The sequence below is a fragment of the Phenylobacterium koreense genome, from assembly GCF_040545335.1.
Lineage (GTDB): Bacteria > Pseudomonadota > Alphaproteobacteria > Caulobacterales > Caulobacteraceae > Phenylobacterium > Phenylobacterium koreense.
Genome location: NZ_JBEPLU010000002.1, coordinates 609,606 through 720,967, shown reverse-complemented (window position 1 = coordinate 720,967; position 111,362 = coordinate 609,606). Strand labels below are relative to the sequence as shown.

109 protein-coding genes, 5 tRNA genes, 3 pseudogenes and 1 riboswitch (1 of these 118 only partly in view) are annotated in these 111,362 nt (G+C 67.0%); of the genes and pseudogenes, 77 read left to right on the top strand and 40 right to left on the bottom strand.

The genetic code is table 11. From position 1 onward, the window contains the following. The first annotated feature begins 717 nt into the window (after positions 1–717). The 4 genes from ABID41_RS15385 to ABID41_RS15370 all read left to right on the top strand — a co-directional run bounded on the left by ABID41_RS15385 (position 718) and on the right by ABID41_RS15370 (position 3,026). Positions 718–1,638, top strand: coding sequence for a MotA/TolQ/ExbB proton channel family protein (locus ABID41_RS15385; RefSeq protein WP_354297971.1), 921 nt, complete (start codon positions 718–720; stop codon positions 1,636–1,638). A 5-nt stretch (positions 1,639–1,643) separates the two neighbouring features. Next, positions 1,644–2,075 carry a biopolymer transporter ExbD gene (locus ABID41_RS15380; protein ID WP_331930439.1) on the top strand — a complete coding sequence of 144 codons (432 nt, stop codon included), beginning with the start codon at positions 1,644–1,646 and terminating at the stop codon, positions 2,073–2,075. 14 nt (positions 2,076–2,089) lie between these two features. Then, positions 2,090–2,800, top strand: coding sequence for an energy transducer TonB (locus ABID41_RS15375; protein ID WP_331930441.1), 711 nt, complete (start codon positions 2,090–2,092; stop codon positions 2,798–2,800). Between the two features lie 149 nt (positions 2,801–2,949). Continuing rightward, positions 2,950–3,026 (top strand) — tRNA-His (locus ABID41_RS15370). Positions 3,027–3,072: 46 nt separating this feature from the next. Here ABID41_RS15370 and ABID41_RS15365 read toward each other — a convergent pair. Continuing rightward, positions 3,073–3,543 carry an Lrp/AsnC ligand binding domain-containing protein gene (locus tag ABID41_RS15365; RefSeq protein WP_331930443.1) on the bottom strand — a complete coding sequence of 157 codons (471 nt, stop codon included), beginning with the start codon at positions 3,541–3,543 and terminating at the stop codon, positions 3,073–3,075. A gap of 109 nt (positions 3,544–3,652) precedes the next feature. Here ABID41_RS15365 and putA point away from each other — a divergent pair, with 109 nt between their 5' ends. Next, positions 3,653–6,751 carry a bifunctional proline dehydrogenase/L-glutamate gamma-semialdehyde dehydrogenase PutA gene (gene putA / locus ABID41_RS15360; protein ID WP_354297970.1) on the top strand — a complete coding sequence of 1,033 codons (3,099 nt, stop codon included), beginning with the start codon at positions 3,653–3,655 and terminating at the stop codon, positions 6,749–6,751. Here putA and ABID41_RS15355 read toward each other — a convergent pair. Continuing rightward, complete coding sequence (locus ABID41_RS15355; protein ID WP_354297969.1) at positions 6,748–7,581, bottom strand: 2-hydroxyacid dehydrogenase; 834 nt, start codon at positions 7,579–7,581, stop codon at positions 6,748–6,750. The two genes, putA and ABID41_RS15355, sit on opposite strands and share 4 nt — an antisense overlap. A 118-nt stretch (positions 7,582–7,699) precedes the next feature. Between ABID41_RS15355 and ABID41_RS15350 the strand changes: the two genes are divergently transcribed. The 3 genes from ABID41_RS15350 (at position 7,700) to ABID41_RS15340 (ending at position 11,383) form a co-directional block, all read left to right on the top strand. Continuing rightward, on the top strand, positions 7,700–8,941 hold the full coding sequence (locus ABID41_RS15350) for a hydrolase (RefSeq protein WP_354297968.1): 1,242 nt from the start codon (positions 7,700–7,702) through the stop codon (positions 8,939–8,941). Positions 8,942–9,000: 59 nt separating this feature from the next. Further along, a riboswitch (Fluoride riboswitch) is annotated at positions 9,001–9,062 on the top strand. 48 nt (positions 9,063–9,110) lie between these two features. After that, a complete protein-coding gene (gene crcB, locus ABID41_RS15345; protein WP_354297967.1) occupies positions 9,111–9,506 on the top strand; it encodes a fluoride efflux transporter CrcB in 396 nt (131 codons plus the stop codon). A 227-nt stretch (positions 9,507–9,733) separates the two neighbouring features. Then, a complete protein-coding gene (locus ABID41_RS15340) occupies positions 9,734–11,383 on the top strand; it encodes a TIR domain-containing protein (RefSeq protein WP_354297966.1) in 1,650 nt (549 codons plus the stop codon). A 41-nt stretch (positions 11,384–11,424) separates the two neighbouring features. On the opposite strand, the gene ABID41_RS15335 is transcribed toward ABID41_RS15340, so the two are convergent. From ABID41_RS15335 to ABID41_RS15325, 3 genes are all read right to left on the bottom strand, one after another. After that, positions 11,425–11,769: a hypothetical protein gene (locus ABID41_RS15335; RefSeq protein ID WP_331927624.1), complete on the bottom strand. Its 345-nt coding sequence runs from the start codon at positions 11,767–11,769 to the stop codon at positions 11,425–11,427. A gap of 189 nt (positions 11,770–11,958) precedes the next feature. Then, positions 11,959–12,645: a DUF3313 family protein gene (locus ABID41_RS15330; protein ID WP_354297965.1), complete on the bottom strand. Its 687-nt coding sequence runs from the start codon at positions 12,643–12,645 to the stop codon at positions 11,959–11,961. Between the two features lie 55 nt (positions 12,646–12,700). Next, the gene (locus tag ABID41_RS15325; protein WP_354297964.1) at positions 12,701–13,201 is read right to left on the bottom strand and encodes an Lrp/AsnC family transcriptional regulator; all 501 of its coding nucleotides are present in this window, start codon (positions 13,199–13,201) and stop codon (positions 12,701–12,703) included. Positions 13,202–13,315: 114 nt separating this feature from the next. Between ABID41_RS15325 and ABID41_RS15320 the strand changes: the two genes are divergently transcribed. Genes ABID41_RS15320 through ABID41_RS15310 form a run of 3 tightly spaced genes read left to right on the top strand, consistent with a single transcriptional unit; the run spans position 13,316 to position 17,011 of the window. Continuing rightward, positions 13,316–14,341 (top strand): arginine N-succinyltransferase, encoded by a 1,026-nt coding sequence (locus ABID41_RS15320; protein ID WP_354297963.1) that lies wholly within the window; start codon positions 13,316–13,318, stop codon positions 14,339–14,341. Further along, entirely contained in the window at positions 14,328–15,737 is a 1,410-nt protein-coding gene (astD, locus tag ABID41_RS15315) for a succinylglutamate-semialdehyde dehydrogenase (RefSeq protein WP_354297962.1), read from the top strand. The genes ABID41_RS15320 and astD overlap by 14 nt, the downstream gene beginning before the upstream one ends. Further along, positions 15,734–17,011, top strand: coding sequence for an N-succinylarginine dihydrolase (locus ABID41_RS15310; protein ID WP_354297961.1), 1,278 nt, complete (start codon positions 15,734–15,736; stop codon positions 17,009–17,011). The genes astD and ABID41_RS15310 overlap by 4 nt, the downstream gene beginning before the upstream one ends. Here ABID41_RS15310 and ABID41_RS15305 read toward each other — a convergent pair. Continuing rightward, on the bottom strand, positions 17,008–17,223 hold the full coding sequence (locus ABID41_RS15305) for a DUF6356 family protein (RefSeq protein WP_331927612.1): 216 nt from the start codon (positions 17,221–17,223) through the stop codon (positions 17,008–17,010). The genes ABID41_RS15310 and ABID41_RS15305 overlap by 4 nt on opposite strands. Positions 17,224–17,329: 106 nt before the next feature. Here ABID41_RS15305 and ABID41_RS15300 point away from each other — a divergent pair, with 106 nt between their 5' ends. Further along, the gene (locus tag ABID41_RS15300; protein WP_354297960.1) at positions 17,330–17,797 is read left to right on the top strand and encodes an Lrp/AsnC family transcriptional regulator; all 468 of its coding nucleotides are present in this window, start codon (positions 17,330–17,332) and stop codon (positions 17,795–17,797) included. A gap of 9 nt (positions 17,798–17,806) precedes the next feature. Next, positions 17,807–19,201, top strand: coding sequence for an AMP-binding protein (locus tag ABID41_RS15295; protein ID WP_354297959.1), 1,395 nt, complete (start codon positions 17,807–17,809; stop codon positions 19,199–19,201). Between the two features lie 14 nt (positions 19,202–19,215). Here ABID41_RS15295 and ABID41_RS15290 read toward each other — a convergent pair whose 3' ends face one another. Both ABID41_RS15290 and ABID41_RS15285 read right to left on the bottom strand, forming a co-directional pair. Beyond that, positions 19,216–20,010 (bottom strand): DUF1295 domain-containing protein, encoded by a 795-nt coding sequence (locus tag ABID41_RS15290; protein WP_354297958.1) that lies wholly within the window; start codon positions 20,008–20,010, stop codon positions 19,216–19,218. 149 nt (positions 20,011–20,159) lie between these two features. After that, positions 20,160–21,149, bottom strand: coding sequence for an aldo/keto reductase (locus ABID41_RS15285; protein ID WP_354297957.1), 990 nt, complete (start codon positions 21,147–21,149; stop codon positions 20,160–20,162). Between the two features lie 158 nt (positions 21,150–21,307). On the opposite strand from ABID41_RS15285, the gene ABID41_RS15280 reads away from it, so the two are divergent. Continuing rightward, positions 21,308–21,832 (top strand): GNAT family N-acetyltransferase, encoded by a 525-nt coding sequence (locus tag ABID41_RS15280; RefSeq protein WP_331927602.1) that lies wholly within the window; start codon positions 21,308–21,310, stop codon positions 21,830–21,832. Positions 21,833–21,843: 11 nt separating this feature from the next. Here ABID41_RS15280 and ABID41_RS15275 read toward each other — a convergent pair whose 3' ends face one another. Further along, positions 21,844–22,779, bottom strand: coding sequence for an amidohydrolase family protein (locus ABID41_RS15275; protein WP_331927600.1), 936 nt, complete (start codon positions 22,777–22,779; stop codon positions 21,844–21,846). Between the two features lie 42 nt (positions 22,780–22,821). After that, complete coding sequence (locus ABID41_RS15270; protein WP_331927598.1) at positions 22,822–23,391, bottom strand: TetR/AcrR family transcriptional regulator; 570 nt, start codon at positions 23,389–23,391, stop codon at positions 22,822–22,824. Positions 23,392–23,488: 97 nt separating this feature from the next. Between ABID41_RS15270 and ABID41_RS15265 the strand changes: the two genes are divergently transcribed. Further along, positions 23,489–24,259, top strand: coding sequence for an SDR family NAD(P)-dependent oxidoreductase (locus tag ABID41_RS15265; protein WP_331927596.1), 771 nt, complete (start codon positions 23,489–23,491; stop codon positions 24,257–24,259). Positions 24,260–24,269: 10 nt separating this feature from the next. Continuing rightward, on the top strand, positions 24,270–24,836 hold the full coding sequence (locus ABID41_RS15260) for a hypothetical protein (RefSeq protein WP_354297956.1): 567 nt from the start codon (positions 24,270–24,272) through the stop codon (positions 24,834–24,836). Here the strand turns inward: ABID41_RS15260 and ABID41_RS15255 are convergent. The 3 genes from ABID41_RS15255 to ABID41_RS15245 are packed head-to-tail and all read right to left on the bottom strand — an operon-like array spanning position 24,820 to position 27,419. After that, positions 24,820–25,641, bottom strand: a complete 822-nt coding sequence (locus ABID41_RS15255; protein WP_354297955.1) for a phytanoyl-CoA dioxygenase family protein — start codon at positions 25,639–25,641, stop codon at positions 24,820–24,822. The two genes, ABID41_RS15260 and ABID41_RS15255, sit on opposite strands and share 17 nt — an antisense overlap. A gap of 13 nt (positions 25,642–25,654) precedes the next feature. Then, complete coding sequence (locus ABID41_RS15250; RefSeq protein ID WP_354297954.1) at positions 25,655–26,104, bottom strand: Cif family virulence factor; 450 nt, start codon at positions 26,102–26,104, stop codon at positions 25,655–25,657. Between the two features lie 58 nt (positions 26,105–26,162). Then, positions 26,163–27,419 carry a cytochrome P450 gene (locus ABID41_RS15245; RefSeq protein ID WP_331927588.1) on the bottom strand — a complete coding sequence of 419 codons (1,257 nt, stop codon included), beginning with the start codon at positions 27,417–27,419 and terminating at the stop codon, positions 26,163–26,165. 183 nt (positions 27,420–27,602) lie between these two features. On the opposite strand from ABID41_RS15245, the gene ABID41_RS15240 reads away from it, so the two are divergent. From ABID41_RS15240 to ABID41_RS15225, 4 genes are all read left to right on the top strand, one after another. Continuing rightward, positions 27,603–28,949 (top strand): FAD/NAD(P)-binding protein, encoded by a 1,347-nt coding sequence (locus ABID41_RS15240; RefSeq protein ID WP_354297953.1) that lies wholly within the window; start codon positions 27,603–27,605, stop codon positions 28,947–28,949. Between the two features lie 75 nt (positions 28,950–29,024). Further along, positions 29,025–29,282, top strand: a complete 258-nt coding sequence (locus ABID41_RS15235; RefSeq protein ID WP_331927584.1) for a hypothetical protein — start codon at positions 29,025–29,027, stop codon at positions 29,280–29,282. A gap of 90 nt (positions 29,283–29,372) precedes the next feature. After that, positions 29,373–31,460 carry a M13 family metallopeptidase gene (locus ABID41_RS15230; protein WP_354297952.1) on the top strand — a complete coding sequence of 696 codons (2,088 nt, stop codon included), beginning with the start codon at positions 29,373–29,375 and terminating at the stop codon, positions 31,458–31,460. A 56-nt stretch (positions 31,461–31,516) separates the two neighbouring features. Beyond that, positions 31,517–32,272: a TrmH family RNA methyltransferase gene (locus tag ABID41_RS15225; RefSeq protein WP_354297951.1), complete on the top strand. Its 756-nt coding sequence runs from the start codon at positions 31,517–31,519 to the stop codon at positions 32,270–32,272. Here ABID41_RS15225 and ABID41_RS15220 read toward each other — a convergent pair. The 5 genes from ABID41_RS15220 to ABID41_RS15200 form a co-directional block, all read right to left on the bottom strand. After that, positions 32,269–32,685 carry a helix-turn-helix domain-containing protein gene (locus tag ABID41_RS15220; protein WP_354297950.1) on the bottom strand — a complete coding sequence of 139 codons (417 nt, stop codon included), beginning with the start codon at positions 32,683–32,685 and terminating at the stop codon, positions 32,269–32,271. The two genes, ABID41_RS15225 and ABID41_RS15220, sit on opposite strands and share 4 nt — an antisense overlap. Positions 32,686–32,855: 170 nt before the next feature. Continuing rightward, positions 32,856–33,107: a hypothetical protein gene (locus ABID41_RS15215; RefSeq protein ID WP_354297949.1), complete on the bottom strand. Its 252-nt coding sequence runs from the start codon at positions 33,105–33,107 to the stop codon at positions 32,856–32,858. Beyond that, positions 33,104–33,634, bottom strand: a complete 531-nt coding sequence (locus ABID41_RS15210) for a cysteine hydrolase family protein (RefSeq protein ID WP_354297948.1) — start codon at positions 33,632–33,634, stop codon at positions 33,104–33,106. Before ABID41_RS15210 ends, ABID41_RS15215 begins: the two co-directional genes overlap by 4 nt. Beyond that, complete coding sequence (locus tag ABID41_RS15205; RefSeq protein ID WP_354297947.1) at positions 33,631–34,263, bottom strand: GNAT family N-acetyltransferase; 633 nt, start codon at positions 34,261–34,263, stop codon at positions 33,631–33,633. The genes ABID41_RS15210 and ABID41_RS15205 overlap by 4 nt, the downstream gene beginning before the upstream one ends. Beyond that, on the bottom strand, positions 34,263–34,817 hold the full coding sequence (locus tag ABID41_RS15200; RefSeq protein ID WP_354297946.1) for a hypothetical protein: 555 nt from the start codon (positions 34,815–34,817) through the stop codon (positions 34,263–34,265). The genes ABID41_RS15205 and ABID41_RS15200 overlap by 1 nt, the downstream gene beginning before the upstream one ends. A 102-nt stretch (positions 34,818–34,919) precedes the next feature. Here ABID41_RS15200 and ABID41_RS15195 point away from each other — a divergent pair, with 102 nt between their 5' ends. The 10 genes and pseudogenes from ABID41_RS15195 (at position 34,920) to ABID41_RS15150 (ending at position 47,602) form a co-directional block, all read left to right on the top strand. Further along, the gene (locus tag ABID41_RS15195) at positions 34,920–35,897 is read left to right on the top strand and encodes a LysR family transcriptional regulator (RefSeq protein WP_354297945.1); all 978 of its coding nucleotides are present in this window, start codon (positions 34,920–34,922) and stop codon (positions 35,895–35,897) included. An 88-nt stretch (positions 35,898–35,985) separates the two neighbouring features. After that, positions 35,986–38,382: an ATP-binding protein gene (locus ABID41_RS15190; RefSeq protein ID WP_354297944.1), complete on the top strand. Its 2,397-nt coding sequence runs from the start codon at positions 35,986–35,988 to the stop codon at positions 38,380–38,382. 76 nt (positions 38,383–38,458) lie between these two features. Further along, a complete protein-coding gene (locus tag ABID41_RS15185) occupies positions 38,459–40,624 on the top strand; it encodes an Ig-like domain-containing protein (RefSeq protein ID WP_354297943.1) in 2,166 nt (721 codons plus the stop codon). 157 nt (positions 40,625–40,781) lie between these two features. Further along, positions 40,782–41,375 carry a TetR/AcrR family transcriptional regulator gene (locus ABID41_RS15180; RefSeq protein ID WP_331928897.1) on the top strand — a complete coding sequence of 198 codons (594 nt, stop codon included), beginning with the start codon at positions 40,782–40,784 and terminating at the stop codon, positions 41,373–41,375. 65 nt (positions 41,376–41,440) lie between these two features. Further along, positions 41,441–42,571 (top strand): ferritin-like domain-containing protein, encoded by a 1,131-nt coding sequence (locus ABID41_RS15175; RefSeq protein WP_331928895.1) that lies wholly within the window; start codon positions 41,441–41,443, stop codon positions 42,569–42,571. Positions 42,572–42,908: 337 nt separating this feature from the next. Then, positions 42,909–43,781, top strand: a pseudogene (locus ABID41_RS15170) (ABC transporter ATP-binding protein); the annotation flags it as partial. Beyond that, complete coding sequence (locus ABID41_RS15165; protein ID WP_354297941.1) at positions 43,750–44,586, top strand: ABC-2 family transporter protein; 837 nt, start codon at positions 43,750–43,752, stop codon at positions 44,584–44,586. The pseudogene ABID41_RS15170 and the gene ABID41_RS15165, both read left to right, overlap by 32 nt. Then, entirely contained in the window at positions 44,586–45,362 is a 777-nt protein-coding gene (locus ABID41_RS15160; protein WP_331928889.1) for an ABC-2 family transporter protein, read from the top strand. Before ABID41_RS15165 ends, ABID41_RS15160 begins: the two co-directional genes overlap by 1 nt. A gap of 30 nt (positions 45,363–45,392) precedes the next feature. Continuing rightward, positions 45,393–46,424 carry an NAD(P)/FAD-dependent oxidoreductase gene (locus ABID41_RS15155; protein ID WP_354297940.1) on the top strand — a complete coding sequence of 344 codons (1,032 nt, stop codon included), beginning with the start codon at positions 45,393–45,395 and terminating at the stop codon, positions 46,422–46,424. Positions 46,425–46,432: 8 nt separating this feature from the next. Continuing rightward, positions 46,433–47,602: an acyl-CoA dehydrogenase family protein gene (locus ABID41_RS15150; RefSeq protein ID WP_354297939.1), complete on the top strand. Its 1,170-nt coding sequence runs from the start codon at positions 46,433–46,435 to the stop codon at positions 47,600–47,602. 17 nt (positions 47,603–47,619) lie between these two features. On the opposite strand, the gene ABID41_RS15145 is transcribed toward ABID41_RS15150, so the two are convergent. Further along, positions 47,620–48,306 (bottom strand): energy transducer TonB, encoded by a 687-nt coding sequence (locus ABID41_RS15145; protein ID WP_354297938.1) that lies wholly within the window; start codon positions 48,304–48,306, stop codon positions 47,620–47,622. A gap of 168 nt (positions 48,307–48,474) precedes the next feature. Between ABID41_RS15145 and ABID41_RS15140 the strand changes: the two genes are divergently transcribed. After that, entirely contained in the window at positions 48,475–49,296 is an 822-nt protein-coding gene (locus ABID41_RS15140) for a transglycosylase SLT domain-containing protein (protein ID WP_354297937.1), read from the top strand. Here ABID41_RS15140 and ABID41_RS15135 read toward each other — a convergent pair. Further along, positions 49,293–50,489: a CaiB/BaiF CoA transferase family protein gene (locus tag ABID41_RS15135; protein ID WP_354297936.1), complete on the bottom strand. Its 1,197-nt coding sequence runs from the start codon at positions 50,487–50,489 to the stop codon at positions 49,293–49,295. The two genes, ABID41_RS15140 and ABID41_RS15135, sit on opposite strands and share 4 nt — an antisense overlap. Before the next feature lie 192 nt (positions 50,490–50,681). Next, positions 50,682–52,484 (bottom strand): ATP-binding protein, encoded by a 1,803-nt coding sequence (locus tag ABID41_RS15130; RefSeq protein ID WP_354297935.1) that lies wholly within the window; start codon positions 52,482–52,484, stop codon positions 50,682–50,684. A 136-nt stretch (positions 52,485–52,620) separates the two neighbouring features. Here ABID41_RS15130 and ABID41_RS15125 point away from each other — a divergent pair, with 136 nt between their 5' ends. After that, positions 52,621–53,394 carry an NUDIX hydrolase gene (locus ABID41_RS15125; protein WP_331932033.1) on the top strand — a complete coding sequence of 258 codons (774 nt, stop codon included), beginning with the start codon at positions 52,621–52,623 and terminating at the stop codon, positions 53,392–53,394. 6 nt (positions 53,395–53,400) lie between these two features. On the opposite strand, the gene ABID41_RS15120 is transcribed toward ABID41_RS15125, so the two are convergent. The 3 genes from ABID41_RS15120 to ABID41_RS15110 all read right to left on the bottom strand — a co-directional run bounded on the left by ABID41_RS15120 (position 53,401) and on the right by ABID41_RS15110 (position 55,793). Then, entirely contained in the window at positions 53,401–53,868 is a 468-nt protein-coding gene (locus ABID41_RS15120; protein ID WP_354297934.1) for an Hpt domain-containing protein, read from the bottom strand. A gap of 74 nt (positions 53,869–53,942) precedes the next feature. Further along, on the bottom strand, positions 53,943–54,725 hold the full coding sequence (locus tag ABID41_RS15115; RefSeq protein ID WP_331932031.1) for an NAD kinase: 783 nt from the start codon (positions 54,723–54,725) through the stop codon (positions 53,943–53,945). A gap of 33 nt (positions 54,726–54,758) precedes the next feature. Then, positions 54,759–55,793, bottom strand: coding sequence for a DUF2336 domain-containing protein (locus ABID41_RS15110; protein WP_354297933.1), 1,035 nt, complete (start codon positions 55,791–55,793; stop codon positions 54,759–54,761). A 101-nt stretch (positions 55,794–55,894) separates the two neighbouring features. Here ABID41_RS15110 and glpK point away from each other — a divergent pair, with 101 nt between their 5' ends. Beyond that, positions 55,895–57,394 (top strand): glycerol kinase GlpK, encoded by a 1,500-nt coding sequence (glpK, locus tag ABID41_RS15105; RefSeq protein WP_354297932.1) that lies wholly within the window; start codon positions 55,895–55,897, stop codon positions 57,392–57,394. Here glpK and ABID41_RS19365 read toward each other — a convergent pair. Beyond that, a pseudogene (locus tag ABID41_RS19365) lies at positions 57,391–57,489 on the bottom strand (PEPxxWA-CTERM sorting domain-containing protein); the annotation flags it as partial. The gene glpK and the pseudogene ABID41_RS19365 overlap by 4 nt on opposite strands. A gap of 15 nt (positions 57,490–57,504) precedes the next feature. Further along, positions 57,505–57,972: pseudogene (locus ABID41_RS15100) on the bottom strand (CHRD domain-containing protein); the annotation flags it as partial. 196 nt (positions 57,973–58,168) lie between these two features. Here ABID41_RS15100 and ABID41_RS15095 point away from each other — a divergent pair. The 3 genes from ABID41_RS15095 to ABID41_RS15085 all read left to right on the top strand — a co-directional run bounded on the left by ABID41_RS15095 (position 58,169) and on the right by ABID41_RS15085 (position 63,514). Continuing rightward, a complete protein-coding gene (locus ABID41_RS15095; protein WP_331933019.1) occupies positions 58,169–58,939 on the top strand; it encodes a class II aldolase/adducin family protein in 771 nt (256 codons plus the stop codon). Positions 58,940–59,186: 247 nt separating this feature from the next. Continuing rightward, positions 59,187–60,359, top strand: coding sequence for an efflux RND transporter periplasmic adaptor subunit (locus tag ABID41_RS15090; RefSeq protein ID WP_354297931.1), 1,173 nt, complete (start codon positions 59,187–59,189; stop codon positions 60,357–60,359). Beyond that, positions 60,359–63,514 (top strand): efflux RND transporter permease subunit, encoded by a 3,156-nt coding sequence (locus ABID41_RS15085; protein WP_331933024.1) that lies wholly within the window; start codon positions 60,359–60,361, stop codon positions 63,512–63,514. The genes ABID41_RS15090 and ABID41_RS15085 overlap by 1 nt, the downstream gene beginning before the upstream one ends. A 182-nt stretch (positions 63,515–63,696) precedes the next feature. On the opposite strand, the gene ABID41_RS15080 is transcribed toward ABID41_RS15085, so the two are convergent. Both ABID41_RS15080 and ABID41_RS15075 read right to left on the bottom strand, forming a co-directional pair. Then, entirely contained in the window at positions 63,697–64,242 is a 546-nt protein-coding gene (locus ABID41_RS15080; protein ID WP_331933021.1) for a c-type cytochrome, read from the bottom strand. 37 nt (positions 64,243–64,279) lie between these two features. Next, the gene (locus tag ABID41_RS15075) at positions 64,280–64,750 is read right to left on the bottom strand and encodes a YaiI/YqxD family protein (protein ID WP_354298078.1); all 471 of its coding nucleotides are present in this window, start codon (positions 64,748–64,750) and stop codon (positions 64,280–64,282) included. 125 nt (positions 64,751–64,875) lie between these two features. Here ABID41_RS15075 and ABID41_RS15070 point away from each other — a divergent pair. From ABID41_RS15070 to ABID41_RS15060, 3 genes are all read left to right on the top strand, one after another. Further along, positions 64,876–64,951: transfer RNA gene (locus ABID41_RS15070), tRNA-Thr, on the top strand. 60 nt (positions 64,952–65,011) lie between these two features. After that, on the top strand, positions 65,012–66,301 hold the full coding sequence (locus tag ABID41_RS15065; protein WP_331933022.1) for an MFS transporter: 1,290 nt from the start codon (positions 65,012–65,014) through the stop codon (positions 66,299–66,301). 70 nt (positions 66,302–66,371) lie between these two features. Then, the gene (locus ABID41_RS15060; protein ID WP_354297930.1) at positions 66,372–67,784 is read left to right on the top strand and encodes an amidase; all 1,413 of its coding nucleotides are present in this window, start codon (positions 66,372–66,374) and stop codon (positions 67,782–67,784) included. Here ABID41_RS15060 and ABID41_RS15055 read toward each other — a convergent pair. Genes ABID41_RS15055 through ABID41_RS15040 form a run of 4 tightly spaced genes read right to left on the bottom strand, consistent with a single transcriptional unit; the run spans position 67,781 to position 71,785 of the window. Continuing rightward, the gene (locus ABID41_RS15055) at positions 67,781–68,566 is read right to left on the bottom strand and encodes an ABC transporter permease (RefSeq protein WP_354297929.1); all 786 of its coding nucleotides are present in this window, start codon (positions 68,564–68,566) and stop codon (positions 67,781–67,783) included. The genes ABID41_RS15060 and ABID41_RS15055 overlap by 4 nt on opposite strands. Positions 68,567–68,615: 49 nt before the next feature. After that, on the bottom strand, positions 68,616–69,512 hold the full coding sequence (locus ABID41_RS15050) for an ABC transporter permease (protein ID WP_354297928.1): 897 nt from the start codon (positions 69,510–69,512) through the stop codon (positions 68,616–68,618). Beyond that, positions 69,509–70,672: an ABC transporter ATP-binding protein gene (locus ABID41_RS15045; RefSeq protein WP_354297927.1), complete on the bottom strand. Its 1,164-nt coding sequence runs from the start codon at positions 70,670–70,672 to the stop codon at positions 69,509–69,511. The genes ABID41_RS15050 and ABID41_RS15045 overlap by 4 nt, the downstream gene beginning before the upstream one ends. A 12-nt stretch (positions 70,673–70,684) precedes the next feature. Further along, positions 70,685–71,785 carry a polyamine ABC transporter substrate-binding protein gene (locus ABID41_RS15040; protein ID WP_354297926.1) on the bottom strand — a complete coding sequence of 367 codons (1,101 nt, stop codon included), beginning with the start codon at positions 71,783–71,785 and terminating at the stop codon, positions 70,685–70,687. Between the two features lie 83 nt (positions 71,786–71,868). On the opposite strand from ABID41_RS15040, the gene ABID41_RS15035 reads away from it, so the two are divergent. After that, the gene (locus ABID41_RS15035; RefSeq protein ID WP_331931952.1) at positions 71,869–72,222 is read left to right on the top strand and encodes a DMT family protein; all 354 of its coding nucleotides are present in this window, start codon (positions 71,869–71,871) and stop codon (positions 72,220–72,222) included. Between the two features lie 77 nt (positions 72,223–72,299). After that, entirely contained in the window at positions 72,300–74,117 is a 1,818-nt protein-coding gene (gene metG / locus ABID41_RS15030; protein WP_354297925.1) for a methionine--tRNA ligase, read from the top strand. On the opposite strand, the gene ABID41_RS15025 is transcribed toward metG, so the two are convergent. The 4 genes from ABID41_RS15025 to rlmB form a co-directional block, all read right to left on the bottom strand. Continuing rightward, entirely contained in the window at positions 74,114–74,983 is an 870-nt protein-coding gene (locus ABID41_RS15025; RefSeq protein WP_331931954.1) for a PhzF family phenazine biosynthesis protein, read from the bottom strand. The genes metG and ABID41_RS15025 overlap by 4 nt on opposite strands. A 78-nt stretch (positions 74,984–75,061) precedes the next feature. After that, complete coding sequence (locus ABID41_RS15020; protein ID WP_435530023.1) at positions 75,062–75,547, bottom strand: FxDxF family PEP-CTERM protein; 486 nt, start codon at positions 75,545–75,547, stop codon at positions 75,062–75,064. Between the two features lie 299 nt (positions 75,548–75,846). Next, positions 75,847–76,575, bottom strand: a complete 729-nt coding sequence (locus ABID41_RS15015) for a YjbE family putative metal transport protein (protein WP_331931956.1) — start codon at positions 76,573–76,575, stop codon at positions 75,847–75,849. Between the two features lie 78 nt (positions 76,576–76,653). Next, the gene (gene rlmB, locus ABID41_RS15010) at positions 76,654–77,490 is read right to left on the bottom strand and encodes a 23S rRNA (guanosine(2251)-2'-O)-methyltransferase RlmB (protein ID WP_435530017.1); all 837 of its coding nucleotides are present in this window, start codon (positions 77,488–77,490) and stop codon (positions 76,654–76,656) included. Positions 77,491–77,542: 52 nt separating this feature from the next. Here rlmB and ABID41_RS15005 point away from each other — a divergent pair. The 3 genes from ABID41_RS15005 to tuf (ABID41_RS14995) all read left to right on the top strand — a co-directional run bounded on the left by ABID41_RS15005 (position 77,543) and on the right by tuf (ABID41_RS14995) (position 78,982). Further along, positions 77,543–77,628 (top strand) — tRNA-Tyr (locus ABID41_RS15005). A gap of 56 nt (positions 77,629–77,684) precedes the next feature. Then, positions 77,685–77,758, top strand: a tRNA-Gly gene (locus ABID41_RS15000). Positions 77,759–77,791: 33 nt separating this feature from the next. Further along, the gene (gene tuf, locus ABID41_RS14995) at positions 77,792–78,982 is read left to right on the top strand and encodes an elongation factor Tu (RefSeq protein WP_354297917.1); all 1,191 of its coding nucleotides are present in this window, start codon (positions 77,792–77,794) and stop codon (positions 78,980–78,982) included. A gap of 75 nt (positions 78,983–79,057) precedes the next feature. Here the strand turns inward: tuf (ABID41_RS14995) and ABID41_RS14990 are convergent, their stop codons facing one another. Both ABID41_RS14990 and ABID41_RS14985 read right to left on the bottom strand, forming a co-directional pair. Next, on the bottom strand, positions 79,058–79,807 hold the full coding sequence (locus ABID41_RS14990) for a CVNH domain-containing protein (protein ID WP_354297923.1): 750 nt from the start codon (positions 79,805–79,807) through the stop codon (positions 79,058–79,060). Positions 79,808–79,897: 90 nt separating this feature from the next. Continuing rightward, positions 79,898–80,080 carry a hypothetical protein gene (locus ABID41_RS14985; RefSeq protein ID WP_354297922.1) on the bottom strand — a complete coding sequence of 61 codons (183 nt, stop codon included), beginning with the start codon at positions 80,078–80,080 and terminating at the stop codon, positions 79,898–79,900. Positions 80,081–80,319: 239 nt separating this feature from the next. Between ABID41_RS14985 and ABID41_RS14980 the strand changes: the two genes are divergently transcribed. The 8 genes from ABID41_RS14980 to rplL all read left to right on the top strand — a co-directional run bounded on the left by ABID41_RS14980 (position 80,320) and on the right by rplL (position 84,513). Beyond that, positions 80,320–80,395: transfer RNA gene (locus tag ABID41_RS14980), tRNA-Trp, on the top strand. A gap of 66 nt (positions 80,396–80,461) precedes the next feature. After that, positions 80,462–80,770 (top strand): preprotein translocase subunit SecE, encoded by a 309-nt coding sequence (secE, locus tag ABID41_RS14975; protein ID WP_331931899.1) that lies wholly within the window; start codon positions 80,462–80,464, stop codon positions 80,768–80,770. 8 nt (positions 80,771–80,778) lie between these two features. Further along, a complete protein-coding gene (gene nusG / locus ABID41_RS14970) occupies positions 80,779–81,342 on the top strand; it encodes a transcription termination/antitermination protein NusG (protein WP_331931900.1) in 564 nt (187 codons plus the stop codon). Positions 81,343–81,563: 221 nt separating this feature from the next. Then, entirely contained in the window at positions 81,564–81,995 is a 432-nt protein-coding gene (gene rplK, locus ABID41_RS14965; protein ID WP_331931901.1) for a 50S ribosomal protein L11, read from the top strand. Positions 81,996–81,999: 4 nt separating this feature from the next. Further along, complete coding sequence (rplA, locus tag ABID41_RS14960; RefSeq protein ID WP_331931902.1) at positions 82,000–82,689, top strand: 50S ribosomal protein L1; 690 nt, start codon at positions 82,000–82,002, stop codon at positions 82,687–82,689. 110 nt (positions 82,690–82,799) lie between these two features. Beyond that, positions 82,800–83,225 carry a DUF5367 family protein gene (locus ABID41_RS14955; RefSeq protein ID WP_354297921.1) on the top strand — a complete coding sequence of 142 codons (426 nt, stop codon included), beginning with the start codon at positions 82,800–82,802 and terminating at the stop codon, positions 83,223–83,225. 343 nt (positions 83,226–83,568) lie between these two features. Then, the gene (gene rplJ, locus ABID41_RS14950) at positions 83,569–84,084 is read left to right on the top strand and encodes a 50S ribosomal protein L10 (RefSeq protein WP_331931904.1); all 516 of its coding nucleotides are present in this window, start codon (positions 83,569–83,571) and stop codon (positions 84,082–84,084) included. A 45-nt stretch (positions 84,085–84,129) separates the two neighbouring features. Next, positions 84,130–84,513 (top strand): 50S ribosomal protein L7/L12, encoded by a 384-nt coding sequence (gene rplL / locus ABID41_RS14945; RefSeq protein ID WP_331931905.1) that lies wholly within the window; start codon positions 84,130–84,132, stop codon positions 84,511–84,513. A gap of 124 nt (positions 84,514–84,637) precedes the next feature. Here the strand turns inward: rplL and ABID41_RS14940 are convergent, their stop codons facing one another. Together ABID41_RS14940 and ABID41_RS14935 are read right to left on the bottom strand one after the other, a co-directional pair. Further along, positions 84,638–85,039, bottom strand: a complete 402-nt coding sequence (locus tag ABID41_RS14940) for a MerR family transcriptional regulator (RefSeq protein ID WP_331931935.1) — start codon at positions 85,037–85,039, stop codon at positions 84,638–84,640. 12 nt (positions 85,040–85,051) lie between these two features. Then, complete coding sequence (locus tag ABID41_RS14935) at positions 85,052–87,016, bottom strand: TonB-dependent receptor plug domain-containing protein (protein ID WP_354297920.1); 1,965 nt, start codon at positions 87,014–87,016, stop codon at positions 85,052–85,054. A 478-nt stretch (positions 87,017–87,494) separates the two neighbouring features. On the opposite strand from ABID41_RS14935, the gene rpoB reads away from it, so the two are divergent. The 25 genes from rpoB to rpsH form a co-directional block, all read left to right on the top strand. Next, complete coding sequence (gene rpoB, locus ABID41_RS14930) at positions 87,495–91,583, top strand: DNA-directed RNA polymerase subunit beta (protein WP_354297919.1); 4,089 nt, start codon at positions 87,495–87,497, stop codon at positions 91,581–91,583. A 90-nt stretch (positions 91,584–91,673) separates the two neighbouring features. Continuing rightward, positions 91,674–95,867, top strand: a complete 4,194-nt coding sequence (gene rpoC / locus ABID41_RS14925; RefSeq protein ID WP_331931932.1) for a DNA-directed RNA polymerase subunit beta' — start codon at positions 91,674–91,676, stop codon at positions 95,865–95,867. Positions 95,868–96,009: 142 nt separating this feature from the next. Next, positions 96,010–97,968 carry an alpha/beta hydrolase family protein gene (locus ABID41_RS14920; RefSeq protein ID WP_354297918.1) on the top strand — a complete coding sequence of 653 codons (1,959 nt, stop codon included), beginning with the start codon at positions 96,010–96,012 and terminating at the stop codon, positions 97,966–97,968. A gap of 63 nt (positions 97,969–98,031) precedes the next feature. After that, entirely contained in the window at positions 98,032–98,367 is a 336-nt protein-coding gene (locus ABID41_RS14915) for a TFIIB-type zinc ribbon-containing protein (protein WP_331931930.1), read from the top strand. Between the two features lie 330 nt (positions 98,368–98,697). Continuing rightward, a complete protein-coding gene (gene rpsL, locus ABID41_RS14910) occupies positions 98,698–99,069 on the top strand; it encodes a 30S ribosomal protein S12 (protein ID WP_056018026.1) in 372 nt (123 codons plus the stop codon). Positions 99,070–99,081: 12 nt separating this feature from the next. After that, complete coding sequence (rpsG, locus tag ABID41_RS14905) at positions 99,082–99,555, top strand: 30S ribosomal protein S7 (RefSeq protein ID WP_331931929.1); 474 nt, start codon at positions 99,082–99,084, stop codon at positions 99,553–99,555. Positions 99,556–99,654: 99 nt separating this feature from the next. Further along, complete coding sequence (fusA, locus tag ABID41_RS14900; protein ID WP_331931928.1) at positions 99,655–101,733, top strand: elongation factor G; 2,079 nt, start codon at positions 99,655–99,657, stop codon at positions 101,731–101,733. A 48-nt stretch (positions 101,734–101,781) separates the two neighbouring features. After that, the gene (gene tuf / locus ABID41_RS14895) at positions 101,782–102,972 is read left to right on the top strand and encodes an elongation factor Tu (protein WP_354297917.1); all 1,191 of its coding nucleotides are present in this window, start codon (positions 101,782–101,784) and stop codon (positions 102,970–102,972) included. 180 nt (positions 102,973–103,152) lie between these two features. Then, positions 103,153–103,995: a GIN domain-containing protein gene (locus ABID41_RS14890; protein ID WP_354297916.1), complete on the top strand. Its 843-nt coding sequence runs from the start codon at positions 103,153–103,155 to the stop codon at positions 103,993–103,995. Between the two features lie 306 nt (positions 103,996–104,301). Beyond that, positions 104,302–104,610, top strand: a complete 309-nt coding sequence (gene rpsJ, locus ABID41_RS14885; RefSeq protein ID WP_110449816.1) for a 30S ribosomal protein S10 — start codon at positions 104,302–104,304, stop codon at positions 104,608–104,610. Between the two features lie 14 nt (positions 104,611–104,624). Next, complete coding sequence (rplC, locus tag ABID41_RS14880; RefSeq protein ID WP_331929398.1) at positions 104,625–105,374, top strand: 50S ribosomal protein L3; 750 nt, start codon at positions 104,625–104,627, stop codon at positions 105,372–105,374. Next, positions 105,374–106,012 carry a 50S ribosomal protein L4 gene (gene rplD / locus ABID41_RS14875; protein ID WP_331929400.1) on the top strand — a complete coding sequence of 213 codons (639 nt, stop codon included), beginning with the start codon at positions 105,374–105,376 and terminating at the stop codon, positions 106,010–106,012. The genes rplC and rplD overlap by 1 nt, the downstream gene beginning before the upstream one ends. Then, the gene (locus ABID41_RS14870; RefSeq protein ID WP_312166998.1) at positions 106,012–106,311 is read left to right on the top strand and encodes a 50S ribosomal protein L23; all 300 of its coding nucleotides are present in this window, start codon (positions 106,012–106,014) and stop codon (positions 106,309–106,311) included. Before rplD ends, ABID41_RS14870 begins: the two co-directional genes overlap by 1 nt. Before the next feature lie 4 nt (positions 106,312–106,315). Continuing rightward, the gene (gene rplB, locus ABID41_RS14865) at positions 106,316–107,152 is read left to right on the top strand and encodes a 50S ribosomal protein L2 (protein WP_331929404.1); all 837 of its coding nucleotides are present in this window, start codon (positions 106,316–106,318) and stop codon (positions 107,150–107,152) included. Between the two features lie 3 nt (positions 107,153–107,155). Next, positions 107,156–107,434, top strand: coding sequence for a 30S ribosomal protein S19 (rpsS, locus tag ABID41_RS14860; RefSeq protein ID WP_331929406.1), 279 nt, complete (start codon positions 107,156–107,158; stop codon positions 107,432–107,434). Positions 107,435–107,436: 2 nt separating this feature from the next. Then, positions 107,437–107,817: a 50S ribosomal protein L22 gene (gene rplV / locus ABID41_RS14855; RefSeq protein ID WP_331929408.1), complete on the top strand. Its 381-nt coding sequence runs from the start codon at positions 107,437–107,439 to the stop codon at positions 107,815–107,817. Then, the gene (rpsC, locus tag ABID41_RS14850; RefSeq protein WP_331929410.1) at positions 107,817–108,575 is read left to right on the top strand and encodes a 30S ribosomal protein S3; all 759 of its coding nucleotides are present in this window, start codon (positions 107,817–107,819) and stop codon (positions 108,573–108,575) included. The genes rplV and rpsC overlap by 1 nt, the downstream gene beginning before the upstream one ends. 9 nt (positions 108,576–108,584) lie before the next feature. Next, positions 108,585–109,013: a 50S ribosomal protein L16 gene (gene rplP / locus ABID41_RS14845; RefSeq protein ID WP_331929412.1), complete on the top strand. Its 429-nt coding sequence runs from the start codon at positions 108,585–108,587 to the stop codon at positions 109,011–109,013. Next, entirely contained in the window at positions 109,013–109,207 is a 195-nt protein-coding gene (gene rpmC, locus ABID41_RS14840; protein WP_331929414.1) for a 50S ribosomal protein L29, read from the top strand. The genes rplP and rpmC overlap by 1 nt, the downstream gene beginning before the upstream one ends. A 13-nt stretch (positions 109,208–109,220) precedes the next feature. After that, a complete protein-coding gene (gene rpsQ, locus ABID41_RS14835) occupies positions 109,221–109,472 on the top strand; it encodes a 30S ribosomal protein S17 (RefSeq protein ID WP_354297915.1) in 252 nt (83 codons plus the stop codon). A 15-nt stretch (positions 109,473–109,487) separates the two neighbouring features. Continuing rightward, positions 109,488–109,856 carry a 50S ribosomal protein L14 gene (gene rplN / locus ABID41_RS14830; RefSeq protein ID WP_056018090.1) on the top strand — a complete coding sequence of 123 codons (369 nt, stop codon included), beginning with the start codon at positions 109,488–109,490 and terminating at the stop codon, positions 109,854–109,856. After that, the gene (rplX, locus tag ABID41_RS14825; protein WP_331929428.1) at positions 109,856–110,170 is read left to right on the top strand and encodes a 50S ribosomal protein L24; all 315 of its coding nucleotides are present in this window, start codon (positions 109,856–109,858) and stop codon (positions 110,168–110,170) included. Before rplN ends, rplX begins: the two co-directional genes overlap by 1 nt. Beyond that, positions 110,163–110,723: a 50S ribosomal protein L5 gene (gene rplE, locus ABID41_RS14820; RefSeq protein ID WP_331929430.1), complete on the top strand. Its 561-nt coding sequence runs from the start codon at positions 110,163–110,165 to the stop codon at positions 110,721–110,723. The genes rplX and rplE overlap by 8 nt, the downstream gene beginning before the upstream one ends. 21 nt (positions 110,724–110,744) lie before the next feature. After that, on the top strand, positions 110,745–111,050 hold the full coding sequence (gene rpsN / locus ABID41_RS14815; RefSeq protein WP_331929432.1) for a 30S ribosomal protein S14: 306 nt from the start codon (positions 110,745–110,747) through the stop codon (positions 111,048–111,050). A gap of 9 nt (positions 111,051–111,059) precedes the next feature. Further along, a protein-coding gene (rpsH, locus tag ABID41_RS14810) for a 30S ribosomal protein S8 (protein WP_331929434.1) crosses the window boundary here: on the top strand, positions 111,060–111,362 show its 5' portion. 93 nt of this gene lie beyond the right edge of the window; 303 of the gene's 396 nt are visible here — the first part of the coding sequence; it begins with the start codon at positions 111,060–111,062; its stop codon lies beyond the right edge, outside the window.

Genomic DNA, 111,362 nt, shown 5'->3' with positions numbered 1-111,362 from the left:
ACGGAACTGTTAGCGGCCGCTCGATTCCGCGCTGCGATCCGAATTATCGGCGTATCGGGGCGATTTGAGCCCCCAGCGTGGCCATTTTGTCGTTTTGCCGGGCATCTTCGCCCTCAGGTTAGGGCCATGGCGCCGACGACACGCTTTTCATCGGAACGTCGCATGGGCGCTTTGCGCCAATTGACTCGGTGTCCTCGTGCTCCCATGTCGCTTGTGTGACGAGGCGTTGAATGAATTTCGTGCGTCACTGTGCCGAAGCGTCAGGCCCACGCCGGTTATTTTAAGACCAGCGTTCGTTCAGTTTTGCTGCGCTGCAGCATAAAATTTCCCTCAAAAGTAGAAATTTGACCCGCTTTACTTGGGGTGGGCGTTGTGCGGCGCAACATAGTTCGCTTGCGGGGGCGTTTCGCGATGTCTCAGGGGAAAGTATGCCCCCTTGACGCTTGGAATAGGGGTTGCCAAAGGACCCATGCCGCACGTCTAACATAGCGGTAAGATTTCGAGTTCCCTTAGGGGAAGGAGAGATCGCTCCCGTATCCGAACGCCCAGTTTCACGTCGTGGAATAGGCGCCACGGGTCGGGCGCAGCGAAGCGGCTCTCGCGTCTTGTCCAGGCGACTGGGCGAGGCGACGGGCTTGTTTAGTTAGGGTAGGAGACGCTCTCGCGCGACGACCCTTCGGTCCAAAACGTGCTAGACCAATCAGGAACTGGCGACAGATGCTCGACAATAAACGAAAGACCCCTTTCATCGCTCTCCTCGGCGCCGTTGCGCTGAGCGTGAGCGCGCCGGCGTTTGCTCAGGACGCCGCCGCTCCGGCTGCTCCGGCCGCCGCTGACGCCGCTGCGGCTCCTGCCGCTCCGGCCGCCGACGCCGCCGCTCCGGCTGCGGACGCCGCCGCCCCGGCCGCTCCGGCCGGTGAAGACGTCGCCCCGGCGACCATCGAACATGCCGGCAAGCTGACCGTCATGCAGATGTTCCTTGACGCCGAACCGGTCGTTAAGGTCGTCATGATCGGCCTGGTGCTGGCCTCGGTCCTCTCCTGGACCCTGCTGGTCACCAAGCTCCTCGAGTTCGGCTCGCTGAACCGCGCTTCGGACCGTTTCGTCGAAGCCTTCCGCGGCGCCAAGTCGGTTAGCGAAATGGGCCGTATCGCCACGTCCGACGAGTTCAGCGGGACCCCGCTGGCCGACATGGCCGCCGCCGCGACCCAAGAGATCGAACTGTCGCGTCAAGCCGGTCTGGCCGTGAACGGCACCCACCGCGAAACCACGCTGCACCGGGCTGAAGCCGCCGTCGGCGCGGTCCAAGCCAGCCTCGGCAAGCGTCTGTCGGGCGGCATGCAGTTCCTGGCCTCCGTCGGTTCGTCCGGTCCGTTCATCGGTCTGTTCGGCACCGTCTACGGGATCATGAACTCCTTCATCGGCATCGCGAACACCAACACCACCAACCTGGCCGTCGTCGCCCCCGGTATCGCCGAAGCGCTGCTCGCCACCGGTATTGGTCTGTTCGCCGCTATCCCGAGCGTTATCTTCTACAACTACTTCCAGACCCGCATCTCCGCTTTCGGCGCGCGTACGGAAGGCTTCGTTGCTGAACTGATGAACGCCATTTCCCGGCAGCTCGACAAAGGGGCGTAACCCAGATGGGAGCCAAACTCTCAGGTTCTGGGGGTGGCAGGTACGCGGTCGAGGCGAACAGCGAAATCAACGTGACGCCCTTCGTGGACGTTATGTTGGTGCTCCTGATCATCTTCATGGTTGCGGCGCCCATGGCCGCCGTGACCGTGCAAGTTGCTCTTCCGAACGCCGTCGCCAAACCTTCGACGAACCCTCCGAAACCCGTCTACATCAGTATCCAACCGGCTGGCTCGATCTACATCGGTGACAGCCGCGTGGAGCTGGCGGACATCGGAGATACCCTGCGCAGCACGATTGGGGCTCGTAGTCCGGAGAAGGAACGCATCTTCATCCGCGCCGACAAGGACGTCCTCTACGGGGACTTCATGGGCGTGATGAACATGCTTCAAGACAACGGTTTCTACAGCGTGGCCCTCGTCGGCGAAGATAAGTCCTAGAAAGGGGGTGACGAATGGCTGAAACCACCGACACTACCCAGGAACATCACGAGCGCAGCATCTTCGATGAACCGAAGAAGAAGCGCAGCACTGGCGTCACTGTCGCCATTGTTGGCTCCATCCTCGTTCACGCCGCCCTTGGTTACTACCTGTACAAGTCCAAGTTCGAGCCGAAGTATCGGGAATACACGGACGACGTGACGGACGTGGCTATCATCAAGCCCGCTCCGCCGCCGCCTCCGCCGCCCCCGCCGCCGCCGCCGAACACTCCGCCGCCGCCTCCGCCGAAGCTGCAGCCGCGGCCTCCGGTGAACGTGCCGGCTGATATTCCGCAGATCCCCCCTCTGCCGGTTCCGCCGGTCGAGAAGCGGATCGAGGCGCCGGAACCGCCGAAGGCGGCTCCTCCGGCTCCGCCGCGTCCGTCGGTGATCACGAACCCTGACTGGGCTCGTCGTCCCTCGGGCGAGGACGTCGCTCGCTACTATCCGGATCGCGCGATGCGGATGAATATCGAGGGACGTGCGACGCTGAGCTGCTCGGTCACCGCCAAGGGGACCCTCGAAAACTGCGAGGTCGTCTCCGAGGAACCGGCCGATCAGGACTTCGGCTCTGCGGCCATGCGGATGAGCAAGCTCTTCCGGATGCGGCCCAAGACCCAAGACGGCGCGCCCGTCGAAGGCGGCACGGTGCGGATCCCGATCCGCTTCACGCTGCCGAAGGGCTAAGCTTCGTCTGAAGCCAAATGAGATCAGCCCCGGAGTTCTGCTCCGGGGCTTTTCTTTTGCCTGTGTAAAACCTGCGGCCGAAGCGCTGAGCGCAGGTTCGGCCCTTGATCGCGCCGCGCGGTGCGACTAGAAGAGCCGCCTCGCAATGCGCCGCCTTAGCTCAGTTGGTTAGAGCGCTAGATTGTGGCTCTAGAGGTCCCCCGTTCGAACCGGGGAGGCGGTACCATTGCCAGACGTAGAAAAGCCCGGGGCGAAAGCTCCGGGCTTTTTCGTCAGACCGGCAGGACGGTGACCGATTTCACTTCCTCCAGCACCGCGTAGGTCCGTGTCTCGCGCACGCCTGGCATGGCGACCAGCACCTCGCCCAGGAAGCGGCGGTAGGCTTCCATGTCGCTGACCCGGGCCTTGATCAGGTAGTCGAAGCCCCCGGCCACCATGTGACACTCCAGGATCTCGGGCGTGCGCTGGGCGGCCGCTGCGAAGTCGCTGAAGGTGTCGCCTGTCGTGCGATCGAGCTGGACCTCGACGAAGATCAACAGGGCGCGGCCGATCGCCTGCGGGTCCAGCAGGGCCGTGAAGCCGGTGATGACGCCCCGCTCGCGAAGCCGCCTCAGGCGGTCGGAGCAGGCCGACGGCGAGAGGTGGCATTGTTGGGCCAGATCGAGGTTACTGATCCGGCCGTCGCGCTGAAGCACCCGCAGCAGGCGGCGGTCAGTATCATCCAGTTGAACATGATCCGCCATCGATCTGCCCCTGCCGTATGTCGTGCGCTCTTGGTTTCCAAGAGCCGTAGGACATTCAACATCGCATCAGATACGCCGGATATCCAACCCATCTGAAGGCCGAAACGCCATGACCTCCTGGACCGCTCTCGACGATGCCGCCGCCAAGTATCGCGACGAGACGGAGGCGGTGACGGCGCTGCTGGGGGCGCGGGTCCTGACCGCCGCAGAGCGCGAGGAGGTCCGGGTGCAGGCCGTCGCCCTGGTGCAGGCCGCCCGCCGGTCGGCCCGGCGGCAGGGCGTGGTCGAGAGCTTCCTCCAGGAGTTCAGCCTGGGAACGCGCGAGGGCCTGGCGCTGATGTGCCTGGCCGAGGCGCTGCTGCGCACTCCGGACGCGGAGACCCGCGACCGGCTGATCGCCGAGAAGATCGGCGGCGCCGACTGGGTGAGCCACCTTGGGCAGTCCGACAGCCTGTTCGTCAACGCCTCCACCTGGGGGCTGATGCTGACCGGAAAGATGGTCGAGGTCGACGAGGAGGCGCGCCGCGACCCGCCCAGCTTCATGGCGCGGCTGGTCGAGCGGATCGGCGAACCGGTGGTGCGCCGGGCGGTGACCCAGGCGATCGGGATCATGGGCGAGCAGTTCGTGCTTGGCCGGACCATCGAAGGCGCGCTGAAGCGGGCGGCGAAGGAGGGGCAGGTCTGCTCCTTCGACATGCTAGGCGAGGGCGCCCGCACCGAGGCCGACGCCGCGCGCTATGAGACCGCCTACGCCGCGGCCCTGGAGACCGTGGGCGGGCGCTCCAAGGGCCTTGGTCCGGAGGCCGGGCATGGGGTCTCGGTGAAGCTCTCGGCGCTTTCGCCGCGTTACGAGGCGAGCCAGGAGGCTCGGGTTTGGGACGAGCTCTATCCGCGGCTGAGGCGCCTGGCCCTGATCGCGGCCCGGCACGACATCAACTTCACCATCGACGCCGAGGAAGCCGATCGCCTGGTCATCTCGCTCAAGCTGCTCGAGCGCCTGGCCGGCGAGCGGGACCTCAACGCCTGGACAGGGCTTGGCCTGGCGGTCCAGGCCTATCAGAAGCGGGCGACGCTCACCGTGGCGCGGGTCGAGGAGATCGCGCGGCGCAGCGGCCGGCGGCTGATGGTCCGCCTGGTCAAGGGCGCCTATTGGGACAGCGAGATCAAGCGCGCCCAGGTGGGCGGACGACCGGATTATCCCGTCTTCACCACCAAGGCGGCGACGGACCTGTCCTATCTCGCCTGCGCGCGGGCGATGATCGCGGCCAGTCCGCACATCTACGCCCAGTTCGCCACCCATAACGCCCACACCCTGGCGGCGGTGCGGGCGATGGCCACGCGAGCCGGCGTAAAGATCGAGTTCCAGCGCCTGCATGGCATGGGCGAGGCGCTCTATGCGGCGGCGCGGGACCTGCGCGGTGAGGCCATCGTGCGTACCTACGCCCCGGTCGGCGGGCACGAGGACCTGCTGCCCTATCTGGTCCGGAGATTGCTCGAGAACGGGGCCAATACGTCCTTCGTCCATGCCTTGCTGGACGAGCGGGTGCCGGCCGAGGACGTGGTCGCCGACCCGGTGAGCGTTATCGAACGCGCCGGGATCGGACCGCACCCCAAGATCCCGCGGCCAGCGGACATCTATGGCGCGGAGCGGCGCAACTCCCGAGGGCTGGACCTCTCCGTTCCGGACGAGGCTGCGCGGCTGCACCACGCCGCCCGGGCCCTGTCGCCGCTGAGGGCCGGACCGTTCGTCGAAGGCGTCGCCCGCGGCGGGGGCGAGGCGACGGCGGTGCTGAGCCCGTCCGAGGCGGACGTCGCCATCGGCCAAGTCGTCGAGGCCTCGCCGGCGGACATCGACGCCGCGTTCGCCGCTGCGCGGGCCGCCCAGCCCGCCTGGGACGCCTCGGGCGGCTTCCGCCGGGCTGAGGTGCTGCGGGCCATGGCTGACGCCCTGGAGGGCGATATGGAGCGGCTGATCGCCATCTGCGCGCGGGAGGCCGGCAAGACCCTGGCGGACGGGGTGGCCGAGGTGCGCGAGGCCGCCGACTTCTGCCGCTACTACGCCCATCTGGCCCAAACGAAGTTCGCCGGCGCCGAGACCCTGAAGGGGCCGGTGGGGGAGACCAACACCCTCGAACTGCGGGGCCGCGGGGTCTTCGTCTGCATCAGTCCTTGGAACTTCCCGCTGGCGATCTTCACCGGCCAGATCGCCGCGGCGCTGGCCGCCGGCAATGCTGTGGTCGCCAAGCCCGCCGAGCAGACCCCGTTGATCGCCACGCAGGCGGTGGCGCTGTTCCACGAGGCCGGCCTGGACCCACGCCTGCTGGCCCTGGCGCCCGGCCGCGGCGAGACGGTGGGCGCGGCGCTGACGGCGCACCCGCAGTGCGACGGTGTCGCCTTCACCGGCGGGACCGACACCGCGCGGGCGATCAATCAGACCCTGGCTGGGCGCGACGGGCCGATCATTCCCTTCATCGCCGAGACCGGCGGCCTGAATGGGATGTTCGTCGACACCACGGCGCTGAAGGAGCAGGTGGTCGATGACGTGATCCTCTCGGCCTTCGGGTCGGCCGGCCAGCGCTGCTCGGCCCTGCGGATCCTCTTCCTGCCGAGGGATACCGCCGACGGGGTGATCGAGACCATCAAGGGTGCGATGGACGCCCTGGTGATCGGCGATCCGGCTGACCCTGCGACCGATGTGGGACCGGTGATCGACGAGGAGGCGCGCGAGGCATTGCGAGCCCATGTGGCGCGTCTGGAGGTCGAGGCGAGGGTGCTGCACAGGCTGGATGCGCCGGCCCAGGGAACCTTCTTCGGACCGGTGCTGGCGGAAATCCCTTCGGCGCGCTTCCTCGAACGGGAGGTGTTCGGGCCGATCCTTCACGTGGTGCGCTACGATCCGGCGCGGCTGGACGAGGTGGCCGGCGAACTGGCGGGACAAGGCTATGGCCTGACGCTCGGGGTGCATTCGCGGATCGACGCTTTCGCGCGGCAGGTCCGAGAGTTGGTCCCGGCCGGCAACGTCTATGTGAACCGCTCGATCATCGGGGCGGTGGTCGGCGTCCAACCCTTCGGCGGGGAGGGCCTTTCCGGCACCGGACCGAAGGCCGGCGGGCCCAACTCGTTGTCGCGCTATGCGATCGAACGGGCGGTCAGCGTCAACATCACCGCCCAGGGCGGCGATCCGGCGCTGCTGAACCTCAGTCTCTAGTAGCCGGCGTCCGAGGAGACGAGGCCCGCCAATGGCTCGCCGGCGCGGAAACGGGCGATGTTGGCGGCAATCTGGCGGCTGGCGCTGACCGGGTCGGTGATCGCGGCCACGTGGGGCAGCACCGTCACCTGCGGATGACGCCAGAAAGGGTGCGCGGCGGGCAGGGGCTCGGTCTTGAAGACGTCAAGGACGGCATGAGAGAGCTGGCCGCTGGCCAGGGCTGCGAGGAGGTCGGCCTCGACCAGGTGGGCGCCTCGGGCGACATTGACCAGCGCCGCGCCGGGCTTCATCCGGGCAAAGAGCGAGGCGGAGAGGAAGCCGCGGGTCTGCGGCGTGAGCGGGAGCAGGTTGACCACGATGTCGCTGGCCAGCACGGCCTCGAGGTCGCCCTCGCTTCGGCTCCAGAAGGCGACCGGAAAGCCGATGTCGGTCAAGAGCTTGGCGCAGGCCTTGGCGAGCTCGCCATAGCCCAGGAAGCCGACTGGCCGGTCCTGAGCGAGCGGCTGGGGCAACTGCCGCCAGATCCCTTGCGCCTGCTGGGCGCGATAGGCTGGGGCCTGCCGATGCAGGGCCATGACGTGGGCCGCCACAGCCTGGGCCATCTGCTCGCCGAGCGCCGGATCGACCAGCCGGGCGAGGGGCAGGTGCTTGGGGAAGGTCGGGTCGGTCAGGAGGCCGTCGACGCCGGCCCAGGCCGACTGCACGAACCGCAGGCCGGGCAGGGCGGCAAGCACGCCTGGAGCCGGATTGGCGACGACCGCAATCTCCGCCGGGACGGTCGGGTCGGCGGTGACTTCGTCGTTCGGCAGGGCGTTGCGGAGAGCTTCCAACCAGCGGGCTTCTGCGTGGGGAGCGAGGCGCGATCGGAAGGTTATGCTCATAGACCTTCCATATACCCTTCCAGTCGGCGCTTGCATGCGCCCTCATTTCGGGGCGAGGCTGCCTCCCATGAAGCTGACCGCGCAAGATTCATCCATCCTCGACCGGTTGGCGAGGGAGGAATCCGAAATTCTGGGCCGCGCCGTGGAATGGTGTGGCCTATCGTCAGGCAGCCGAAACCTGCCGGGACTTGAGGCCCAGCGCGCCGTCCTGGAGAGCGCGATGGCCGAGCTGCCGGGCGAGGTCGAGAACGTGCCCCTGGCCGACAGCCACGAGGTCGGCGCGGACGGGGCCCTGAAGGCCCAGCAGCATCCGCCCGCCCTGATGCTGACGGTGCGGCCGCAGGCGCCGGTGCAGGTCGTGCTGACCGGCCACTACGACACGGTCTATCCGGCCGGGACCAGCTTCACGCAGGTCAGGCCGCGGCCGGACGGGGCGCTGAACGGCCCGGGCCTCGCCGACATGAAGGGCGGGATCAGCGTCATGCTGGCGGCCCTGCGCGCCTTCGAGGATCATCCGGACAAGGGGGAGCTCGGCTACCGGGTGCTGCTTTCGCCCGATGAGGAGATCGGTTCGCTGGCCTCCGCGCCGGTGCTGGCGCGGCTGGCGCAGGCGGGCCATGTCGGCCTGACCTACGAGCCAGCCATGGCGGGCGGGGCGTTCGCGGCGGAGCGCAAGGGCTCAGGCAACTTTCATATCGTGGTGCGGGGGCGCGCGGCCCACGCGGGACGGGACTTCGCCTCGGGCCGCAACGCCATCGCCGCGGCGGCGGACCTCGCCATCCGGCTGGCCAGCGCCAACGGCCAGCGCGAAGGCGTGACCCTGAACGTCGCGCGGATCGACGGCGGCGGGCCGCTGAACATGGTGCCGGACCTGGCGGTCGTGCGCTTCAACGTCCGGCTGCCCGATGCGGAGGCGGGGGAATGGGCCCTGGACTTCATCCGCAACGCCGTGGTCGCGACCAAGGCCGACGGCATCGAGGCCGAACTGCACGGCGGCTTCACGCGGCCCGCCAAGCCGTTCAACGCCGCACAGCAGCAACTGTTCGGGGCGGTGAAGACAGCCGGAAGCCTGATCGGCCAGGAAATCACCTGGGCGTCCTCCGGCGGGGTCTGCGAAGGCAACAACCTGTTCGCCGCCGGCCTGCCCAATGTCGACACCCTGGGGGTTCGGGGCGGGGACATCCATTCGGAGAACGAATACGCCTGGCCCGAAAGCTTCGTCGAACGGGCCCAGCTCTCGGCGCTTATCCTCGCCAAGCTGGCCAGCCGCGAGATCCCCGCTGCGGAGATCAAGGCGGCGATGGCCTAGCTGAGGCAGGCTCACGGGCCATCCAGCTCTTCACTCGGCCCAATTGCGAGCCTAAGGATGGCGTGGATGGGGATGGGGTCCCCCGACAACCGCCGTCGTGGCTGATGACTCCTACTGACGCTGCAATCGCGGCGCGGTAGGACGTCTCCCGCGCTGAGGGGGACCTGTCATGGGACGCGAACTGTATCTGAGTTGGATTGTTTTCGTCGGCGCCGGCCTAGGAGGCGTGGCGCGGCATCTTTTCAATCGGCTCGTCCCCCTGGCGGTCACGCTGAACTTTCCGCTCTCCACCTTGCTGGTGAACGCCATCGGCTGCTTCGTCATGGGAGCTCTCACCGGCTGGTTCGCCTATCGAGGGGAGCAGGCGAGCCAACATGTGCGACTGTTCCTCACCACTGGCGTGCTTGGGGGCTTCACGACGTTCTCAGCGTTCTCCATCGACACCGCTCTTTTGTGGCAACGCGGCGATAGCGCCGGGACCGCGCTTTATGTCGGCCTCACCTTGCTTCTGACGCTCGTGGGGGTCTTTGCGGGGCTCGCCGCGATGCGGGCGCTACTTGGGTAGGCGTCGGGCAGTCCACTCCACTTGCGGTCGGCTGCGCCGGAAGCTTTTGAATTGTCGAAGCTCTCAGCTTTCCATGCTGGGCGGGGTTAACTAAGCTGGCCCCCAACATAGCGAGACGTTTGGATGTGTGCTCATGTCCGACATCGCGTATCCAGTTCCGAAAAAGGCGCAGGCGTCGGAGCCTGAAGCGGGAGCGGCGGGCTCCGGCTTGTGGGTGGTGCGGCGCCATGGCTGAGGTCTTCGTGTCCTACGGCCACGCCACGACTCTGCAGGCGATGCAGGTCGCCAAGGCGTTGCGCGGGCTGGGCTACGAGGTCTGGCGCGACGAGGACCTGCCGCCGCATCGCGACTATTCGGAGGTCATCGAGGAACGTCTGCGAGCGGCCAAGGCCGTGGTCGTAGTGTGGTCGGCCGACGCGGTGAAGTCGCAGTGGGTGCGGGCTGAGGCGGAGATCGCTCGGGAGGCCGGGACCCTGGTGCAGCTCAGCCTGGACGGCGCGCCGCTGCCGCTGCCGTTCAACCGCATCCAGTGCGCCGACCTGAAGAGCTGGAACGGCGACCTGGAGGCCCCTGGCTGGCTTAAGGTGGTCGGCAGCATCGCCGAGTTGGTCGGCGTCCGCGCGCCGACCGTGGAGGAGGACGGGCCGGCGCGGCTGGCCCTGCCGGACAAACCGTCCATCGCGGTCCTGCCGTTCGACAATCTGAGCGGCGACAGCGAGCAGGAATATTTCGCCGACGCCATTACCGAGGACATCATCACCGCTCTGTCGCGATGGCGCTGGTTCTTCGTCATCGCCCGCAACTCGAGCTTCACCTACAAGGGCGCGGCGGTGGACGTACGGCGCGTCGGCCTGGAGCTGGGCGTGCGCTATGTGCTGGAGGGCAGCGTGCGCAAGGTCGGCCAGCGGGTGCGGCTGACGGCGCAGCTCGTCGATTGCGCGGACGGATCGCATGTGTGCGCGCACAAATATGATCGCGACCTGGTCGACCTTCTGTCGCTGCAGGATGAGCTGACCGAGGAAGTGGTTCGGGCGATCGAGCCGGCCATGCTGATCAGGGAGAACGTCCGTCTTTCGCGGAAAAAGCCCAACGACTACTCGGCGCTGGACTGTTTCCAGCGGGGCATGTGGCACTTGAACAAGGTCTCCGCCGACCATTATGAGCCGGCGATCGCGCTGTTTCGTGAGGCGATCGCGCGCGATCCAGATCTGGCGCTGGGCTACATTGGACTATCGCGCATCCTCTATGGCGGGGCCACGGTCTATGGCTGGTCGGCGCATGGGGAGCAGGATCTCGAAGAGTCGTACCGGGCCGCCAAGCGGGCCATAGAACTCGATCCGGGGGACGCCGACGCCTATTTCGCCTGCTCCGGAGCGGCGCTCTATCTCAGCCTGCACGAAGAGGCGCTGGCCATGGCGCAGAAGTCCGTGGCCCTGAACCCGAACTCTGCCTACGGGCAGTTCCGGCTGGCGCAGGTGCTGATCTATGCCGGGCGTGCGGACGAGGCGATCGAGCCGATCCTGCACAGCCTGAGACACAGCCCATTCGATCCGCAGATGGGGGCGATGCTGGGCGCCCTGGCCTTGGCGCAATACCAGGCGAAGGACTATGCGGCGGCGGTTGCGCCTGCACGGGAAGCGACCTTGCACAACTTCCCGGCCGGCTATGCCTTGCTGGGAGCGGCGTTGGCGCGCCTGGGCCGGCTGGAAGAGGCGCATGAGGCGCTGCCGGCCGAGTTGCTGAACCGCTTCGTCACCGACGCGCCGCGGCTGGCCACCTATCTGGACCCTGGCGACCGGGACCACTTCATGGGCGGCCTGTTGGCGGCCGTGGGCGGGACCCCAGCGGAGCCCGCGCCCGGCCTGAATCCCGGCTAGCTGGCCGGGCCGGGCGCTGTCAGGGCCTTGAGCGTTTTGGGCTAGGCCTCGTCGGGATTGCGGCCTTTGAGCAGAACGGTGACGCCGCAGGCCGGCTCCCACATCTGGAGTTCGAAGTCGTAGCTGGGGACCCAGGCGAAGGTCGCCTGCTTCTTGTTGGTCAGGGCGTAGTAGATCGTGCTGCGCAAGGACTCGAGGAAGCTGCCGGGCAGACGATCGATATAGGCCTGCATCGGGCGCTCCAGGTCAGAGCCCTTCTGGACGAAGAGGTCGGCGCGCAGCGTGGTTCCGGGCGCGAAGTCGGGGGCGCGTTTCGCGAACTCGTCGATGTTTTCGATGTCGAAGCGACGATTGAGCTGGCGAACGGCGACGGCCATCATAGGCATGGGCGATCCCTTCTCGTTCCTACTGGATGACGGGGATCGGCCAAGGCGGCTCTTGCTCCCCACGAACAGGACAAAGCCACTCACATAACGGCGTTCGATCACATTCCTTGAAGCTACGCCAGTTCTATTCACCATCTTCGCCCCAGGCGGGCGCCTGGGGGCGCAAATGCCCGGCCAGGTCGCGCGCCGCTAGGAGGCGGGTTCGGGGATCGGTGACATGGCCTTCAATTCGGCCAGGCCTTCGACGCTGGTCCGGGCCCAGGTCTGGAAGAGGCTCCGGAAGTCGGCGCGGTTGGTGACGCTGTTGCGCAGGAAGGGACGGGCGTCGCCGGCGGTCCGCGTATCGACCGCCCGTCCGAGCAGTGCGCCGGATAGAGAGTCGCGAGCTTCGATGACCACGGTGGCCGACCCGGCGTCGCGGCTGAAGACGCGCGCGCGGCCGGCGGTGCGCACGTCCGGCGCCGAAACGTGGAGATTGGCCACGGCGGTCCGCATCCGCAGGACGTCGGGACCCGGCTCGGTGACGACCTGGTAGCCGGCCTGCTCGTATGCGGTGCGGAAGATCTCCTCGAAGCCGGTGCGGGCGGCGTCGAGGATGCGCTGGGCGTCGGCGTCGGTGATCCGGCCCGAGAGGGCGCTGGCGTTGTGGTCGCGCTGCCAGTTCCGCCGGAAAGCGACCTCCGTCGGATCGAGCATGACCTTCGTGTAGCCCCGGAAGTCCGCGCCAGGCAGCAGGTCTACCTCAGCCATGCGCCTGGACTGGACGCGCGTGAGGCCGTCCCAAGAAGCGGCGGCCGGCTCGGCGGCGACGACGGGCGGGGCGAGGGGGGCGGCGATACAGAGAGCGGCGATCATTGCAAGCGCACGACGGGTCATGGGCAGGCTCCAGCGGTCGAGGGCGGCCGATGGTGCGCCCGCCGCGCAACTCGGCCTATCCGTCGAAACCCGGATGCCGACGGGCGGTGACCGGAGCCCCGCGGAACGGCTTGGCGTCCTTCATCAGGATGTGAGAGGCGATCTTGTCGACGCCTAGGCCCTCCTGCAGGAGGTGATCGGCAAGTTCCCCCCAGAAACGAACGTCGGGGCTGACCACCTTGATCAGGTAGTCGAACGGGCCCGAGACCTGGGCCGCCTCCACCACCTCGGGGATCTCCGCAAGAGCGGCCTCGAACGTCAGGAGGTCGGCGGGGCGATGGCTTTTCAGCGTCACTTCCCCGTAGACCGTAACGGTCGGGCGGATGCGCTCGATGTCGAGGCGGGCGTGGTAGCCGAGGATCAGGCCCTCGGCCTCCAGGCGGCGGACCCGCGCGAGGCAAGCGCTGGGCGAGAGGGCGACCTTTTCGGCCAGGGCCTGGTTGGTGATGCGCCCGTCCTCCTGCAGGACCGCCAGGATCTTCAGGTCGATCCGGTCGAGAGAAGGATATCCGTCCAAGCTTCCGCTCCACCGCAAATCCTGCGGCGAAGGCCCGCGCCTTCCGCCGCCCATTTCGGCGAATCCCTAGCACAATAAGCACTTAAGGCTTCGATCATTTCTGCGGAGGATGCCATGATCAGTTCCGGCGTCGTCATCCGCCCGGCCGCCCCTCGCGACCTGGAAGCCCTGCACGCCCTGGCGCTGAGCGCCGGGCTCGGCATGACCAATCTGCCGCCTTGTCGCGATCGCCTGGCGGGCCTGCTGGCCGCCAGCGCCGCGGCCCTGGCGGGCGAGCGCAAGGCCGGCAGTCAGATCCTGCTGGTCATGGAGGCCGATGGCGAGAACGGGCGCGAGGTGGTGGGCACGGGCTGCATATTCCCGAGCGTGGGCGGCGACTGGCCGTTCTACTCCTATCGCATCGGCCGGCTGCGCCAGACCTCGCAGGCCCTGGGCAAGGTGGTCGAGAACACCATCCTGACCCCGGTGAACGACTATGACGGTTCGGCCGAGGTCGGGGGGCTCTTCGTGCGCTCGGGCATGCGCGGCATGGCCGGAGGGCGGCTGATGGCCCGTAGCCGCTACCTCTTCATGGCCGAGCATCGCGACTGGTTCGGCGAGCGCGTGGTCTCGGAACTGCGCGGCTTCCAGGACGAGAGCGGCCGCTCCCCGTTCTGGGAAGCGGTGGGCCAGAAGTTTTACGGCCTGGAGTTTCGCGAGGCCGATCGGATCAGCGTGGGGGCCGGCAAGCAGGTCATCGCCGATCTCGGCCCGAAGTATCCCATCTACCTGAATCTGCTGCCGATGGACGCGGCGGCCTCGGTCGGGCGTTTCCATCCTGACGGCGCGCGGGCGCACGCCCTGCTGACCGAGGAAGGCTTCAAGTTCGAGGGCTGCATCGACATCTTCGATGCGGGGCCGACCATGGTGGCCGACATCGACAGCCTGCGGGCGGTCCGCGACAGCCGCGTCTCGCGCGTGGCGGCCATCGGACCCTGTGAGGATGGTCCCGAAGTGCTGGCCTGCATCGGCCGGGCGGAGGACTTCCGAGCGTCCCGCGGGCGCGTCTGGCGCGAGGATGACGAGGTGCGCGTGAGCCCGGAACTGGCCCAGGCGCTCGGAGTGAAGGTGGGAGATCATATTCGCCATGTCGATTTCTGAGATCATCTCCACCGACCCTTCGACCGATGCGGTGGTGTGGCGCGGCGCGGCGACGACGACCGAGGAACTGGACGCCATGCTGGCTCGCGCCCGCGCCGGCTTCGCGGACTGGTCGGCGCGCCCGCTGGAGGCGCGTCACGCGATCGCCCGCAAGTTCGCCGAACTGGCCAAGGCCCGCCGCGAGGAGATCGCCACCCTGCTGAGCCAGGAGACCGGCAAGCCCTATTGGGAGACCCTGACCGAGGCAGACACCGTGGCCGGCAAGGTCGAGGTCTCGATCCGCGCCCAGGCCGAGCGGGCCGGGGAGCGGGAAGGTGAGGCGGCCGGAGCCCGCGCCCGGCTGGCGCACCGGCCGCATGGGGTGCTGGCGGTGATCGGGCCGTTCAACTTCCCCATGCACCTGCCCAACGGGCACATCGCGCCGGCCCTGCTGGCCGGCAACGCGGTCGTCTTCAAGCCCAGCGAGAAGACGCCGGCGAGCGGGCTCTACCTGGCCGGGCTGTGGCGCGAGGCCGGCGTGCCGGACGACGTGCTGCAGGTCGTGATCGGCGGTCCGGAGACCGCCCGAGCCCTGGTGGCGCACGAGGCCATCGACGGGGTGTTGTTCACCGGCGGGGTCAATGCCGGACGGGCGATCCACGTAGCGCTGGCCGACCAGCCGCAGAAGATCGTGGCGCTGGAGCTGGGCGGCAACAATCCGCTGGTCGTGTGGGACGTGGCCGACGCCGAGAGCGCGGCGCACGTGATCGTGCAGTCGGCCTATGTCTCGGCCGGGCAGAGGTGTTCGTGCGCGCGGCGACTGATCCTGCCGGACGGCGCGGTGGGCGGCCGGATCATCGAGGCCCTGACCGGCGTTATCGACAAGATCCTGGTCGGCGCGCCCTTCGACGAGCCCGCGCCCTTCATGGGGCCGGTGATCGACCTGGCCAGCGCCAGGAGCCTGCTCAGCGCCCAGGCCCAACTCGGGGGCGTGCGGATCCGCGAACTGAAGCAGATCCACGCCAACCGCCCCTTCCTGACTCCGGGCCTCGTCGACGTGACGGGGCTGGCGGTTCCTGACCGGGAGAACTTCGGGCCGTTGTTGCAAGTGATCCGGGTTCCCGACTGGGCGAGCGCGATGGCCGCGGCCAACGCCACCCGGTTCGGCCTGACGGCGGGCCTGCTGTCGGACGACGAGGCGCTCTATCGACGGTTCTGGAACGAGGCGCGAGCGGGGATCGTCAACTGGAACCGGCCGACGACCGGAGCTGCGGCGACCGCGCCCTTCGGCGGGCCGGGTCTCTCGGGCAACCATCGGCCCAGCGCCTATTATGCGGCCGACTACTGCGCCTATCCGGTGGCGAGCCTGGAGGCCGACAAGGCGCAGTTCCGGATCGCCACGGGGCTGGCGGCTTGAGCGCCGTCGAGATCAATTTCGACGGCCTGCCGGGGCCGACCCACAACTATGCGGGCCTGTCGGTCGGCAATGTCGCCTCACAGTCCAATTTCGGCGAGGTCTCCTATCCGCGCGCTGCGGCGCTGCAGGGGCTGGAGAAGATGCGGCGGCTGATGGAACTGGGCCTGCCGCAAGGGTTCCTGCCGCCGCCCCGGCGCCCAGCGGCGCAGGCGCTGCGGGCGTTCGGTTTCCGCGGCGGTGAAGACGAGGTGCTGGCGGCGGCGGCCGAGAGCGATCTGGCCCTGTTCCGCGCGGCCTGCTCGGCCTCGAGCATGTGGCGGGCCAATGCGGCGACGGTGCTGGCGGCGCCCGACACCGCCGACGGCCGGGTGCATCTGGTGACCGCCAATCTCAGCGGCATGCTGCACCGGAGCTTGGAGGCCGACGAGACCTGGGCCCTGCTGAAACGGGTGTTCCCGAACGAGGATCGCTTCGCCGTGCATGGGCCGCTGCCTCACGGCCGCCACTTCGGCGACGAGGGCGCGGCCAATCACATGCGGTTGGCCGCCAGTCACGGCGCGCCCGGGATCAACGTCTTCGCCCATGGCGAGTCGCGGGGCGGGGCCTATCCCGAGCGGCAGAGCCGTCGCGCGAGCGAGGTGGTGGCGCGCCTGGCGGGGCTGGCGCCCGAGCGGACGCTGTTTGCTTTGCAGAACGCCGGGGCGGTGCAGGCCGGGGCCTTCCACAACGATGTGGTGGCGGTGGCCAACGGCCCTGTGATCTTCGCCCATCCGGAGGCCTTCGCCGATCCGGCCAGGCTCTATGGCGAACTGCACGCACGGTTGCCGAACCTGCAGGTGGTGGAAACTTTCGGGGTGAGCCTGGAGGACGCGGTGACGTCCTATCTCTTCAACTCGCAACTGGTGAGCCTGCCTGACGGCGGCATGGCGCTGATCCTGCCGTCCGACGCGCGGGAGAACGCGGCGGCCTGGAAGGCGGTCGAAGCGGTGCTGGCGGCCGACAACGCGATCACCCAGGCGGTGGTTGTGGACGTGCGCGAGAGCATGCGCAATGGCGGCGGCCCGGCTTGCCTGAGGCTGCGGGTTCCGGTGGACGGGCCGGCGCGGGCGGCGATCGACCCCCGGTTCCTGCTGGATGCCGCGCGCTGGGAAACCCTGGCGCGGGTGGTCGAGGCGCATTGGCCGGAGAAGATCGCGGCGGTCGACCTGGTGAAGCCGGAGCTGTGGACGGCGGCGCGCGAGGCGCACGCGGCGCTTGAGGCGGCGATCGCCTAGGTTTTCGCGGCGCGGCTACGCGCGCTCATCTGGATGTGGAGACGCTGTACGCAGAGGCTGGCGGTCCTTTCGAACAGGAAGGGGAAGATCGCGTGGACGAGGCAGGCGGCGCCCGCGGCAATGAGCGTCGCGCCGAAGCTGGACGCCTGGGCCAGATGCTGGCCATAGGTCTCGCCGACCGAACTCGGGTGTTGATTGAACGCTTGCAGCATCTTGGCCTCCATGACCGCGAAGCATGGCGCCAGCCGCGGAGAAATGGATTGTCGATCTAGGTGTGGATCTGCCATCACGTAGAACCAAATTCTACCAAAGGCGAAAATGTCAGATCATGCTTCTCTGGACGCGATCGATCGGCGAATCTTGCGCGAGCTGCAGGCCGACTCCACTGTCCCCATAGCCGAGCTGGCCGAGCGGGTCGGGCTGTCGCAGACGCCTTGCTGGAAGCGGGTGAAGCGGCTGGGCGACGAGGGGGTGATCGAGCGGCGCGTGGCGCTGCTGTCTCGGGAGAAGCTGGACCTCGGCCTCGTCGTCTTCGTCTCGGTGAAGACCAGCCGGCACGACGAGCAATGGCTATCGACCTTCGCCAAAGGCGTCGCTTCGCTGCCCGAGGTGACGGAGGTCTATCGCCTGGCAGGCGAAACGGACTACCTGCTGAAGGTGGTGGTTTCGGATATCGCGGCCTACGACCGGTTCTACAAGCGTCTGATCGCCACCGCGCCGATTAACGACGTCAGCTCCGCTTTCGCGATGGAGCAGATCAAGTTCACCACCGCCTTGCCGCTCTGAAAGGTCATCATGAACCTCTACGACCTGCTCGCCTCGCGCTTTCCGGCCGACCGTGGCGCGCCGGCCCTGCTGCTGCCGGACGGGGAAGCCGTGTCCTACGGCGCGCTGGAAGACGATGTAGCGCGGACCGCCGCCCTGCTGATCGAATACGAGGTCGAACCCGGCGACCGGGTGATGCTGCAGTCGGAGAAGAGCCTCGAGGCGCTGGTGGTCTATCTGGCGACCCTCAAGGCGGGGGCGGTCTTCGTGCCGCTGAACACCGCCTATACCGAGGCCGAGGTCGACTACTTCATCGAGGATGCGCAGCCGGTGCTGTTCGTCGAGGATGCGGTGGAACTGGTGGGCGACGCGCGCAGCCGCCCGCCGTTGGCCGCGAGCGTGGCGCGTGAGGACGATGACCTCGCCTCGATCATCTACACCTCCGGCACGACGGGGCGTTCCAAGGGCGCGATGCTGAGCCACGGCGCCCTGGCGGCCAACGCCCTGGCGTTGCATCAGGCCTGGGGCTTTTCCGAGTGCGACGTGCTGCTGCATGCCCTGCCGATCTTCCATGTCCACGGCCTGTTCGTGGCGACCCACTGCGCCCTGCTGTCGGGCGCGCCGATGGCGTGGCTCGCCAAGTACGAGGACGCGGCCGTGCTGAAGGCGATGCCGGACTGCACGGTGATGATGGGGGTGCCGACCTTCTATACGCGGCTGCTGGCCAATCCGGGCTTCACGCGGGGAGCGGCGGCGCACATGCGGCTCTTCATCTCCGGCTCCGCGCCGCTGCTGGAATCCACCTTCGCCGAATTCGAGGCGCGGACCGGCCAACGCATCCTGGAACGCTACGGGATGAGCGAGGCGGTGATCATTACTTCCAACCCGCTGGACGGCGAGCGGATCGCCGGCAGCGTCGGCTATCCGTTGCCGGGCGTCGAACTGCGCATCGCCGGCGGCGAGACCGGGGTGATCGAGATCCGCGGGCCGAGTGTCTTCAAGGGCTACTGGCAGATGCCGGAGAAGACCGCGGAGGAGTTCACCGAGGACGGCTTCTTCATCACCGGCGACGTGGGGCGGCAGGATCCGGACGGCCGGGTCTGGATCTCCGGCCGGGCCAAGGACCTGATCATCTCGGGTGGCTTCAACGTGTATCCCAAGGAGGTCGAGCTGATCCTCGACGAAATGGACGGCGTGGTCGAAAGCGCGGTGGTTGGCGTACCGCACGCCGACTTCGGCGAAGCCGTGGTGGCGGTGGTCATCGGCCGGGGCGAGGAGGCGGGAATGATCGCCGCCCTTCGCGAAAGACTAGCCGCCTTCAAGACCCCCAAGCGGGTGTTCTTCGTCGATGAACTGCCGCGCAACGCCATGGGCAAGGTGCAGAAGAACCTGCTGCGCGAGCAGTATGCGGCGACCTTCGCCTAAGGTCTGATCGGCTTTCAGTGGCGCCGCGGGGGCAGCGGGATGAAGAGCGAGGTGCGGTGGATATAGTCCCCGTAGCCGGGACGCCGGCGCAGCATCCGCCCCTCTATGCTGGGCGCTCCGCTCCAGAACACCAGCAGATAGGTCAGTAGCAACGGCCCGGGCAGGGCAGCCAGGCCGAGCCATCCGCTATCGACGGCGATCAGAAAGAGACCCCACCAGACGCAGGCTTCGCCGAAATAGTTCGGGTGCCGGCTGTAGCGCCAGAGGCCGAAATCGAGCACCTGGTCGGCGTTCTCGGGACTGGCGCGGAACCTGGCGAGCTGGAAATCGGCGGTCGCTTCGACGACGATGCCAAAGACCGCCAGGGCCACCCCGATCCAGGCCAGGAAGCCTAAGGTGACATTGGGTGAGACCTGTCCGAGGATCACCGGTAGAGCGACCACGAGTTGTAATGGCGCCTGGAATGCAAATACCAGCATCAGCGAGGCCTTGGCGAAGCCCCAGCCGCGTCGGGCGCCCGCCTGGCCGATGAGGACGACATAGCGGTGGTCCGGCCCTTGGCTCAGCCAGCGCCAGAGCAGATAGAGGCCAAGCCGCAGGCCCCAGACGGTGCAGAGCACGACCAGCAGCTCGGCGTGGGGGCCTCGATCCGCCAGGAAATAGGTCATCCAGGCCATCAGCACGATGCCCAGCGCCCACCAGATGTCGATGAAGCTGACGTCCTTGAGCCAGAGCGAGGCGAGCCAGAGCAGACTGAAGCATGCGGCGCAAACCGCGACATTGGCCACGAGAATATTGCTCGCGTCCATTCTCACAAGCCCCCCACCCAGCATCGCCGATGGGCGAAGCTACCTATGGATGCAGCCAGTTATTCACGCCGCCGTCAGTGAGGCAAATTGCCGCCCACGTTCATTGTGAACGGGCGGCGGTCGCGCCCCGCGGCCGCCGCAACGCGAGTTCAGGAGTCGATCAACGCCATGCCGCGCTCGTCATAACGTTGGCCGGAGACCCGGGCGGCCAGGCTATCCAGGCGGGCGATCTCGTCGGGGGACAGGTTGACGTCCGCCGCCGCGAGGTTGGACTGCAGGTTGGCTAACCGCGTGGTCCCTGGAATGGTGACGACATTGGGCTTGGCCGTCAGGACCCAGGCGAGGGCGATCTGCGAGGGCAGGGCGTCGCGCGCCTTGGCGAGGCTCTCGATCTCGGAGACCAGCGAAAGGTTGGCCTCGTAGGCCTCGCCTTGGAACCGCGGGCTGTTGACGCCCCTGTAGTCGCCTTCACTTGGCGTCCGATCGCGGGTGAAGGTTCCGGTCAGCAGGCCGCGGCCGAGAGGGGAATAGGCCACCAGAGTCACGCCGGTCTCCCGGCAGAGCGGCAGAACCTCCTTCTCCACGTCGCGGCTGAAGATCGAGTACTCCGACTGCACGGCGGTGATGGGGGCGACCGTCTGGGCCCGGCGCAGGGTCTCGGCGCTCACCTCCGAAAGGCCGATCGCGCCGATCTTGCCTTCCTCGACCAGCTTGGCCATGGCCCCGACAGTCTCCTCGATCGCAAGGTTCGGGTCCTTGCGGTGCAGGTAGTAGAGGTCGACATGGTCGGTGCGCAGCAGGCGCAGAGACTGTTCGATGGCGCGCCGCATATTGGCTTCCGATCCGTCGACGCCGCCCACGGCCCGGGTGGCGGGATCGAGGATCGGTCCGAACTTGGTGGCGATGAAGGCGCGGTCACGGCGGTCATGGAAGGCCGCGCCGAGCAGGGTTTCGTTGGCGCCGAAGCCGTAGAGCTCAGCGGTGTCGAAGTGGTCGACGCCGAGGTCGAGGGCCTGGTGCAGCAACTTGACGGCCTCGGCCTCGCTCATAGGCGGGCCATAGGCGATCGACATGCCCATGCAGCCCAGGCCGATGGCGTTCACGTCACGGCCGGTGCGGCCGATTTCCCGACGGATCATGGGTGACTCCGCAGATTTGGATTATGGGGGATGTGAGCGCTCACTCACATCGGAATAGATAGGCCCTGGCCGCGAAAGCGTCAAGCAAGCGCCGGTGTTCCGGTCCGGATGTGCGATTTCTGCTGGCGGGATGCGGCGTGTTGTGGATTTTCGATCCTATGCCTCTGTTCGCCGCCGCCGCCTCAGATCTCCCCGCCATCGCCGACCTGGTGAATTCCGCCTACAGGGGGGACAGTTCGCGACAGGGTTGGACGACCGAGGCCGACTATATCGGCGGCCAGCGCACCGACGCCGAGATACTGGCGCGCGACCTCGCCGAGGCGCCTTCGGCGCGGCTGCTGACGCTGCGCGACGAGGCAGGCGGTCCGTTGCTGGGCTGCGTCTGGCTGGAGCCGGCCGGCCAGGACGCCTGGTATCTCGGCATGCTGACGGTCCGTCCGGATCTTCAGGACCGCCAACTTGGGCGCACCATGCTGGACGCTGCGGAGGCCTATGTGCGCGAGCAGGGCGCGGGGCGGGTGCGCATGACCGTGGTCAATCTGCGAGACACCCTCATCGCCTGGTACGGACGGCGCGGCTATGCCCCGACGGGCGAGCGCCGGCCCTTCCCCTACGGTGACCAGCGCTTCGGCGAGCCGACCCGCGAGGACCTGGAATTCATCGTGCTGGAGAAGGCGATCTAGGCGAGGCGCCGTCAGCGCAGCCCTTCCAGCCTGATCGCGTCGAGTTCGGCGGCGGTCATGACGCCTGCCTGGTACAGGGCGAGGAATTCCTCCGAGAGGCTGAGCCCGAACATCAGCGGGTCGTCGGTGTTGACGGTCACGCGCACGCCCGCGTCGTGAAGACGGCGGATCGGGTGGTCTTCCAGGCGTTCCACGCGGCCGAGCTTGAGGTTCGAGGTCGGGCAGATGTTGAGCCGAACGCCAGCATCGGCCAGGGCGCGCATCACTTGCGGCGAGTCTGCGGCGGCGATGCCGTGCTGGACCTCGTCGAGTTCGAGCAGTTCAACGGCGCGCCAGACATCGTCCGCCGTTCCCCATTCGCCGACATGGGCCTTGAGGGAGAGGCCAGCGGCCTTCGCGCGGCGATAGAGTGGTGCGAAGACTTCGACGGGCTGGGCGAACTCGTCGCCCGAGAGGTCGAGCGTGCGAAAGCGGCCAAGTTCCAGCAGCGGCGTCATCCAGCGTTCGAGCGACCGGACCGAGCAATGGCGCGAGAAGCTCATCTGCGGAATCCAGTCCACCTGTGGTGCGCCTGCTATGTGAGCGTTCGCCAGCACGTCCCAGACCGCCTGGGCCGAATTGTCGTGAAGGGTGATCTCCCAGACGTCGGCGCCGACCTCCATGCGGCTGACGCCGTCCTTCCGAGCGCGAACGAAGGTTGCTTCGAAGGCGAGCGCGCGTCCGGTCGCGCTCCTAAACACACCGGCTGTCTGGCTGTCGGTCCAGGCGTGCATCTCGTCCATTGAGGAGAGCACGCCCTCAAGCGGGGCGATGTCTTGACCGATGCGCTCGTGGATGAAGTCGCGGCAGCCGCCGAGCACCGCGTGGATGTGCAGCTCGGCCTTGGGTGCGGCGCGCAGGCCGGCCAGATCGCCGGCTTCAAGGGCAGCTTGGAACGGGGTGGTCATCTCATTCCTTCAGATGCTGCGATGCGCCAGCCAGGACGCGGATCAGGCGCGCCAGGAGTCCAGCACGGCCTCGGCGGTGGCGTCCAGCTCGGCATCGGTCCACCGGCGGCCCTTGAGCTCGGTCTTCAGCATATGGCCGACCGGGGCGAAGAAGAGGTTGGCCAGCAGGTCGCCGGGAAGATCCTTGAAGAGGCCGCGTTCTATGCCGGCCGCGCGCAGACGGGAGACCGCGCCGGCGATCTGCTCGTGAGCGGCGCCGCCCTCGCGCTTTGATAGCGAGGACTCGGCGAAGCGCTGACCGAACATGAAAGCCTCCGCGTCGGAGCGGTAAGCCTCGTAGAGCTTGCGCCAGACCCGCTTGAGGCGGGCGTCGGGGGCCTCACCGCCAGCTTCTCCGTCGCTGATGGCCTCGAACACGGCGCGCTTGATGCCGCGATAGACCTCGATCAGCAGGTCGTCCTTGGAGGGGAAGTGGCGATAGAGCGTGCCTTCGGCCACGCCGGCTGCGCTGGCGATGGCTGCGGTGGTGGCGGCTTCCAGACCGTCGCGCGCGGCGATCTCGAGGGCTGCGCGCAGCAGCTTGTCCCGCGTCGTGGTCGGGGTGGTGAGCATGGGCTCACAAATTGTCGGGCGCTGGCCCATGTCAAGCCTGCGCAAGGGTCGCGCCCTCGGCTAGAACAGCGGTCAACGAAAATTTGGGGAGTGGAACATGGACCTGGGACTGAAGGGCAAGAAGGTCGTTGTCACCGGCGCGTCGCGCGGGATCGGGCGGTCGATCGCCGAGCTGTTCGCCGACGAGGGCGCGGACGTGGCGATCTGCGCGCGCAACCCTGACCAGGTGGCGGCGGCCGTCGAGGCGTTGAAGGCCAAGGGCGTCAAGGCCTGGGGCCAGGCGACCGACATCGCCGACGGACCGGCGCTGAAAGCCTTCGTGACCAAGGCCGGCGAGATCTTGGGCGGCATCGACGTCATGGTCTCCAACGCCAGCGCTCTGGTGCAGGGGACGGGCGAAGCCGAGTGGCAGGCCATGTTCGACGTCGACGTGCTCGGCGCCGTGCGCTCCTTCGAAGCGGCCAAGCCGTTCCTGGAGAAGGCCGGCGAGGCCAGCGGCGATGCGGCCTTCCTGATCACCGCCTCGGTCTCGGCGGCCGAGGCCAGCAACGCCTCCTGCTATGGAGCGATGAAGGCGGCGCTGATCCACTACGCCAAGGGTCTGGCCCGCGAGAACGCCGCCAAGCACATCCGGGCCAATGTGGTCTCACCGGGCACCGTGTTCTTCGAGGGCGGGGTCTGGGGCAATGTGAAGGCCGGCATGCCGCAGTTCTTCGATCAGATGATCAAGCGCAACCCGACCGGCCGGATGGCGAGCCCGGAGGAAGTGGCCGCGGCCACCGTGTTCCTGGCCAGCCCGCGCTCGGCCTTCACCACCGGGATCAACATGGTGGTCGACGGGGCGATCTCGGTGCGGGTGAACTACTAAGGGCAAGCCTTTGGATTACGAATATTTTCAGGTCACCCTGGGGCGCGAGCGAGCGGCCCAGAAGGAACTGGCCGGCCACCTATACGCCCAGGCCTCGACGCGGGCGGTGTTCGCGCCGCTGCTGGGCTTCGCCTCCGACCAGGCGCTGGTTCTGACGGTGGCGGGCGGAGATATCGCCGGCGCGCCGGGAGTCGTGGCAAGCGAGCGCCATCGGCTGTCTCCGACACTGCGACCGACGGACGACAAGCCGCCCCTGCCCGGCGGGATCTATGTCCACAACTGGTTCACGATCGACGGCGAGGCGGTCGAGGAGTTCGTCCGGCTATCGGGCGAGGCGTGGCCTGATTTCGAGCGGCGCTTCGAGACCAAGATCCACGGCCTGTTCCTGGCGCAGGAGAACGCCGCGGACCGGGCTTCGGGCGCGCGCCGGCTGCTGCTGATGACCCGCTATCGGGACCTGGGCGAATGGCAGGTTTCGCGCGACCCGACGAGCGACGCCATGCAGGTCTTCCTCCGGCGGCGGGAACTGACCCGCGTGTCGCTGGCCCGGGCCTGCGTGCTCATGCCTCGCGGCTGAGCGCCTGACGGTCCACCGGCGTGACCCAGTCGTCCTCCAGGCTCTTGAGCGGGTGCGAGCCGGTGACCTGGCCCATGAAGGGCGGCCAGATGTTGTAGCCGAGCAGGGACTGGAGGCGTGGCGACATGGCCTTCACCCGCTCGCGAGAGACGCCGAGGTAGAAGTTCTCCTGAGTGCGGCCCCAGGGCTCGCAGTACTGATTAGTGAAGGCCAGGCGGGGGGCGTCGCTGCGGTTGGCGCCACCGCGGTGGAGCAGGGTGCCCTGGAAGACAACGGCGCCGCCGGCCGGCATGATCACCGGGCGCAGCATCTTGGCGGCCTCGTTCGGATCGAGGGCGGCGATATCGGCGTCGCTCCAGCGATGGCTGCCGGGAATGACGTCGGTCGCGCCATTGGTGTCGGTGAAGGCGTCGATGGCCCCGACCAGCGAGAGGCTGATGGCGGGCCGCGGGCGTGGCTGGCGGTAGAAGCCGTCGTCGCTGTGAAGGCCCTGGGCCTTCTCGCCCGGATAGATGCAGATGGCCTGGCTGGCGGTCAGCAGGTAGCCGGGCTGCAGGAAACGGTCGAGGAGGGCGAGTAGCCGGGGTTCCTCGGTCAGGTGCTCGAAGACCGGGCCGCGGGCGACGAGGGTGTAGACCCGCTCGGTGGAGAAGCCCTCGAAGGCGTTGCGGCCGTGGTGGGTTCCAAGGTGCGGGGCCAGGGCTGCGCGGGCCTGGGCGAGCGCCCCGGCGTCGGCGAAGTCCTCGATCACGGTGTAGCCGTCGTTGGTCAGGCGCTGGACGTGAGCCTCGATGTCGAACGGCATGGCGGCTTCTCCCTCATTCGAATGAGGGCAGCGTAAGGCCTTGGCGCTCGTTGTCCCATATCATCGAGATGATCCGCCAGCGGCCGTCGGCCTCGCGGAAGAGCTGGATGGAGTTGATCCCCCGCCGCTCGGGCGTGTCATCGTCCGGCGAAGTCTTGGCCTCATAGGCGCTCCAGACGTGGGCCATGGCGCCGAATATGTCGATCTTCCGCGCGATCTCGACCTCGTAGAACGCGTTGACGTCGAAGAACGACTGGACGTCGGCCTGGTAGTCCGCCTGACCCATGATCCTGATCTGGGGGCGGAGATCCTCGGAGAGCCAGGTCCGCATCTGGCGTGCGTCAGGGTGGAAGATTTCGGCCTGCAGGGCCCAGTCGCGCGGGCCGGCGGGGCCGGAAATCATGGCGTACATGGCGTCGACGACGGCGCCGATGTCGGTGGGGTCGAAGGGCAGGGTGTTCATGCGAAACGAGCCTAGGCCGCAAGGCCCAGGCTCGCCAAACGCTTCGCGGCGAAACCGGTCAGAAGCGCTTCGGAATGACCACCTTCATCGACTCGTAGCCCTTCACGAAGGTCGAGTAGATGCGCTTGGGCTCGCCCACGAGCTGGATGTCGGGGAAGCGCTTCATGATCTCTTCCCAGATGATGGTGAGCTGCAGTTCGGCCAGGCGGTTGCCCACGCAGCGGTGGATGCCGAAGCCGAACGACATGTGGTTGCGGGGCCGCTCGCGGTCGATGATGTAGTCGTTCGGGCGCTCGATGGCGTCCTCGTCCCGGTTGCCGGAGACGTACCACATGACGACCTTGTCGCCCTCGCGGATCTGCCTGCCCTGGAACTCGAAGTCCTGGGTCGCCCGGCGGCGCATGTGGGCCAGAGGGGTCTGCCAGCGGATGGTCTCGGAGACCATCGAGGGGATCAGCGAGGGGTTCTCGCGCAGCTTCCTGTACTGATCGGGGTTCTGGTTCAGCGCCAGGACCGAGCCGGAGATGGTGTTGCGGGTGGTGTCGTTGCCGCCGACGGTGAGCAGCACGACGTTGCCGAAATACTCGCGGGGCGTCATGTCCCGGGTGTCGGGGCCATGGGCCAGCATGGAGATCAGATCGCCGGTCGGCTCGGCGTTGACCCGCTCGTTCCACCGCTCGGTGAAGTAGGCGTGGTAATCGACGAAGATCTGCATCTTCTCTTCGATGGTGTCGATCAGCCCGTGGCCGGGGACCGCGGTCACCACGTCCGACCAGTAGGTCAGCTTGCGGCGGTCGGCCTGGTCGATGCCGAACAGGGTGGCCAGGGTCATGGCCGTCAGTTCCATCGAGACCTTATCGACCCAGTCGAACTCTTCGCCGATGGGCAGTTCGTCGAGGATCTTGGCGGCGCGTTCGCGGATCAGCGGGCCCAGAATCTGGAGGTTGGTCGGCGACACCGCCGGGCTGACGGTCTTGCGCTGGATGTCATGCTTGGGCGGGTCCATAGCGATGAACATCGGAAGCGGGCCTTCCTCGCCGTTCTGATCGGCGATGGTGATGCCCGGCTCGGAGGAGAAGACCTGGTGGTTCGTGTCGACCGCCATGATGTCGTTGTACTTGGTGATCGACCAGTACGGCCCGTATTCGCTCTCGGCCGTGTAGTGAACGGGGTCCTCCTTGCGGAGACGTTCGAAGTTCCACCACATCTCGTTGGCCTGGAAGAGGGCCGGCTGGGCGGGATCGATCTGGTCGAGCGGCGTCGAATAGGCCAGCGCCTTGGCGTCCTTGGTCAGATCTATATTTCCGTCGCTCATGAATTCCTCCTCCAATACGGGCGCGCCCCAGCTCTCTGGCTAAAGATGACGCTGGCGTCAAGTTTAGCGCGCCTTTCCGCAGCCGTCCCATCCGATTTGCGGTCGAGCGCAGATTTTCTGCCGTTCAAAAGTCCACAAAAATGATAGGAATTAACTTCGGGAGTCAGCGGAGTTGAGCGAGTCATGACAGGTCGGCCCACAGTCGCGGTGGTGGGGGCGGGGTTTTCCGGCCTGCTGACGGCCCTGCATCTGGCCGCCGATCCGGACGGTCCGGTAGTGCGCCTGATCGAGCGTGGCGACGCCTTCGCCAGGGGAGCGGCCTATTCCACCGCCAACCCGGACCATCTGCTGAACGTCCGGGTGTCCAATATGAGCGCCTATCCGCACGATCCGGAGCACTTCACCCGCTGGCTGTCCCAGCACGAGGGCTGGAGCTCTCACGGCGGCTTCGTCACCCGCGGGGTCTATGGCGACTATCTGCAGGATCTGCTGCGCAGGGCGCTGAAGGAGACCGGCGGAGACCGGCTGCTGCTGGAGCATGACGAGGCGGTGGACGTGGAGCGTTCAGGCGCGGGCTGGAGGGTCCGGCTGGCGCTGGGACGGACCATCGAGGCGTCGGCGGTCGTCCTGGCGCTGGGGGTGCTGCGCCCGGCGCCGCCGGCCTCGGCCGCGGCGGCCCTGCTCGAATCGGGCCGCTATATCGGCGACCCCTGGGACCCGAAGGCCCGACTGGACGAGGAGGCGACGGACGTCCTGCTGCTGGGGGCCGGACTGACGATGATCGACGTGGCGATCAGCCTCTGGCGGCCGGGCCGGCGGTTCGTCGCGATATCGCGCCGGGGGCTGATGGCGAGGCCGCACGCCTCGACTGGAGCCGAGCTGACGATCAACCCGGCGGGCTCGCCGCTGCAACTGCTGCGGGCGGTGCGGAAGGCCTCGGAGAATGGGCGCTGGCGTGAGGCGATCGACGCGTTGCGGCCACACGTTCAATCGATCTGGCTGGGCTGGAGCCTGGCCGAGCGGCGGGCCTTCCTGCGCCATCTGCGGCCGTGGTGGGATGTTCACCGCCACCGCCTGGCGGCGGGCGCCGCCCGCCGCATCGGCTTGATGATGCGGGGACGCGAACTTGTCGTGCGGGCGGGGCAGATCACCGGCCTGGACTTGGGAAAGGACGAGGTCGAAGTCGCCTGGCGTCCCCGTGGCGGCCGGGTGATGCGCCGGCTGTCGGTGGACGCGGTGGTCAATTGCGCGGGGCTGCTGGGGGATTTGGAGGCCTCGCCTGATCGGCTGCTTTCCAGGTTGCTGGCTCGGGGCCTCATTCGTCCCGACGCCTGCCGGCTGGGGGCGGACGTCGACGCTGGCTCGCATCTGATCGGGGGCGATGGCGTGCCCCAGCCGGGGCTGTTCGCGGTCGGGCCGCTGACCCGCGGGGCGTTCTGGGAGATCACCTCCGTGCCCGACATCCGCAGCCAGGCGGCGGGAGCGGCCCAGACGATCCTATCGGGTCTGCGGCGCGCGGCGGCGGCATGAGGCGTGCGTCGGCGGGCGGAGGAACGGGCGCGAACGCGGCTCGTTGATGAGGCTGCTGAGAAAGGAGCTTTCGACATGAAGCTCAGCCTGATCGTCGCCGGTGTTGCGACTCTCGCTCTGACGGCGGCCTGCGACCGTCGGCCGGAGCCCACGGGGGAAACGACGGGCGCGGCCATGCCCGACACCAGCCAGCCGACCATGGTGCCCGGTCCCTCGAAGATCGGCGCGCCGGACGCCGGCGATACGGGCGTGGTGCCGGCGGACGGCTCGGCGGCCCCGGTCCAACCCACGCCGCCGGTGCAGCAGTCCCCTCCGGCGCCGGCCGCCAAGTAGCGATCGACGATGGAAGTTCAATCCGTCGCCTCCACAGGGGAGGCGGCGCCAGTGTAAGAGAGCCGCAAGCGTCATCGCCTGGAGCTCTTGATGAACTGGAAGTCCCTGTTGCTGGCCGCCTGCGCGCCGCTTCTCCTGAGCGCCTGCGCGACGGCCGCGCCTTCGGCTGAGATCGCCGCGCCAGCCGGAAAGCCCAAGTTCGGAACTTTCGGTTTCGATGTGGCCGGCATGGACCGCACCGTCGCGCCCGGCGACGACTTCTACGCCTTCGCCAATGGCGGCTGGATGAGGGCGACCGAGATCCCGGCGGATCGCGGCAGCTTCGCCACCTTCACCGCCCTGGCCGAGCTGGCCGCCGAACGGACGCGGGCGATCATCGAGGATGCAGCCAGTTCCGATGCGCCGCAGGGCTCGAACGCCCGCAAGATCGGCGACTACTACGCCAGCTTCATGGATGAGGCGGCCATCGAGGCGGCGGGCGCGGCGCCGCTGAAGCCGGAACTCGACGAGATCGCGGCGATCCGCACGCGGGCCGACCTTTCGCGCGAACTGGGCGCTACGCTCCGGAGCGACGTCGACGCTCTGAATGCGACGGACTACACGACCGACCGGCTCTTCGGCCTGTGGGTGGCCGAGGACATGAACGATACCTCGAAGTATCGGCCATACCTGATGCAGGGCGGGCTTTGGATGCCCGACCGCGCCTACTATCTGGATGAAACGCCGCGCTTCCAGGAACTGCGGGCCAAGTACAAGGCTCACATCGTGCGGATGTTCGCACTGGCGGGCTTCACGGACGGCGAACGGCGGGCCGAGCGGGTGCTGGCGCTCGAGACCGCCATCGCCAGGACGCATTGGACCGTCGACCAGACCGGCGACGTCGCCAAGGCCAATAACGTCTGGACGCGATCGGACCTCTTCACCCAGGCGCCGGGCATGGACTGGGACGCCTGGCTGCGCGGAGCGGGCCTGGACCGGCAGGCGACGTTCGGGCCCTGGCAGCCCAGCGCGCTCGCCGGCCTCTCCAAGCTGGTGGGAAGCCAGCCCCTGGCGGCCTGGAAGGACTATCTGGCGTTCCACGCCATCGCCCGCGGCGCGCCCTATCTCTCCAAGGCGTTCGTCGATGAGCACTTCGCCTTCAACGGCACGGCTCTGGCCGGAACGCCTCAGCAGCGGGACCGCTGGAAGCGCGGCGTCGACAACACCAGCGTCGCTCTCGGCGAGGCGGTGGGCAAACTCTATGTCGAGCGCCACTTCTCCCCGCAGGCCAAGGCGCAGATGAAGGAGATGGTGAGCAACATCCTCGTCGCCTTCGATGCGCGGATCGACCGGCTCGACTGGATGAGCCCGGAGACCAAGGCCAGGGCGAAGGAGAAGCTGAAGGGCTTCCGCGTCGGCGTCGGCTATCCCGACAAGTGGCGCGATTATTCGGCGCTCGAGGTCGTGCGCGGCGACGCTTATGGGAACTGGCGGCGTAGCGAGCTCTTCGAGTACCGGCGCAACCTCGCCAAGCTGAACGGGCCGGTGGACCGCGACGAGTGGTGGATGACGCCCCAGACGGTCAACGCCCTGAACCTGCCCATGCAGAACATGATCGTCTTCCCGGCGGCGATCCTGGAGCCGACCTTCTTCGATCCTAATGCGGACGCGGCCGTGAACTACGGGGCCATCGGCGGGGTGATCGGACACGAGGTCGTGCACGGCTTCGACGACACCGGCGCGCTGTTCGACGCCCGCGGCGACCTCCGCAACTGGTGGACGCCGGCCGACATGGCTCAGTTCAAGGCGCGCGGCCAGGCGCTGGCCGACCAGTACAGCGCCTACGAGCCCCTGCCGGGCCTGCGCCTCAACGGCGCCCAGGTGCTGGGGGAGAACATCGCCGACCTGGCTGGCCTGGCGGTCGCCTACGACGCCTATCACCTGTCGTTGAAAGGCAAGGCCGCGCCGGTCATCGACGGCTTCACCGCCGATCAGAGGTTTTATTTCGGCTGGGCGCAGAACTATCGCTCGAAGTTCCGCGAGGCCTCGCTGCGCAAGGCCGTGCTGTCGGACGTACACTCGCCCGGCGAATACCGCGCCCAGACAGTGCGCAACCAGGATCCCTGGTACGGCGCCTTCGACGTGAAGCCCGGCCAGAAGCTCTATCTGGCGCCCGACCAGCGGGTGAAGATCTGGTAGGGCAGGTCATCCGCATCGACGATCCGGCCGACCCGCGGATCGCGGCCTATCGGGACGTGCGCGAGCGCGACCTGGTGGGCCGGCAGGGCTTCTTCGTCGCCGAGGGAGAGGTGGTGCTGCGCGTGCTCGTCCGCTCGCCTCTGGTGACGGCCGAGTCGCTGCTGCTGGCTGAAAAGCGGGTGGCCGGGCTGGCCGATGTGATCGCGGGACTGCCCGACGATGTTCCAGTCTATTCGGCCAGTCAGGCGGTGATGGACGCGGTGGTGGGGTTTCCGATCCACCGGGGCATCCTGGCGCTCGGCCGCAGGGTGCAGGAGCCTTCGGCTTCGGCGCTGCTGGCCAGCCTGCCGGACGAGGCGCTGGTCCTGGCGCTCTGCGGGATCGCCAATCACGACAATATGGGCGGCCTGTTCCGCAACGCCGCGGCCTTCGGAGCGGACGCGGTGCTGCTCGACAGCGCCTGCTGCGATCCGTTCTATCGCAAGGCCATCCGAGTGTCGGTGGGCGCGGCCCTGATCAAGCCGTTCGCACGCCTGGCGCCGGGCGAGGATCTGCTTGCCCTGTTGGCGGCGCACGGCTTCGAGGCGCTGGCGCTCAGTCCGCGGGGCGCGCAAACCCTGACTGAGACCCCGCGTGCGCGACGCACCGCCGTGTTACTGGGCGCCGAGGGGCCAGGCCTTTCGGAAGCGGTCCTCAAAAACGCGAAAGCCGTCCGCATTCCAATGGCGGACGGCTTCGACTCGCTGAACGTGGCGGTGACCGCCGGTGTGGTCCTGCATCACCTCGCCTTCGCGGCGAGGCGAGAGGATTAGCGGGCGCGGCGGACGCCGACCGTACGTTCGTCCGATTCCTCGATGAGGGACCGGGTGAGGTTCAGGATGGCGGTGCGCATCGAGGGTTGCTGTACGCTGGCGAAGGCCTCGAGCAGTTGCACCGCGCCGGGCACCGCGAGCTTTTCGAACAGGCTCTCGTCGCTCATCGGCGTGGGGGTTTCGCCGACCAGTTCACCGACGGTGGTGTCGAGCTTCTGAGCGATGCGGACCAGCATCGACGCCGACACGCGGTTGGCGCCGCGTTCGTACTTCTGCACTTGCTGGAAGCTCACGCCCAGGTGTTCGGCCAGGGTCGATTGAGAGATGCCGAGCCACTTGCGGCGCACGCGGATGCGATGACCCACGGCGACGTCGATGGGATCGGGTCCTTGATCTTCGGGATTCTCGTTCACTGACTGTAGTCCTTAAATCACGGCGCGCTTTAGCGCTTACGGCTATGTCGCATGGGCGTAAGCTGCGCCGCCACACCTTTATCGTGAGCGGGACGTTCTGCCGCAATGGGCCCTTAACATTCGCCTGGAGGGCGAATTGTGACGAGCGGGGCCGATTTTGCTCATGGATCTCAGGCGTCCATCCCGCGCCCGGAGACGATGGCCTGGACCTGCTCGATGACGGCCAGCGCCACCTCTTCGCCTTCGGATTCGCAGATCTCCCGGGCGCGCCGGATGATGCACGCCAGGGCGCGGTTGTCGCGTGGGCCGAGCTGGCTCGCTAGCAGCAGGAGTTCGCGCGCATCCGGCTCCAGGTGACGGAGGCAGTCGCGTTCCGACCAGGCCTCGCCGGGGGAGGCCGAAGGGACTCTGATGTCGCTCATGGCGCGTTGGCCGCGCAGATGGTCGCGGCCTCCTCTCGAAACAGGTCCGTCGAAGACGTGAACCGGCAGGGGACCGAGAGCCCCAGCACGGTGGTGGCGATGGCCCGGTGCAGCACGGTCTCGTCCTCGGCGGCGAAGACCGCATCGGTCAGGATATCCACCGGTAGGCCGCGATCGAGGGCGGCGAAGGTCGTGGCCAGGATGCTGTCGCCGAGTGAGAAGCCGATCAGGGCCAGCGGCGCGGCCAGGCCCTGGGCGGCATGGGCGAAGCCCAGGTTGGAAAAGGCCGAGGCTCCGGGGCGGAGATAGATCGGCTCGCTGGGCAGGGGCTCCAGGCCGGGAATGGGGCGACCGTCGTGCGGCCCGGCCTCGCGCCGATGAACGTGCAGGATCGGCCAGCGGCGGCGCCGCGCCTGGCGCAGCACCTCCCCGCACGCCCGAGCGGTGGCGGCCGCGCCGGGCAGGCCGGCCGCTCTTGCCCTTTGCAGGTCGAGGCAGACCAGCGCCGCGGGTGGGGACCGCCTCATCGCGACTGCTGGCCGAGATTGGTGGCGGGCCGACGGGCCGACCGATCGAGGACGCCCGTCTCGTCCCAGGCGCCTTCGGGCCGCAGCAGGACCATCGGGTCGCTCTCCAGCGTAATGGCGTCCGCCGGCGGCGCACCCTCGACGACCATCTCGACATAGTCGTGGTCGGAGAAGACAAAGCCCTTGCGGCCGCCGCGAACCCGGGCGTTGAAGTACTGCTCCCAGAAGGGGATCAGCCGCACCTGGCCATGTCCCAGGATCTGGCGGTAGTTCTTCTTTTCGGCCAGGCGCTTGGCAGCGAGGATCAGCATCAAGGTGGCGCGGCCGCCGCGATGCTCGCGGCGTACGGCGACCCGCTCGACCTTGGCGAAGTCGGCGAACCAGCGAATCCGCAGGGCGCCGATCGGTTCGCCCTCGCGCCGCATCAGAAGGTGGGTGCTGCCGGCGAAGTCGTTGCCGTCATACTCCTCGTCATAGGGACAGGCCTGCTCGCCCATATAGACCAGGCTGCGGACGGCCATGGCCTGCATGATCTCCGGCAGGGTCCGGCAGACCAGGATCTCGATCGCCGCTTCGTCGACCTCGGCCTTGGGCCGCGTTTCCTGGGGCATGCTGACGTTGGCGTTCATCAGGCGGCGGCCTGCATGGCGCTCCATGGCGGTGCGACCACCAGGCCGCCCGGGCCAGGGACGTGGCGCGCGCCGATCCGCTTGAGCAGGGCGCGCTCGCCGCCGGGCGTCGCGGCCCGTCCATAGAGCGGCAGTTCGGGGAAGAGGACCCGGTGGATGTGGAGCGCCCCGGCCACGGCCGCGCCGCGTCCACGCCATGTCGCTCCGGCCATGCCCCAACCATAGATGGCGACGAGCGGATCGCCGGGGCGGGCGATGAGCTCGATCGGCGGCTCTATCCCGTCGAAAACGCCGGCGGCGAGGCCAGGCATGGCCGCGAGCGTCAGCGGGATCACCGCGATCACGCCAGCCAGCTTCCCGTCGTCGTAGCGGGCGAAGGAGGATGCGGTCGTGAGCCGCTGGACGCGGGCGAGGGTCTCGACGGTGGCGATGACCGGGCCGACCGTCTGCACGGCCAAGGCGTGGCCTTCGACGATCGCGGTTTCGTCGGCCAGGACAAAACCAAACTTCGCCAGTCCTCGATGACAGCGTTCGGCGAAATCACGAATGATCATCACAGCATCGCTTTCTTGTGCGAAGGTGGGTTTTGGTAGAGCGTCAATGTTCGAGTGTGCAGCCTCGAAGTTCGTATGAGGCCCCCACGCGATAGGCGGCCGATGGATAAAGGCGACGGCGGACACGCCGACTGGGATGACATCAAGACCTTCGTTGCGGCCGCGCAGACTGGCAGTTTCGGAGCCGCCGCCCGACGCCTGAGAACCACACAGCCAACGGTCACCCGCAGGATCGAGGACCTGGAGCTGCGCCTCGGAGCGCGGCTTTTCGATCGCGGCCTACGCGGCGTTTCGCTGACCCGCGCAGGGGAAATGGTCTACGACAGGGCGCTAACCATGGAGCGGGCGTCGCGAGAGATCGAGCGGCTGAGCCTGGATCATGACTCACCCGACAGCGGCGACGTGACCGTGGCCATTCCCGAGGGTTTGGGAGCCTATGTCCTGGGGATGGAGGTCGCCGGATTCGTCCGCGAAAACCCGCTGATCCGCTTAGGGATCGACTGCGGCTTCTATCCGGAGAACCCGGTGGACAGCCATGTGGACCTGTCCATCCAGCTCGTGAGCGCCGACGGAGCGCCGGAACTGCAGGCGACGCCCCTGGCTACGCTTCACTACGCCCTCTTCGCGTCGCGGGAATACCTGGAAACGTATGGCAGCCCCACGCGGATCGAAGAGGCCGTAGGTCACAGGTTCATCTATCACTCGGCCCAGGTGAGCGCGCGCGGGCGCTGGGAGGCGAAGACCTCGGCCTTCCTCGAGCTGAGCGCGCCGTCGATGGTGGTGAACTCGTCGACCCTGATGCTGCACGCCATCCAGCGCGGGGCGGGGATCGGCGCCATTCCGACGGCGATCGTCTCGGTCGAGCCGGACCTGGTCATGCTGGATATTCCGCCGCTGGCGATTTCCACCGTATGGCTGTGCCATCATCGGGAAGCGGCCAAGACCGGACGCGTGGCGAAGGTCGCCCGGTGGCTGACCGAGGTGTTCGACGCCCGGGAGCGCCCCTGGTTCCGGCCGGAGTTCATCCACCCCAGCGAATTTGAGAGCTGGTCCTGGCCGGCCGCGACAGGGAGGGGTTGAGCTATTGCTGAGATACAACCACTTCATCCGGCTTTAACCTGAGCCGTAGACGCTTATCCCTGCTGACGGCAGGGATAAGGGGCGCGGCATGGGGGGCGACGAGCCAGGGCCGTTCGGACTGGATATTTCGCAAGCTATTTGCGACCGGGCGACCCGGATCGCCAGGACCCTGTTTCGCGCCCTCGACGCACACATCATCTTCGTCAAGGACGGCCAGCTCTGGCGCAGTCGCGAGCGCCAGATCATCCAGCGAAGCGACGAGGGAGCCACGCTTGCGCTCACCAGCGGCGAACTGCTGTGGGTCGAGGACGCCCGCAAGGACGCGCGCTTCTGCAACAGCCCGGTGGTGACGGGCTCTCCGCACCTGCGCTCCTATGTGGCTGCGCCCATCAAGCTGGAGGATGGCACGACCCCTGGTGTGCTCGCGGTGTTCGATCGGGAGCCGCGGCCCTACGACGCCCGCCTGGCTTCGCAACTGTCCGACCTTGCGGCCTTCGTGGCGGACGAATGGGCCAGGGCCCAGGCCCGCAAGGCTCAGGAGCGCAGCCGGCGTGAACGGGACGCCATCCGCGCGACCCTCGGCGCCATCGTCGATTCGATGCCGGTCGCCCTGATCCTGACCGACCGGGAGATGCGGGTTCAGGGCGCAAGCCCGCGGTGGATCCGCAGCCTCGACCTCGAGGGCGAGGTCATCCATGGCCGGACGATCTACGAGCTTGCGCCGCATCTCTATTCGCGCTGGACCGAGTCCTTCGACCGGGTCCTGAGCGGGGAGATCATCCGCGCCGACCGCGTGCGCGTGGTGGAATCGGACGGCGCGGTTCGCTGGTTCCGGGTGGAATTGGCGCCCTGGCGCAATGCGGATGGCGACGTCGGCGGGGCGATCGTGGCTAGCCACGACATCACCGACATGGTTGAGGCGCTGGAAGCGACCGAGCGCTCCGAACAACGCCTGATGTTGGCGATGGAGATCGCCGACATCCATGTCTACGAGATGGACTATGTCCGCCGCGAGCTGATCAAGGCCGGAGCCGAGGACACCTTCTTCTCCGAGCCGAAGAGCTTCGACGAGCTCTACCGCGACATCTATTGCTCCATCGACCCCCGCGACCGGGACATGGTCGTCGAGGCTTGGCGGCGGCATCTGGAGGAGGGAGTTCCCTACCATCCAGAATATCGCCTCGCGCGGTCCGACGACCGGGAAGTCTGGACCATCGGCGCCTCACGCCTGATCACCGACGGCCATGGAAGGCCGGTGCGCCTGATCGGCGCCCTGCAGAACATCAGCGAGCGCAAGGAGAGCGAGCGCGCCCTGATCCAGGCCAAGGAGGACGCCGAGGCCGCCAACCGCGCCAAGTCCACCTTCCTGGCGACGATGAGCCACGAGATCCGAACACCGCTGAACGGCGTCCTGGGCATGGCCCAGGCGATGGCGGCCGATGATCGGTTGCCGAGCATTCAGCGCGAGCGGTTGGAGGTGATCCGCGAGTCCGGCGAAACTCTACTGGCGATCCTCAACGACGTGCTCGACCTCTCCAAGATCGAGGCCGGCAAGATGGAGCTGGAGGAGACCGAGTTCGACATGGCCGCCTTGGCCCGCGGCGCCCACGCGACCTTCACCGCCATCGCCAACAAGAAGGGGCTGTCCTTCGACCTCGTGATCGCGCCCCAGGCGCAGGGGGTCTATCGCGGCGATTCCACCCGGGTTCGCCAAATCCTCTACAACCTGGTTTCAAACGCTCTGAAATTCACCGAGCACGGGGAGGTCCGGGTCAGCGTCGACCGGCAGGATGGGAATCTCAAGCTGAGCGTCTCGGACACCGGTATCGGCATACCCGCCGAGCGCCTCGGCACCCTTTTCCAGAAGTTCGTGCAGGCCGACGCCTCGACCACCCGGCGCTACGGCGGCACTGGCCTTGGCCTGTCGATCTGCAGCGAGCTGGTCAGCCTCATGGGCGGAACCATCGAGGCGACCAGCGAGGTGGGACGCGGAACGGTCTTCTCGGTGACGCTGCCGCTGGTCTGGATCGGCATGAGCGTACCGGCGCCGGCGACGGTAGCGGAGGCCGCGGTCGAGGGGCATGTCTGGCCGTCCTTGCGGGTGTTGGCGGCCGAGGACAACAGCGTCAACCAACTGGTGTTGCGGACCTTGCTGCACCAGATCGGGGTCGAACCGCTGATCGTGGAAAACGGCGCGCAGGCGGTGCAGGCCTGGGAACGCCAGGAGTGGGACGTCATCCTGATGGACGTCCAGATGCCAGACATGGACGGGCCGACGGCGACGGCGGCCATCCGCGCCAAGGAGTTGCGCCAGGGGCGGCGGCGTACTCCAATCATCGCCCTGACCGCCAACGCCATGGCTCATCAGGTGGCCGAATACGCCACCGCCGGCATGGATGGCTTCGTACCCAAGCCGCTCGAGGTGGGACGGCTCTTCGAAGCCTTGCAACAGGTGCTGGACGCCGGCCCAACTCGGGCGGCCTAGAACTTCACCGCGGCCCCGCGAGACGCTACCACTACTAGAGGTGGCGCGTTTCGCGCGGCTTTCAGTGGAGTGTAGCGTGGCGTTTGATCTTACGATTGGGGTGACCGACCAGAATCTGAACGCGAGTGAGACGGCGGAAGTCTCCTTCAGCTTCACCGGTCCGGTGACGGGCTTCGATGCAGACGACATCACCGTGGTCGGTGGGACGATCGGGGCGATCACGGGCAGCGGAGACAGCTATTCCACGACATTCACCCCTTCGGCAGGCTCGACCTCGCCCGGGAGCATCTCGGTCGATTACGCCGGGATATCCGACGTGGACGGAGCCGGCAGCGGCAGCGCCTCCAGCCCCACCATAAACATCGACACGGTCGCGCCTGCGGTGGCCATTTCGTCCAACCTCAGCGCGATGAAGGCCGGGGATCTCGCCACCATCGCCTTCACCTTCTCGGAGGCGCCGGCGGGGTTCGATATGGGTGACATTACGGTGGCTGGCGGCTCGATTTCGGGCTTTACGACCACGCTTGATCCGAACGTCTATACCGCGACCTTCGCGCCGGCCGTCGGGCAAACGGGGACGGCCTCCATCGCGGTCGCGGCCGGCTCCTATACGGACCAGCTAGGCAACCTCGGGGGGGCTGGATCGACCCCTTTCATCACCTATGACACGGAGTTGCCGACCGTCGCCATTTCGATGTCGGACACCGCCCTGAAGATCGGTGAGACCAGCGTCGTCACGTTCACTTTCTCCGAAGCGGTGACGGGTTTCACGACAGCCGATGTGAACGTTCCGAACGGCGCCCTGACAGGGTTGTCCTCCTCCGACGGCGGCGAGAGCTGGACGGCCACCTACACACCAACGGCCGGCGTGACCGACACCTCGAATGCCTTCACCCTGGACTCCGCGCAGGTCGTCGACCTTGCGGGGAACCCCGGGGAAGGAAACGCCACCTCGGCAAACTACACGATCGACACCAACGCCCCGACGGCGACGATCGCAGTGGACGATGAGAACCTGACGGCGGGTGGAACCAGCCTCGTCACCTTCACCTTCTCGGAGGCGGTGACGGGCTTCAACATTAGCGATGCCACCGCCGCCAATGGGACGCTGTCGGGGCTGGCGACCTCCGACAACATCACCTGGACGGCGACGTTCACGGCGGCGGATGGCGTCGAGGACGACACCAACGCCATTACGCTGGATACCGCCCTGGTCGCCGACGGGGCCGGCAACCAGGGCGCCGGGACCGCCACTTCGAACAACTACGCGATCGGTTCGGCTCTGACGGCGACGATCGTCCTGGCCGATCCCGTCATGACGGCGGGGGGGACCAGCCTTGTCACCTTCACCTTCTCCGAGGCGGTGACGGAGTTCGACAACAGCGACCTGACGGTGGAGAACGGCTCACTTTCCGCGGTGCAGAGCACTGACGGCGTAACCTGGACGGCCACCTTCACTGCGGGCAGCGTCGACGACGACACCAACGTCATAAGCCTGGACCTTGCCGACGTCGAAGATGCCGGCGGGGATGCCGGTGCGGGTGTCGTGACTTCCAACAACTACGAGATCGACTTGTCGGCTCTGCCGCCTCCGCCGAGCGAGGATGACCAGATCACCCTGCCGCCGGGCGGCGGGGCGGTCGAGGGTGGTCCGGGCGACGACCGAGTGGTTGGGGACGAAGGGCTCGACACCATCCAAGGCAACATCGGTAACGACGTCGTGACCGGCGGCGGTGGAGCGGACGTCGTTCGCGGCGGGCAGGGCAGCGACTTCGTCCACGGCAACGTCGGGGCGGATCTGGTGTTCGGCGACCTGGGCGACGACAGCGTCTTTGGCGGCCAGGACGACGACTTCGCCCACGGCGGGAGCGGTGCGGACTATGTGGTGGGTGACCTGGGCGACGACACGGTGCTCGGCGGCCAGGGATCCGATACCGTCGTCGGCGGCGACGGCGCGGACTATCTGTCCGGCGACCTGGGGGACGACGTCCTGCTGGGCGGCGCCGGGGCCGACCTCTTCAACTTCCAGGCCGGGGGCGGACGCGACATCGTCATGGACTTCTCGTCGGCCGACGGAGATCTGATCTGCATCTCGCGAGCTGACGCGGCCGACTTCGCCGCCCTGTCCGCGACGTTCGTGGCGGACCCCGCGGGCACGGTGATTCAACTCGGGGCTCAGGCCATCCTGGTGGTCGGCCTCGCGCCGGCCGCTTTGAGCGCCGGCGATTTCGCTTTCGTCTGAGGCGAGGCGCGATCGGAAAAGGGGCGGCGATAATATCGCCGCCCCGGGCCGCGCCGCTCGACAAGGCGTTCCCCTTGGGAACATTGTTTCTTCAACGGGAGGCCTGCATGACTCGAAGGATCGGCGACGACCAACGAAACGCGGCGGGGGACGCGTAATGTCCTGGGCCGAGGCGGCCATGCGCCGGCGCCCCTATCACGTCGGCAACCTCCGCAGCCAGTTGCTGACCGAGGCCCGCGCGCTGCTGGAAACGGGCGGCCTCTCGGAACTGAGCCTGCGGGCGCTGGCCGCCCGAGCCGGCATCGCCCCTGGCTCGGTCTATCATCACTACGCCTCCAAGAGCGCCTTGCTGGCCGAACTGGCGGCCAACGGCTTCCGTGAACTCGAGGAGATCCTGCGCGAGGCGATGAAGCCGGGGCCGGGCGCCACGCCGATCCGCACCTCGGCTCTCGCCTATTTCAGTTTCGCGCGTGCCCAGCCGGCGCTCTACGAACTGATGTTCGATCCCGACCTGATGTGCCCCGAGGTCGAGGCCGCGCGGGAAGGCGCGTTCGGCGTGCTGAAGGCGGCGATCGCCCTTTCGCCCACTCAGCAGGGCGCCGACCCCGAGGTCATCCAGAAGGTCGCGCTGGCGGTGTTCGCCTGCGGCCATGGCGCGGCCTCGCTGGCCGGGCCCAACGGCGGTGAGGCTTCAGCGCGGCTGATGGACGACATCATCCAGGGACTGGAGGCGCTTTTCCGGCCTAGGTGAACATCGCTATCCAAACGACGTTCACGGGCTGATCCTCCCCAAAAAGGCCCATGGGAGGAACCGGTATGGCCGACGGCAACATTACCAAGGACGTGATGTACGACGCGGTGGCGCCGGACGACTTCGAGTCCATGCTCGAACTGGACCGCTACAACGCCCGCTCGACCGCGTTCGACAAGATCATCTCGGCGACCCACGACCATTTCTGGGATCCGCTGGACACCAAGTACATCGACTTCTCCACGCCCTGGGACATGGCGAACGAGCCGCTGCTCCCCGACGACCAGATCATGAGCCTGGGCGTCCCGTATGTTCTCGACCATCTGGAGAAGACCGGCCAGAAGGCCAAGTTCATCAATGAGATGGCCTTGTGGAACTTCTCATCGATCCTGCACGGCGAGCAGGGCGCGCTGAACCTCTCGGCCAGCCTCTGTCACGTGCTGAAGGACCAGGGCGCGCAGGAATACGCCGCCAACCAGACGCGCGAAGAGGCGCGCCACGTCACCGCCTTCGCCAAGTACATCAAGGCCCGCTGGGGCCGGCCGCGGCCCTGTGGCCAGGTGCTGCAGAAGCTGCTGGTCGACATCATCTCCGCGCCCGAGGTCTACAAGAAGATCATCGGTATGCAGATGCTGGTCGAGGGCCTGGCCATGGGCGCCTTCGCCAACGGCTTCCAGTACAATCGCGACCCGTTGGCCAAGAAGCTGTTCCAGCTCGTGATGACGGACGAGGCCTTCCACCACAAGTTCGGGAAGATCTGGGCCGACCGGACCATCCCGAAGATGACCGAGGACGAGCGCCATCTCGTCGAGGATTGGGCCGCGCACTGCTTCCAGTCGCTGCTGTTCAACATGGGGTCGCCGGTCCAGCAGGCCGGGGTCTATCGCGATTTCGGGCTCGATCCGGAGAGGGTGCAGTCCGAGGTCCGGGCCATCATCCAGAACGACGATGCGCGCCGTGAACGCTTGAAGAGTCAGACCAACATCTTCCGGGTGCTGATCAAGACGCTGTTCAATGCAGGCCTCATCACCGAGCGGACCCGGGCCTTCTACGCGACCTATGTCGACATGGAGGAGCTCAAGGCCGAGGGCGAGAAGATGGTCGGCGACGACATCGCTGAGGAGGGGATCAAGTACCTCCAGGAGATCAACTTCAAGGACCGCTCCACCAAGGCGATCTCGATCGCCGCCGAGTGAGGTTCGGCTGTCGCCCTTCTCCCGCAAGGGAGAGGGCGGCGGTTGCCATCGTCATCAACTCAAAGTACAGCTACCCCCGTTCCGCGAACGCGTTCGCGGCGGTTGGATGTGAGAGCTATGGCCACGCAGGCTTGGCAGATGCGCAATTTCAAAGGGCTCGCTTATCCGTGCCCGACCAATTGCGCATGCCTAGAACCTGCCCTCCAAGCCTCCCCTCCGAGCTCCCGCCATGTCGATCGCCGCCATCACCGTCCGGAACCTTCGCAAGCGCTATAGCTACGCCAAGCGCGGCCGCGGGCTGGCCGGCGCGTTCTCATCGAAGCAGGTTGTGATCGACGCGGTCGATGGGGTGTCCTTCGACATCGCGCCCGGCGAACGCGTGGCGATCATCGGTCCCAACGGAGCCGGCAAGTCCACTACCTTGAAGATGCTGTCGGGCGTGCTGGAGCCGACGGCGGGCGAGGCGCAGGTTCTGGGCCTGACGCCCTGGCGCGAGCGCAAGGCGCTGAGCTATCGGATCGGCGTGGTGTTCGGCCAACGATCCCAGCTCTGGGGCGAACTGCCGGCGCGGGACTCGTTCGAACTGCTGCGGCGTATCTACGACCAGGACGAAGCGGTGTTCGCCCGTCGGCTCGGTGAGCTCGGCGAGCGTTTCGCCCTGCGCGAACTGATGGATCAGCCGGTGCATCGGATGTCGCTGGGCCAGCGGATGCGATGCGAGATCGCCGCGAGCCTGCTGCACGGGCCGGAACTGCTGTTCCTCGACGAGCCGACCATCGGCCTCGACGTGACCGCCAAGGCGGCGATCCGCGACTTCGTGCGCGAGCATGCGCGCGATCATGGTCTGACGGTCGCCCTGACCTCGCACGACACCCGGGACATCGAGCTGGTGTGCGAACGGGTCATCGTGGTGAACCAGGGGCGGATCGTGGTGGACCAGCCTACCGACCAGCTTCGCCGGCGGTTCCTGGGACGGAAGGTCGTGACGCTGCAGTCGTCGGCGCCGAGCCTGGGCCTCGATTTGCCGGGTGTCGTCCGCCGGCCCTCGGCGCAGCATACGACCGTGCTGGAGGTCGACACCGCGGCCATACGCATCGAGCAGGTCATCGCCGCGGCCTTCGCCCAGGGTGGGGTCGAGGACGTGACCATCGAAGACCCTCCGATGGAGGAGGTGATCCATGACATCTACGCCAATCCCGACCGCCGTTGAGGCCAGGCGCGGCGGCGGTGCGATGCTGGCCGCGGTCCGGATCGGCGCGGGCCAGACTCTGGCCGGCTGGCCGGTGCTGGTTGGGCGGTGCCTCTTCTACACGCTGCTGCTGGCGACTCTATCGGCCCTTTGGGACAAGGTGGCGGCCGAGCGATTGCCCGGAACCCTGGCCCATGCGGTGCCGGCCGGCGGCTTTGCGCTCTATATCGGCGTGACCGAGTGGGTGACCCTGTCGTTGCCGGCGGCGCATCTGCGGCTGGAGGACGACATCCGCTCGGGCGGACTGGAGCCCTATCTGCTGCGGCCGAAGTCCTATCTGGCCCAGGTGTTCGCCCAGAGCATGGGGGCGGGGCTCGTGCGGCTGAGCGCGCTCGGCGCGACGGCCATTGTCCTGCTGGCCGCGTCCGGCCGGCCGTGGCCTGAGCCGATGGCGTTCGCGCTTCTGCCCGTGGTGGGCGTGCTCGGTGTAGCGGTCGGGGTGCTGCTCTACATGCTGGCGGGCCTGGCGGCCTTCTGGGCGCGGCGGGTGCTGCCGTTTCAGCTCGTCATCCAGAAGCTGATGTTCCTGCTCGGCGGGCTCTATGCGCCGGTCACGCTCTATCCTGACGTCATGCAGCGGGTCGCGGAGGCGAGCCCCTTCGCCGCGCATCTCTACTGGCCGGCGTCGCTGGTCATCGAACCCACCTTGTCGCACGCCGCCATTGGGGCGGGTTGGCAGGTGCTATGGATGCTGGTCCTGACCGGCGCCTGCCGCCTGCTCTGGCGGGCCGGCCTGGCCAAGGTGCTGACGCGGGGAGGGGTGTGATGCGCGGCCTGGTTGGCCTCTACGCCGCCGAGGCCGCAGCTTCGGTGCGCATGTCCTTCGCCGACAGGGGGAACTTCGCCCTGCAGGTTGCAGGCATGCTGCTGAACGACGTGGTGTTCCTCGGCATCTGGGCGCTGTTCTTCGCCGGATTTCGCAGCGTGGGCGGCTGGGGGCAGGAGGATGTGGCGCTTTTGCTCGGCTTGAGCATGTGCGTCATCGGGACCTCGGGCTCCCTGGCAGGCGGTTATCGAGACATGGCGGCCACCATCCTGCGGGGCGACCTCGACGCTCTGTTGACTCAGCCCAAGGGGGTCATCTCGCGCCTCCTGGCCCGTGAGAGCATAGCCTCCGCCTGGGCCGATCTTGCAGTCGGGGGAGTAATATTGACCGTCTTCGCGCATCTGTCGGTCGCCGAGATCCCGCTGGTCGTGGTGGCGATCGCGGCTGGAACGACGGTTTATGTTTCGGCGGCGATCTCGTTCGCCAGCATGGCCTTCTGGATCGCCGGCGCACGTAGTTTCGCCCGCGACCTTACGGACTTCACCCTGCTACTCTCGACCTTCCCCGGCTCGATCCACCAGGGCATGGTGAAGGTGGCGGCCTTCACCATCCTGCCCGCCGGCTTCGTGGTGATGGCGCCGGTGGAGATGCTGCGCTCGCCCAGCCTTGGACGGCTCGCCATGGTGGTCGCGGCGGCCGGCGCCTATGCGGCGATCGCCGCTGCGCTGTTTCATTTCGGACTGCGACGCTATCGACGCGGTGCGTTCGGCGCTTGATTTTGGGCGCGAAGCCCGCTCGTTAGGGCCATGAGCAAAGGCCCCAAGATCACCGTGGCCGGCGCCGGCGCGCTGGGATTGACCACGGCCCTCGCCCTGGCCGACGCCGGGGCGGAGGTTACCGTGTTCGACCCGGGCGCGCCCGCGGCCAGCGCCTCGGGCGTCGCCGCGGGCATGCTGGCGCCCGCCTTCGAGGCGGTGCTGGACGCCCATGCCTCCCCGCACTTCGACATCCTGACCGCTGCGCGCGACCTCTGGCCGGCGCTGGAGGCGCGGGCGGGACTTTCCGTCGACCGTTCTGGCGCGGTGGCGGTGGGCGACGCGGACTTTCTGGGCGGGGTGAAGCAGAACCTGCTGGGCCTGGGCGTGCATCCGGCTGAGCTCGAGCGGCGGGCGCTGGGCGGCTTGGCGCCGGGCCTCGACCCCGCGCTGGGGCGCGGCCTGCTGGTCCGCGAGGACTGGCGGATCGAGGCTGGAGCGACGCTGGCCGGCCTGCGCAAGGCGGCGGAGGCGGCCGGGGTGCAGTTCCGGCAGGCTCAGGCCACGGGCTTCGAGGGCGGTGAGCGGCTGGTGATCGCCACTGGCGCCGGCCGCGACCTGGCGGTGGTCGCGCCGGAACTGGACCTGCTGACTCCGATCAAGGGCCACATCCTCCGCACCGGCGACCAGATCTATGAGGGTGTCGTCGTGCGCGGGCCCGGGGCCTATGTCACCGGGGCGCCGGCCGGGACAAGCGTCGGGGCGACCATGCAGGCGGGCGTCGCGGACCTGGCCATCGAGCCGGCCGAGGTCGAGCGTCTGCGGGCGGCTGGCGGGCGGCTGTTTCCGGCCCTGGCCAAGGCGAAGTTCACGGCCCGGACCGGCGTGCGCGCGGCCACGCCCGACGGCTTGCCGCTGGTCGGTCGGGGGCGGCACCATGGCGTCCTGCTGGCGACCGGGGCGCGGCGCAACGGCTGGCTGCTCGCGCCCCTGGTGGCGCGCCTGATCGTGGCTTGCGTGACGGAAGGGGAGGCTGGTCCCTTTGCCGAACGGCTGAGTCCGGGGAGATTCAGCCAGACCTAGGAGGCGGCATGAGCGGGTTCTGGCTGACCGATGACCAGGAAGCCATCGTCGAAAGCGTGACCCGCCTCTGCGCCGGCTTCGACGCCGACTATTGGCGGCGGACCGACGAGACCGGCGAATTTCCCGAAGCCTTCGTCGAGGCGATGGCGCAGGGCGGCTGGCTCGGGACGGCCATGCCGACCGAGCTTGGCGGGGCGGGGCTGGGGCTCACCGAGGCGGCGCTGGTGATGCAGGCGGTGGCGCAGTCCGGAGCCGGGTTTTCCGGGGCCAGCGCCATGCATCTGAACATCTTCGGACCCATGCCTATCGTCAGGTTTGGCGCCGAAGAGCTCAGGAACCGGGCGATACCGCGGCTGATCTCCGGCGAGGACAGGATCTGCATCGGCATCACCGAGCCGGACTCAGGCCTGGACACCACCAGCCTGACGACCAAAGCGACGCGGACCAACGACGGCTACGTGATCTCCGGCCGCAAGGTCTGGACGACCATGGCCCAGCGCGCCAACAAAATGCTGATCATCGCGCGGACCACGCCGAAGGATCAGGTGCGCAAGGCGACCGAGGGCCTGAGCCTCTTCTACACCGACTTCGACCGCAGCCGGATCAGCGCCACGGTGATCCCGAAGATGGGCCGCAAGGCGGTCGAGTCGAACAGCGTCTTCATCGACAACCTCGAGGTTCCCGCCGCCGACCTGATCGGCGAGGAGGGGCGTGGGTTCTACTACCTGCTGGAAGGGCTGAACCCGGAGCGGGTGCTGTTCGCCGCCGAGGCCGTGGGGCTGGGCCGGGCGGCCCTGACACGGGCGACCAGCTACGCCAAGGAGCGGGTCGTGTTCGGCCGGCCGATCGGCCAGAACCAGGGCGTGGCCCATCCGCTGGCCAAGTCGTGGGCCGAGCTGGAGGCGGCGAACCTGATGGCCTTCAAGGCCGCCGCCCTGTTCGACGCCGGGCGCGAGTGCGGGGCCGAGGCCAATGCGGCCAAGTACCTGGGCGGGGAGGCGGGCTTCCATGCCTGCGAGGCCGCGGTGCTGGCCCATGGCGGCATGGGCTACGCCAAGGAATTCGACGTCGAGCGCTATTTCCGCGAGGCGATGATCGCCCGCATCGCGCCGATCAGCCGCGAGATGGTGATGAACTACATCGCCGAACGGGTGCTCGGCCTTCCCAAGAGCTACTGAGAAGGCCGAGCAGCGCCTCAGCCGCCGATGTCGAAGCGGATGGGGATCTGCACCGTGCCGCCCTCGACCGCCCGGCCGTCGCGGGTCATAGGGCTCATCTTGAAGTAGGGCGCGAGGCGGAGGGCCGCCGCGCCGAAGCCCTGGTCGTCCGGGCTCTCGCGTATCACCACGCAGCCGCTGAGGCCGCCCGCCGCGCTGACCTGGCAGGAGATGGCGGCGGTTCCGCCGAGGCCGCGGCGGGCGGCGCTTTCCGGATAGAAGCGGGCGAATTCCTTGGCGCCGGGGCGCTTCAGCCAATTGGGCGCCACGATCACCGGGGCGGGCGCCGGTGTTGGCGTCGGCGGGGCGATGGTCGCGATCGGCTGGGCCGGGGGCGGCGCCGGCATGGGCGCGACCGGAAGGGGGGCGACGTTCGTCGGCGGTGGAAGCGGGGCGTCGATGACGCGGGGCGTGACGGCTCTGGGCTGGGTGTTCGCGACCGGCGGCGGGGGCTTGGGCGCCAGGGGGACGGTCTCGACCGTCATGATCGGACCCTCGGGCAGGGGCGGCGCCTCCTTCGGCGTCCAGGTCTTCAAGGCGAGGTAGCCGGCGAGGGCGGCGTGGACGGCGATCGACAGCCCGATGGCGGCGGTGACGGTCGGGGAGCGGTTGCGCCGCGGCTGTGACGGACCAGCAGCGAGCGGCAGGAATTGACGGATGACCAAGGCGACCTCCCTTTGTTTGTTTCGTCGCTGAAACCCAGGGTGGCGCGCCGATCGTGGCGGAGGCTTGGCCGTGGCGAAGCTGAACCGTGGCGAAGCGGTGGCGATCTCGGGGAAGTGCTAACGAACGTGGTTAGCGCGCCGTTAACCATGTGCGGCGACACATGGACCATGTCGATCCAGGGAATCAGAGGGGTAGTCGAGGCCGCGATCCAGCGCGCTTCCCACGCCACTGGCGTCGACTTCACCTTCCTGATGAAGACCGCGGGCCGCGAGAGCGGATACGACCCGCGGGCCAAGGCGCAGAGTTCGTCGGCGGCGGGCCTCTTCCAGTTCGTCGAGCAGACCTGGCTCGCCACCCTCAAGCAGCATGGCGCGAAGTACGGCTATGCCCGCTACGCGGCGCTGATCAATCGAGGGACCGACGGCCGGTACTATGTGCAGGGGGCCGAGGCGCGCAAGGCGGTGATGAACCTGCGCATGGATCCTCACGCGGCCTCGCTGATGGCGGGGGAACTGACCTCGGACCACGCGTCCTATCTGCGCGGCCGGGTCGGGCGCGCCCCGACGGCCGGCGAGCTGTACGCCGCGCACTTCCTCGGGCCGCAGGGCTCGGCGCGACTGATCGAGGCGGTGCGGAGCCGGCCCGGCGCGAGCGCGGCCAGCCTGTTTCCCGAGGCTGCGGCGGCGAACCGGTCGATCTTCTATCGCGACGGCCGCGCGGCGACCGTGTCCGAGGTTTACGCCAACCTGACCAGCTCGGCCGGCGGCGCCGCGCGGTCGGTGGCCGCGCCTCAGCGCGCCGAGGGCTTCATCCAGTACGCATCCGCCCGCCAGCAGGCGGTGCAGCCGAGCCAGGACGCGATGATCAACCTGATCCTGCGCGGGGCGAAGTCCGACGACGACGCCAGTTCGAGCATGCGGATGACCGGCTCGCTGTTCACCAGCGAGATGCTGCAGGCCCTGGCCGACGCGCGGGACAAGAAGAGCTAGGCGGCGGCCCCGGCCGCGAACATCGCCTCCACCTGGTCTGGCGAATAGCCCAGTTCCTTAAGCACATGGCGGGTGTCCTGACCCTGGCGCGGCGGCGGGGGCAGAACCGACGCGTCAGCGCCGGGAAAGCGCGCAGGCGAGGCGGGCGAGCGATAGGTCCCGCCCGCGCCGTCCTCCACATCGACCAGAGCGCCCGAGGCGGCGACCTGTGGGTCGGCGGCGACCCCGGCCGGGGACTGGACCGGAGCCCAGACGAGGTCCGCGTCGTCCAGTCGGCGTGCGATCTCGGCGAAGTCGAGCGCGCCGAACGCCCTGTCGAACTCGGCGACCAGCAGGGGGCTGTTGTCCTTGCGCAGACGGCCGGAGCGAAAGCGCTCGTCCTCCAGCAGATCGGGACGGTCGCAGGCGGCGCACAGCACCTGCCAGTCGTTGCTGGAGCCGCGAGGATTGAGTACGAACCAGTGGCCGTCGCGGCTCTTGTAGAAATTGGCCAGCGGGTCGAAGGGCGCGCTGCGGGGCTTGTTGGAGGCGAGCCTGCCGAAGGCGAGCTGGACGGCGAGGTCCGAACCCACGGTGTAGACGCCAGTGGCCAGCAGCGAGGTCTGAACCAGACGTCCCTCGCCGGTCCGCTCGCGCTCGTAGAGGGCCGCCAGGATCGCCGAGACCGTGGCCAGCGAGGTGACGTGATCGCCGACGCCGCTGCGCAGGATGAAGGGATCGGCGCCCTTTGGCGCGTGCATGTGGGCGACGCCTGCGCGCGCCCAGAAGGCGGTGACGTCGAAACCGGGCTTGTCGGAGTCCGGCCCGTCGAGTCCGTAGCCAGTGACCATGGCGTAGATCAGCCGCCGATTGCCTGCGCGCAGGCTGGCCTCGTCGAGGCCGGCGCGCTTGAGAGCTGGGCCGCGGACGTTGGTCAGGAAGACGTCGGCGGTCGCGGCGAGGCGGGCCAGCGCCTCGCGGCCCTCGGGCTTGGAGATGTCCAGGGTGATCGCGCGCTTGCCTCGGTTATCGAGGGCGAAGGTCGGGTTGCCGGCCAGGGCGCTCTTGGCGTCGCCGAAGACGTGCCGCATGGGGTCGCCTTCCGGGCGCTCGACCTTGATGACCTGCGCGCCCCAGTCGGCGAGGACGCCGGCGGCGCCGGGCGCGGCGATATAGGACGCGAACTCGACGACCTTCAGACCTTGCAGCAGCATGTCGCCTCCCGCTTTTCGACAGGACTATCGCGCGTGAGCTCCAACCCTCGGTTCGTCATGGCCGGGCACGCTCGCGCGACCGGGGACGACGACCTGACGGATGTGTGGAGCGACCACGGGCGATCTCCTCCCATTTGAGAGGCATCTTGGCGGGCGGCGACTACGGCCTCAAGGCTGACGCAAGGGGAGGGGTCAGGCGATGGCGCGGACCGACGACGGGATGCGGTCGATGGCGACGGCGTCGGCGACCGCGCGGGCGACCGCGGCGACGCTGACCGGCTTACGGAGCACGGCGTCGGCGCCGGCGGCCAGGCACTCCTGGGCTTCCTCTGCGTCGCCGCCGATGACCGCGACGATCGGAACCCTGGCGACATCGATGGGCAGGGCGCGGATGGCCCCGATCGCCGCCGGGCCATCGAGGTTCGGCATCCGTCCGTCGATCATCAGCAGGTCGAACTCGCAGACCTTGGCCAGGTCGACGGCGCGGCGGCCGTCGATCGCGTGGACCACCTGGTGGCCGAGCTGTTCGATGACGGCGCGGAGCATGGCCGCGTTAAGGCTGTCGTCCTCGGCGACCAGCACCCGCAGGCGCCGGTGGTTCTCCGGACTGACGATCGCGTCGGCGGAACTGGGGGCCTCGCGCAACGGCTCGGCCGCCTCGTTGAAGGGCAGCTCCAGCCGGAAGCAGGAACCGACGCCGACTGCGCTATGGGCCGAGAGGTCGCCGCCCATCAGGCGGGCGAGCTGGCGCGACAGCGAAAGACCCAGGCCAGCGCCGGAGGTGCCCGCGCTGGTGCGTGCGATGCGATTGAATGGTTCGAAGGCGGCCTCGAGTTCTTCCGGGGCCAGGCCAGGGCCGGTGTCGGCGACCTCGATGGCGATGCGGGTGGGGGAGACCAGCTCGATTCTGGCCTCGACGCGGCCCCGCAGTGTGAACTTCAGCGCATTGCCGATCAGGTTCGCCAGGATCTGGCGCGCGCGGAGGGCGTCGGCGATCGCAGCCCCGGCTTCGGCGATGGTGAGTTCAGGCGCTACGTGGACCGAAAGCTCCAGCCCCTTGGCGGCGGCGTTTGGACGATGGAGCAGGGTCAGGTCGCGCACGAGCGCGACCACGTCGATCGGGCGGGGATCGACCGCCAGCCTTCCGGCCTCGGCGGTTTCGGAGTCCAGGGTCGTGTTCAGGACGGCGATCAGGTCGTTGGCGGCGTCCAGCGCCGCGGAAAGCTGTTCGCGCGAGGGGGCCGCGCGGCCGCTGCGGCCGGCGGCGGCGCCGAGGACATGGGCCACGCCGGTCAGGCCGTTGCGAATCTCGTGGCTGAGGGTGGCGACCAGGTCCGACTTCGACTGGGCGATCCGGCGGGCCTGCTCCATCCGTTCGGCCCGCTCGGCCATCATGGTTTCGCGCTCGGCGGCCATGGCGAACTGCCGACGTAGGACGCGGTTGAGCATCAGCGCCAGCGCCAAGGCCAGGGCCAGGGCTCCCAGGGATAGCTGAAGCAGTGAGTGATCGGCCGGCGAGCGAAGCAGGAAGAACAGGGGGCCGGCGGCAGCGGCGAAGCCTACGAGGAGCAGGCTCTCCAGGTATGGCGCGGTGAAGAAGATCACCAGCACCGCGGCGGCGACGGCGATCAGCATGAGGATGTCGCGCACCGGCCCGGCGCCGTCCGCGAAGGCCGCGATCTGCGCGACGGCTATGGCCCAGACCAGGCCGCCGGCGATGTGCACCTTGCTGCGCCGGCTGGCGTCTTCCCGCGCGCCCGACCGCTTCAGCCAGTTCGTCGCCCAATAGAACAGCCCCCAGGCGCAGGCGAAGATCGCAAAGCTGCCAGCCATCAGGCCCGCATTGGGGGCGTGGGATCCGGCCCAGACATAGATCGGCAGGCTGACCACGAAGACGGCCAGGGCGTAGGGTAGCAGGGAGGCCTGGGTCTCTAGGGCCTGCAGGGCGACCGACCGCCCACCGCGGGCGCGAAGTTCCTCGGCCTCAAGCTGCATCGGCTCTCCCCTTCACGACGCGGGGAACCTACGCCACGCAGGGTTGGCGGTTGGTTACGAAGATTGAAAATGAGTGTCACCAGGCTGACCTTGGGTCAGGCTTGCACTGCGTGGGCGGCGATCTCAAGCTGGCCCAATGACCACGTCAGACATCAAGCCGGCGGCCACCATCCTCCTGCTCCGCGACGAGCCGAGCTTCGAGGTGCTGATGGTCAAGCGACACCACCAGATCGACTTCGCCTCCGGCGCGCTGGTGTTTCCGGGCGGCAAGAGCCACGCGGGCGATCACGACCTGGCCTGGGCCGACCACGCGCTGGGATGGTCGGAGTTCGACGCCGAGCAGCGTGGCCTGCGCATCGCCGCGATCCGCGAGGTGTTCGAGGAGGCGGGGGTGCTGCTCGGCCGCCATGGGGACGGCCGGTCGATCGGCGGTGAGTGCGCGACGCTGGAAACCCGCCAGAAGGTCGACGCCGGTGAGCTGCCGTTCCTCAATGTGGTGCGTGAACTTGGCGTATCTATCGACTTGAAAGCGCTGACCATATTTGCGCGTTGGATCACGCCGCCGCTGACCCCCAAGCGTTTCGACACCTGGTTCTATGTAGCCTCCGCGCCGGACGACCAGGTGGCGGCCTGCGACGGACGCGAGACGGTGGACGCCGAATGGATCGCGCCGCGCGAGGTGCTGCGGCTGGCCGAAGCCGGCGAGCGGAAGGTGATCTTTCCGACGCGGATGAACGTGCGCCTGCTGGCCGAAGCACAAAGCGCCGACGATTGCGTGGCGCGCGCCCAGGCGCGGAAGCTGGTGACGGTGGAGCCGCAGATCCAGGATCGGCCAGGCGGGAAGGTTCTGGTCCTGCCGCCCGACGCTGGTTACGGCGAGGTGGAGGAGCCCCTCGCCAACGTCATGTGATCCGGCTCAGGCGCCGGCGACCCTGCGCGCCAGTTCGTCGAGCATCTGGCGGCCCTCGGGCTGCTCCTCGGTCTTCACGCCGTCGCGGACAGCGGTCTTCACCGCCTCGATATGCGCGTCGACGAGGGTCAGGTCGACATTCAGGCGCTTGTCCTTGGCGTCGATCAGGCTGCAGAGCGAGCCGCAGATCTTGGTGATCAGCGGAAACTCGTAGGTTGCACCAAGGCCCTTGAGGTCATGGGCGCGCAGATAGAGCGTTTCCATGGTCTGAGCGTTCACGCCCTCCTCGCCGATGCGCGCGCGGGCGGCGTCCAGCTTGGTGATCTCGTCGGACAGCCATTGGGCGAAGTTGCCGGAGAGGCTTTTCAAGGCCGCTTCGGCCTTGGCGATAGCGCTAGGATCGATGGCGCCGAGCCGTCCGCCGAGCTTGAGGCGAAGGCCGGGGGCCTGGGTGACCGGATTCTGTTGGCTCACAACGCGCCTCCTAGAACAACATTCGAGTCTTTAGGGGCTATGCGTTAACAACGAATGATCCGAAGGGCCCGGAACTAAACGGAAAACTGCTCCGCTAGCACGCGTTCCTCAAGGCTGCGGCCGGCGTCGAACAGCATGTGCAGGGCGACGTCGCGGTTTTCCTCGACATGCACCTTGGCGACGTCGCGCACTTCGAAGTTGTCGGCGACCGCGCTTACCGGCCGTTTGTCGGCTTCCAGGATGTCGAAGGTCACCCTGGCGGTGTGATGCAGCAGCGCCCCGCGCCAACGGCGGGGCCGGAAGGCGCTGATCGGGGTCAGGGCCAGCACCTTGGCGTCGAGAGGGATGATCGGGCCGTGGGCCGAGAGGTTGTAGGCGGTGGAGCCGGCGGGGGTGGCCACCAGGGCGCCGTCGCAGGAGAGCTCGGCCAGCCGCACCTTGCCGTCGATGGAAATCCGCAGCTTGGCCGTCTGTCGCGTCTGGCGCAGGAGCGAGACCTCGTTGATCGCCAGAGCGCGATGGGCCCGGCCGTCGGTGTCGACGGCGGTCATGGCGAGGGGGTGGATGATGGCGCGTTCGGCGGCGTTGATCCGTTCGAGCAGCGCGTCCTCGCTGTAATCGTTCATCAGGAACCCGACCGAGCCGCGGTTCATGCCGTAGATCGGCCGGCCGTTCTTCAGGTTCTCGTGAAGGGTCTCGAGCATGAAGCCATCGCCGCCCAGGGCGACGATGACCTGGGCGGCCTCGTCGGGGGCCTGGCCATAGCGGGCGATAAGCGCGGCCCGGGCCTCCTGGGCCTCGGGGCGGTCGCTGGCGACGAAGGCCAGCCGGGTGACTAAAGGCTCAGGCTTGGACATGCGCCGGCAAAAGTCCGCGAAACCGCGCGTCCGTCAACCGGCGTTGACGGCCTGACGGAAGGCGGCGCCGGCAATGTGAGCGTCGAAGGGGCCAAAAGCGCCGTTGGCGCGGCGTGCGCCCTCCTGCCCGCCGCCGGGCGCCCCGGCGTTGAGCTGGCGGACCATGGAGAGGATCGCGGGGAAGGCGCTGCGGTCGATGCCGACGGCCGCGCAGGCCAGGCCCAGCAGCTCCGGCGCTTCGGAATCCACCGCCTGGCGCACATGGCTGGCCTGGAACCCGCCGAGAGCGGCGAGGGCGGAAAGGAAGAGGTTGAGACGGCCCTCCTTGAGGGCGCGCAGCAGGTAGCCGGGGCTGAGCTGGCCGGCGGCGGCGAGCTTGGCGATCAGCCGGCGCTCCATCTCGTCGCGGCGCTCGGCGGAGGCGGCGGCGGGCGCGGCTTCCGACGGCAGGTCGAACCGCCGCTCCAAGGCCTGGCGCAGGGCGCCGCCCGACCAGGCGTGCAGCCGGCGGGCCAGCCGCTCGTCGAGGGCAGGGTGGCGGGCGAGGGGACAGCGCAGGGAGACGATCTGTTCGGAAGCCTCGACCAGCAGGGCCATGTCGTGGGCGCTGAGCCGCACCTTCATGTTGCCGGCCAGGGCGTTGAGGACCGCCGGCTCGCCCCGTTGCAGGATGGCGGCGACCACGGCCGGGCCGATCGCCGGGCGGCGGGCCACCTCGACCTGATGTTCGATGTCGCCCTCGGCCAGGACCTCGATCAGGTGATGGTCCTGCAGGGCGGGGCTGGCGGCGATGACCGGCTGGGCGATCTCGATGGCGTCGAGCGCCAGGGGCATCATCAGGCCCGGCGTCGCCCAGCGGGCGGGAGCGAGGCGGCGGGCGATGCGCCGGCGCACCGCAGGCTCGGTCTCGGAGACCAGGGCGGCGAGCAGAGACTGGATAGGGGGCGAAGCCTGGGCGCGCGCTGAGGCGCAGAGCTCGGCGATCGACAGCAGAAGACGCTCGCGATCGCCGGCCTGGGGGCCGCGCGCGAGAGAGATCAGCTTGTCGGTATCGGCTGCGAGGCTCAAATGGGCGTCCCTGCACGAGCGCCGAATCTGCGCCGCCGGGATGAAAACATGGTTACCGGAGCTTGACCATATCGGCCGACGGCCGGTCCAGTGGAGGGGATATGAGCGAACCGCTGATCTTGAGCCTGGACCAGGGGACCACCTCCACCCGGGCGATCCTGTTCGACGCCAAGGGCGCGCCGATCGCCGAGGCCGGGCGTCCGCTGGAGCAGTTTTTCCCACGCGACGGCTGGGTCGAGCACGACGCCGAGGAGATCTTCCAGGCCTGCGTGGAAGTGCTGCGCGAGGCGGTGGCCAAGTCGGGGCGGCCGATCGAGCAGGTGACCGCCATCGGCGTCACCAACCAGCGTGAGACCGTGGTCATCTGGGACAAGGCGACGGGCAAGCCGATCCATCGGGCCATCGTCTGGCAAGACCGGCGGACCGCGGAGACCTGCGAGCGGCTGCGTGCGGCGGGCAAGGAGGGGCTGGTCACCAGCATCACCGGCCTGCTGCTCGACCCCTATTTCTCGGGCACCAAGATCGCCTGGCTGCTGAACGAGGTGGAGGGCGCGCGGGCCCGGGCCGAGGCCGGCGAGTTGCTGGCCGGCACCATGGACACCTGGGTCATCTGGCGGCTGACCGGCGGCAAGGTCCATGCCACCGACGCCACCAACGCCTCGCGGACCATGCTGTTCGACCTGAAGGCCCAGGCCTGGTCGCCGGAGATGGCGCAGATGCTGGGCGTGCCGACCTCGCTGCTGCCGGAGGTCAAGGACTGCGCGGCCGATTATGGCGACACCGAGCCGCAGTTGCTGGGGCGCGCCGTGCCGATCCGGGGCGTGGCCGGCGACCAGCAGGCGGCGCTGATGGGGCAGGGCTGCATCCGCGCCGGTGAGATGAAGGCGACCTACGGCACCGGCTGCTTCCTGCTGGTCAATACGGGCGAGCACCTGGCGCCGTCACGCTCGCGGCTGCTGACCACCGTCGCCGCGCGGCTGGGCGGACGGACGACTTACGCCCTGGAAGGCTCGATCTTCATCGCCGGGGCGGCGCTGCAGTGGGTGAACAGCGGTTTCGGCGTCGAGGGCGGCGGCGCGGGCGTGGAGAAGCTGGCTCGCACGGCGAGGGAGGAGCACGGCGTGGTGCTGGTCCCGGCCTTCACCGGCCTCGGCGCGCCCTGGTGGGACGCCAACGCGCGCGGGGCGTTGTTCGGGATGACCCGTGACACCGGCCTAGCCGAGATCGCCCATGCCGCCTTCGACGCCTGCGCGCTGCAGACGCGGGACCTGATCGAAGCGATGCGGGCCGATGCGCCCGGCGCGTTCGGCAAGGACGTAGAGTTGCGGATCGACGGGGGCATGTCGCGCAGCGCCTGGTTCAGCCAGAGGCTGGCGGACCTGACCGGCATAGCCGTCGGCCGGGCGAGCTATCTGGAAACGACCGCCCTCGGCGCGGCCCTGTTCGCCGGCATCGGGGCCGGGGTCTATGCGGACGCGACCGAGGCAGCCGCCGCCCGGCCCTCGACCGAGCGGCTGGAACCGGCCCTGAACACCCACGCGCGGGAGGCGGCCTATGCGCGCTGGCTCGACGCCGTGGCGCGGGTGCGCACCAACGCCTAGGCGAACGCCGGGGCGCGACGCCGCCGCAGGATCGCGCCGGCCGCGCCGAAGCCGACGATCATCAGCGCCCAGGCTTGGGGCTCGGGCACGGCCGAGAAGCTCCCGCGGATCTCGCCGCCGGGGAAATTGCTGGTGTGGATGTTAAGATAGGCCGTGCCGTTGGCGATCCCCGACAGCAGGGCGTCGCGGGCGGTGGTCAGGTCGCCTTGCGCGGTGACGAAGGCCGGGTTGTAGGTCGAGGCGAGCGTCAGGTCGAAGGTCTGGTTGTAGGTTCCGGAAGTGGCGTTCGGGAACCCGACGAAGCTCGGCAACTGCGTCGCCACCCCGGCCGAAGGCGTGGTGCAGCAATGGATGTGCGAGGCGGTGGCTGGGGCGGTCAGGCCCGAGAAGTTCACCGTCAGGGTCAGTAGATCGCCGTCGACGACAATAGTTGCGTCGCCCGTTGCGGGGCTGGCGTTCGGCGGAACCTCGTTCGCGCCGGAGAGGACGGTCTTGTAGACGGTCGCGGCTTGGGCGGCGCCGGCCAGGCCCGCGAAGCAGGCGGCCACGGCGAGCGTCTTGAGGGGCAAGCGAAGCATCTGAACCTCCAGGGGATTTGGAACGACAGACAGCCAAGGCCGGCGACTATCGCGCGAAGCTCCCAGAAGCGATATCGCCGTTATCTGAATGATCCGCCGCGGTCGCGCCTAAGTCAAACGCGCCGTGCTTGACGCTGCCCCGCCGGAGGGCGAGTCTGCCGGCCAACGATCAACAAGAGTTCGAAGGGAGGTCGCCATGGCCGATGGTTCGCTGGCGGGCGTCAGCTCGCTCAAGGGGAAGGTGAGCGCCGAGGAGTGGCAGGCGCGTGTGGACCTGGCCGCGCTTTATCGGCTGGTGGCGCTCTACGGGTGGGACGATGCGATCTACACCCATATTTCGGCCCGCATCCCGGGCCCGGAGCACCAGTTCCTGATCAATCCGTACGGAATGTATTTCGGCGAGATCACCGCCTCGTCGCTGGTGAAGATCGACCTGGACGGCAACATCCTTCAGGAGACGCCGTACTTCATCAATCCGGCGGGCTTTACGATCCACTCGGCGATCCACGCGGCGCGTGAGGACGCGCATTACGTCATGCACCTGCACACCGACCAGGGCGTGGCGGTCGCGGCGCAGAAGGAGGGCCTGCTGCCGCTCTCGCAGCACGCGCTGATCATCGGGACCATGCTGGCCTATCACGACTACGAGGGAATCGCCCTGAACCTCGACGAGCGCGAGCGCCTGGTCGCGGACATCGGTGACAAGAAAGTGATGCTGTTGCGCAATCACGGCACCCTTGCCGTCGGGGAAACCGCGGCCGAGTGCTGGATCAACATGTTCTACTTGGAGCGCGCCTGTAAACAGCAGGTGATGGCGCTTTCCGCCGGGCGCGAGAATGTCCTGTTGGCGCCGCAAGCTGCGCAGGACGAAGTCAAGAAGCAGATGTCGCGTGGCCTGGGCGGAAAACTGGCTTGGCCTGGCGCGCTTCGTCAGCTCGATCGCGCGCTTCCAGGCTACGACGCCTGAGGTTGTTCTTAAGGACTGGCTAAGGCGGGCGTCCGGTAACGGGCGCCCGTTTTCTTTGCAAGCCCGTGTTAATACCGTCAGTGGTACCTGGGCATGGGTCAAGATGCGTACGGCGGGCGTTCTATTTCAGCGGTGACATGAGGAGCCATCGTTCTGTCACTGGACGGCGCCTATGTCGTCGCCATAAGACCCACACCGATTCATGATCATCAAAACTCCATTTGGAGCCGGCTGGAGTTCGCTCAACTTGTTACGACGCCACTTCTTTCTCGTCGGCGCCATCGTGGTCCTTGGCCTCATGGTCCTGGCTGGGGGGGCGAAGCTCGCCCTGACCCGAGGCGGCGGTCATGGCGGTCCTGCCGCAGCGTCTCAGAAGGGCGGTCCGGGCGGCCCCGGCGGAATGGGCGGCGCGACGCCGGTCACCCTGGCCCAGGCTCAGTCGAAGGTCTTCGTGGATACGGTCGATGTCATCGGCATGGCCAAGGGCCGGCAATCGGTGACCCTGACCGCTGCCACGACCCAGCTCGTGGATCGAGTGCTGTTCACCGACGGGCAGTCGGTTCCCAAGGGCGCCGTGCTGGTGGAGCTGAAGGCCACCGAACAGAATGCCGACATCGCCCAGGCCCGCGCCCGGATGGTGCAGGCCCAGCGCGACTTCGAACGCTGGAAGCAGCTCGCCGCCCAGGGCTTTGCGGCCAAGGCCGCCCTGGACGAGAAGGAAGCGACCTACCTGGCCGCAAAGGCTGACGTCGTCGCCGCCGAAGCCCGCGAGGGCGACCGGACGATCCGGGCGCCGTTCGCCGGCGTGGTCGGCCTCACCGACATCGCGCCGGGCGCCCTGATCAATCCAGGCGCGCCGATCGTGACGCTGGACGACATCAGCAGCGTGCGCGTCGATTTCCAGGTGCCGGACCGCTATCTGGCCTCCATCCATGAAGGCCAGCCGATCAGCGCGCGCATCGACGCCTATCCCGGCGAGGCCATCCAAGGCCGCATCCAGAAGCTGGACACCCGGGTCAACGAGCAGACCCGCGCGATCACCGCCCGCGCCGAGTTTCCCAATCCCGATCGCCGGCTGAAGCCCGGCATGATGCTGCGGGTCTCGGTGGCCCAGGGCCAGCGTCAGGTCGTGGCCGCTCCGGAAGCGGCGGTCTCGGTCCAGGGCGACGCCGCTTTCGTCTATGTGATCTCGAAAAGGGGCGATCAGACCGTCAGCGAACAACGTGCGGTATTGACCGGCGTGCGTCAGAACGGTCTCGTAGAAATCCGCGATGGCCTTCAGGCGGGCGAGCAGATCGTGGCGGATGGACTGAACAAGATCCAGCCAGGACAACCGATCCGGGTTCTGAGCACGGACGGCCGTCAGAAGGCGGCCGCTGACCTGCAGCCGGGAGCGCGCGACGCGCGACCCCGGGCATGATGCTCTCCGATCTCTCCGTCCGCCGTCCGGTGTTCGCCGCGGTCGCGGCGATCATCCTCTGCGTCATCGGTCTGGCGGCGTTCAGCTCGCTGACGGTGCGGGAACTGCCGAGCGTCGATCCGCCGGTCATCTCGATCTCGACCACCTATCGCGGCGCGTCGGCCGAAGTCATCGAAGACCGGATCACCGAGGTGATCGAGCGGCAGATCTCCGGCATCCAGGGGATCGACCGGGTCAACTCGTCTTCGCGTGACGGCCGCTCGAACATCAACATCTCGTTCCTGCTGGACCGCGACCTCGACGCCGCGGCCAACGACGTGCGCGACGCGGTCAGCCGCGTGGCGGCGAACCTGCCCGACCAGGCCGATCCGCCCCAGATCGCCAAGGCCAACGCCGACGCCTCGCCGATCGTGTTCATCTCGTTCGCTTCGGACACGATGAACCGCCTGCAGCTTTCCGACTATGCGCAGCGCTATCTGGTCGAACGCTTCTCGACCATTCCGGGCGTCGCCCAGGTCAATGTCGGCGGCAGCCAGCTCTATTCGATGCGGATCTGGCTCGATCCGGACGCCATGGCCGCCCGCGGCGTGACCGTCGACGACGTCGAGACCGCCCTGAACGCCCAGAACCTGGAACTGCCGGCCGGCTCGCTGGAAGCGCCCGACAAGGACTTCACGATCCGCGTGGCGCGCGGCTATTCGACGGCCGAGCAGTTCGCGCAGATGCCGATCAAGCCGGCCAACGCGCCCCAGATCGCCGCGACCGGCAACACCACGCCGGCCTATGTGACCCGCCTGGGCGACATCGCCCGCGTCGAGGAAGGGCCCGACGAACCGCGCCGCAGCTTCCGTTCGAACGGCCGCGACCAGGTCGGCATCGCCATCACCCGCCAGTCGCAAGCGAACGATCTGGAGATATCGCAGGGCGTGCGGGACATGCTGCCGGAGTTGAACCAGTCGCTGCCGAAGGGCACGTCGCTGGAGATCGCCGTCGACTACACGCTCTTCACCAAGCATGCGATCGAGGAAGTGTGGATCACCATGGGGATCTCGCTGGGCCTCGTGGCGCTGGTGAACCTCATCTTCCTCGGCACCTGGCGCGCGGCGCTGATCCCGTCGATCGTGGCGCCGATCTGCATCCTTTCGACCTTCATCGTCCTGGCGCCGCTCGGCTTCTCGCTGAACCTGCTGACCCTGCTGGCCCTGGTGCTCGCCATCGGCCTGGTGGTCGACGACGCCATCGTCGTGGTCGAGAACATCCAGCGCCGGATCGACGACGGGGAACCGACGATCGTCGCCGCCCAGCGCGGGGCCCGGCAGGTGTTCTTCGCGGTCGTGGCCACGACCATCGTGCTGATCTCGGTGTTCGCGCCGCTGATGTTCCTGCCTGGTTACATCGGCCGTCTGTTCGTCGAGCTGGCGGTGGCGATCGCCGCGGCGGTGGCCTTCTCGGCCCTGCTGGCGCTCAGCCTGTCCCCGATGCTGGCCTCCAAGCTGCTTCGCCCGGCCCATGGCGAGGGCTTCGTTGCGCGCCACGTGGACGCGGCCATGGACAAGCTGCGGAACTCCTATCACGCCTCGCTCGAGTTCATGCTGGGCCGCCGCGTGGCGACCATGGCGACGCTCGCCCTGGTCGTGGTGCTGGCGGCTGGGGCCGGCGGACTCTTCGCCGCCCTGCCTCGCGAACTGGTGCCGGAAGAGGACCGCGGCCGGGTCGACCTGAACCTCATCGGCCCGGAAGGCGCCGGCTACGACTACACCTCCAAGGCGGTGCGGCAGGTCGAGTCGCGCTTCGCGTCGCTGCTGAAGGAAGGGACCATCGACCGCTACCTGCTGGGCGTTCCGCGCTTCGGCGGCACCCAGTTCAACAGCGCGTTCGGCAACGCGACCCTGGCGCCGGACGCCAAGACCAGCTCGCAGGAACTGGCGGCCAAGCTGAACCAGGAGTTCTCGTCCATCACCTCGGTACGGGTGATCGCCTCGGTCCGTCCGGCGTTCCAGCGCGGCGGCGGCAGCGGCGGCAACAGCGTCGACGTGATCGCCGTGGGCGACGACTACGCCCAGATCGCGGGCTGGATCAAACCGCTGCTCAGCGCCGCCGAGGCCAATCCCGGCCTGGCGCGGGCGCGCCTGGACTACGAGCCGACCAGCCCGCGGGTCCTGGTCAGCGTGGACCGCGAGAAGGCCGCGTCGCTGGGCGTCTCCGCCCAGGCCGTGGGCCGGGCCCTGGAGAGCAACTTCGGGCCTCGCCAGGTCACGACCTACATCAAGAACGCCCAGGAGTACGACGTCCTCCTGCAGACCGACCGCGCCAAGCGTCAGACCGAACAGGACATCGGCAACCTCTATGTCCGATCTGCGTCGGGCCAGCTCGTTCCGCTCTCGACCCTGGTGACCACCGAGATTCGCGGCGACACCCCCGACCGCGCCCGCGTCGATCGCCTGCGCGCCGTCACTCTGACGGCCCAGGTGAACCCGGGCTATCCGGTGGGCGACGCCGTGAAGTTCTTCCAACAGGAAATCGCCAAGATGCCGCCTGGCCCGCAGGTGAAGTGGGGCAGCATGGCGCGCGACTATCTGGAAGCGGGCAGCGCCGTGGGCCTGGCCTTCGGCATGGCCCTGCTGCTGGTGTTCCTGGTCCTGGCGGCACAGTTCGAAAGCTGGATCCACCCGGCGGTCATCATGCTGACCGTGCCGGTTGCGGCGCTCGGCGGCCTGTTCGGCCTGCTGATCGCGGGTTCGACCATCAACACGTATAGCCAGATCGGCCTGATCATCCTGATCGGCATCGCCGCCAAGAACGGCATCCTGATCGTGGAGTTCGCCAATCAGTTGCGTGACGAGGGCCTCAGCATCCGCGAGGCGGTGATCGAAAGCGCCTCGCTACGCCTGCGCCCGATCATCATGACCTCCATCGCCGCGGCGGCGGGCGCTATCCCGCTGATCGTGTGGGGCGGGGCCGGCGGCGCCAGCCGCAAGACGATCGGGGTGGTGATCTTCTTCGGGGCGATCTTCTCGACCCTGCTCACCCTGTTCATCGTGCCGGTGTTCTACAACCTGCTGGCCCGCTTCACGAAGTCGCCGCAGGCGACGGCCCGCCGCATCGAAGCCTTCGAAGAGGCCGAGCAGGCGCGGGCCGCGAACGCGGCGGAATAGCATTCAGGAAAAAGCCTCCCCCTAGGGGGAGGCGAGTTGTCGGGGTGGCGCAGCCGCCGGCGAGGGGACGCCGCGCGGCCGGCGCAGGATCTCGGCTGACAGATGCAAGCGCAGCCTCGACGAGCGGATCGTGCGACCGAACCCAATTCTCGTCAAGGTTGCCTTTTTGCTGAATTAGCGTCTCACGGAGCCTTGTAGCCGGTTTCCAGCTTCAGGTAGGCGATGACGTCGATGCGGTCCTTCTCGGCCTTGAAGCCGGCGAAGGTCATTTTGGTGCCCGGCAGGAAGTCGCGCGGCTGAGCCAGCCACTTGTCCAGGTGCTCGGCGTCCCATGTGAAGCCGGCGTTCTTCACGGCTTCGGAGTAGTTGTAGCCCTCAAGGCTGCCGGCCTTGCGACCGAACACGCCGTGCAGATTGGGGCCGGTCAGGTTGGCGCCGCCTTCGGTGATCGTATGGCACGAGCGGCACATGGCGAACTTGGCCTTACCGTTGTCGACGTCGGCGGTGTTGTAGGGGGCGGGGAGGGCGGCCAGCGCTTTCGCCTTCTCCTCGTGTTCGGCCTTCTCGGAGGCTTCTTCCGCCGCCTCGGAAGCTTCGGGCGCCGTGGTGGTCTCCGGCGCGGCCGCCGTCGGCGCTTCAGGCGCTGCCGCCTTGTCGCCGCCCTGGCCGCATGCCGCCAACAGCGCGGCGCAGCCCCCCAACACAGACATCAGAACCACTTTACGCATGTGCTCGAACCCCTTTCGAAACGTGACCGCAGGCTATTCACCCCCCGCCGTCTTGCAAGCTCCGGCGCCGACGTTCTTTCTGAATTATCTGATCGAGGCTCTGGAGAAATTGCGATCTGTCGTTGCGGTCGAACGGCTTGGGCCCGCCCAGCATCTCGCCGGTGGACCGAAGCTGCTCCATGAGCGCCCGCTGGGCGATGGCCGAGCCGATGGAATTCTCGTCGAACACCTTGCCGTTGCCGGCCAGCGCATAGCCGCCGGCCTGCAGGGTGCGTTCGGCCAGCGGGATGTCGTTGGTCACCACGACGTCGCCGGGCTCGACCTGGCTGGCGATCCAGTCGTCGGCCACGTCGGGGCCGGCCTCCACGATCATCCGCGCGATCAGCGGCGAGGCCGGGATCTGCATGAAGGCGTTGGAGACCACCCAGGTCTTCAGTCCATAGCGGTGAGCGACCTTGTAGGTCTCGTCCTTCACCGGGCAGGCGTCGGCGTCGATGAAGATGCGGATGGGGTTCAAGCCTTGCGCCTCGTTTGCGGGCGGCATTCATAGGCCGCTAAGCCCGCCATGCGAAGCAGGCTTGGCAGGGCGGGCCGGGCGTGGCATCCGTCCGGTCCTGGCGCGCACGCCGCCACGCCGGCTTAGCTCAGTTGGTAGAGCAGCGGTTTTGTAAACCGAAGGTCACGGGTTCGAGTCCTGTAGCCGGCACCATGAAGTTTCACGCGGCGCCAGCAAGTTAGTGCGTCCCCCAGGGGGCGGGGGGAGGGACTGATGACCGACAGCGCGGCCGATCGCCGTCAACGCCTCAAGTCGATCATTGGAGGTTCCACCGGCAATCTGGTCGAGTGGTACGACTGGTATGTCTATTCGGCCTTCACCCTCTATTTCGCGCCGATCTTCTTTCCGGCCGGCGACCGCACGGCGCAGTTGCTGAACGCGGCGGCGATTTTCGCCGTGGGTTTCCTGATGCGGCCGATCGGGGCCTGGATCATGGGCGTCTATGCCGACAGCCGCGGCCGGAAGGCCGGCCTGACGCTCTCGGTGTCGCTGATGTGCGCCGGATCGCTGCTGATCGCGGTGACGCCGAGCTATGCGGCCATCGGCTGGCTGGCGCCGGCCATCCTGGTGCTGGCTCGGCTGATGCAGGGCCTGAGCGTCGGCGGCGAATACGGGGCCAGCGCCACCTATCTCAGCGAGATGGCGGGCCGTTCGCGGCGCGGCTTCTTCTCGAGCTTCCAGTATGTGACGCTGATCTCGGGGCAGCTCCTGGCTCTGTTGGTGCTGCTGGTCCTGCAGGCGGTGCTGACCGAGCCGCAGCTCGAGAGCTGGGGCTGGCGGATTCCGTTCCTGATCGGCGGGGTGCTGGCGATCGTGGTCTTCTATCTGCGCCGCGGGCTGGAGGAGACGCAGTCCTTCAAGAACGCCCAGGCGGCCGAGGCGCCGAAGTCGAGCAGCTTGGCGCTCTTCCGGCACTATCCGCGCCAGGCCCTCATCGTCATGGCGCTGACGGCGGGGGGGACGCTCGCCTTCTACGCCTACAGCACGTACATGCAGAAATTCCTGGTCAACACCTCGGGGTTCGACCGGGAGACGGCGACCGCCATCACCGCGGCGGCCCTGTTCATCTACATGCTGCTGCAGCCGGTGGCCGGCGCGCTGTCGGACAAGATCGGCCGCAAGCCGCTGATGGTGGGCTTCGGGGTGCTGGGCGTGATGTTCACCTGGCCGATCTTCACCAAGCTCTCGGTGACGGGCGACGCCTATGCCGCCTTCGGGATCGTGCTGGGCGCCCTGGTGATCGTGACCGGCTACACCTCGATCAACGCCGTTGTGAAGGCCGAGCTCTTTCCCGCCCACATCCGCGCCCTGGGGGTGGCCCTGCCTTATGCGCTGGCCAACACGATCTTCGGCGGCACGGCCGAGTATGTGGCCTTGTGGTTCAAGAGCCGGGGGATGGAGAGCGGCTTCTACTGGTACGTCACCGCGATGATCGGACTGTCGCTGGTGACCTATCTGCGCATGCGCGACACCCGCAAGCACAGCGAGATCCTCGAGCACTGAGGCGGGCGTCGCCCGAGGTTGGATTGCCGGCGTGGCTGTGCTCACCTGCTGCAAAAGCAGAGGGAACGCCATGAACTTCGAGGACTACCGCAAGCAAGACGCCGTGGGCCTGGCCGGGCTGGTCGCCAAGGGCGAGGTGAGCCCCTCCGAACTTCTGGAAACCGCCGTCGCGCGGATGGCGGCGGTGAACCCGAAGATCAACGCCGTGACCATGGACCTGACCGAATGGGGGCGGCAGGACGTCAGGCGCGACATCTGGGGCGGGCCGCTGGCCGGCGTGCCCTTCCTGCTCAAGGACCTGGGGGCGCAGCTTGCCGGGGCGCCGACCAGTGCTGGCTCGGCGGTGTTCAAGGACATCACCGCTCAGGCCGACAGCGCCATCGTCACCGCCTACAAGGATGCGGGGCTGGTGACCTTCGGCAAGACGAACACCCCGGAGTTCGGCCTGATGCCGGTGACGGAGTCGGCGCTGCTGGGGCCCTGCCGCAATCCCTGGGACCTGACCCGGACGCCGGGCGGATCGTCGGGCGGCGCGGCCGCTGCAGTGGCCGCCGGGATCGTGCCGGCCGCCCACGCTAGCGACGGCGGCGGCTCGATCCGCACGCCGGCCTCGGCCTGCGGGCTCTTCGGGATGAAGCCGTCGCGTGGGCGGGTTTCGTTCTCGCCGGCCGGGGAGGGATGGGGCGGGGCCTCGATCCAGCACGCGGTCACTCGTTCGGTGCGCGACAGCGCCGCGCTGCTCGACGCTGTCTGCACGCCCCAGCAAGGCGATCCCTACTTCCTGCCGGCGCCCGAGCGACCGTTCTTCGAGGAGGTCGGCAAGGATCCCGGCAAGCTGGCGATCGCCTTCACCGCCGCGGCCCTGGCCTCGGACGGCCTCGACCCCGAATGCGCCCAGGCGGTGCGGGAGACGGCCCGGCTGCTGGAGAGCCTGGGCCATATCGTCGAGGAGGTGAACGTGCCGGGCGACCTGGCGGCCATGCAGAAGGGCGCGGGCGATGTGATCGCCGCCAGCATCGCCGCGACCCTCGACGCCGAGGCCGACCGCCGCGGCCGCCCGGTGGGCGAAGGCGAGGTCGAGGCGCTGACCTGGGCCATGTATCAGCGCGGCAGGCAGGTCTCCGGCGGGGACTATGTGCGCGGGCTGGCCGCCGTCCACGCCTACGGCCGCGCGGTGGCGGGCCTCTTCAACAGCTACAATGTCTTGATGCTCTCGACCCTGGGCAGCCCGCCGATCCCGATCGGCCACCTGACTGAGGACGTGCGCGAGTACGCCAAGCGGCTGTTCGCCTTCATGCCCAACACCCAGGCCTTCAACAACACCGGCCAGCCGGCGATGAGCGTGCCGCTGGCCTGGAGCCAGGGCGGCCTGCCGATCGGCGTCCAGTTCGTGGCGGGGATGGGGAACGAGGCGCTGCTGTTCCGCCTGGCCGGGCAACTGGAGCAGGCCCGCCCCTGGTTCGACCGCGTGCCGGCGCTCTAGGCGGCTCGCCGGCGCATCTGGACGAGGTAAATGGCGATCACGCCGGTGGCGACCAGGCCGATCAGCAGGGTCGAGACGGCGTTGATCTCCGGGCTGACGCCCAGGCGGACCTGACTGTAGATCCGCATCGGCAGGGTCGTCGCGCCAGGACCGGAGGTGAAGCTCGCGATCACCAGGTCGTCCAGCGACAGCGTGAAGGCCAGCATCCAGGCGGCGGCGACGGCCGGGGCGATGTTCGGCAGGGTCACCAGGAAGAACGCCTTTACCGGCGGGCAGCCGAGATCCTGCGCCGCTTCCTCGAGCTGGCGGTCGAAGGCGGCCAGGCGCGCCTGGATCACCACGGCGGCGTAGCACATGGTGACGGTGGCGTGGCTGACCGTGACCGTCCAGAAGCCGCGCGGCAGGCCGAGTGAGACGAACAGCAGCAGCAGCGAAAGGCCGAGGATCACCTCCGGCATCACCAGCGGCGCGAACACCATGCCTGAGAACAGCGTGCGGCCGCCGAAGCGACCGGCCCGCACCAGGGCGACGGCCGCGAAGGTTCCAAGGACCGTGGCGATGGTCGCCGAGATCAGGCCGACCCTGAAGGTCACCCAGACGGCGTCGAGCAGTTGCTCGTTGCGGAAGAGGGCACCGTACCACTTGGTCGAGAAGCCGCCCCAGACCGTCACCAGCCGGCTGGCGTTGAACGAGTAGATCACCAGCAGCACGATCGGCAGGTAGAGGAACCCGAATCCGACGATCAGGGCGGCGATGTTGAAACCGGTCAGGCCGCGTTTCATGCTCCTTCCTCCCCTGCCTCAGCGGGGGAGGGGGACAACCCCGGCAGTTTCACTGTCCGCTCTCCATCAGCCTCGCCTGCTGGCGCTGGTAGAGGACGATGGGGATGACCAGGGTGAAGAGCAGGACGATGGCGACGGCGGAGGCGGCGGGCCAATCGCGGTTGGCGAAGAACTCGGTCCAGATGGTCTTGCCGAGCATCAGGGTCGAGGAACCGCCTAGCAGGTCGGGGATGACGAACTCGCCGACCATGGGGATGAAGCAGAGCAGGGAGCCGGCGGCGACCCCCGGCAGGGACATGGGGAAGGTCACCCGCCAGAAGGCCTCCAGGGGCGCGCAGCCCAGGTCGGCGGCCGCTTCCAGCAGATCGTCCTGCTGGCGCTCCAGCACCGCATAGAGCGGCAGCACCATGAACGGCAGGTAGGCGTAGACGAGGCCGATATAGATGGCGGTCTCGGTGTTGAGGATGCTGACCGCCGGCACGCCGATGGCGCGCAGGAAAGTGTTGAGCAGGCCCTCAGGCTTGAGGATGCCGATCAGCGCGTAGACCCGGATCAGGAAGCTGGTCCAGAAGGGCAGGATCACCGCCATCAGCAGGGCTTGGCGCAGCATGGGCGAGCAGCGCGACATGGCGTAGGCGAGGGGGTAGCCCAGCAGCAGCAGGATGAGGGTGGCGACGCCCGCGAACTTCAGGCTGGAGAGATAGGCGACCACATAGAGCCGGTCGGCCGTCAGCCGGGCGTAGGTTTCGAAGTCGAGGCCGGCGAGGAAGGCCTTCAGGCCGGTGAGCCCCGCCGACCAGTCGAGGCGCGGCGCATAGGGGGGCATGGCCAGGGCCGTCTCCGACAGGGAGAGCTTGGCGACCAGGAGGAACGGGAAGAGGAAGAACAGCCCCAGCCACAGCGCAGGCGCCAGTGCCGTCAGAGCTGTGCGGTTCGGGCGCTTCATCGGGTCAGCACCACGCCGGCGTCGCGGGCGAAGGTGAGCCAGACCTGATCGCCCCAGTCGACGGGACGTTCCACGAAGCGGGCGGCGTTGGCGCGGGCGGCGCGGACGGTGCGGCCGCTCTCCAGCTCGACCAGATAGGTGGTCCAGTCGCCCAGATAGCCGATGTCGGCCACCTTGCCCGCCAGGCGGTTCGGCCCAGGCGGCGGCGCGTCGAGATGGACCTGGATCTTCTCAGGCCGGACGGCGAGCCAAGCCGTGGAGCCCACCTTGAGGATGTCGTCCTCCACGATGTCGAAGCCTTGCGGCGCCTCGGCGCTGGCCATGCGGACGCTGGCCCCGTCGGCGTGCTGGGCCACACCTTCGAAGATGTTCACGTCGCCGATGAAGTCGGCGACATAGCGCGAGTTGGGCGCCTCATAGACATCGGCCGGGCGGCCGATCTGGACGATCTGGCCGGCGCGCATCACGGCGATGCGGTCGGCGGTGACCATGGCCTCCTCCTGGTCGTGGGTGACGATCAGGAAGGTCATGCCAAGCTGCTGCTGCAGGGCCATCAGCTCGAACTGGGTCTCCTCGCGCAACTTCTTGTCGAGGGCGGCCAGCGGCTCGTCGAGCAGCAACATTTTCGGACGCGGGGCGATGGCGCGCGCCAGCGCCACGCGCTGGCGCTGGCCGCCGGAGAGCTGGTGCGGCTTGCGGCGCGCCAGACCCTCCAGCCGGACGAGGGCCAGCATTTCGGTCACGCGCTCGGCGATCTCGGCCTTGGCCACGCCTTGGCGCTTCAGGCCGAAGGCGATGTTCTGCTCGACGGAGAGGTGGGGAAACAGCGCATAGGACTGGAACATCATGTTCACCGGCCGCTGATGCGGCGGCTTGCCGGCCAGGTCCTCTCCGGCCAGCAGGACGCGGCCCTCGTCCGGCGTCTCGAAACCGGCGAGCAGGCGCATGAGCGTGGTCTTGCCGCAGCCCGAGGGGCCAAGCAGGGCGAAGAATTCCCGCGGATAGATCGCCAGCGAGACGCCGGCCACCGCGGTCTCGCCGTCGAACCGCTTCACCACCTGATCGAACTCGACCAGCGGCTTGGCGGCCGGGTCGAGCCAGGGGGCGAAGGTCGAGCGGACCGCGCCGATGTTGAGGCGCGGACGCGAACGCTCGGTCATGTGGCCCTTGCCCTACTGGCCGGTCTGGACGCGGGTCCACATGCGCGTCACCTCACGCAGCAGAGCCTGGTCCTTGGTGGTGGTCACGAAGAGGCGGTTGAACACTTCCGGCGTGGGATAGACGTTCGGATCGCCCCGCACCGAGGCGTCGACCATCGGCGTCGCCGGCAGGTTGGCGTTGGCGTACTGGGTGTAGTTCGACGCCTTGGCGATGACCTCGGGCCGCAGCATGTAGTCGAGGAACTTGTAGGCGGCCTCGGGATTTGGCGCGTCGGCCGGGATGGCGAACACGTCGAACCAGACCTGGCTGCCTTCCTTGGGGATCACATAGGCGAGTTCGACGCCGTTCTTGGCTTCGGCGGCTCGGCTCTTGGCCTGCAGGACATCGCCGGAGTAGCCGACGGCGACGCAGATGTCGCCGTTGGCGAGGGCCTCGATGTACTCCGAGGAGTGGAACTTGCGCACGAAGGGCCGCGCCTTGACCATCATGTCGGTGGCGGCCTGGTAATCGGCGAGCGCCTTCGAGTTCGGATCCTTGCCCAGATAGTTCAGGGCCACGGCGTACATGTCTTCCGAGGCGTCGAGATAGTAGACGCCGCAATCCTTGAGCTTGGCGAGGTTGGCCGGGTCGAACACCACGGCCCAGCTATCGATCTTCACGCCGGGCAGGCGCTTGGCCACTTCCTTGACGTTGTAGCCGATGCCGATCGTGCCCCACATGTAGGGGACCGTGTACTTCTGGGCCGGATCGAACGGCTCCATGTGGGCCATGATCGCGGGCCAGAGGTTCTTGTCGTTCGGCAGCTTGGCCTTGTCCAGCGGGGCGATCGCCCGGGCGGCGATGTAGCGGGGCACGTTGTGGTTGGAGGGCGCGACGATGTCGTAGCCCGTATTGCCCTGCAGGACCTTGGTCTCAAGGATCTCGTTGGAATCGAAGGTGTCGTACTGCACCTTGATGCCAGTTTCCTTGGTGAAGTCGGCCAGAATCTGCGGGTCGATATAGTCCGACCAGTTGTAGATCTTCAGGGTCTGGTCCTTGCCGCCGCCCTGTCCGCATGCGGCGAGCGCCGCGCTCAAGGCCACTGCGGCCAGCGTCTTTGTCCATGCCCTCATAACGGCCCTCCCGCTTCCCCTGCGGTCAGCTTATAGGGCCATGGCGTCCGAGATTAAGCGCTAATGCGCAGGGGAACCCACCGATGCCCGTGAACATGGCGGCGATCGCTCCGATCCTGCTGCTGATCGCCTCCAACATCTTCATGACCTTCGCCTGGTACGGGCATCTGAAGGTGGAGCATCGGCCGATCTGGCTGCTGGTGGTGGCGAGCTGGGGCATCGCCTTCTTCGAATATTGCCTGGCTGTGCCGGCCAACCGCATCGGGCGGACGGTCTATTCGGCGGCCGAACTCAAGACCATGCAGGAGGTCATCACCCTAGGGGTGTTCGCGGTGTTCTCGGTCACCTATCTGGGCGATCGCTTCACCTGGAACCATGCGATCGGTTTCATGCTGATCGCCGCCGGCGCGCTCTTCATCTTCAAGGGGCCGATCTAGGTTCTGGACAGGGCGGCTATCGCGAACCATCTCTGGCGCCCTATAAGCCGCCGCTCCTCCTCATTACGAGAGACGCCATGACCCGCATCCTGATCACCTCGGCCTTGCCCTACATCAACGGGATCAAGCACCTGGGGACGCTCGCGGGCTCCATGCTGCCTGCCGACGTCTATGCCCGCTTCCAGCGCTCGCGCGGCCGCGAGACGCTCTACATCTGCGCGACCGACGAGCACGGGACGCCGACGGAGCTGGCCGCCGCCGAGGCGGGGCAGGACCCGGCCACCTTCTGCGCGGCCCAGCACGAGATCCAGCACGACCTGGGCCGCAAGTTCGGCCTGTCCTGGGATCACTTCGGGCGTTCGTCCTCGCCGCAGAACCACAAGCTGACCCAGCGCTTCGCCCAGCAACTGTGGGAGGCGGGCTTCATTGAAGAGCGCGTCACCCAGCAGGTCTATTCGAACGCCGACAAACGCTTCCTGCCGGACCGCTACGTCATCGGCACCTGCCCGCATTGCGGCTACACCGCCGCCCGGGGCGACCAGTGCGAGAACTGCACACGCGTCCTCGACCCGGCCGACCTGATCAATCCGCGCTCAGCGGTGTCGGGTTCGGACGACATCGAGATCCGCGACTCCAAGCACCTCTTCCTGCGCCAGAGCCTGTTCGCCGATCGCCTTCGCACCTGGATCGATGGCAAGAAGGGCCAGTGGCCGTTGCTGGTGACCTCCATCGCCCTGAAGTGGCTGGACGAGGGACTGCAGGACCGCGGCATCACACGCGACCTGGAATGGGGCGTGCCGGTGAACGCCTTCGAGTGGGGCCCCAATCCCGAGGGCAAGCTGCCCGACATCGAAGGCCTGGCCGGCAAGGTCTTCTACGTCTGGTTCGATGCGCCCATCGAATATATCGGCGCGACCTGGGAATGGGCCGATGCGCGAGCGATCGAGGCCGGCCGCGCGGGCGCAACCGATAGCGAGTGGGAACGCTGGTGGCGCGGGCCGGAGGCGGCGGACGTCACCTATGTGGAATTCATGGGCAAGGACAACGTGCCGTTCCACACGGTGGGCTTCCCCTGCACCCTGATCGGGCTCAACGAACGGCTGGGCGCGGACGGGACCTGGACGCCGGCCAGCAACGCGCCCTGGAAGCTGGTCGACCAGCTCAAGGGCTTCAACTGGCTGGATTATTACGGCGGCAAGTTCTCGACCTCTCAGAAGCGTGGGGTCTTCATGGACCATGCGCTTGAGCTGCTGCCGGCCGACTACTGGCGCTGGTGGGTGACGGCCAACACGCCGGAAACCTCGGACGCGACCTTCACCTGGGAGCAGTTCCAGGCGCAGGTGAACGCGGACCTGGCCGACGTCCTGGGCAACTTCGTCAATCGGATCATCAAGTTCACCGAGAGCCGCTTCGAGGGCGTGGTTCCCGGGGGCGGCGAGCCGGGCGAACTCGAGGCGCGGCTGTATGCCGACGTGGCCGGAAAAGTCGCCGAACTGACCGACCACCTGGAAAACCGCGAGTTCCGCAAGGCGACGACGGCCCTTCGGCAGCTCTGGGTCCTGGGCAACCAGTATCTCACCGAAGCCGCGCCCTGGACGGCGATCAAGACCGACGCGGCGCGGGCGGCGGTGGCGGTCCGCACGGGCCTGAACCTGGTGGCCCTGTTCGCCAAGGTGTCGGAACCGTTCATCCCGTTCACCAGCGAGAAGATCGCCCTGGCGGTCGGCGAGGCCTTCCCGGGCAAGTGGCCGGAGGCGGCGGACGGCGCGCAGATTCTCGACATCTTGCCGGCCGGCCGCACGGTCGCCGCCCCGGAAGTGCTGTTCAAGAAGATCGAGAACGATCAGGTCGCCGAGTGGCTTGAGCGCTTCGGTGGCCCGGAGGCGGCGGCTTAGTCGAGCGTCGCCTCGCCGCGGAACACCGGCACGCAACCGCCGCCCACGCGTGCATAGATCCCGCCCGGCTCGCGCCGGGCGGAGATGCGCAGGCGCGAGGGCCGGCCCATCTCGACACCCTGGATGACCTCCCAGGCGCCGGCGTCCTGGTCGCCTAGCGACAGCAGCAGGGCGGCGAGGGTGGCGTTGGCGCTGCCAGTCGCAGGATCTTCCACAGTTCCGGAGTTCGGCGCGAACATGCGCGCGCGCAGGCGGCCTTCGCCATCGTGGGCGTAGAGGTGCAGCGAGAGACGGTCGCCGAAGTGCGGATAGTCGCGAGCCGCCTGGCGGAAGACGGCCAGATCCGGCGCCGCCCGCGACAGGGCGTTGGGCATCACCTCCATGAAGACGAAGGCCACGCCCACCGAGGCTTCGATCGGGGCGTGGGCGGCCGTCACCACGTCGGCGGGTGAGAGGCCGGCGCAGGCCGCGGCCAGTTCGACGGGGAGGGGCTCGCCCAACTCAAGCGCTCTTGGCGCGGCGATGACCCCGCCGCCCTGCTCGATGGCCACGGCGACGACACCGGCGGTGACCTCAAGGCGCAGATCGTTTCCGTGGCCCATCTGCGACAACACCCAGCCGGTCCCGACCGATGGGTGGCCGGCGAAGGGCATCTCGGCGGTCCGGTTGAATATCCGCACCCGGGCGGTGTTGGCCGGATCCTCCGGCGGCAGGATGAAGGTTGTCTCCGAGAGGTTCATCTCGGCGGCGAGGGCCTGCATCTGCGCAGCGCTCAGGCCGCGCGCATCAGTGAACACGGCCAGCGGATTGCCGCCGAACCGGGTGTCGGTGAAGACGTCGAGGGTGACGAACGGGAAGGTGCTCATACGCCAGCCTTGCCATGAAAAACGCCGCCGATCGATTCGACCGGCGGCGTTCGATTGTCGTCCTGATCGGATCGGAGCTTAGGCCGCCGACGGGACCAGCTTGCGACGGTTGCGGACCATCGTGCCGGCGGCGCCGAAGCCGATGATCATCATCGCCCAGGTGGCCGGTTCCGGAACCGCGCCGGTCGGAGCGAAGGACAGTTGACCGCCGTACGAGCCGTTGCCGCCACTCCAGCCCTTGACGATCAGCTGTTGCGGACCGGCCACGATGGCCAGGTTGTCCAGGAACCGGGATTCCTTGTCGCCGACCTTCTCAATGTTGAACTCGACGCCATTCAGCGTGACCGACGAGAAGTTGATGTCGGTTTCGGCGACGTCGAAGATCAGCGACGAGACGATCGAAGCGTTGCTGACGCCGGCCGGCAGATTGAAGTCGAAGACGTGCGAGAAGTCGCCCGCGCCGATTTCATTGTAACCAAAGGCGCCGGAGATGGTGCCGGCCGGACCCGGCGCGGAAATGTTGATGAACTGGGCCGCGTTTGCAGCCGGAGCGACCATCAGCATGGAGGCCGCCATCGCGGCTCCCAGCAGTACTTTTTTCATAAGCTACCTCACCAAAAAAACGCGGAAGCCACAGAACCGGACGCGACAACGCGTCGCGCCCAATATGAGTAATGAGGCATTAACGGAGCGACCGGCGCGCGCGCAACAACGTTCGCGTGTGAGGTGAGCCATCGATACAAAATTTGATCGAACAGGCGCGACCACTCCTGTCCCTTGCAACAGAAGGGTTACAAACCGCGTCGGGTGAGTATGTCTCGGCGCCAGGCTCACCTGGAGGTGGTGGGCCTGGCCTTGGCCGGTCAGTGCGCCGGGGCGGGCGCCTTCGGCTGAATCTGCATGAATTCCGGGACGACGGCGTTGTAGGCGTTCATCTGGCCGAGGTCGCGGACCACGTCCTGGTGGCCTTGCCACATCATGTGCAGGGCGACGTAGAGGACGATCAGAAGGCCGATATAGCCGATCCAGCGGTAGCGGTGCAGCAGCCGGGCGATGAAGTTGGCGGCCACGCCCATCAGGGCGATCGAGAGCAGCAGGCCGAACACCAGGACGGCCGGATGCTCCCGCGCGGCGCCGGCGACCGCCAGCACGTTGTCCAGCGACATCGAAAGGTCGGCGATCAGGATCTGGAGGAAGGCTGACTTGAAGGACTTCGGCTGGGCGGCGATGACGGCGGCCGACGGCTCGGTGTTGGGGTCGTCGTCCAGGACCGCCTCGGCGGCGGCTTCGTCGGCCTGGGCCTGCTCGCGCAGCTCCCGCCACATCTTCCAGCAGACCCAGAGCAGCAGCAGGCCGCCGGCGAACAGCAGGCCGACGATCCCGAGGAGCTGGGCCGTGATCAGCGCGAACACGATCCGCATGGTGACCGCGGCGATGAGGCCGTAGAGGATCGCCTTGCGCCGTTGCGCGGGCGGAAGCCCCGCGGCCGCCAGGCCCACGGCGACGGCGTTGTCGCCGGCCAGGACCAGGTCGATCATCAGAACCGAGAAGAGGGCTGCGACGGCGCCGGGCGCAATAAGACTTTCGATCATCAAATCCTCAATGCGATAGGCGAGGCCGCTCTGCAACCGCCCAGGCAGAGAAAAGCGACCTTTCCCCTTTCAGCCTTTCTACGGTCGGGTACGGCTGGCCTCATAGAGCGCCACGGCCGCGGCGGCCGATACATTCAGGCTCTCGAATCCTCCGGGCATGGGAATCTTGGCCAGTTGGTCGCAATGCTCGGCGATCAGACGCCGCAGGCCTTCGCCTTCCGAACCCAGGACGAGCACCGTCGGGCCGCCGTCGAGGGCCTGTTCCAGATAGACGTCGGTGTGGCCGTCGAGGCCGACCGCCCGCCATCCCTGGTCGGCGAGGGTCTCCAGGGCCCGCGAGAGGTTCACCACGTGCGCGGTGGGGATCTGGTCGACTGCGCCGACCGCGGCCTTGGCCAGAGCCCCGGTGAGTTTGGGCGCGTGACGGTCCTGCAGGACGACACCCGCGGCCCCGAAGGCGGCGGCCGACCGCAGTATGGCGCCCACGTTCTGCGGATCGGTCACCTGGTCCAGCATGAGCAGCACCGCGCCGCGGCGCGGCTCGAAATCTTCCAGCGCCACCGAGTCCAGCGCCGGGATGCGCAGAGCGATGCCCTGATGGACGGCGCCTTGGGGCAGAACCTGCGAGATGAACGCCGACTCGACGACCTCCAGAGCCTTGGGGCGGCCGAATCGAGATTCGAGCTCCCTGGCGCGGTCCGGAGTCGCCAAAAGACGGATCGGCGCACTCCTTTTCCGATTGCCCAGAGCCGCCGCAACAGCGTGCCAGCCCCATAACCAGTCGTCTAAACCCTTGTCAGGCTTACGATCTGGCGATCTTTGGCCAGACTTTTTCGAACCTTTCCAGGGCGCGTTGCGTTCGCGAGGGGAGGACACTATAAGACGCGCTCCAAATCGGGGGCCGGACAGGTTCATCGCTCACGCGCTGACCACTTGTCCAGGCGTTCGATCTGGCTCCGAGCGCGCTGGGGGAATGTCCCGAGCGGCAAAGGGGGCGGACTGTAAATCCGCTGGCGTACGCCTTCGCAGGTTCGAGTCCTGCTTCCCCCACCACGCGTCTCGGAGCACAAACTTTAAGGAGACTGGCGCGACCCCGCGCATCTCAGCGGGCGGGTATAGCACAATGGTAGTGCAGCAGCCTTCCAAGCTGAGGATGCGGGTTCGATTCCCGCTACCCGCTCCAAATTCTTGAAATTCAACCGCCGGCAGGATCCCGATGGCCAAGGAAAAGTTCGAACGCAATAAGCCGCACTGCAACATCGGCACGATTGGTCACGTTGACCACGGCAAGACGACGCTGACGGCGGCGATCACGATGACGCTGGCGAAGACGGGCGGCGCGACGGCGAAGAAGTACGACGAGATCGACGCGGCTCCGGAAGAAAAGGCCCGCGGCATCACGATCAACACCGCGCACGTGGAATACGAGACGCAGAACCGTCACTACGCGCACGTCGATTGCCCCGGCCACGCCGACTACGTGAAGAACATGATCACGGGCGCTGCGCAGATGGATGGCGCGATCCTGGTGGTGTCGGCGGCCGACGGCCCGATGCCGCAGACCCGCGAGCACATCCTGCTGGCCCGTCAGGTCGGCGTGCCGGCTCTGGTGGTGTTCATGAACAAGGTCGACATGGTCGACGACGCCGAGCTGCTGGACCTGGTCGAGATGGAAGTGCGCGAGCTTCTGTCGTCCTACCAGTTCCCGGGCGACGACATCCCGATCGTGAAGGGCTCGGCCCTGGCCGCGGTCGAAGGCCGTGACCCGGCGATCGGCGAAGACCGGATCCTGGAGCTGATGACCCAGGTGGACGCCTACATCCCGCAGCCGGAACGTCCTGTGGACCTGCCGTTCCTGATGCCGGTGGAAGACGTGTTCTCGATCTCGGGCCGCGGCACCGTGGTGACCGGCCGTATCGAAAAGGGCGTGATCAAGGTCGGCGAAGAAGTCGAGATCGTCGGCATCCGTCCGGTCCAGAAGACCACCTGCACCGGGGTCGAGATGTTCCGCAAGCTGCTGGACCAGGGCCAGGCTGGCGACAACGTCGGCGTGCTGCTGCGCGGCACCAAGCGTGAAGACGTCGAGCGCGGCCAGGTTCTCTGCAAGCCGGGTTCGATCACCCCGCACACGAAGTTCGTGGCCGAGGCCTATATCCTGACCAAGGAAGAAGGCGGCCGTCACACCCCGTTCTTCACCAACTACCGCCCGCAGTTCTACTTCCGCACGACGGACGTGACCGGCATCATCCGCCTGAAGGAAGGCGTCGAGATGATCATGCCGGGCGACAACGCCGAGCTGGACGTCGAGCTGATCACCCCGATCGCCATGGACCAGGGCCTGCGCTTCGCCATCCGCGAAGGCGGCCGCACCGTCGGCGCCGGCGTCGTGGCCAAGATCGTCGAATAACGATCCAAACCACACACAAGACAATCAGGCCGCCGGAGACACCCTCCGGCGGCCTTTTTGCGTTCCGAAAGGCGGTCAGCGCACCTGCCGCATCGATGTGATCGCCTGTCCCAGGCCGAACTGGCGCAGGTCGCGGACGTCGCGGTCGAAGGTCTGGCAGCGACCGCGGAAATTCGAATCGACGCAGACCTGCCAGACGCCGCGCCCCTGGATGCGCAGGCTCATCGCACGGTCGTTGAACTGCCGCGGCAGGTTGGTGATCTCGCTGGAGGTCGAGAAGATCGGGTTCTGGAAGTCCGGTCCGCTGAAGAGGTCTAGCTGGCTGCGGCCGAAGCCTCCGCCCGGTCCCCAGCCGCCCCCGGGGCCGCCGAACTCACAGGCCAGGCGTCCATTATCGTTGCGGATGTCGAAGCGGCAGTCGCGGAAGCGGATGCTGCTGGTGGTCCAACGGCCGCGATTGTCCGGGCAGGTCGCGGTCAGGACGTTTCCGCTCACGCGCGCGTCGCGGCAGCTTTGCTGGAAGGTGCCGTTGGGAATGGCGCCGCCCCAGCCCGGCGCGCCGCTGTTACTGCAGCGTAGGCGGCCGTTGTTGTTCTGGATGTCGCCGCGGCATTGATCGAACCGCATGCTGCTGACGGTCCAGCGGCCGCGGGAGTCCCGGCAGGTCGCCGTCAGTGTGGGGCCGCTGACCCGGATGTCACGGCAGGTCTGCTGGTAGCTGCCGGGAGGGATGCCACCCCATCCGCCGCCCCACTGGGGGACCTGCGCCTGGGCCTGGCCGCCGAACGCTGCGGCCGCGATGGCGGCCACCAGATATGATTTCATCGTCGTCTCCCCGAATCGCAATGTCTTGCGCCCAAGCAGGGCAAGCGTAAGCACAGAACGCGCGGAGACGGCTTAGGTTTGCGACCGATGTCAGCTCGGCGTCGGCGGCTTTTTATGCGGCTCGCCGGTGGCCGGGTCGGTCCGGGTCTTGGACGTGGCGGACGAGCCCTCGGCGCCGGGCGGTTCGGTCGCGGGCCGGGGAGGGCGGCCGGGTTTCAGGTCTTCGTCGCGATTTCTCGCCTGATCGCTGGGGCGGGTTCCGGGGTCGGGCATGACGGCCTCCTCTTCACCTGGAAGAGGGAACGTCGCGGTCCTGGCTTCGATCCTCTCACGCGCGTGTCGCAAGCCGCCCGAAGAGACTTGAAATGCAGGGCGCTATGCGTCATACGCCTCCGTCCTACCCGACATTGTTGGAGTATGCCTTTCATAGCCGCCTGGGCGGACAATCGGTGCTTTAGCCGCTGGTTCGCAAACGGTTCGAGGCAGACTTCAGGAGTTCGGATGGGCCGCGTAGGAGTGTAGCTCAGCTGGTAGAGCATCGGTCTCCAAAACCGAGGGCCGGGGGTTCGAGTCCCTCCACTCCTGCCATTCACTATATAAGTACGCCGGGCGCGGAACGGCCGCCGCCCACGTAGAGAGAGTCATAAGAGCCTGATGGCCAGGAAACCGGGTTCTTCCCCGCAAGCGATGAAGAATCGCGCCGCCAAGACGGCCGCGGCGATCGCCCCTGCCTCGGCCCTGGCGCAGTCCGCGCCGGCCAAGAAGCGCGTGAGCCCCGCTCAGTTCTTCCGCGAAGTGCGCGCCGAAGCGCGCAAGATCACCTGGACCACCCGCAAGGAAACCTGGATCACCACCGTCATGGTCGGGATCATGGTCGTGCTGGCGGCGCTGTTCTTCATGGTGGTCGACTGGCTGCTTGGTACGGGCATGAACCTGCTGCTCAGCCTCGCGAACGGAGGTTGATGAGAGATATGAACGCCGAAACCCCGAACGCCCCGAACCCGCGCCACAAGTGGTACATCGTCCACGCCTACTCGAACTTCGAGAAGAAGGTGGCCGAGTCGATCCGCGAACAGGCCAAGAGCCAGGGCCTGGAGGAGAATTTCTCCGACATCCTGGTCCCGACCGAGGACGTGGTCGAAATCCGCCGCGGCCGTAAGGTGAACGCCGAGCGCAAGTTCTTCCCGGGCTACGTCCTGGTGAAGATGGAGCTGACGGACGAGGCCTACCACCTCATCAAGAACACCCCGAAGGTGACGGGCTTCCTCGGCTCCGGCTCGAAGCCGATGCCGGTCTCCGAAAAGGAAGTCGCCCGCATCATCGGCGCCATCGAAGAGGGCGTGGAGCGGCCGAAGCCGACCATCTCCTTCGAGATCGGCGAACAGGTCCGCGTCACCGACGGCCCCTTCGCGAGCTTCAACGGCTCCGTCGAAGCGGTGGACGAAGAACGCGCCCGCCTGCGGGTTACGGTCTCCATCTTCGGCCGCGCGACGCCGGTGGAACTGGAATACGGCCAGGTCGAGAAGCTGGCCTGATCGAACGCCACATCCGGCGACGACATCATCGAGGCCCGCGGGAGACCGCCGGGCCTCGAGTTGTGTTCGGAGCCATGGTTGTAAGCGCGCCGCCCACCTGATATAGGCCCGCGCTTCGGTCCGATGGGGCCGCCTTGCCTTGAGCGAGTGAAACCCGTGGGAGGAGCGCCAATCTCCGGACCACGGCTCAACCGACCGGGTTTCCGGTCACGAGGAGAAACATGGCCAAGAAGATTCTGGGCTACATCAAACTGCAGGTGCCGGCCGGCTCCGCCACCCCGTCGCCGCCGATCGGCCCGGCGCTGGGTCAGCGCGGCGTCAACATCATGGGCTTCTGCAAGGAGTTCAACGCCCGCACCGAGAAGGAAGCCAAGGGCACCCCGCTTCCGACCATCATCACGGTCTATCAGGACAAGTCGTTCACCTTCGTCACGAAGACCCCGCCGGCCACGCACTACATCAAGCAGGCCCTGAACCTGAAGTCGGGTTCGAAGGCGCCGGGCCGTGAAAACGCCGGCAAGATCTCGCGCTCGCAACTGCGCGAAATCGCCGAGAAGAAGATGAAGGACCTCAACGCCAACGACGTTGAAGCCGCCGCCAAGATCATCGAGGGCTCCGCGCGCTCGATGGGCCTCGAAATCGTGGAGGCCTAAGACGATGGCTAAGCAACCCAAGCGCATCCAGGCCTGGACCGGCGACCGCAACGCCGCCCACGCCGTCGAAGCCGCCGTCGCCCTGGTCAAGGCCAACGCCAAGGCCAAGTTCGACGAAAGCATCGAAATCGCCGTCAACCTGGGCGTCGACCCGCGTCACGCCGACCAGCAGGTCCGCGGCGTGGTGAACCTGCCCTCGGGCACCGGCCGTGACGTCCGCGTCGCCGTCATCGCCAAGGACGCCAAGGCTGCCGAAGCCACCGCGGCCGGCGCCGACATCGTCGGGGCCGAAGAGCTGGTGGAGCGTATCCAAGGCGGCTTCATGGAATTCGACCGCGTGATCGCGACGCCGGATATGATGGCCCTGGTCGGCCGTCTGGGTAAGGTGCTCGGCCCGCGCGGCCTGATGCCGAACCCGCGCGTCGGCACCGTGACGCCGAACGTCGGCCAAGCCGTGAAGGACGCCAAGGGCGGCGCCATCGAGTTCCGCACCGAAAAGACCGGCATCATCCATGCCGGCATCGGCAAGGCCTCGTTCTCGGAAGACGCCATCCTGGCCAACGTCCGCGCCCTGGTGGACGCCCTGAACCGGGCCAAGCCGTCTGGCGCCAAGGGCACCTACATCAAGAAGATCAGCCTGTCCTCGACGATGGGCCCGGGCTTCAAGGTGGATACCGGTTCGGTCGGCGCCTAAGCACAGACGATCTCGCAAGAGCTTGAAGGGAGCGGTTCGTTAAGGGCCGCTCCCTTTTTCTTTGGCCCTTGGCGAGGTCTTATGCGCCGGGGGCAGGGGAGAGGATCGATTTGGCTGGGCTAGCGACGGAAGACGCCGCCGAGGCGCAGGCCAAAGGGGTTCTGCACCTCTACCTTTGGTTCCTGGCGCGGGGCAGCTTCGTCTGGGCGGTCTCGACGCTGGTGTTGCGCCTGCTGCCCAGCGCATGGGTGAACAGGCCAGCCTGGACCCTGCTGATCAGCGGGGCGATCTCCGGCACGGGCCTGGTGGTGGCGACGCTGCTGTTCCTGCGCAAGATCGAGCCGCGGCATCGGCTTGCGGCCCTGGTCTCCTTCGTCGCGCCGCAGATGGTGCTGGACGCAGGCGTCACGGTGTTCTTCCCCCGGGTGCTGCCGAACTTCCCGGCCGACCATGCGCCGCTGTTCGGAGCCTTCGTACTCTGGTGCTATGCGGTGATGCTGACCACGGCGGTGATCGCCACGCGGCCGCGCCCCTGAGGCGGGAGTTGTCTTTTCAGGGCCGAGCGTGTAAAGGCCGCCCCTTCTAGAGTTTCGTCGTTCCGCAAGGGGCGGCGTGGACGGGAAGGCTTCCTTCCCGATCCTGTCCAAGAACCGTGGGGAACCAGGGGCCGCCTGGGGACCATAACACGAGGAAGAGCCCTTCCTCGGCCATGGGGAGACGGGAAGATGAGGTTCCTTCGGCCATCGGCTTCGATGGGCGCGGGGCCTGCGACTTCTCCGAACAGGACAGGCTTTAGCGCTCCGCGTGCGGGCTCGCTTGCGCATGGAGTGTCTGGTCGTCGGAATCGTCCGGCGGCCAAGCTTGAGTATGGAGACCGCAATGGACCGCGCTCAAAAGCAGGAGTCGATCGAGGCGCTTAAGGGCGTCTTTGCCGACGCCGGCGCCGTGGTCGTGACCCACAACCTGGGTCTGACCGTTGCGGAAATGACTGATCTCCGCCTCCGCCTCCGCAAGGAAGGCGCGGCGCTGAAGGTGGTGAAGAACACCCTGGCGCAGAAGGCTCTGGACGGCTCGATCGGTGAAGTGGGCGACGCCCTGTTCACCGGCCCGGTCGCCATCGCCTATGCGTCGGACCCCGTCACCGCCGCCAAGGTCACCTCTGAATTCGCCAAGGGGAACGACAAGTTCGCCATCGTCGGCGGTTTCATGGGAACCGAGGTCCTGGACCAGAAGGGCGTCGCCGCCCTGGCGACCCTGCCGTCGCTGGACCAGCTCCGCGGCAAGATCATCGGCCTTCTGCAAGCCCCGGCCACCAAGGTCGCCGGCGTTCTGCAGGCTCCGGCCGGTCAGCTGGCTCGCGTCATGGGCGCTTATGCCGCCAAAGACGCCGCCTGATCGTCATTCCCGAACACAACCTCTATTTCCGTAAGGACACTACCTATGTCGAAGCTTGAAAAGATCGTCGAAGAACTGTCGGCCCTGACCGTTCTGGAAGCTGCTGAACTCTCGAAGCTGCTGGAAGAAAAGTGGGGCGTCTCGGCCGCCGCTCCGGTCGCCGTCGCCGCTGTTGGCGGTGGCGCTGCCGCTCCGGCCGAAGCCGCTGAAGAGCAAACCGAGTTCACCGTTGTTCTGACCGCCGGCGGCGACAAGAAGATCAACGTGATCAAGGAAGTCCGCGGCGTCCGTCCGGACCTCGGCCTGAAGGAAGCCAAGGACCTGGTCGAAGGCGCTCCGCAGAACGTCGTCGAGAACGTCTCGAAGCAAGTCGCCGAAGAAGTGAAGAAGAAGCTCGAAGAAGCCGGCGCGACCGTCCAAATCAAGTAAGACGGAAGCCGCGAGCTATCGCGTTTCGGGCGGGCCCGGAGGGAAACCTCCGGGCCCGCTTTTTTTGTTTCGCATGGCCGAAATCGAAGCCGACCGCGGACTGCCGGGGCGCGGGACAGGGACTCTATCGCCTGGCCGGGGCGAGGGCCTCGATGATCCGGCAATCGCCGATGGCGCCGTGGCTGCAGCGGGAGATCAGGTCCGAGAGCTCGCGGCCGAGCGCCTGGAGATCGGCGATCTTCCGTTCGACCTCGGCCAGATGCGCCTTGGCTAACTCGTCCACGGCAGCGCAGGATTGGTCCGGTTGGTCGGCCATCGCCAGCAGTTCGCGGACCTGATCCAGCGGAAAGCCAAGGGCGCGAGCTCTGCGAACGAAGGACAGACGGCCAAGTTCGGCCTCGCCATATGCGCGATAGTTGCCTGTCGTGCGGCCGGGCGCCGGCAGCAGGCCGATCCGTTCGTAATACCTGATGGTCTCGACCTTCGTGACCGTGGCCTTGGCCAGTTCCCCGATCGTCAGCGCCATGTCCGCCTCCGGCTAATCGCCGCCGAACCGCACGCGCACGCCAGCGTTGGCGACGAAGCCATCCGTAGGCGCCCAGGCATCGACCGTCCAGCGGCCGTCGGGCGCCCTCGCTGGAAGCACCATCGGGTCGTACTTGGTCTGGCGGACGTCCAGCAGGTTCTCAAGGTTCAGGAAGACGCTGGTCCTGCCGAAGATCAGCTCGCCCAGGATACCCAGCTCCAGATAGGGCCGGCCCTCACGGCGGTACGGGTTGTCTTCCAGTTCCTGCCGACCGGTGTAGTAGGCCTCGAGCCCGAGGCGACCTCGGCCTTCCCGCTCCCACATCGCGACCATGCCGGCGGTGTGTCGTGGGGTGAGGGGGATCGTGCGCCGCCCAGAGATGTCCGGCTCGGGCTCGTCGGCGTCTACATAGACGTAGCTGCCGGTGACGGTCAGATCGTTCCAACGATAGCGCAGCAGGGCCTCGGCGCCGCGGGTGCGGGTCTTGCCCCGGGCGTTGACGAGGCGGACGCGCTCCTCGTCGGCCAGCGTCTGGAGTTGGACGGCGTTGCTGATGTCGGAGGCGAAGAGGGTGAGGTTGGCCTCGAACGGCCCGGCGGCGTAGCCGGCTTCAAGTGAGGCTGTCTCGGCGGTCTCGGCTTTCAAATCTCCGAGGGGCTCCAGGCGCGAGAGGCCGGTGGCCTCGATTTCCTCGACGAAGGGCGTGGGGGCGTAGAAGCCGCGGCCGAGGGAGGCGCGGAAGGTCCAGGGGCCGGGGCGGTACAGGACCGACAGGCGCGGGCTGAGATAGGAGCCGTATTCATCGTGGACGTCCCAGCGGGCGCTGCCGGCGACTGTGAGGTCGTCGGCAAGATCGTGTTCGGCCTGCACAAAGAGGGCTGGGACCGTGTAGGCGTAGTCGAAGTCCGGGAAGGTCTTGGAGCGATAGCGGTCGGCCTGCACGGCCAGGCCGCCGACCCACGAGGTCTTGCCTGCTTGGCCGGATAAGGAGGTCTCGGCGAAATAGGTGTCGTGGCGATCGTCTTCGAACACGTCGCCGAACCGGTGATCGTGTTCCTGCCGCATGGCGGAGGCGCGCAGGCCCAGCGTCCCAAGGCCTTCCAGCGGCGCCTGGACGACCAATCCCCCGTCATAGCGCCGGCTGTCCTGCGCTTCGAGGAAGGGCGCGCCCGCCGGAGTCGTCTGGCCAGGCGAGGTTCCGCCCTGTCGCTGCTCGTCCATCACGCCCACAGTGAAGAAGGCGGAGCCGCCGTTCGCCCCTTCCCAAAAGAGGCGAGGGCGCAGGGTCCAGCGATCATAGCCCGGCATGTCGACCCAGCCGTCGTCGTCGAGGTCCTGGCGGCTCTGGCGGCTGGCGCCGACGACGAGCGAATAGCTCCAGCCGTCCTGAGCGGCGGGCGAGGCGGCATAGGCGGTGACGTCCTGGCCGTTGCGTGTGGTCAGGTTCAGCAGAACCTCGCCCTCGGCCTGCGATCCTGGCCTGCGCGAGATGAGGTTGATGACGCCTCCAAGGGCGGATGGGCCATAGAGCGCCGAGGCCGCCCCCTTGATCACCTCGACCTGGCCAAGATCGGTGGGCGGAATCTGCAGCAGGCCGAGCGACGAGGCCTGTCCGCCGTAGATTGGCAGGCCATCGGCCAGGAGTTGGGTGTAGCGGCCCCGCATTCCCTGGACGCGGATGTTCGCCGCGCCGAGGCTAGGGGAGGTGGTCTGCACCCGCAGCCCGCCGGTCTCGCTGAGCAGCATGGCGATGCTGCCCGGTCGCATGAGCACCTTCTCCTCGATCTCCTCGCGGCTCACGACCTCGACCCTGATGGGTTCGTCCCTGGCCAGGCGGCCAGTGCGAGTGGCCTGCACCACCAGTTCCTCGACCTCGCCGACTTCGCCCTCGTGTTCCTGGGCCTGGGCGGCCGAGGTTCCGGCCAGGGCGGCAAGGCTGAGGAATGCGATACGCAGGGAGGCTCTGGTCGTGGGCAAGGAAGGGTCCTGTCACCGAGGCGCGATGGCGTCTCATGGAGGTTGTAGCGACTACAGGGTCAAGCCGTCCGTTGCGCGATCACATTCGGCCCGACTGCGGAACTTCCCCTCGGACGAACGGTTATTCCCCCGCAGCCAACGAGAAATCGAAGGTGTCCCGGGATATGCCCGGGCAAGCAAAGATGGAGCGGCGCGGCGATCGGCAGCGCCGCTCCATTTTCTTGCCGAAAGGGCTTCCCTTTGGCTGATAAAAGTCCTATGTGGCTCTCTTCGCGAAATTTAGGATTCGTCGCTCAGGCGACTATTCAAGCGCGCACGCTCCGAGGCATGGCCCGCCGCCCTCCGGCCATACGAGGGAGCGCCCCTGGCGAAACAGGGGCTTCCAGCGTCCGGCGCCCGCAAGGGCGTTCGAGGGTGGACGCAGGACAACACGACCTGGCGCGCGGAAACCGTTCGGCGCGTCGCTCAAGGGAACAAAATGGCGCAATCCTTCACTGGAAAGAAGCGGATCCGTAAGTCTTTCGGCCGCATCCCCGAAGCCGTGCAAATGCCGAACCTGATCGAGGTTCAGCGCTCCTCCTACGAACAGTTCCTGCAGCGCGAAGTGCGCCCGGCCGACCGCCGCGACGAAGGCGTCGAGGCCGTGTTCAAGTCGGTCTTCCCGATCAAGGACTTCAACGAGCGCGCCGTGCTCGAATACGTGTCCTACGAGTTCGAAGAGCCGAAGTACGACGTCGAGGAGTGCGTCCAGCGCGACATGACCTTCGCCGCGCCGCTGAAGGTCAAGCTGCGCCTCATCGTCTTCGAAACCGACGAAGAGACCGGCGCCCGCTCCGTGAAGGACATCAAGGAGCAGGACGTCTACATGGGCGACATCCCGCTCATGACCGAGAAGGGCACCTTCATCGTCAACGGCACCCAGCGGGTCATCGTCTCCCAGATGCACCGCTCGCCCGGCGTGTTCTTCGACCACGATAAGGGCAAGACCCACGCCTCGGGCAAGCTGCTGTTCGCCGCCCGCGTCATTCCTTATCGCGGCTCGTGGCTCGACTTCGAGTTCGACGCCAAGGACATCGTCTATGTCCGCATCGACCGCCGCCGCAAGCTGCCGGCCACCACCTTCCTGATGGGCCTGGGCATGGACGGGGAGGAAATCCTCTCCACCTTCTACGACACCGTGACCTTCGAGAAGCGCGCCGAAAAGAAGGGCGCGCCGGGCGGCTGGACTGCGCCCTACAAGGCCGAGCGTTGGCGCGGCGCCAAGCCGGAATACGCCCTGATCGACGCCGACACCGGCGAAGAAGTGGCGCCGGCTGGCCAGAAGATCTCCGCCCGTAACGCCAAGAAGTTCGCCGACGCGGGCCTTAAGAACCTGCTGCTGGCCCCCGAGGCGCTCTATGGCCGCTACCTGGCCGGCGACCTGGTCAATTTCGAGACCGGCGAAATCTACGCCGAAGCCGGCGACGAACTCGACGCGGCCCTGCTGACCGCGCTCGAAGAACAAGGCTTCGACAAGCTCGACATCCTCGACGTCGACGAAGCCACGGTCGGCGCCTACATCCGCAACACCCTGCGTATCGACAAGAACAACAGCCGCGAAGACGCGCTGTTCGACATCTATCGCGTCATGCGCCCGGGCGAGCCGCCGACGGTGGAAGCCGCCGAGGCTATGTTCAAGTCGCTGTTCTTCGACTCCGAGCGCTACGACCTGTCCTCGGTCGGCCGCGTGAAGATGAACATGCGCCTTGAGCTGGACTGTCCGGACGACGTCCGCGTCCTGCGCAAGGACGACGTGCTGGCGGTCCTGCAGACCCTGGTGGGCCTGCGCGACGGCAAGGGCGAGATCGACGACATCGACAACCTCGGCAACCGCCGGGTCCGCTCGGTGGGCGAGCTGCTGGAAAACCAGTACCGCGTCGGCCTGCTGCGCATGGAGCGCGCGATCAAGGAACGCATGAGCTCGGTCGATATCGACACGGTCATGCCGCACGACCTGATCAATGCGAAGCCGGCCGCTGCGGCGGTCCGCGAGTTCTTCGGATCCTCGCAGCTCTCGCAGTTCATGGACCAGACCAACCCGCTGTCGGAAATCACCCACAAGCGCCGCCTGTCGGCCCTTGGCCCGGGCGGTCTGACCCGCGAGCGGGCGGGCTTCGAAGTCCGCGACGTGCACCCGACCCACTACGGCCGGATCTGCCCGATCGAAACGCCTGAAGGCCCGAACATCGGCCTAATCAACTCGCTGGCGACCCACGCCGTGGTGAACAAGTACGGCTTCATCGAGAGCCCGTACCGTCGCATCAAGGACGGCAAGACGACCGACGAGGTCGTCTACATGTCGGCGATGGAAGAGGCCAAGCACGTCATCGCCCAGGCCAACATCAAGCTGGACAGCGGCGAGATCGTCGAGGACCTGGTCCCAGGCCGGATCAACGGCGAACCTTCGCTGCTGCCGAAGGACACCGTCGATCTGATGGACGTTTCGCCCAAGCAGGTCGTCTCGGTCGCCGCCTCGCTGATCCCCTTCCTCGAGAACGATGACGCCAACCGCGCGCTCATGGGCTCGAACATGCAGAAGCAGGCCGTGCCGCTCATCCAGTCGGATGCGCCGCTGGTCGGCACCGGCATGGAAGCGGTCGTGGCCGTCGACTCCGGCGCTGTCGTGGTCGCCCGCCGCACCGGCGTGGTCGAGCAGATCGACGGCACCCGGATCGTCATCCGCGCGACGGAAGAGACCGACCCGACCAAGGCCGGCGTCGACATCTACCGCCTGCAGAAGTTCCAGCGCTCGAACACCTCGACCTGCATCAACCAGCGCCCGCTGGTGCGCGTGGGCGACCGGGTCTCGGCCGGCGACGTCATCGCCGACGGCCCGTCGACCGAGCTGGGCGAACTGGCGCTGGGCCGCAACACCCTCGTCGCGTTCATGCCGTGGAACGGCTACAACTTCGAGGACTCGATCCTGATCTCCGAGCGCATCGTGCGCGACGACATCTTCACCTCGATCCACCTCGAGGAGTTCGAGGTGATGGCCCGCGACACCAAGCTAGGTCCGGAAGAGATCACCCGCGACATCCCGAACGTCGGCGAGGAAGCCCTGCGCAACCTCGACGAAGCGGGCATCGTGGCGATCGGCGCCGAAGTCCAGCCGGGCGACATCCTGGTCGGCAAGGTCACGCCGAAGGGCGAAAGCCCGATGACGCCGGAAGAAAAGCTGCTGCGCGCCATCTTCGGTGAAAAGGCCTCCGACGTCCGCGACACGTCCCTGCGCCTGCCGCCGGGCGTGGCCGGCACGATCGTCGAAGTCCGCGTCTTCAACCGCCACGGTGTGGACAAGGACGAGCGCGCGATGGCCATCGAGCGCGCCGAGATCGACCGCCTGGGCAAGGACCGCGACGACGAGTTCGCGATCCTGAACCGCAACATGACCATCCGTCTGCGCGACCTGCTGATCGGCAAGACCGCCGTCTCCGGCCCGAAGGGCCTGGGCCGCGGCGAGATCACCGCCGAGAAGCTGGAAGAGATCGCGCCGGGCCTGTGGTGGCAGATCGCCATGGACGACGAGAAGGCGATGGGCGAGCTGGAGGCCATGCGCCGCCAGTTCGACGAGGCCCGCAAGCGCCTCGACCGTCGTTTCGAGGACAAGGTCGACAAGCTGCAGCGCGGCGACGAACTGCCTCCGGGCGTCATGAAGATGGTCAAGGTCTTCGTGGCCGTGAAGCGCAAGCTGCAGCCGGGCGACAAGATGGCCGGCCGTCACGGCAACAAGGGGGTCATCTCCAAGATCCTGCCGATCGAGGATATGCCCTACCTGGAAAGCGGCCAGCACGTGGATATCGTGCTGAACCCGCTGGGCGTGCCGTCGCGGATGAACGTCGGCCAGATCTTCGAAACCCACCTGGGTTGGGCGGCCGCAGGCCTCGGCAAGCAGATCGCCGACCTGTTGGAAGCCTGGCAGAACGGCGGGCAGAAGCAGGCGCTGATCGACCACCTCCGCGAAACCTACGGGCGGGATCAGGAGCTTCCGGACACGGAAGAGGAACTGATCGAGCTGGCCAAGAACCTCTCGAAGGGCGTGCCGTTCGCGACCCCGGTCTTTGACGGGGCGCACATCGACGACATCGAGAACCTGCTGGAATCGGCGGGCCTGGCGCGTTCGGGCCAATCGATCCTGTACGACGGCCAGACCGGCGAGCAGTTCAAGCGTCCGGTCACGGTCGGCTACATCTACATGCTGAAGCTGCACCACCTGGTCGATGACAAGATCCACGCGCGCTCCATCGGCCCGTACTCGCTCGTCACCCAGCAGCCGTTGGGCGGTAAGGCGCAGTTCGGCGGTCAGCGCTTCGGGGAAATGGAAGTGTGGGCGCTGGAAGCCTACGGCGCGGCCTACACCCTGCAGGAAATGCTGACGGTGAAGTCCGACGACGTGGCCGGCCGGACCAAGGTCTACGAGTCCATCGTCCGCGGCGACGACACCTTCGAAGCGGGCATCCCGGAAAGCTTCAACGTGCTCGTGAAGGAAATGCGGTCGCTCGGCCTGAACGTGGAGCTGGAGAACGGCTGAGGCCGCTCTCCGACTTCGCCGCTTGTGCGAGGGGAGGGGCCGTCAGCTCCTCTCCATCGCCTCTCGAAATACTGACGAACTGGAAAATCGATGAACCAGGAAGTCCTGAATATCTTCAATCCGGTCCAGGCCGCTCCGACCTTCGACCGCATCCGCATCGCGCTGGCCTCGCCGGAAAAGATCCGGTCGTGGTCGTTCGGCGAGATCAAGAAGCCCGAGACCATCAACTACCGGACCTTCAAGCCGGAGCGTGACGGCCTCTTCTGCGCCCGCATCTTCGGTCCGACGAAGGACTACGAGTGCCTGTGCGGCAAGTACAAGCGCATGAAGTACAAGGGCATCATCTGCGAAAAGTGCGGCGTCGAGGTCACCCTCGCGCGCGTTCGGCGCGAGCGGATGGGCCACATCGAACTGGCCTCGCCGGTCGCCCACATCTGGTTCCTGAAGTCGCTGCCGAGCCGCATCGCGATGATGCTCGATATGGCGCTGAAGGACATCGAGCGCGTCCTGTACTTCGAATACTACATCGTCACCGAGCCGGGTCTGACCCCGCTGAAGCAGCACCAACTGCTCTCGGAAGACGACTACATGCGCTACCAGGAGGAGTTCGGGGACGACAGCTTCACCGCGGAAATCGGCGCCGAGGCGGTCCAGGGCCTGCTGAAGGCCATCGACCTTCCGAAGGAAGCCGATCGTCTGCGTGAGGAACTCCTCACCATCACCTCGGAAATGAAGCTCAAGAAGACGTCCAAGCGTCTGAAGCTCATCGAGAGTTTCATCGAGAGCGGCAACAAGGCCGAGTGGATGATCCTCTCCGTGGTCCCGGTCATCCCGCCGGAACTGCGCCCGCTGGTGCCGCTGGACGGCGGCCGCTTCGCGACCTCCGACCTGAACGACCTCTATCGCCGGGTCATCAACCGTAACAACCGCCTGAAGCGCCTCATCGAGCTGCGCGCGCCGGACATCATCATCCGCAACGAAAAGCGGATGCTGCAGGAAGCCGTCGACGCCCTGTTCGACAACGGCCGCCGCGGCCGCGTCATCACCGGCGCCAACAAGCGTCCGCTGAAGTCGCTTGCCGACATGCTGAAGGGCAAGCAGGGCCGGTTCCGTCAGAACCTGCTCGGCAAGCGCGTCGACTATTCGGGCCGTTCGGTCATCGTCGTCGGTCCGGAGCTGAAGCTGCACGAGTGCGGCCTGCCGAAGAAGATGGCGCTCGAGCTGTTCAAGCCGTTCATCTATGCGCGCCTGGACGCCAAGGGCCTGTCGGGCACCGTCAAGCAGTCCAAGCGCATGGTCGAGCGCGAGCAGCCGGCGGTCTGGGACATCCTGGACGAGGTGATCCGCGAGCACCCGGTTCTGCTGAACCGCGCGCCGACCCTGCACCGTCTGGGCATCCAGGCCTTCGAACCCAAGCTGATCGAGGGCAAGGCCATCCAGCTTCATCCGCTGGTCTGCGCCGCCTTCAACGCCGACTTCGACGGCGACCAGATGGCCGTGCACGTTCCGCTCTCGCTGGAAGCCCAGCTTGAAGCGCGCGTGCTGATGATGTCGACGAACAACATCCTGTCGCCCGCCAACGGCCGCCCGATCATCGTGCCGTCGCAGGACATCGTTCTCGGCCTCTACTACCTGTCGCTGGCCAAGGATAACGAGCCGGGCGAGGGCAAGCTGTTCGCCGACCTCGGTGAAATCGACGCGGCGCTCGACGCCGGCGTCGTGACGCTGCACACCAAGATCAAGGCGCGTCACACCGAGATGAACGCCGAGGGCGAGCTGGTCCGGAAGGTGATCGACACCACGCCGGGCCGGATGAAGATCGTCGCGCTCTTCCCGAAGCATCCGGCCATCGGCCACCGCCTTCTGGAAAAGAACCTGACCAAGAAGGAAATCGGTAACCTGATCGACGCCGTCTACCGCCACTGCGGTCAGAAGGCGACGGTCATCTTCGCCGACCAGATCATGGCTCTGGGCTTCAAGGAAGCCGCCAAGGCCGGTATCTCCTTCGGCAAGGACGACATCGTCATTCCGGAACGGAAGAAGGGCATCGTCGACCAGACCCGCAAGCTGGTCGAGGAGTATGAGCAGCAGTACGCCGACGGCCTGATCACCAAGGGCGAGAAGTACAACAAGGTCGTCGACGCGTGGGCCAAGGCCACCGACCGCGTCGCCGACGAGATGATGCTCGAGATCTCGACCGCCGAGAAGGACGAGACCGGCCGTGAAAAGGAGATCAACTCGGTCTTCATGATGGCCAACTCCGGCGCCCGCGGTTCGCAGGCCCAGATGAAGCAGCTTGGCGGTATGCGCGGCCTGATGGCCAAGCCGTCCGGCGAGATCATCGAGACGCCGATCATCTCGAACTTCAAGGAAGGCCTGTCCGTCCAGGAGTACTTCAACTCCACCCACGGCGCCCGTAAGGGCCTGGCCGACACCGCGCTGAAGACCGCCAACTCCGGCTACCTCACCCGTCGTCTGGTCGACGTGGCCCAGGACTGCATCATCAACGAGGAAGACTGCGGCACCACTCGGGGCATCACCCTGCGGGCCGTTGTCGAGGGCGGCGACGTCCTCGTCTCGCTTGGGACCCGCATCCTCGGCCGTTTCGCCGCCGAAGACGTGAAGGATCCGGGCACTGGCGAGGTCATCGTCCCGGCCGACACCTACCTCGACGAGAACATGGTCGATGTGATCGAGGCCGCCGGCGTCCAGTCGGTGAAGGTCCGTTCGGTCCTGACCTGCGAGGCCAAGCTCGGCGTCTGCGGCGCCTGCTACGGTCGCGACCTGGCCCGCGGCACCCCGGTCAACATCGGTGAAGCGGTCGGCGTCATCGCCGCCCAGTCCATCGGCGAGCCGGGCACCCAGCTCACCATGCGGACCTTCCACATCGGCGGCACCGCCCAGGTGGCTGAGCAGTCGTTCTTCGAGACCGGCAACGAAGGCGTGGTGCGGATCGTGGGCGGCATGACCGTCCAGGCTCCGGACGGCGACTTCGTGGTCATGAGCCGCAACCTGCAGATCATCGTCCAGGTCGATGGCAAGGACCGCGAATCCTACAAGCCGCCGTACGGCACGCGCCTGAAGGTCAAGGACGGCGACCAGGTCAAGCGCGGCCAGCGCCTGGCCGAATGGGACCCCTACTCGAACCCGATCATCTCGGAAGTGGGCGGTCGCGTCCGCTTCGAGGACCTAGTCGAGAACATCTCGGTCCGCGAGGAAGCCGACGAAGCCACCGGTATCTCGAACCGCGTGGTCATCGATTGGCGCGCCTCGACCAAGGGCGGCGACCTGCGTCCGGCCATGGCCGTGCTCGACGAGAACGGCGCCTACAAGCGCATCTCCAACGGCGGCGAGGCCCGTTACCTCCTGCCGGTCGGGGCCATTCTCTCGGTCGGCGACGGCGACGAGATCAAGCCGGGTGAAGTCCTGGCCCGCGTCTCGACGGAAAGCGCCAAGACCCGCGACATCACCGGTGGTCTGCCGCGCGTCGCCGAGCTCTTCGAAGCTCGTCGTCCGAAGGACTGCGCGGTCATCGCCGAGATGGACGGCCGGGTCGAATTCGGTCGGGACTACAAGAACAAGCGCCGGATCAAGATCACCCCCGAGGATGGTGGCGAACCGGTCGAGTTCCTGATCCCGAAGGGCAAGCACATTGCGGTCCATGATGGCGACACCATCCGCAAGGGCGAGTACCTGATCGACGGCAACCCGGATCCGCACGACATCCTGCGCATCCTGGGCATCGAGGCCCTGGCCGAGTTCCTCGTGGACGAGATCCAGGACGTCTATCGACTGCAAGGCGTGCCGATCAACGACAAGCACATCGAGACGATCGTCCGTCAGATGCTGCAAAAGGGTGAGATCCTCGAGCCGGGCGATACCGGCCTGCTCAAGGGCGACCACCTGGACATGACCGAGGTCAACGAGGAGAACGCCAAGGCCGAGGCCCGCGGCGGTCGCCCGGCGATCACCCAGCCGGTTCTGCTCGGCATCACCAAGGCGTCGCTGCAGACCCGCAGCTTCATCTCGGCGGCGTCGTTCCAGGAAACCACCCGCGTGCTCACCGAGGCTTCGGTCCAGGGCAAGAGCGACACGCTCGAAGGCCTGAAGGAGAACGTGATCGTGGGCCGCCTGATCCCGGCCGGCACGGGCTCCTACCTGCGCAACCTGCAGCGCATCGCCAACAAGCGCGACGAGGCCCTCGCGGCCAGCCGCGAAGAGGCGATGGAACCGCTGCCGGAAGCCATCGCCGTGGAGGCGGAGGCCGAGAAGGTCGAGCACTAAGCTCCGATCTGCATCAAGACGCGAGCGGCCCGGGAGCGATCCCGGGCCGCTTTCGTTTGCATGCTCGGGCGGAAGCAACCGGCAGTTGCGGGCGCTCGACTACAGTGTAGGTTGTCCGCCCTAAGATTGTCGGGGGGACATCATGAAGAGTCTTCGGCTCGCGGCCGCGGGGGCGGTTGCAGCATGGGCGGGCGCAGCGAACGCCGAGCCGCCGCCAGCGTCGGCGTTCGGGCGCATCGGTGCTGTCGTGGAGGCGGTGATCTCGCCGGACGGAAGGCGCGTCGCGATGCTCGGCGGCGTCTCCGACCAGCGGATCATCTCGATCGCCACGCTGGACGAGCCGGGCCTGCCGATTCTCCAACTCGGCGACGTTGAGGCCATCGGCCTGCAATGGGCCGGCGACGAGTTCGTGCTCGCGCAGCTCGCTTATTGGGAAAAGACCGGTCCGCGCGCGGCTTACCGCCTGGAGCGGAACGTCACGGTCACACTGGAAGGCAAGGCGGTGGCGCGCCTCTTCGAGAATGATCCGGTGTCTTCGCTGCTGACTGAGCAGCAGGTCGTGGGGATCACCAACGGCACGCCGCCGCGGGCCATGGCTGTGGGCCTGATCGAGTCCAGCGGTCCAAGCTCGAACATGAACACCAAGCTGCAGCGCAAGGGCTTCGAGTCGCCCTATGTCACCGCGCTCTACAGTGTGGATCCCGCGACGGGCCGCGGAAAGCTGATCGAGCGCGGCGACTACGACACCCAGGGTTGGGAAGTGGACGCCGAGGGCGCGCCCCGCGTGCGCCTTGAGATCGACGAACTCAATCATCGATTCACCGTCAGCGGCCGTCCGAAAGGCAAGGGTGGCTGGTCGGCGGTTTACCAGGGAGCGGACTTCGAAAGCCGGCGTTTCTACCACGGCTATTCGGTTCCAGACGAAGGTGTCTATCTGGGGCTGGACAACAAGCTGGTTCTCAAGCGCCTGGCGGATGGCGCTGTCAGCGTCCTGGCCGACGGCTCTGCCAACGGCCAGCCCAGCTTGGTCTGGGACGAACACCGGATGACTGCGGTGGGCGTGCGTACGGGGCTCGAGAAGCCGGTCTTCAACTGGCTGGACCCCCAGGTCGGGGCCGCGCACGCGACCCTGGCCAAAGTGTTTTCGGGCAAATCGGTAGCGCTCTGGAATTGGTCGGCCGATCGCCAGCGCTTCGTGGCGCGGGTCAGCAGTCCGAGCGCCCCAGGCGCCTGGTACCTGTTCGACAGTGCGCGCAAGGAGGTCTCGCCGTTAGGCGAGGAGTACCCGGAATTGGCCGGCGTGCAGCTCGGCCCGACCCGCTGGATCACTTACAAGGCGCGGGACGGCCTGGAGATCCCGGCCTATGTCACCACGCCGCCGGACCACGTGGCTGGGACCAAGGCGCCGCTCATCGTGCTGCCGCACGGCGGGCCGACCAGCCGCGACAACTATGACTTCGACTACCTCGCGCAGTTCCTGGCCAGTCGCGGTTATGTCGTCCTTCAACCTCAGTTCCGGGGCTCATGGGGCTTTGGCTCCGCCTTCGAAAAGGCGGGCCTCGGCGAGTGGGGCGGCAAGATGCAGACCGACCTGCTGGACGGCGTCCAGGCCCTGGCCACTGAGGGGCTGATCGATCCCGCGCGCGTCTGCGTGGTCGGGGCGAGCTTTGGCGGCTATGCGGCCCTGGCCGGCGTCAGCCTCCACCCCGAGGCCTATCGCTGCGCCGTCTCGATCGCCGGCATTGGGGATCTTGGCCAGCTCATCGTCGAGAAGGGCCGTCTCTATGGCCTTCAGTCGGGGAGCCTGGGTGAGCTCAAGGTCGCCTTGGGCCAGGCCACGCCGGACAAGCTCACGGCGACCTCGCCGGCGCGGCAGGCGGCCCAGGTGCGTGCGCCGGTCCTGCTCATCCACGGAACCGAGGACACCGTGGTCTTGCCCGATCAGTCGCGGACCATGGCGAACGCCCTCAAGGCAGCAGGCAAGCCCTACGAACTGCTGCTCCTGGATGGGGAAAACCACTACCTGACCCGCTCCAAGACGCGGACGCAGGTTCTGGAGGCTACGGAGGCGTTCCTCGCCAAACACCTCCCGGTGGGCTGATCTGGTTTGGTTTCCGGCGATCGGCTCCCTAGATCAGGGGGGTGATCACCGAGGATGCGACTGATGCCGCTGCTGCTTTGTCCCAACTGCAACGTCTCGATGCAGAACGTCGCGCGTTCTGGCGTCGAGCTGGACATGTGTCCGAGCTGTCGGGGCGTGTGGCTCGACCGTGGCGAACTGGAGAAGCTTCTCGGCGCGGGCCGCGAGGCGCAGCAGGACGAGGCCCGGGCCAGGGAGCGGTTCGACCAGGAAGTGGACACCTTCCACCGCGACCCCGACGCATGGAAGCGCGAGCATTCCTACGACGCCGAACGCAAGCGCTACCGCTACGAGGACGACGACTACTACCGCCACAAGAAGAAAAAGAAGGGCTTCGACATCTTCGACATCTTCGACTGACCAAGGCCGCGGCGAGGCGTCCGCGGCGCGCGGGGGAGGGACGTTCGAACGGCGCCGCCCCCGCGCTAAGCGTCGGAAAAGCCAATTCCTTCACAAGCGTTGACGGGAAGTGGCTTCGCGAGTAAGAACCGCGCTCCTTTCGAGGCCGGGGATTCCATCCTCAGTCCCGATGAACGGTTCGCCCCTTGGGGCGGCCAGGCCCGCCGGAGCGCACGACGTCGCGCGCCGGCGAGTTTTTGCGTTCAGCGGGTGGTTTCGAGACAACGAACGAACCGAACCCCTATCGAGGCGCTACGGCCAAACGGCACACGCCTCCAGAGCAGAGATTAGATGCCAACAGTCAACCAGCTCATCCGCAAGCCTCGGCAAGATAAGCCGTCGCGTAACAAGGTGCCGGCCCTGAAGGGCTGCCCGCAACGCCGTGGCGTCTGCACCCGCGTCTATACGACGACCCCGAAGAAGCCGAACTCCGCGCTTCGTAAGGTCGCCAAGGTGCGTCTGACGACTGGCATCGAAGCGGTGTGCTATATTCCCGGTGAAGGCCATAACCTGCAGGAGCACTCGGTGGTGCTGATCCGCGGCGGCCGCGTGAAGGACCTTCCGGGTGTCCGCTATCACATTCTGCGTGGCGTGCTCGACACCCAAGGGGTCAAGGACCGCAAGCAGCGTCGCTCGCTCTACGGCGCCAAGCGTCCGAAGTAAGGAATAAGAAGAATGTCCCGCCGCCGTCGCGCCGAGAAACGAGAAGTCCTGCCGGATCCCAAGTTCGGCGACCTCACCGTCACCAAGTTCATGAACTACGTGATGTACGAGGGCAAGAAAGCCGTAGCCGAGAACATCCTCTACGGCGCCTTCGACATCCTTGAGGCCAAGCGCAAGGACCAGACCCCGCTGGAGACATTCCACGCGGCTCTGGAAAACGTCGCTCCTGGCATCGAAGTCCGTTCGCGCCGCGTCGGCGGCGCCACCTATCAGGTGCCGGTCGAAGTCCGTCCGGATCGCCGCAAGGCGCTGGCTATCCGCTGGCTGGTGACCGCTGCGCGCAAGCGCGGCGAGAACACCATGACGGAAAAGCTCGCCGCCGAGCTGCTGGATGCGGCTTCGAACCGCGGCACGGCCGTCAAGAAGCGTGAAGACACGCACAAGATGGCCGAAGCCAACCGCGCCTTCTCGCACTACCGCTGGTAAGACCCGGCATCCATCGCTTTCCGGCGCGGGCGGTTTGAGTTAAACCGCCCGCGCCGTTCGTTCATACCCAGAACGCCTTTATCCAGCAGAGCTTCCGCTATGCCCCGCACGCACAAAATCGAAGACTACCGCAACTTCGGCATCATGGCGCACATCGACGCCGGCAAGACGACGACGACGGAGCGGATCCTCTACTACACCGGCAAGAGCCATAAGATCGGCGAAGTCCACGACGGCGCCGCCACCATGGACTGGATGGAGCAGGAGCAGGAGCGTGGCATCACGATCACCTCCGCCGCGACGACCGCGTTCTGGAACGGCAAGCGCCTGAACATCATCGACACCCCCGGCCACGTGGACTTCACCATCGAGGTCGAGCGTTCGCTGCGGGTCCTCGACGGCGCGGTGACCGTTCTGGACGGCAACGCCGGCGTTGAGCCGCAGACCGAAACCGTCTGGCGTCAGGCCGACAAGTATAAGGTTCCGCGGATCGTCTTCGTCAACAAGATGGACAAGCTCGGCGCCGACTTCGACAAGTCGGTCGAGTCGATCCGTGACCGTCTGGGCGCCAAGGCTGTTCCGATCCAATTCCCAATCGGCGCTGAATCGGCGCTGAAGGGCCTGGTCGACCTGGTCCGCATGAAGGCGGTCGTCTGGGACAACGACGGCCTGGGCGCGTCCTTCCGTGACGAAGAGATCCCGGCCGACCTGATGGACAAGGCGGTCGAGGCTCGCCAGTACCTGATCGAGAACGCCGTCGAACTCGACGACGACGCGATGGAAGCCTACCTGGGCGGCGAAGAGCCCTCCGAGGAAACCATCAAGAAGTGCATCCGTAAGGCGGTTCTGACCGGCGCGTTCTACCCGATCCTCTGCGGCTCGGCCTTCAAGAACAAGGGCGTCCAGCCGCTGCTCGACGCCGTCGTCGACTATCTGCCGTCGCCGGTGGACATTCCGCCGACCCCGGGCATCGACTTCAAGACCGAAGAGCCGGTCGTGCGCCACGCCTCGGACGATGAGCCGCTGTCGGTTCTGGCGTTCAAGATCATGGACGACCCCTTCGTGGGCTCGCTGACCTTCTGCCGCATTTACTCGGGCAAGCTCGAGACCGGCATGAGCCTGATGAACTCGACCCGCGACAAGCGCGAGCGCGTCGGTCGCATGCTGCTGATGCACTCGAACAACCGCGAGGACATCAAGGAAGCCTATGCCGGCGACATCGTCGCCCTGGCCGGCCTGAAGGAAACCCGCACCGGGGACACCCTGTGCGATCCGACCAAGTCGCCGGTCATCCTCGAGCGCATGGAATTCCCGGCGCCGGTTATCGAGATCGCCGTCGAGCCCAAGTCGAAGGCTGACCAGGAAAAGCTTGGCGTCGCCCTGGCGAAGCTGGCCTCGGAAGACCCGTCCTTCACCGTCTCGACCGACCACGAGTCCGGCCAGACGATCCTGAAGGGGATGGGCGAACTGCACCTGGACATCAAGATCGACATCCTGAAGCGGACCTACAAGGTCGAAGCCAACATCGGCGCGCCGCAGGTGGCCTATCGCGAGAGCCTGGGTAAGAAGGCCGAGATCGACTACACCCACAAGAAGCAGACCGGCGGTACGGGCCAGTTCGCCCGCGTGAAGCTGGTGTTCGAGCCGGGCGAGCCGGGTTCGGGCTTCGTCTTCGAAAGCGCCATCGTCGGCGGTGCGGTGCCGAAGGAATACGTCCCGGGCGTTGAAAAGGGCCTGAACTCGGCCAAGGACAACGGCCTGCTGGCCGGCTTCCCGCTGATCGACTTCAAGGCGACCCTGATCGACGGCGCCTACCACGACGTCGACTCCTCGGTGCTGGCCTTCGAAATCGCTTCGCGCGCCGCCTTCAAGGAACTGCGCGAGAAGGGCGCTCCGAAGCTGCTCGAACCGATCATGGCCGTCGAGGTCGTGACCCCGGAAGAGTACTTGGGCTCGGTCATTGGCGACCTGAACGGCCGTCGTGGCATGATCCAGGGCCAGGACACGCGCGGCAACGCGATCGTCGTCAACGCCTTCGTCCCGCTGGCGAACATGTTCGGCTACGTGAACACCCTCCGCGGGATGTCGCAGGGCCGCGCCCAGTTCACCATGCAGTACGATCACTACGATCCGGTGCCGCAGCACGTCGCCGACGAAGTGATCAAGAAGTACGCCTAACCCCAACCCTAGTTTAGAGAACAAGCCCAAACAGGGCTGGAGCTTGAAATGGCCAAAGAAAAGTTCGAACGCAATAAGCCGCACTGCAACATCGGCACGATTGGTCACGTTGACCACGGCAAGACGACGCTGACGGCGGCGATCACGATGACGCTGGCGAAGACGGGCGGCGCGACGGCGAAGAAGTACGACGAGATCGACGCGGCTCCGGAAGAAAAGGCCCGCGGCATCACGATCAACACCGCGCACGTGGAATACGAGACGCAGAACCGTCACTACGCGCACGTCGATTGCCCCGGCCACGCCGACTACGTGAAGAACATGATCACGGGCGCTGCGCAGATGGATGGCGCGATCCTGGTGGTGTCGGCGGCCGACGGCCCGATGCCGCAGACCCGCGAGCACATCCTGCTGGCCCGTCAGGTCGGCGTGCCGGCTCTGGTGGTGTTCATGAACAAGGTCGACATGGTCGACGACGCCGAGCTGCTGGACCTGGTCGAGATGGAAGTGCGCGAGCTTCTGTCGTCCTACCAGTTCCCGGGCGACGACATCCCGATCGTGAAGGGCTCGGCCCTGGCCGCGGTCGAAGGCCGTGACCCGGCGATCGGCGAAGACCGGATCCTGGAGCTGATGACCCAGGTGGACGCCTACATCCCGCAGCCGGAACGTCCTGTGGACCTGCCGTTCCTGATGCCGGTGGAAGACGTGTTCTCGATCTCGGGCCGCGGCACCGTGGTGACCGGCCGTATCGAAAAGGGCGTGATCAAGGTCGGCGAAGAAGTCGAGATCGTCGGCATCCGTCCGGTCCAGAAGACCACCTGCACCGGGGTCGAGATGTTCCGCAAGCTGCTGGACCAGGGCCAGGCTGGCGACAACGTCGGCGTGCTGCTGCGCGGCACCAAGCGTGAAGACGTCGAGCGCGGCCAGGTTCTCTGCAAGCCGGGTTCGATCACCCCGCACACGAAGTTCGTGGCCGAGGCCTATATCCTGACCAAGGAAGAAGGCGGCCGTCACACCCCGTTCTTCACCAACTACCGCCCGCAGTTCTACTTCCGCACGACGGACGTGACCGGCATCATCCGCCTGAAGGAAGGCGTCGAGATGATCATGCCGGGCGACAACGCCGAGCTGGACGTCGAGCTGATCACCCCGATCGCCATGGACCAGGGCCTGCGCTTCGCCATCCGCGAAGGCGGCCGCACCGTCGGCGCCGGCGTCGTGGCCAAGATCGTCGAATAACGATCCAAACCACACACAAGACAATCAGGCCGCCGGAGACACCCTCCGGCGGCCTTTTTGCGTTCTGAGAGGCTGTAGAGCCGGATGACCTGCAGGTCATGACCTCGAATTAAGCTGACCGGAATCCGCGCGGGCCATACCGTCATTCCCAGAATGTTGTTCAGGAGGGAGCAAAGGCACATGCGTCTTCAAATGATGCTTGCGGGGCTCGGCATGGCCTTCATCGCCAGCGGCGCGCATGCGCAGTCGCCGCGGGTGGAGATCAAGGATGCGGTCGCGCGGGTGACGGTGATCCCCGAAGCCCGCAGCGACGTGAAGGTCGAGTTCCTCTCATCCAACCCGCAGTTGCCGCTCCAGGTGCGCGAGGCGGGCGGGAAGGTGATCGTCGACGGTCGTCTCGACAGGAAGATCCGCAGTTGTTCAGGCGACTCCGAGGAAGGCCAGGCCTCCGTCCAGGTCTCCGGCGTCGGCCGCGTGGCCTACGCCAATATGCCGCAAGTCGTGGTCCGGACACCCAGGGACGTCGAGGTCGAGGCGGGCGGCGCGGTGTTCGGCGTGATCGGCAGGTCCGACAGCGTGAAACTCTCCAATGCCGGATGCGGCGACTGGACGGTCGGTAATGTCCGGGGAGCGCTGCGCCTCAACATGGCTGGTTCGGGCGACACCCGGGTCGGAACCTCCGCCGGCGCCACCCTGCGCGTCGCGGGCTCCGGAGACGTCACCATCCAGGCCATCACAGGTCCGCTGGACGCGAACATCGCCGGCTCCGGCGATGTGTGGGCTGCGGGCGTCCACGGCGGAAAGGTCGACGTGAAGATCGCCGGCACGGGCGACGTGAAGATCGCGAGCGGGCAGGGGGGCGCCATGACCGCTTCCGTCGCCGGTTCCGGCGACGTGGTGTTCGACGGGGCCGTCCAGTCGCTGAAGGCCCGGATCGCCGGCTCGGGCGATGTCCGGGTCAAGGCCGTCAAGGGCGAGGTCTCCAAGGCCGTGATCGGCTCGGGCGACGTCATCGTCGGCTGAGGCCGAGGGGCTGGCGGTCGCGCCGAGGCCTTGACGAGTCCGAGTCGCACACGTATAGACGCGCCTCCTGTTGGACCGGCTGTGTGCTTCGAAGTGATTTGGAGCACAGACGCGGTTCGCGGAACGGCCCTGAAACCGGTGGAAATCGGTCGTTCAGGGCAGGGCCCTCGCGAAGCCTTCGCGCGGGCTCATGTCGTTTTTGCGGACTTACGCGTACGAGCGTCTCTTGAGGCGTTCGGGTTGGTCTTTGAAATGGTCAAAGTCACGCGGACGGACCGCCGTCTGTAGGGGAAACTAAAGAGCGATATGGATCGTCAGAACATCCGCATCCGGCTCAAAGCCTTCGATCACCGCGTGCTGGACCATTCCACACGCGAGATCGTCAATACGGCTAAGCGCACCGGCGCGACCGTCCGGGGGCCCATCCCCCTGCCGACGCAAATCGAAAAATTCACCGTCAACCGTTCGCCGCACATCGACAAGAAGTCGCGCGAGCAGTTCGAAATCCGCACGCATAAGCGCGTGCTCGACATCGTCGATCCGACCCCGCAGACCGTGGACGCGCTGATGAAGCTCGACCTGTCGGCTGGTGTCGACGTCGAGATCAAGCTGTAAGAGGGGATCGGTCGATGCGTACCGGCGTGATCGCCAAGAAACTGGGTATGGCGCGCTTCTTCGACGAAGCCGGCGCTCATGTCCCGGTGACCGTGCTCAGCCTCGACGGCTGCCAGGTCACGGGTCAGCGCACCCAGGAAAAGGACGGCTATGTGGCGCTCCAGCTCGGTGCTGGCGCCAAGAAGGCCAAGAACACTTCGAAGGCCCTGCGCGGCCACTTCGCCAAGGCTCAAGTTGAGCCGAAGCGCGAAGTCGCGGAATTCCGCGTCACCGAAGAAAACCTCATCGAAGTCGGCGCGGAGTTCACCGCGGACCACTTCGTCGCCGGCCAGAAGGTCGACGTGACCGGCGCCACGGTCGGTAAGGGTTTCGCCGGCGCCATGAAGCGCTGGAACTTCGGCGGTATGCGCGCGACCCACGGCGTTTCGGTTTCGCACCGTGCTCACGGTTCGACCGGTAACCGCCAGGATCCGGGCAAGACCTTCAAGAACAAGAAGATGGCCGGCCATCTCGGCCAGGAAACCGTCACCACCCTCAACGTCACGATCTGGAAGGTCGACGCCGAGCGCGGCCTGATCCTGGTGAAGGGCGCGGTGCCCGGCACCGAAGGCTCCTACGTGAAGATCCGTGACGCGGTTAAGGCCGCTCGTCCGGCCGAAGCTCCCGTCCCGGGCGGCTTCCGCAAGGCTGGCCAAGACGCTGCGGCTCCTGCGGTGGAAGAGGCTCCGGCTGAGGCGCCTGAAGCTGGGGGCGAAGAACAGTAATGAAACTCGACGTCATCAAACTCGACGGCGGGAAGGGCGGTTCGGTTGAACTGTCCGACGCCGTGTTCGGCATCGATGAGATCCGCGGGGACATCCTCCAGCGCATGGTCACCTGGCAACTCGCCAAGCGCCGCGCCGGCACCCACAAGATCCAGGTCCGCAACGAGGTCTCTCGTACGGGCAAGAAGATGTACAAGCAGAAGGGCACCGGCGGCGCCCGTCACGGTTCGCGCCGTGCGGCCCAGTTCGTCGGCGGCGCCAAGGCGCACGGCCCGGTCCTCCGCAGCCACGCTTTCGACCTGACCAAGAAGTTCCGCGCCCTGGCCCTGCGCCACGCGCTGTCCTCGAAGGCCAAGTCGGGCGCCCTGGTGGTGGTCGACACGGTCGCTCTGGCCGAGGCGAAGACCTCGGCGCTGCGCGCCAACTTCGAGAAGATCGGCCTGAAGAACGCGCTGGTGATCGCCGGCGCCGAGGTCGACGAGAAGTTCGCCCTGGCCGCTCGCAACATCCCGAACATCGACGTGCTGCCGAACGCCGGCCTGAACGTCTATGACGTGCTGCGTCGCCAGACCCTGGTCCTCACCAAGGACGCGGTCGAAGCGATCAACGCTCGCTTTGCTGAGAAGGAAGCCGCGTAATGGCCGACCCCGTCGCCCGCCACTACGATGCGATCCTGTCGCCGGTGATCACGGAAAAGGCCACGCTGCTCTCGGAGCAGAACAAGGTCGTCTTCCGCGTCGCCAAGGATGCGACCAAGGACGAAATCGCCGCCGCCGTCGAGGCGCTGTTCAAGGTCAATGTCACCAAGGTCAACACCCTGGTGGTCAAGGGCAAGACCAAGCGCTTCCGCGGCCGTCCGGGCCGTCGCTCGGACGTCAAGAAAGCTGTCGTGACCCTGGCCGAGGGCCAGTCGATCGACATCACCACGGGGCTCTGATCAGATGGCTCTGAAGCAATTCAACCCGACCTCGCCCGGCCGTCGCGGCCTCGTGCTGGTCGACAAGTCCGAGCTCCACAAAGGACGTCCGGAAAAGTCGCTCGTCGAAGGTCTGACCAAGTCGGGCGGTCGCGGCGGCAACGGACGCGTCGCCGTCCGCTTCCGTGGCGGCGGCGCCAAGCGTCTGTACCGCAAGGTCGACTTCAAGCGTCGGAAGTTCGACGTGCCAGCCACGGTCGAGCGTCTCGAGTACGACCCGAACCGCACGGCGTTCATCGCCCTCATCAAGTATGAGGACGGCGAACTGGCCTACATCCTGGCCCCGCAACGCCTGAAGGCCGGCGATGTCGTCATCGCCTCCGAAAAGGCCGACGTGAAGCCGGGCAACGCCATGCCGCTCCGTGGCATGCCGATCGGCACGATCATTCACAACATCGAGCTGAAGCCGCTGAAGGGCGGTCAGCTGGCCCGCTCGGCCGGCGCCTACGCCCAGCTCGTCGGCCGCGACGCCGGCTACGCTCAGATCCGTCTCGGATCGGGCGAACTGCGGATGGTGCAGGACACCTGCATGGCCACCGTCGGCGCCGTGTCGAACCAGGACCACATGAACCAGGTCCTCGGCAAGGCCGGCCGCAAGCGCCACATGGGCTTCCGCCCGCACGTCCGCGGCGTCGTCATGAACCCTGTGGATCACCCGCACGGCGGCGGTGAAGGCCGCACCTCGGGCGGTCGCCACCCGGTCACCCCGTGGGGCAAGCCGACCAAGGGCTCGAAGACCCGTACCAACAAGACGACGGATAAGTACATCATCCGTTCTCGCCACGCTCGGAAGGCTCGCTAAGCCATGACCCGTTCCGTTTGGAAAGGTCCGTTCGTCGACGGATACCTCCTCAAGAAGGCCGACACCGCTCAGTCGTCCGGCCGCAAGGAAGTGATCAAGACCTGGTCGCGTCGCTCCACGATCATGCCGCAGTTCGTCGGCCTGACCTTTGGTGTGTACAACGGCCAGAAGCACGTTCCCGTGCTGATCAGCGAAGACATGGTCGGCATGAAGCTCGGTGAGTTTGCTCCGACCCGGTACTTCCCCGGTCACGCGGCCGACAAGAAGGCCAAGAGGAAGTAACCATGGCAAAGCAAGCTAAAGAACGCCGCCTGTCGGGCGTCGAGGCGATGGCCAAGGTGACGACCCTGCGCACCAGCCCGCGCAAGCTGAACCTTGTGGCTCAGTCGATCCGCGGCCTGAAGGTGCAGCGCGCCCTCAACGAGCTGGAGTTCAGCCACAAGCGCATCGCCCGCGATGTGCGCAAGGCGCTCTACTCGGCCATCTCGAACGCCGAGAACAACCACAACCTCGACATCGACAATCTGGTCGTCGCCGAGGCTTTCGTGGGCAAGAACCTGGTGATGAAGCGCTTCGCCGCCCGCGCTCGCGGCCGTGCTTCGCGCATCGAAAAGCCGTTCAGCGAGATCACCATCGTGGTCCGCGAATTGGGTGAGGCCGCCTGATGGGTCAGAAAGTCAATCCGGTCGGGCTCCGCCTCGGCATCAACCGCACGTGGGACTCCCGCTGGTTCGCCAAGAAGGCGGACTACGGCAAGCTCCTGCATGAGGACATCAAGATCCGCCGGCAGCTCAAGAAGCGCCTGTACCAGGCCGGCGTGTCGCGGATCATCATCGAGCGTCCGCACAAGAAGTGCCGCATCACCATCTATGCCGCGCGCCCGGGCGTGATCATCGGCAAGAAGGGCGCGGACATCGACAAGCTGCGCAAGGACGTTGCGGCGATCACCGAGGGTGAAGTTCACCTGAACATCGTCGAAGTCCGTAAGCCGGAAACCGATGCTCAACTGGTGGCCGAGAACATCGCCCAGCAGCTCGAGCGCCGCGTGGCCTTCCGCCGCGCCATGAAGCGTTCGCTGCAAAGCGCGATGCGTCTGGGCGCCAAGGGCATGCGTATCGAGGTCGCCGGTCGTCTGGGCGGCGCCGAAATCGCCCGTACCGAGTCCTACCACGAGGGCCGCGTTCCGCGTCACACCCTCCGGGCCGACATCGACTACGGCGTGACCGAAGCCTCGACCACCTACGGCATCATCGGCGTGAAGGTTTGGGTCTTCAAGGGCGAGGTCCTCGACCACGACCCGATGGCCCTCGACAAGCGCCTTGCCTCCGAGTCCGGCCCGGCCGGCGAGGGCGGCGGACGTGAGCGTGGCGACCGCGGTGATCGCGGCCCGCGTCGCGATCGTCGCGAGCAAGCTGGAGCCTAAGATAGAGCCATGCTGTCTCCGAAGAAGACCAAGTACCGCAAGCAGTTCAAGGGCAAGATCCACGGCAACGCGAAGGGCGGCTTCACGCTGAACTTCGGTTCCTACGGTCTGAAGTCCGTCGAACCGGAACGCATCACCGCGCGCCAGATCGAAGCGGCTCGTCGGGCGATCACTCGCCAGATGAAGCGCCAAGGTCGCGTCTGGATCCGGATCTTCCCGGACCTGCCGGTGACCGACAAGCCGGCCGAAGTGCGTATGGGTAAGGGCAAGGGCGCGGTCGAGTACTGGGCCGCCCGCGTTCACCCCGGCCGCATCATGTTTGAAATCGACGGCGTGCCGGACGATGTCGCCCGCGAAGCCCTGCGCCTCGGCGCGGCCAAGCTTCCGGTGAAGACCCGTATCGTCACCCGCATCGACGCCGCCGTGGAGCACGCGTGATGAAGATCGACGAGATCCGGGCCATGACCCCCGACCAACTCGGCGAGGCCCTGCTTAGCCTGAAGAAGGAGCAGTTCAACCTGCGCTTCCAGGCGGCGACCGGCCAGGTCGAGAAGACCCACCGCGTGAACGAAGTCCGCAAGGACATCGCGCGGATCAAGACCGTCCTGCGCTCGAAGCAGGCCGCGGCCTAAGGAGACAACGAACATGCCGAAGCGAATTCTCGAAGGCGTCGTCGTCTCGGACAAGGGCGACAAGACGATCGTGGTGAAGGTGGAACGCACCTTCCTGCATCCGGTGCTGAAGAAGACCGTCCGTCGGTCGAAGAAGTACCACGCCCATGACGAGGCCAACGTCTACAAGGCCGGCGAAACGGCTCGCATCATCGAATGCGCGCCGAAGTCGAAAACGAAGACCTGGGAAGTGCTGCCGAAGGCGGACGCCCAGCAAGCCTCCTAAAGAAAGTCTGATCCCATGATTCAGATGCAGACTAACCTCGAGGTCGCCGACAACTCCGGCGCCCGTCGTGTGATGTGCATCAAGGTGCTCGGCGGCGCTGGTCGCCGCTACGCCGGGGTCGGCGACAAGATCGTCGTCTCGGTGAAGGAAGCCATTCCGCGCGGTCGCGTGAAGAAGGGCGATGTGCTGCAGGCGATCGTCGTGCGTACGTCGTCGGCGATCAAGCGCAAGGACGGTTCGGTGATCCGTTTCGACAAGAACGCCGCCGTGATCGTGAACAAGCAATCCGAGCCGATCGGCACGCGGATCTTTGGCCCGGTTCCCCGCGAACTGCGCGCCAAGAACCACATGAAGATCATCTCGCTCGCCCCTGAGGTGCTGTAATGGCCGCGAAGATCAAGAAGGGCGACCGGGTCGTCGTGCTCACGGGCAAGGACAAGGGCCGTCAAGGCGCTGTCCTGCGCGTGCTGCCGAAGGAAGACCGCGTCGTGGTCGAGGGGCTGAACATCGTTCAGCGCCACACCCGCCCGACGCAGATGGATCCGCAAGGCGGCATCAAGAACAAGGAAGCGGCGATCCACATCTCGAACGTGGCCGTCGTGGACTCCAACGGCAAGCCGACCCGCGTCGGCTTCCGGGTCGAAGGCGACAAGAAGGTTCGCGTCGCCAAGACGACCGGTGAGGTGATCAATGGCTGAGCAAGCTTACGAGCCCCGGCTGAAGACCGAATATCGTCAGCGCATCCGCGCGGCGATGAAGGAGCAGTACGGCTACACAAACGAGATGCAGATCCCGAAGCTGGACAAGATCGTCCTGAACATGGGGATCGGCGAAGCCGTCACTGACTCCAAGAAGGTCCAGGCCGCCATCGCCGACCTGACCAAGATCGCTGGTCAGAAGCCGGTTCCGACCAAGGCCCGCAATTCCATCGCCGGCTTCAAGCTGCGCGAAGGCATGGTGGTCGGCGCGAAGGTGACCCTTCGCAAGGACCGCATGTACGAGTTCCTGGACCGTCTGATCACCATCGCTCTGCCGCGGGTGAAGGACTTCCGGGGCCTGAAGCCGACGTCGTTCGACGGTCGTGGCAACTACGCCATGGGTCTGAAGGAGCACATCGTGTTCCCTGAGATCAATTACGACCAGATCGATCAGATGTGGGGCATGGACATCATCGTCGCCACGACTGCGAAGACCGACGAAGAGGCCCGTCAGCTTCTTCGGGAATTCCAGTTCCCGTTCGTTCAAGCTTAAGCGGCGGGAAGGAAAGAAGACATGGCCAAGAAAAGCGCCGTCAATCGCAACGAGATGGTCCGCAAGCTGGTGAAGCAATACGCCAGCAAGCGCGACGCTCTGAAGGCGATCGCCAACGACGAGAGCCTGCCGCTCGAAGAACGCTTCGAAGCGCGCCTGAAGCTCGCCGAACTGCCGCGCAACTCGTCCAAGACCCGCATTCGCAACCGTTGCGAGGTCACGGGCCGTCCGCGCGCCTATTACCGCAAGCTTAAGATGAGCCGGATCGCCCTGCGCGAACTGGGTTCCAACGGCCAGATCCCTGGCCTCGTCAAGTCGAGCTGGTAGGAGGGGCCCATGGTGAACGACCCCGTCGGCGATATGATCGCCCGCATCAAGAACGCCGCGACCCGCGGCCGTTCGAAGGTTTCCACGCCGGCCTCGAAGATGCGCGCGCGCGTCCTCGATGTGCTCGCCGAGGAAGGCTACATCCGCGGTTATCAGCTGGTCCAGAAGCCGGGCGCTTTCCCGGAATTCGAGATCGAGCTGAAGTACTTCGACGGCGCGCCCGTGATCGCTGAGATCCGCCGCGTTTCGAAGCCGGGCCGCCGCGTCTATTCGTCGATCAAGGACCTGAAGCCGATCAAGAACGGCCTTGGG

Coding starts and splice junctions, on each gene's coding strand:
- ABID41_RS14985 (WP_354297922.1), bottom strand. CDS start 80,080: ATGCCCGACCCCGGAACCCGCCCCAGCGATCAGGCGAGAAATCGCGAC.
- ABID41_RS15330 (WP_354297965.1), bottom strand. CDS start 12,645: ATGACCCGTCGTGCGCTTGCAATGATCGCCGCTCTCTGTATCGCCGCC.
- rplE (WP_331929430.1), top strand. CDS start 110,163: ATGGCTGAGCAAGCTTACGAGCCCCGGCTGAAGACCGAATATCGTCAG.
- rplN (WP_056018090.1), top strand. CDS start 109,488: ATGATTCAGATGCAGACTAACCTCGAGGTCGCCGACAACTCCGGCGCC.
- ABID41_RS15150 (WP_354297939.1), top strand. CDS start 46,433: ATGAGCGGGTTCTGGCTGACCGATGACCAGGAAGCCATCGTCGAAAGC.
- ABID41_RS15175 (WP_331928895.1), top strand. CDS start 41,441: ATGGCCGACGGCAACATTACCAAGGACGTGATGTACGACGCGGTGGCG.
- glpK (WP_354297932.1), top strand. CDS start 55,895: ATGAGCGAACCGCTGATCTTGAGCCTGGACCAGGGGACCACCTCCACC.
- ABID41_RS15245 (WP_331927588.1), bottom strand. CDS start 27,419: ATGAGCGACGGAAATATAGATCTGACCAAGGACGCCAAGGCGCTGGCC.
- rpoC (WP_331931932.1), top strand. CDS start 91,674: ATGAACCAGGAAGTCCTGAATATCTTCAATCCGGTCCAGGCCGCTCCG.
- rplA (WP_331931902.1), top strand. CDS start 82,000: ATGGCTAAGCAACCCAAGCGCATCCAGGCCTGGACCGGCGACCGCAAC.
- ABID41_RS15385 (WP_354297971.1), top strand. CDS start 718: ATGCTCGACAATAAACGAAAGACCCCTTTCATCGCTCTCCTCGGCGCC.
- ABID41_RS15140 (WP_354297937.1), top strand. CDS start 48,475: ATGTCGATCCAGGGAATCAGAGGGGTAGTCGAGGCCGCGATCCAGCGC.
- ABID41_RS15060 (WP_354297930.1), top strand. CDS start 66,372: ATGAACTTCGAGGACTACCGCAAGCAAGACGCCGTGGGCCTGGCCGGG.
- fusA (WP_331931928.1), top strand. CDS start 99,655: ATGCCCCGCACGCACAAAATCGAAGACTACCGCAACTTCGGCATCATG.
- ABID41_RS14870 (WP_312166998.1), top strand. CDS start 106,012: ATGGCCGACCCCGTCGCCCGCCACTACGATGCGATCCTGTCGCCGGTG.
- rplV (WP_331929408.1), top strand. CDS start 107,437: ATGGCAAAGCAAGCTAAAGAACGCCGCCTGTCGGGCGTCGAGGCGATG.
- ABID41_RS15115 (WP_331932031.1), bottom strand. CDS start 54,725: ATGTCCAAGCCTGAGCCTTTAGTCACCCGGCTGGCCTTCGTCGCCAGC.
- ABID41_RS15095 (WP_331933019.1), top strand. CDS start 58,169: ATGGCCGATGGTTCGCTGGCGGGCGTCAGCTCGCTCAAGGGGAAGGTG.
- ABID41_RS15230 (WP_354297952.1), top strand. CDS start 29,373: ATGAACTGGAAGTCCCTGTTGCTGGCCGCCTGCGCGCCGCTTCTCCTG.
- ABID41_RS15195 (WP_354297945.1), top strand. CDS start 34,920: ATGGATAAAGGCGACGGCGGACACGCCGACTGGGATGACATCAAGACC.
- ABID41_RS15240 (WP_354297953.1), top strand. CDS start 27,603: ATGACAGGTCGGCCCACAGTCGCGGTGGTGGGGGCGGGGTTTTCCGGC.
- ABID41_RS15055 (WP_354297929.1), bottom strand. CDS start 68,566: ATGAAACGCGGCCTGACCGGTTTCAACATCGCCGCCCTGATCGTCGGA.
- rpsC (WP_331929410.1), top strand. CDS start 107,817: ATGGGTCAGAAAGTCAATCCGGTCGGGCTCCGCCTCGGCATCAACCGC.
- rpsL (WP_056018026.1), top strand. CDS start 98,698: ATGCCAACAGTCAACCAGCTCATCCGCAAGCCTCGGCAAGATAAGCCG.
- ABID41_RS15210 (WP_354297948.1), bottom strand. CDS start 33,634: ATGAGGCGGTCCCCACCCGCGGCGCTGGTCTGCCTCGACCTGCAAAGG.
- ABID41_RS15280 (WP_331927602.1), top strand. CDS start 21,308: ATGCCTCTGTTCGCCGCCGCCGCCTCAGATCTCCCCGCCATCGCCGAC.
- rplC (WP_331929398.1), top strand. CDS start 104,625: ATGCGTACCGGCGTGATCGCCAAGAAACTGGGTATGGCGCGCTTCTTC.
- ABID41_RS15040 (WP_354297926.1), bottom strand. CDS start 71,785: ATGAGGGCATGGACAAAGACGCTGGCCGCAGTGGCCTTGAGCGCGGCG.
- ABID41_RS15160 (WP_331928889.1), top strand. CDS start 44,586: ATGCGCGGCCTGGTTGGCCTCTACGCCGCCGAGGCCGCAGCTTCGGTG.
- rpoB (WP_354297919.1), top strand. CDS start 87,495: ATGGCGCAATCCTTCACTGGAAAGAAGCGGATCCGTAAGTCTTTCGGC.
- ABID41_RS15020 (WP_435530023.1), bottom strand. CDS start 75,547: ATGCTGATGGTCGCTCCGGCTGCAAACGCGGCCCAGTTCATCAACATT.
- ABID41_RS15335 (WP_331927624.1), bottom strand. CDS start 11,769: ATGCCTATGATGGCCGTCGCCGTTCGCCAGCTCAATCGTCGCTTCGAC.
- ABID41_RS15045 (WP_354297927.1), bottom strand. CDS start 70,672: ATGACCGAGCGTTCGCGTCCGCGCCTCAACATCGGCGCGGTCCGCTCG.
- ABID41_RS15275 (WP_331927600.1), bottom strand. CDS start 22,779: ATGACCACCCCGTTCCAAGCTGCCCTTGAAGCCGGCGATCTGGCCGGC.
- tuf (WP_354297917.1), top strand. CDS start 77,792: ATGGCCAAGGAAAAGTTCGAACGCAATAAGCCGCACTGCAACATCGGC.
- ABID41_RS15215 (WP_354297949.1), bottom strand. CDS start 33,107: ATGAGCGACATCAGAGTCCCTTCGGCCTCCCCCGGCGAGGCCTGGTCG.
- ABID41_RS15180 (WP_331928897.1), top strand. CDS start 40,782: ATGTCCTGGGCCGAGGCGGCCATGCGCCGGCGCCCCTATCACGTCGGC.
- rplX (WP_331929428.1), top strand. CDS start 109,856: ATGGCCGCGAAGATCAAGAAGGGCGACCGGGTCGTCGTGCTCACGGGC.
- ABID41_RS15025 (WP_331931954.1), bottom strand. CDS start 74,983: ATGAGCACCTTCCCGTTCGTCACCCTCGACGTCTTCACCGACACCCGG.
- ABID41_RS15130 (WP_354297935.1), bottom strand. CDS start 52,484: ATGCAGCTTGAGGCCGAGGAACTTCGCGCCCGCGGTGGGCGGTCGGTC.
- ABID41_RS15295 (WP_354297959.1), top strand. CDS start 17,807: ATGAACCTCTACGACCTGCTCGCCTCGCGCTTTCCGGCCGACCGTGGC.
- rplB (WP_331929404.1), top strand. CDS start 106,316: ATGGCTCTGAAGCAATTCAACCCGACCTCGCCCGGCCGTCGCGGCCTC.
- secE (WP_331931899.1), top strand. CDS start 80,462: ATGGCCAGGAAACCGGGTTCTTCCCCGCAAGCGATGAAGAATCGCGCC.
- ABID41_RS15340 (WP_354297966.1), top strand. CDS start 9,734: ATGGCTGAGGTCTTCGTGTCCTACGGCCACGCCACGACTCTGCAGGCG.
- rpsQ (WP_354297915.1), top strand. CDS start 109,221: ATGCCGAAGCGAATTCTCGAAGGCGTCGTCGTCTCGGACAAGGGCGAC.
- ABID41_RS15155 (WP_354297940.1), top strand. CDS start 45,393: ATGAGCAAAGGCCCCAAGATCACCGTGGCCGGCGCCGGCGCGCTGGGA.
- ABID41_RS15165 (WP_354297941.1), top strand. CDS start 43,750: ATGACATCTACGCCAATCCCGACCGCCGTTGAGGCCAGGCGCGGCGGC.
- rplP (WP_331929412.1), top strand. CDS start 108,585: ATGCTGTCTCCGAAGAAGACCAAGTACCGCAAGCAGTTCAAGGGCAAG.
- rplK (WP_331931901.1), top strand. CDS start 81,564: ATGGCCAAGAAGATTCTGGGCTACATCAAACTGCAGGTGCCGGCCGGC.
- ABID41_RS15350 (WP_354297968.1), top strand. CDS start 7,700: ATGAAGCTGACCGCGCAAGATTCATCCATCCTCGACCGGTTGGCGAGG.
- crcB (WP_354297967.1), top strand. CDS start 9,111: ATGGGACGCGAACTGTATCTGAGTTGGATTGTTTTCGTCGGCGCCGGC.
- ABID41_RS14890 (WP_354297916.1), top strand. CDS start 103,153: ATGCGTCTTCAAATGATGCTTGCGGGGCTCGGCATGGCCTTCATCGCC.
- ABID41_RS15200 (WP_354297946.1), bottom strand. CDS start 34,817: ATGATCATTCGTGATTTCGCCGAACGCTGTCATCGAGGACTGGCGAAG.
- rpsN (WP_331929432.1), top strand. CDS start 110,745: ATGGCCAAGAAAAGCGCCGTCAATCGCAACGAGATGGTCCGCAAGCTG.
- ABID41_RS15265 (WP_331927596.1), top strand. CDS start 23,489: ATGGACCTGGGACTGAAGGGCAAGAAGGTCGTTGTCACCGGCGCGTCG.
- rpsG (WP_331931929.1), top strand. CDS start 99,082: ATGTCCCGCCGCCGTCGCGCCGAGAAACGAGAAGTCCTGCCGGATCCC.
- ABID41_RS14920 (WP_354297918.1), top strand. CDS start 96,010: ATGAAGAGTCTTCGGCTCGCGGCCGCGGGGGCGGTTGCAGCATGGGCG.
- ABID41_RS15190 (WP_354297944.1), top strand. CDS start 35,986: ATGGGGGGCGACGAGCCAGGGCCGTTCGGACTGGATATTTCGCAAGCT.
- ABID41_RS15255 (WP_354297955.1), bottom strand. CDS start 25,641: ATGCCGTTCGACATCGAGGCTCACGTCCAGCGCCTGACCAACGACGGC.
- ABID41_RS15375 (WP_331930441.1), top strand. CDS start 2,090: ATGGCTGAAACCACCGACACTACCCAGGAACATCACGAGCGCAGCATC.
- ABID41_RS15235 (WP_331927584.1), top strand. CDS start 29,025: ATGAAGCTCAGCCTGATCGTCGCCGGTGTTGCGACTCTCGCTCTGACG.
- metG (WP_354297925.1), top strand. CDS start 72,300: ATGACCCGCATCCTGATCACCTCGGCCTTGCCCTACATCAACGGGATC.
- ABID41_RS15035 (WP_331931952.1), top strand. CDS start 71,869: ATGCCCGTGAACATGGCGGCGATCGCTCCGATCCTGCTGCTGATCGCC.
- rplL (WP_331931905.1), top strand. CDS start 84,130: ATGTCGAAGCTTGAAAAGATCGTCGAAGAACTGTCGGCCCTGACCGTT.
- ABID41_RS14990 (WP_354297923.1), bottom strand. CDS start 79,807: ATGAAATCATATCTGGTGGCCGCCATCGCGGCCGCAGCGTTCGGCGGC.
- ABID41_RS15065 (WP_331933022.1), top strand. CDS start 65,012: ATGACCGACAGCGCGGCCGATCGCCGTCAACGCCTCAAGTCGATCATT.
- rlmB (WP_435530017.1), bottom strand. CDS start 77,490: ATGAACCTGTCCGGCCCCCGATTTGGAGCGCGTCTTATAGTGTCCTCC.
- ABID41_RS15250 (WP_354297954.1), bottom strand. CDS start 26,104: ATGAACACCCTGCCCTTCGACCCCACCGACATCGGCGCCGTCGTCGAC.
- rpmC (WP_331929414.1), top strand. CDS start 109,013: ATGAAGATCGACGAGATCCGGGCCATGACCCCCGACCAACTCGGCGAG.
- putA (WP_354297970.1), top strand. CDS start 3,653: ATGACCTCCTGGACCGCTCTCGACGATGCCGCCGCCAAGTATCGCGAC.
- ABID41_RS15050 (WP_354297928.1), bottom strand. CDS start 69,512: ATGAAGCGCCCGAACCGCACAGCTCTGACGGCACTGGCGCCTGCGCTG.
- ABID41_RS15285 (WP_354297957.1), bottom strand. CDS start 21,149: ATGATCCGTCGGGAAATCGGCCGCACCGGCCGTGACGTGAACGCCATC.
- ABID41_RS15300 (WP_354297960.1), top strand. CDS start 17,330: ATGTCAGATCATGCTTCTCTGGACGCGATCGATCGGCGAATCTTGCGC.
- rplJ (WP_331931904.1), top strand. CDS start 83,569: ATGGACCGCGCTCAAAAGCAGGAGTCGATCGAGGCGCTTAAGGGCGTC.
- ABID41_RS14915 (WP_331931930.1), top strand. CDS start 98,032: ATGCCGCTGCTGCTTTGTCCCAACTGCAACGTCTCGATGCAGAACGTC.
- ABID41_RS15305 (WP_331927612.1), bottom strand. CDS start 17,223: ATGCTGCAAGCGTTCAATCAACACCCGAGTTCGGTCGGCGAGACCTAT.
- ABID41_RS15080 (WP_331933021.1), bottom strand. CDS start 64,242: ATGCGTAAAGTGGTTCTGATGTCTGTGTTGGGGGGCTGCGCCGCGCTG.
- rpsJ (WP_110449816.1), top strand. CDS start 104,302: ATGGATCGTCAGAACATCCGCATCCGGCTCAAAGCCTTCGATCACCGC.
- ABID41_RS15320 (WP_354297963.1), top strand. CDS start 13,316: ATGATCAGTTCCGGCGTCGTCATCCGCCCGGCCGCCCCTCGCGACCTG.
- ABID41_RS15125 (WP_331932033.1), top strand. CDS start 52,621: ATGACCACGTCAGACATCAAGCCGGCGGCCACCATCCTCCTGCTCCGC.
- tuf (WP_354297917.1), top strand. CDS start 101,782: ATGGCCAAAGAAAAGTTCGAACGCAATAAGCCGCACTGCAACATCGGC.
- ABID41_RS14940 (WP_331931935.1), bottom strand. CDS start 85,039: ATGGCGCTGACGATCGGGGAACTGGCCAAGGCCACGGTCACGAAGGTC.
- ABID41_RS15290 (WP_354297958.1), bottom strand. CDS start 20,010: ATGGACGCGAGCAATATTCTCGTGGCCAATGTCGCGGTTTGCGCCGCA.
- ABID41_RS15135 (WP_354297936.1), bottom strand. CDS start 50,489: ATGCTGCTGCAAGGTCTGAAGGTCGTCGAGTTCGCGTCCTATATCGCC.
- ABID41_RS15380 (WP_331930439.1), top strand. CDS start 1,644: ATGGGAGCCAAACTCTCAGGTTCTGGGGGTGGCAGGTACGCGGTCGAG.
- rpsS (WP_331929406.1), top strand. CDS start 107,156: ATGACCCGTTCCGTTTGGAAAGGTCCGTTCGTCGACGGATACCTCCTC.
- rplD (WP_331929400.1), top strand. CDS start 105,374: ATGAAACTCGACGTCATCAAACTCGACGGCGGGAAGGGCGGTTCGGTT.
- ABID41_RS15085 (WP_331933024.1), top strand. CDS start 60,359: ATGCTCTCCGATCTCTCCGTCCGCCGTCCGGTGTTCGCCGCGGTCGCG.
- ABID41_RS15205 (WP_354297947.1), bottom strand. CDS start 34,263: ATGAACGCCAACGTCAGCATGCCCCAGGAAACGCGGCCCAAGGCCGAG.
- nusG (WP_331931900.1), top strand. CDS start 80,779: ATGAACGCCGAAACCCCGAACGCCCCGAACCCGCGCCACAAGTGGTAC.
- ABID41_RS15015 (WP_331931956.1), bottom strand. CDS start 76,575: ATGATCGAAAGTCTTATTGCGCCCGGCGCCGTCGCAGCCCTCTTCTCG.
- astD (WP_354297962.1), top strand. CDS start 14,328: ATGTCGATTTCTGAGATCATCTCCACCGACCCTTCGACCGATGCGGTG.
- ABID41_RS15270 (WP_331927598.1), bottom strand. CDS start 23,391: ATGCTCACCACCCCGACCACGACGCGGGACAAGCTGCTGCGCGCAGCC.
- ABID41_RS15365 (WP_331930443.1), bottom strand. CDS start 3,543: ATGGCGGATCATGTTCAACTGGATGATACTGACCGCCGCCTGCTGCGG.